Origin of the sequence: Pseudomonas borbori (assembly GCF_900115555.1) — a bacterium.
Lineage (GTDB): Bacteria > Pseudomonadota > Gammaproteobacteria > Pseudomonadales > Pseudomonadaceae > Aquipseudomonas > Aquipseudomonas borbori.
Genome location: NZ_FOWX01000002.1, coordinates 168,279 through 265,677, shown reverse-complemented (window position 1 = coordinate 265,677; position 97,399 = coordinate 168,279). Strand labels below are relative to the sequence as shown.

Sequence of the window (97,399 nt, the reverse complement as noted above, 5' to 3'; positions counted from 1 at the left end):
TCCGACGGCACAACCAGCTCGGCGCCGGCGAGCATCATCATCGAGATCGTCGACGATGTGCCGAACGCGGTCGACGACAGCCACAGCATCGCCGAAGACACACTGGCGCCGATCAGCGGCAACGTGCTCAGCAACGACCTGCACGCCAACGGCCAGCCGGGCGCGGATGCGCCGACCAGCTTCGTGTGCTGGGGCAGCACTGCGGCCGGTTTTGGCAGCTTCAGCGACACCGGCAACGGCACCTACAGCTACCTGCTGGACAACAGCAACCCGGCGGTGCAGGCCCTGGACGAGGGCGAGAGCCTGAGTGAGACCTTCAGCTACACGATGCAGGATGCCGATGGCGACCTGGACACTGCGACCCTGACCATCACCATCACCGGCAGCGATGACGGGCCGCAACTCAATGTCGATCCGGGCAACCAGGGCGGCAACGACCAGGTGTTCGAAGCCGGTCTGGCGAGTGGTTCGGCTGCCGGGGGGAGCGGCGTTTTTGCTACTGGCACTTTCACCCTGAGCGATGCCGACGGTCTGGACGACCTCGTGAGCGTGACCATCGGCACCACCACCGTGGCCATCGCCAATCTGGCCGGCAGCACCTTCGCCGGTACCAACGGTACCCTGACGGTGACCGCCTACAACGCGGCCACCGGCGTGGCCAGCTACAGCTATGAACTGACCAGCCCGACCAGCGATGGTCTGGGGGTCGAGACGGACAGCTTCAGCCTCAGCGTCTCCGACGGCACGACCAGTTCGGCGCCGGCGAGCATCATCATCGAGATCGTCGACGATGTGCCCAGTGCCGTCGATGACAGCAACCTCATGTTTGCCTCGGAAAACCAGCTGACCCTGCTCGGTAATGTGCTGAATAACGACGTGCAGGGTGCCGACCGTTTGCCTGGCGGCCCCATTCAACCCGGGGTGCTGCAAGGTACCTACGGCACCCTGACCTTGAGTGCCGACGGCTCCTATAGCTACCAGTTGAGTCCGAGTGATCCGGATTTTCTCGCGCTGGGCGGCGGCGGGATGGCGACCGAGACCTTCACTTACACCCTAAACGATGCCGATGGCGACAACGACACCGCCAATCTGGTGCTACAGGTCAGGAACCTGGACGACAAGGTACAAATTAAGTATCTGGATGTCCGCGGTGGCGAGCAGAGCGTCGATGAGGACGACCTGTTGGCCGGGTCGGATCCGAGCAAGGAGTTCACCACGGTCAGCGGCACCTTCAAGGTGCAGGCTCCCGATGGGCTGCTTAATCTGACCGTGGGCGGCATTAACGTGGTGGTTAATGGCGTGGTAAATGGTTTTCCGCAGTCGATCACGACTCCGCAGGGCAATATCCTGACCATTACCGACTTTGATGTGGATTCTGACATTCTTGATGAAGGCATCGTCAGCTACAGCTACACCTTGTCAGGTAGCGCAATGCATTCACCTGGGGCGGGTGAGAATCAGTTGACCGAGCACTTCGCCGTGCTGGCCGAGGACGTGGATCATGACACTGACCTCGCTTCCCTCGACATCAACATCGTCGACGATGTGCCGAACGCGGTCGACGACAGCCACAGCATCGCCGAAGACACGGTCATGCCGATCAGCGGCAACGTGCTCAGCAACGACCTGCACGCCAACGGCCAGCCGGGGGCGGATGTACCGACCAGCTTTGTCGGCTGGGCCAGCACTGCCGCCAGCTACGGCACCTTCAGCGACACCGGTAACGGCACCTACAGCTACCTGCTGGACAACAGCAACCCGACGGTGCAGGCCCTGGACAGCGGCCAGAGTCTCACGGAAACCTTCAGCTACACGATGCAGGACGCCGACGGCGACCTGGACACTGCGACCCTGACCATCACCATCCTGGGTGCCGACGACAGCGCCCAGGTAGTGACTGCCGCGTTGCAGGGGCCCGATGAAACCGTCTACGAAAAAGGCCTGACTTCGGCAGCGGACACCAGCGAAACCACCGGCGGCACCTTCACGGTATCGGCCACCGACAGCATTGCCAGCGTTACGGTCGGCGGGGTGAGCCTGAGCTTGGCGCAACTGCAGACCTTGGCAGCAAACAACCAGGTCATCAACACTGGCGAAGGGTTGCTGACCCTGACCAATTACAGCGGCTCGGCCAGTGCAGGTACGCTGAGTTACAGCTACACGCTGTCCGCGGCCATCGACAACGACAGCCACAGCGGTGCGACCGGCACCCATTTCGATGACAGTGTCACGGTCAGCGTGCTGGGCGTTGGCGGCAGTACGGCCAGCGACGAGCTGGTCATCCGCATCGTCGACGACACCCCGACCGCGGTGAGTGACGGTCCGGTGGGCGTGACCGAGGACGGTGCGTCGTTTGTCAGCGGCAACGTGCTGACAAACGACAGTGCCGGGGCGGATGCGCCGAAGGAATTTACCGCCTGGAGTGCGGAGGGCCAGGACAACAGCGCGGCGCTGACAGCGCTGGGTAGCTATGGCGTGCTGACGTTGGGCAGTGACGGTGTTTACAGCTTTACGCTGGATAACAGCCAGGCTGCAGTGCAGGCGCTGACGTCGGGCAGCAACCTGAGCTACGACCTGTATTACACGATGCGGGATGCGGACGGGGACCCGAGTTCGGCCAAGCTGACGATTACCATCACCGGGGCGGACGATAACGCCAGCGTGGTGACGGCGGCGGCCGCGGGGCCGGATGCGACAGTCTATGAGCATGGCCTGACGTCGGTGGGCGATACCAGCGAGACCGTCACCGGGTCGTTCACGGTGACGGCAAGCGATGGCATTGCCAGTGTCAGCGTGGGTGGTTCGACCTTTAGTCTGGCGCAACTGCTGGCCTTGTCGACGGCCAACCAGGTGGTCAATACCGGCGAAGGCAACCTGACGTTGACGGGCTACAACGCGGCCACGGGCGTGGTGAGTTACAGCTACACGCTGTCCGCGACGATCGACAACGACAGTCACACCGATGCGACCGGCAGCCATTTTGATGACAGCGTCACGGTCAGCGTGCTGGGCGTTGGCGGCAGTACGGCCAGCGATGAGCTGGTCATCCGCATCGTCGACGACACCCCGACCGCAGTGAATGACGGTCCGGTGGGCGTGACCGAGGACGGCGCATCGTTTGTCAGCGGCAACGTGCTGACAAACGACAGTGCCGGGGCGGATGCGCCGAAGGAATTTACCGCCTGGAGTGCGGAGGGCCAGGACAACAGCGCGGCGCTGACCGCGCTGGGTAGCTATGGCGTGCTGACGTTGGGCAGTGACGGTGTTTACAGCTTTACGCTGGATAACAGCCAGGCTGCAGTGCAGGCGCTGACGTCGGGCAGCAACCTGAGCTACGACCTGTATTACACGATGCGGGATGCGGACGGGGACCCGAGTTCGGCCAAGCTGACGATTACCATCACCGGGGCGGACGATAACGCCAGCGTGGTGACGGCGGCGGCCGAGGGGCCGGATGCGACAGTCTATGAGCATGGCCTGACGTCGGCGGGCGATACCAGCGAGACCGTCACCGGGTCGTTCACGGTCACGGCAAGCGATGGCATTGCCAGTGTCACCGTGGGTGGTTCGACCTTTAGTCTGGCGCAACTGCAGGCCTTGTCGACGGCCAACCAGGTGGTCAATACCGGTGAAGGCAACCTGACGTTGACGGGTTACAACGCGGCCACGGGCGTGGTGAGTTACAGCTACACGCTGTCCGCGACCATCGACAACGACAGCCACAGCGGTGCGACCGGCACCCATTTCGATGACAGCGTCACGGTCAGCGTGCTGGGCGTTGGCGGCAGTACGGCCAGCGACGAGCTGGTCATCCGCATCGTCGACGACACCCCGACGCTCACCACTGTTTCGCCGGCATCGTTGACCAATGGTCCATCGGGTTACGCGACAGGTAGCTCTGATCCTGTTATCGGCGCAGATGTACCCGGAAGCGCTGATTTGACCGGGAATATTGCAGGCTGGAATGGCACCAGTGTCACTTACGCTGCATCGTCGCTAACTTCAGGCGGTAACACCGTTTATTACTCGGTCAACCCTGACGACATGGGCGTGCTTTATGCCTTTACCAGCGCAACGCCAGCGCCCTATAGCGGGGGTGCGGGACAGTCGCTGATATTTACCCTGACCTATGATGTGGCGGGCAATTATGTAATTGATATGAACGGTAAGTTGGACGGTCCTGCCCAGACATTCGGTGCGATTTTCAACCAGAATATTGGCGGTAATCAGGATTACCTGTTGGTGACGGATACAGGCATGCTCTATAAGCCTAGCGATTCTATTCCAGCGGGGCAGACGGTAATTATGTCGGTCGATTCTTCGGTCGGCACGGTGAACTCAAGTCAGCAGGGGCTTGCTGCAGATAGTCAGTGGATAAGTGGTGGCCTGGTACTTTACTTCTCCTACGCCAGTCCGGTGGTCAGTGCGCAGTTTTCCATTGATATTCAGAGTTCGGATACAACGAATGCGGTCAACTGGACTGTTTACGGTCAGGATGCGCTGGGCAATAGCGTCACGGAGAGCGGCACCACGGTATTTACCGAGGGCGTACTGACCGATATTCCTACGACATTGACGGGGATAACCCGAATCGATCTGTCGGATACCGGGGGTTCCGGGTTCCGGGTGAGCGGTTCCTCGATCGTTGACCGGATCGAAGAAGACCCGATAAGCACATCCTTTGACATCGGTGTTATTGATGCCGATGGCGACCCTGCATCGGCCACTCTGGATGTTGTTTTTCAGCCGCAGTTTGCAGGCCAGTTCGTGGTTGGTTCCAACGCCAACGATGTGGCGGGAAGTGCTGCCCTGTATGTGACCCCAGCGGGAGCGGGGGGCATTACAGGCAAAGGAGGGAACGATATTCTGGTGGGCGATGAGGGGCGCAGTGACCTCGTTGGAAAAAATGTCAACATGATACTGGCGCTCGATTCCTCCGACAGCATGACGACCAATATCAGCTTCAATGGGACGACCATGAGTCGCATGGCCGCTCTCAAGTTAGCCGTTAATGGCCTGCTCTCGGGACTTGCGGTCAGTGCCGCGGACAATGTGCGCATCCAGTTGGTCGACTTCAATAATTCGGCCCAGAGCCTTGGGGTTTTCGATATCAAGGGAGGGGAGCTGATCGCCGCACAAAATGCGGTAAATGGTCTGTCTGCCAACGGCTGGACGAACTACGAAGCGGGCTTGCAAGTGGCCTTGAACTGGGTCGCGAGTGTGGGGGCTGACGCCCCTTATACAGGCGCGAATGTGATCAATCAGGTTGTGTTCGTTTCCGATGGCGCGCCGAACAGTTGGCTGTCCGGAAATTCAACCAACCTCAACAATACCGTGACCAATGGCGCTACCAGTACGGCAGTTGCTCATGTCTTGGGCACACACAATAGCGACGCGATAAGTGAAGTCGCTTTGCTCGAGGCGGCCTTCGGACAGATTCAGGCCGTCGGCATCAATGTGGGCGGTTCGGCGCTGGATATTCTCAACCAGATCGAGGGCGAACTGTCTTCCGTCAACCCCGATGTTGCCAGCAACATCACCACCGGTGAGCAACTGGCGAGTGTGCTGGCCGACTTCAATCCGGAGACTCAGCTTTATGATGCAGGCAATGACAGCATCCTGGGGGGCGCGGGAGACGACCTGATATTTGGTGATGTGCTCTATACCGATGTCCTGGCGGCTGCTGCTGGGCTGTCCACCAACCCAGGTGCGGGTTGGCAGGTGTTTGCTGCATTGGAGTCCGGTGTTGGAACGGGTGCATATGCGACATGGACCCGTGCGGATACGGTGGATTATGTACTGACTCACGCGGATGAGCTCGGGCAGGAGTCTGGCCGTGCACTCGGGCATGACAGCATTGATGCCGGCGCAGGGAACGATCTGGTGTATGGGCAAGAGGGCAATGACATCATCTCCGGCGGCAGCGGCGACGATGTCTTGTTCGGTGGTTCGGGTAACGACACGTTGCTCGGTGGTGATGGTGACGACCTGCTGATCGGCGGTCTGGGCGCCGATGTCATGACCGGTGGTGCGGGGCAAGATAGCTATATTTGGCAGCCGGAAAATCTGGGTGATGGAGTCGATCACATTACCGGCTTTTTCATCGACACCAGCGGGATCGGTTCGGATGTGCTGGATCTGTCGCAATTGCTAACGGGGGTGGATACGAGTGTGGGGAGCTTGCAAAGTTACCTGGACTTCGCATTCGCCGGAACGACCACCACTGTTTCGGTGAATGTCGATGCCAGCGGTCCGGTCGAACAGCAGCTCGTGCTGGATAACATCAATTTGTCGATTTTCTATGGCACGGCAAATGAGGCCAGTATCATCACTAATCTGCTCGATGATAGTGCGCTTAAAGTGGATACCGTCTGAACCGCCACAACACTGCCCGCTGCCTTTCATGGGTAGCGGGTGTGTGGCGCTCGTTCGGGGGCTATTGGCGGAGCCTTATGAAAGGCTATGTCCCAATAGCGTGTTGCGTTCGGCTGCCGTCACTAAGTTTGAGATGGCCTGGGTCCGTAGGGTGCGCCGTGCGCACCAGTGATTGGTCGCCTGCGTTGGTGCGCACGGCGCACCCTACCCATTGTCGTCTCTGCGAGAAGGACCTGCCCCCATGCAATACATCATTGGGACATAGCCTTATGAAAGCCCATTGCAACCAATGGGCAGTGTATTTCCGGTTGGCCACCGGGGGATCGAGCCGCGCGGGCTTATCTGCAAAGCACGAACCAGGCACGCCTGCCTTGGCCCTGCTCTTAGCTACAGGATTGCCTATCCTCGCCACGGTGCCGGCGCACCGATCAGCCGGCCCATGGCGCCGTGGATGCCCAGTTCACACAGCACCCCGAGTTCACCTTCGGTTTCCACCATCTCGGCGATCAGCGGCAGGTCGATGCTGTTGGTGGTGCGGAAGATGGCCTCGATGAACAGGCGTTTGTCGCTCTCCCGGTCGATGCTGCGAATGTAGCTGCCGTCGATTTTCAGGTAGGCCAGGCCCAGGTGGGTGAGGTTGCCGATCAGGCTGAAGCGTCCGCCGAAATGCTGCAGGCCGAGACGGAAACCGGTAGCGCGGATACGCTGGCTCAGGCGTTCGAACTCGGCAGGGCTGGGTAGATGATGCTCGTCCACTTCAAGGGTCAGTAGTTCGGCCAGTTCGGGGTGCTGTTTGAGCATCGCGAGCAGGCGCGCCAGACTTTCCGGCTCGTGCAGGGTCTTGCTGGACAGGCTCAGGGCCAGGGGCTGCGGGTGCTGGGCGAGGTGCGCCAGGCTGTGTTCGAGCATGCTCAGGTCAAAGCGGGCGGACCAGCCCAAGCGCTCGATCCAGGGCAGGAAACGTCCGGCGACTATGGTTTCTCCCCGCGGGTCGAGCAGGCGTGCCAGAACTTTCTGGTGCAGCACCTGGCTGCGCTCGGCGCATTTCACCACCGGCTGGAAATACAGCTGCAATTTGCCCGTGTGCAAGGCGTCATCGATCAACTGGCGCCATTCATGCAGCCCTTGACCGGGCTGGCTGGAGAAGTCGTGCAGGTGCCCCCATGGCAGGCTGGGGTCGCTCTGCGCCTGGGCCAGGGCTTGGTCGGCGCGGGTCAGCACCTGGCCGATGGCTTCGCCCGGCCGGAAGACGGTCATGCCGATGTGCGCCACCGGTGTGCAGTCGCTGGCGTCGGTTTGCCGCAGGCTTTCCAGGTCTTCGTGGAGTTCGCGCGCCAACTGCTCGGCCTCCTCGCGGCCATGGCCGGGTGCGAGCACGGTGAATTCACCGCCGCGGCTGCGCGCGGCCAGCCAATGGCTGCGGTTGGGCTGGTCGAGCAGGCGCTTGAGCAACTCGGCGATGGCCACCAGCAAGGCATCGGTGCGCTGGCCGCCCCAGCGTTGGTTGAGGCCGACGAGGTCATTGACCCGCAGCACGATCAGGTAGCCCTCAGTGCTCTGCTCGGTAACGCTCAGTAGATTGGTCAGGCGGATATCGAACAGACGTCGATTGGCCAGGCCGGTGAGGCTGTCCTGATAGGCTTCTTCGCGCAGTTTTTCGCTGCGCGCGGCTTCTTCGGCGAACAGCGCCTTGAGCTTGTCCACCATCTGATTCATGGCCAGTACCACGCGTTTCAGTTCGGGGGTGCGCGGCACCCTGGGCAGGGTCAGGAATTCGCGGCGGGTGATGGCCTGGGCCTGCTGCACCATGTTGTCCAGCGGGCGCAACTGGCTGCGCAGCAACCAGCCGCCGAGAATCGCGCTGACCAGGCCGCAGAGCAGTAGCCAGAGCAGGCTGCCGATAGCGCTGTCCCACAGCTTGGCGATGGCGAACTGCGGGTGGCTCAGTACTTCGACCCGGGCCGCCTGCTCCCAGCCGCGCATGATCAGGGCCTCGCCGCCCTGGGGCTGCAGGTCGACCAGACGGACGAACCAGCGGGGCACCTGCTCACTTTCGATATCGCTCTGCCGCTCCACCATCACCCGTTCGTCAGGAATGCCGAGCACGCGGATGCTGGTGAAGTAGCCACTGTCGAAGATCGAGCTGACCATCAACTCGATCATCGCCGGATCGTCCACATGGGGCGTCAACGACAGGCCGAGGGCGGTGGCGGCGTCCTGGGCATGAGAGCTCAGTTGGCTGATCAATTGCTCGCGGGAGTTTTCTACGCTCGCGATGAAACTGCCGGTGAAGGCCACCACCAGGAACAGGCAGATGGCGAGAAACAGTTGCTTGAGCAGGGACATGGCGTTCTCCTAACCTTCGCCGATGGCGAAGCCCTCGGTGTGCATTTTTTTCAGCAAATCCTGCCAGCGCGAGAGCTTCTTGCTGTCGCTCTTCTTGCTGCGCGAGCCAGGTAAATACAGGCCCTCGGCATTGAAGGCGTACACCGGTAGCAGGTCCTGGCGCTGTGAGGCGGAGTGGATCTGATTGATCAGGTTGTCCAGCACCAGGGGCTCGGCCGCCGGGCTTGGGTAATAGGTCAGTACCATGTGCGCCTGGTTCAGCCTGAGGGCCTTGACGTAGGTGATACGCAGCTTGTCGCTGGGGATGCCGAGGCGGCGCAGGCTGAAGTACTTGGCAATGGCGTAGTCCTCGCAATCGCCCGCGCCCTTGATCAGGGATTCGATGGGGGTGGCCCAGTAGTCGACCTGCTGCCAGACCCGGCTATCGTCGGCGAAGCGAAGCTGTCGGTTGAAGAAGCGATTGACGCTGTCCAACTGGTCTTGCTCCGTGAGGTGGACGCCGTTGTTGAGCAAGGTGTCCCAGGCCTGGATCCGGCCTCTGGCGGCGCCCAGGTTGCCGTAGCGCTGTTCGGCGGTGTCGATGAGCAGGCTGAAGTTCCAGTCACCCCAGGCGGCCCAGGCCCGGCTTAGCCCGAGCAGGGCGGCAAGCAGCAGAACCAGCGCAAGCGCCGGCCAATGCCGGCGCTGTTGCCATCCTGGAAGGCGCTGCCTTGGCCGCATCTGCCGCTTCTCCGCCAATCATGGCTGGAGTTTAGGCGGCATCTCGCGGCTTTGCCGTGAGTCGGCGGTCAGGTTCGTGCGCGTACGGTCAACGCGGGTTGGGCAGGGTTTTCTGCTTGAGGATGTAGATGCTCACCAACAGCGCGCTGGTCAGCATGAAGGCGCGTGCCCAGAACAGCGGGACCAGGTAGCAGGAGAGGGCGATGCTGAACCACATCAGGGCGATGCTGTAGACCTTGGCCTTGAGCGGGATGCCCTGGCCTTCGAGGTAATCGCGAACCCAGGGGCCGAGCCTGGGGTGCAGCACCAGCCACAGATAGAAGCGCCTGGAACTGCGCACGAAGCAGGCAGCGGCCAGCAACAGGAACGGCGTGGTCGGCAAGACCGGAAGGAAGATCCCGATCACCCCGAGCGCCACGCACAGCCAACCGACGGTCAGCAGTGCGCAGCGAATCAGCAGATTACGGTTTTCTTCTACGTCACGCGCCATGACAGCGGCGCAGACTCAATGGTGGCGGGGTTTGAGCAACGCTGGCTTTTCTTCCGGGGCATGGCACAGCAGGAACAGCGCGGTCAGCAGTTCGGGGATTTGCTCGACCATGCTGTCGACCAGGTCGCGGTCGCTGGCGATTTCGGCGAACTCGGGCTGTTCCTCGAACAAGCCGGAGGCGACCATGATCGGCAGCAGCAGTTCGCTGACCTCGTCTTCGGCATCGTCGAACCAGGCGGCTTCACGCAGGAACACCCCTTCCATGAAACCGATGCACCAGCCACGCAGATCGGAGTCGTCCGGGTCGTCGCCGAGGTCGAGCTCGCAAGGCACTTCCGGATCGTCGTCGCTGGCCAGTTGGCGGGCGATATGGGCCTGCAGTTGCACCAGGGTGGCTTCGATATCGGCGCGTTCCTCGTCGCTGCGGTAATGCGGTGGCTCGGAGAACAGGGCATCGATCCACTCACGCTCCGGTACCGGGTCGGGGCAGATCGACAAGGCGGTCAGGTAGCCGTGAGCGGCCACATAGTCCAGAGCCTCTTCGTGCAGCTCATCGGCGTCGAGGAAGGCTTGCAGGCGGGACAGTTGCTCGGCGAAGGACATCGTGGGGCTACCTTGAAGAAGTAAACGAGGATGGATTCTAGTCCAGACCTGCTACAGCAGCCATAGTTCTAGGCGAATGCGCAGCGAAAAACAGATCAAAACTCAGCCCGGCAAGCAGATGGGTATAATGCGCGGCTCGTTTCGGAGACCTTTCATGCTCGACCAGGCACTGCGCATCCTCAAAGACGTTTTCGGTTATGACAGCTTCCGCGGTCGTCAGGGGGCGATCATCGAACGCGTGGCGGGCGGTGGCGATGCCCTGGTGCTGATGCCGACCGGTGGCGGCAAGTCGCTGTGTTTTCAGGTGCCGGCCTTGCTGCGTGAGGGTTTGGCGGTGGTGGTGTCACCCCTGATCGCCTTGATGGACGATCAGGTCGCCACCCTCGACGAACTGGGGGTGGCGGCGGTGGCGCTGAACTCCACCCTGAGTGCCGAACAGCAGCGCGAGATCGCCGAGCGGATCAACCGTGGCGAAATCAAGATGCTCTACCTGGCCCCGGAACGCCTGGTGCAGCCGCGCATGCTGGCGTTCCTTCAGCGTCTGGATATCGCCCTGTTCGCCATCGACGAGGCGCATTGCGTGTCGCAGTGGGGCCATGACTTCCGCCCGGAGTACCTGCAGTTGGGCCAGTTGGCCGAGCTGTTCCCGAATGTGCCGCGCATCGCCCTGACCGCCACGGCGGATATGCGTACCCGTGAAGAGATCGTCCAGCGCCTGCAGTTGCACGACGCCGAGCGCTTCCTCTCCAGTTTCGACCGGCCGAACATCTTTTACCGCATCGTGCCCAAGGATCAGCCGCGCAAGCAGTTGCTGGCCTTTCTCGCCGAGCGCAAGGGCGATGCCGGCATCGTCTACTGCCTGTCACGCAAGAAGGTCGATGAAGTCGCGGCCTTTCTCTCCGAACAGGGCTTTCCGGCGCTGCCTTATCACGCCGGCCTGCCCAGCGACCTGCGCGCCTACCACCAGAAGCGCTTCCTCAACGAGGAAGGTCTGATCATGGTGGCGACCATCGCCTTCGGCATGGGTATCGACAAGCCGAACGTGCGCTTCGTCGCCCACATGGATCTGCCCAAGTCGCTGGAGGCCTATTACCAGGAAACCGGGCGCGCCGGCCGTGATGGCCTGCCAGCCGACGCCTGGATGGCCTATGGCCTGCAGGATGTATTGCTGCTCAAGCAGATGCTCAACAACTCCGAAGGTGACGAACGGCACAAGCGTCTCGAGCAGCACAAGCTCGATGCCATGCTCGCGCTCTGCGAGGAAACCCGCTGCCGGCGGCAGACGCTGTTGGCCTATTTCGACGAGGAAATGCCCAAGCCCTGTGGCCACTGCGACAACTGCATCGATGGCGTGCAGACCTGGGATGCCACCGAGCCGGCGCGCCAGGCGCTGTCGGCGATCTACCGCAGCGGCCAGCGCTATGGCGTCGGCCATCTGGTCGACCTGCTGCTCGGCCGCGACAACGACAAGGTGCGCGGCCCGGGTCATCAGCACCTGTCGGTATTCGGCGTCGGCAAGGCGCTCAGCGAGGGCGAGTGGCGCTCGTTGTTTCGCCAGCTGGTGGCCCGCGGCCTGGCCGATGTCGACCTCGAAGGCTATGGCGGCCTGCGTCTGTCCGACAGCTGCCGGCCCTTGTTGCGCGGCGAAGTGACCCTGCAATTGCGCCGCGATCTGAAACCCCAGCACACGGCGAAAGCCTCCAGCAGCGCTGCCAGCCAGCTGGTTCGCGGCGACGAGCGCGAGCAATGGGAAGCCCTGCGCGCGCTGCGGCGCAAGTTGGCCGAGGAGCATGCGGTGCCGCCCTATGTGATCTTCCCCGACGCCACCCTGCTGGAAATGCTCCGTAGCAAACCCGGCAGCCTGGCCGAAATGGCCCGGGTCAGCGGGGTCGGTGCGCGCAAGCTGGAACGCTATGGCGAGGCCTTCCTCGAAGTGCTGGGTGGCAATGCCGAAGCGCCACGGGTGGTGCTCGATTTGCGCCACGAACTGGTCAGCCTGGCCCGTGCCGGCATGACCCCGCTGCAGATCGCCAGTCAACTCAAGTGCAGCGAGAAGAACGTTTACAGCCTGCTGGCCGAGGCCATCGGCCGTCAGCAGTTATCCCTGGAGCAAGCGCTGGATCTGCCGGAAGATCTGCTCGGCGAAATCCAGGACGCCTTTCTCGATGGCGAAGGCGAGCTGCCGCCGGTGGCTGAAGTCAGCGGCTTGTTCGTCGGGCGGGCCGAGGACGGCGTGCTGTACTGCGTGCGCGCCGCGTTGCAGGCCGAATTCGGCGCCTGAGCGCGCGACTTGGGCGTTTCTGGCTCGCGCTGCGAGCAGATCTTCGGCGGCCTGGGAGGTTGGCGTGCTTCGGGACGAAGGCCGGTGTCTATCGGTGGTCTGTGGTCCTCGTCGAGAGCCCGCGGGTAAAGAAGTGAAATATCGAGAAATCCGAGGGGGCTTGCTCTCGGGGTTGTGGTTATGGTTAGCTGGCTAATAATTAGATTTTGATATTTGAAGAGCCGTTTAGCCATGTCGCAGTCGCAGTTGGATCCACACCGTTTCGCCATGCAATTAGCCCAGTTGTCCCGTTCCTGGCGCGCCGAACTCGATCGTCGCCTGGTCGGGCTTGGACTGTCACAGGCGCGCTGGCTGGTGCTCTTGCACCTGTCGCGCTTTGCAGAACTGCCAACCCAGCGTGAGTTGGCGCAAAGCGTGGGAGTCGAAGGGCCAACCTTGGCCAGGCTGCTCGACAGTCTCGAGGCCCAGGGCCTGGTCAGTAGACAGGCGGTGCCGGAAGATCGCCGTGCCAAGAAAATCTCCCTGAGTCCGCCAGCGCAACCGTTGATCGAAAAGATCGAGGCGATTTCCACCCAGCTGCGTAAAGAACTCTTCGCCGGTATCGACGATGAAGAGCTGCGCCGTTGCCAGCAGGTGCATGCACGGATACTGAGTAACCTGGAAAAGCGCTGATGGGGCAGGACCTGGCGGACTTGCAGGCGCGTTTCGGCGCGCGCTATCCGCGCTGGTTGTTGGGCATCCTGATGATCGGCAGCATGGCCATGGTGCTGGCCTCGACCAGCATCAATGTGGCCCTGCCGGCGATCATGCTGGATTTTTCGATCGGCCGGCCGCAGGCGCAGTGGCTGTCCACCGGTTTCCTCGCGGCCATGACCGCCGGCCTGTTATTGGCCGCCTGGGCGCATTCGCGTTTTGGCGCCAGGCGCACTGCGCAGTTCGGCCTGCTGCTGTTCGTCCTCAGTTCATTGCTGGCACTGGTCGCCCAACAGGCCTGGCAACTTATTGCCCTGCGCATCGTCCAGGGGCTGTGTGCCGGGATCGTCCAGCCATTGGCCATGGTGCTGATCTTTCGCGTATTCGTTGGTGGCGGCCGGGGCATGGCCCTGGGCGTCTATGGCCTGGGGGTGATGGTTGCGCCAACGTTGGGGCCGACCATCGGCGGCTATCTGGTCGACCACTTTGGTTGGGGCGCCGTATTCTGGTTGCCCTTGCCCATGTGCGGCCTGGCACTGCTGGGCGGGCAGTGGTTGTTGCCCAGTCAACGGGAACGAACCACGCCTTTGCTGGATGTATGGGCGTTGGTTTTATTGGGCGTGGGCTTGTTTGCCTTGCTCGGCGCCCTGGCCGAGGCCCAGCGCTTTGCCTGGCTGACGCCACGGGTATGGTTGCCCGCTCTGCTGGGTACGTTGGCATTTATCGGCTTTTTTACCCGCAGCTGGCGTAGTGCCAAGCCGCTGCTGCCGCTGCATTTGTGGCGGCATGCCGGCTTTCGCAATGCCAGCTGGGTGGCCCTGACCCTGGGTATGGGCCTGTATGGCTCGACCTACCTGATTCCGCTGTACCTGCAAACGGTCGAAGGCTACAGCGCCGGCCGCGCCGGCTTGCTGCTGTTGCCGACCGGGGTGCTGATGGGCGCGGCTTCCTTTGTCGGTGGCTGGCTCAGCGACAGGCAGTCGGCGGCCTTGCTGCTGGTCAGCGGGTTGCTGATCTTCGCCTTGTCTGCCGCAGGTTTCGGCTGGCTCGAGCAGGGCAGCTCGTTCGCCGTGCTGTGCTTCTGGGCCTGTGTCGGGCGGGTCGGGCTCGGGCTGCTGTTGCCGGCGCTGAGCACTGGATCGCTGGACATCCTCAGTGCGCAGGAACTCGCTCTGGGCGCCGGCGCCATTACCTTCGTTCGCCAGTTGGGTGGAGCGTTTGGCGTCAATTTGCTGACCTTTTTTCTCGAGTGGCGCCACGGCCGTGAAGGCGGCGATCTGGCGGCCGAGGCCGTGGCCTTCCAGCAGAGTTTCTGGCTGATGGCGGCAGTCTTTGCCCTGACGGTGCTGGCGGCTTGGCACGTGCGTTCGACAGGGCGCTGACGACCCCTATTCAGCCAGTAGGGGGGAAAGGTCATTTTATTGACTGCTGCCCGTTGCTTTTGAGTATGATGGCCACCTGCCTTATCGCTGCGCCTGCACTAACAGATCGTCTGTTACAGCATGCAGGCTGGTAAATCATGGCCATACTCACTCATTAGCCGGGTTCTACACGGAATGTTTCCCCGACGTAAGAATTTGCTGCACCCACTGTTTTCACCACTGATGGAGACGCACGCCAAGGCGTGGGGTGGTGTGACGACTCGGGAGCGGAGTCAGCGGGAGAGTTCATATGTCTCGGGTCCGGCAATTGTTGTTCGGTCTTGCTTCAAGCTCGGCATTCTATTCTGGCGTAGTACCGGCCCTTGGGTTGGGCGAAATCACTCTGCATTCGGCGCTGAATCAGCCGCTGGAGGCTGAAATCGAATTGTTGCAAGTCGCCGATCTGACCAGCAGTGATCTGTTGGTGCGGCTTGCGTCTGCCGAGGTATTCAGCCGCTCTGGCGTCGACCGCTTGTTCTTTCTCAACGATCTGCGCTTCACCCCTATGTTGCGAGGCGGCAACAGCGTGATCCGTGTGGTGTCGAGCCAGCCGGTGCGTGAGCCCTATTTGAACTTCATCGTCGAAGTGGCGCGGCCCAATGGCCAGCTGCTGCGTGAATACACGCTGCTCCTCGATCCGCCCGGCTCATCGGCCTACCGTAGCGTCGCCGCCGTACCAGAGGTGCGGGCGGCGGCCGAGCGCCCGCCGGCTTCGGCAACGCCCGCCGCGCCGCGCGTCATGCCGGTAGCCGAAGCGGGGGCGCGTTACCGGGTCGTCAGTGGCGACAGCCTGTGGAAGATCGCCGCAGGCTTGCGCACTGCCGGTAGCCAGGCATCGCAGCAGGCGCTGATGGGCGATATCCATGCGCTCAATCCGCAGGCATTCAGCGGTGGCGATATCGACAGCCTGCGGGCCGGGGTCGACCTGCTGCTACCGGATTCGGCCAGGGCGGAGGGCGTACCGATCGCCCTCGCCGATACTGCTGCGGCCGCCAGTGTGCAGCCTCTGGCGCCCGGTGAGCCGCCAGTCGATTCGCAGGCCGAACAAATGGCGCAAATGCAGCGGCGCCTGGATCAGGAGTTGCTCAGCCAGGCCGAGGAAAATCTCAAGCTGCAACAGAGCATCACCGATCTGCAGGTGCAATTGCAGCAACTGCAGGCGCAGGTGGGCGACAAGGATCGGCAGTTGGTTGAATTACAGGCCCGGTTGGTGGAACGTCCTGCACTCGCGCAATCGTCTCCGACGCCTGCCGTGGCAGAACCGCCGATGGTTGAGCCGAGCGAGTCGAACGAGTCGAACGAGGCGTCGAGCCGCAACTGGTTGAGCGCCGGCGTGGCCGCGCTGGTCTTGCTGCTGGTCGGCCTGCTCGGACTGTTCTGGCGCAACCGCCGCCCGCTTGCACCGGAGAATCAACAGGCTCAGCCGGTAGCCGAACCTGTAGCTGCGGTGCCTGTGCCCGAGCCCGAGCCCGAGCCCGTTGCGCTGCCGCTGCGCAGCGCTCCCGTGGTGGCTCAAGCACCGCTAGCTGTAACCAGCCCAGCCGACGCCTTGGAGGGCGCGAATATCTACATCGCCTATGGCCGCTTCGGCGAGGCCGCGGTCATCCTGCGCAAGGCGCTGGAAGCTCAGCCGGAGCGCAGCGATATTCGCTTTCGCCTGCTGGAAGTGTTGGCCCAGCAGGGCAATGCTCGGGCCTTTGCCGAGGAGGAAGCAAGGTTGCGCAGTTCCGGTTTCACTGCGGCACGTATCGATCAGCTCAAGGCGCGCCATCCCGGTTTGCTCGATGCGCCCATGGCCGCCGACACCCTGGACGATACCGCGCTGGTGCTGGATGAAGCGCAGTTGCAAGCGCCCGTGGCAGCAGATGAGGCGCAGGGCGATGATTTCCAGCTCAATCTGGATGACTTGCCACTGGATGCGGACTGGGATCTGGTCAGCCCGTTTCCAACCAGCATGCGTAAGAAGAATGCGGTCTCGGCGCCGGAGTATTCTGCGCGTGACGACGTGCCGCAGGCATTTGAGGCGGCGGGCCATCGCGATGCGCGCAGTCCCTTCGCCCAGTCGATGCTGGTCGAAGAGGCATCGGCAGACGACTGGTTGCAGGACGATCTGGCCGAGGGCTTCCTCGATCAACCCCTTGCCGATGACGGCGAGCTGATGGAGAACCTCGATCAGTTGGCCGGGAGCCGCGATAACCTGGCCAAACTCAACCTGGCGCTGGCCTACATCGACCAGGGTAGCCTGGAAAGTGCGTGCGATATTCTCAATGAAGTCATCAACGATGGTGATGACGAGCAGAAACAGGAAGCTCGCGAGCTGTTGGCGAAAATTGCCTGAAGACCCGGTTCAGGCCCGTTACTAGCCAGTCGGTTTTTCATCTGAAAGACCCGCTGAGCCGTACAAGGCAAGCGAATATTCTTACCTCGCAGCCCGGATTGTCGGGTGGGGCTATCATGGTTTTTTCGTGAAGGCAGAGTTGTGTATGTCCAGCGGCAAAGTTGAAGTGGTCATCACCTATTGCACTCAGTGCCAGTGGTTGTTGCGTGCTGCCTGGCTGGCTCAGGAGCTGTTGTCGACCTTCGCCGATGATCTCGGCAAGGTCAGTCTGGAGCCTGGCAGCGGCGGGGTGTTTCGCGTGACCTGTGACGGCGTGCAGATATGGGAACGCAAGGCCGACGGTGGTTTTCCCGAAGCCAAGGTGCTCAAGCAGCGCTTGCGCGACTTGATCGATCCGGCGCGTGATCTTGGCCACAACGATCGTTGAGCGTGTGCGCGGCAGCGCTTGGTGCGGGGTTGATCGGCATGCCGGTTGTGCCCTGGCCGATTGATCGTTCGGTCAACTTTGCTGTTGTCGCGCTTGCTCTTGGGGCGCCCCGGCGCTAGGGTTGCCAGCCCTGTAGAGCAGTTGTCAGGATGTTGGATTTTTTAGTGGAAACCTCGAATTGAACGCGCCGTCCAGAGCCCTGCTATTGCTGGCGCTGGTGGTGGCGGCGATCAATCTGCGCCCCGGCATTACTTCTCTGGCGCCGCTGATCGAGCGGATTGCCGATGAGCTGGCATTGAGCCGGAGCCTGATCAGCCTGACCACGGCCTTGCCGGTGCTGTGCATGGGGTTGCTGGCGCCTTTCGCGCCGCGTTTGGCGTTGCGGGTGGGGTTGGAGCGTACCGTTGCCTTGTGCATGGGGGTGATATCCGCCGCCTTGCTGATGCGCCTGGCCGCTCAGTCCAGTGTGGTGCTGATTGCCAGTGCGGTGCTGCTCGGTGCCGCCATTGCTATTGCCGGGCCCTTGCTGTCTGGCTTTATCAAGCGCCACTTCGCTGGGCAGATGGGCACAGTGGTCGGCTGGTATTCCCTGAGCATGGCTATTGGCGGCGCCGCTGGTGCTGTGCTGACGGCGCCCGCCGCGCAACTGTTCGGCGACAGTTGGCCGCAGGGGCTGGCGGTTTGGGCCTTGCCCGCGGTGTTGGGGTTGCTGTTGTGGTTGTGTCTGCCCAGTCGGGCCGAGTCTGCGGGTGCCGCCGAAGCCGGCAGCGGTTTGCCATGGAAGCAGCCGCGGGCCTGGATGATCAGCTGCTTTTTCGCGATTCAGGCCGGGCTGTTCTATGCCCTGGCAACCTGGGCGGTGGCGCGTTACCACGAGGCAGGCTTGACCCTGCTGCACAGTAATGCGCTGTTCAGTATCTCGATGCTGATGGGCATGCCCAGTGCGTTCCTGCTGCCCTGGTTGGCCCAGCGTTTCAATCGCTATGCCTTGTTGGTCGCCTGCGGCCTGGTGGCGTCCGTCAGCCTGGCGATGATCACCTTGGTGCCGACCTTCGCGCCGGAATTCTGGGCGGTCACCATCGGCTTCGGTCTCGGCGGCTCATTCGCCTTGTCCCTGGTGCTGCCGTTGTACGAGGCGGGCTCGCCGCTGGCGGTCAGTCGCTGGACCGCGATGATGCTCTGCATGGGCTACTGCATGGCGTGCCTGACGCCGGTGCTGACCGGGCTGGCGCGCGATCTTGCCGGCCACTATCAGTTGCCGTTCATGGTGCTGACCAGCCTGGCGCTGCTGATGACGGCGCTGGCCTGGGTCATGCGCAACGGCCCGCGGCATTCCTCTTGATGGGGGGCTGATGATTGGCAAAATGACCAAGTTCCCCAGCAGTTCCTTTCTTGCCGCGCGGCGCTGTGATAGAAGGCAGCCTTGATTTGCTGGAGTGCCCGCGTGGAGCCCGAATCCATCGTTTATGGCTGCATTCGCGACTGGCCATCCGACAGCCCGGCGCAGAGTCGTCTGCGCCGTCAGGTCAACCACCAGGTGCTGGGCGAGTTGCCGGCTGGCGAAGCCTGGCCATTTCTCGGGCGCGAGATGTTCGCCTTTTGCCGACAGCCCGGAGAAGGCCTGTACCAGACCCAGGTGATTCACTTCGGCGCCAGTTACCGCGCAGTGGAGTATGAGTGGAGCCTGTGGCTCGAGCAGTTCGAGACGCTGCTCAAGCGCCTGTATTGGAGCAGTGCCGTGGTCCATCTGGAAACCGAGCTGAGCGGCACCCACACCTTTCGCTGGGAGTCGGACAACGGTTGTCACAGCCCCCAGGACGGCGATTTGCGGGTGCGCTGCGCCTGGGAGCGCGAAGGCGGCGTGCGCGGCTGAATGCTGGACAGGCGTTCAGGGTTTGGGTTGGCGATACAGATCGATCAGGATCTGGTCGAGAATCGATGATGCGCCCCAAGGCCGCGGGTCATTGAGAATCGCCACCACCGCCCAGCTGTTGCCATTGCTGTCGCGACTGTAACCGGCGATGGCGCGGACATTGTTCAGGGTGCCGGTCTTGATATGCGCCTCGCCGACAAGCGCTGTGCGCTGCAGGCGCTTGCGCATGGTGCCGTCCATGGCCACCAGCGGCATGGAACTGATGAATTCGGCGGCATAGGGGCTTTTCCAGGCGGCCTGCAGCAGTTGCGCCAATTCACGCGCGCTGACCCGTTCGTCACGCGACAGGCCGGAACCATTCTCGATCACCAGGTGCGGTGCGGTGATACCCTTGCGCGCCAGCCAACCACGGATCACCCGCTGCGCGGCCTTGGCATCGTCGCCGTCGCTCTCGTTGCGAAATTGCGCGCCGAGGCTCAGAAACAGCTGACGGGCCATGGTGTTGTTACTGTATTTGTTGATGTCGCGGATGATCTCCACCAGGTCGGGGGAGAAGGCACGAGCGAGCAGGCGGGCATTTTTCGGCACGTCGGCGAGGCGATCCTGGCCGAGGATCTTGCCGCCCAGTTCCTGCCAGATGGCCCGCACGGTGCCGGCCGCATAGCCGGGATGGTCGAGCAGGGACAGGTAGGTCTGGGCGCTGCAACCCTCTGCCAGCTTGCCGCTGACGATCACGGTGGTGCCATCGAACTGTTTCACCGGGTTGTAGCGCACATCCGGCCAGCCTGGGCATTTGCCGGCAGGCAAGGCCTTGACCCGATTGTCGATGCGAATCTCGGCAATCGGCGGTTCGGCCGCGATGTGCACCTTGCCGTCGTCGTTGCGCGCGACGAAACGCAGCGCCTTGAGGTTGACCAGCAAGGCGTCGGGGCTGACCAGATAAGGCTTGTTGGTGTCGCCGCCGTCATCGTTGAAGGTCGGTAGCGTGGGCTGGTTGAAGTGGCTGCGGTCGAGTACCAGGTCGCCGCTTATCTGCTGCACGCCGTTGGTGCGCAGGTCGCGCAGTAGCAGCCAGAGCCGCTCCATGTTCAGCTTGGGGTCGCCGCCGCCTTTGAGAAACAGATTGCCGTGCAGCACGCCGTCTTGCAGCTGGCCGTCGGTGTAGAACTCGGTTTTCCACTGGTGCGTCGGGCCGAGCAGCTCCAGGGCGGCAAAGGTGGTCACCAGCTTCATGGTCGAGGCCGGATTGACCGACACGTCGGCATTGAAGAAGGTGCTGGTGCCCGGGCCGGTAAGCGGCAGGGTGACCACCGACAAGGATTGGCTGCTGATCTTGCTGGCTTTCAGCGATTGCTGGACCTTGACCGGCAGGCTGCTGTTGACGGCGGCATGCAAGGGCAGGGCGAGCGGCAGGAGCAAACCGGCAATGGCCAGATTGCGCAAGGTCTTGATCATGGGCGGATACCCTTCAGGCGAGAGGTGGAGCTGGCGCGAGGCATGTACGGCTGATCCCGTCGAGGTTTTGTGAATTGCCGCACATTATGCATCAGGGACGTCATGCCTGCGTCGCCCGGCGACCGGTGTAGGGATGCAATCAGCGACTTTATTTGCGCGGCGTCTGTCGCCTGGCTGGCAGAGAGGCGGGCAATTCGTACGGCAAGCTGCTAAAGTGCCGCGCGTTATCACTTTTGAGGATTGTTCCATGGCTACTAACCGTTCCCGCCGTCTGCGCAAAAAACTCTGCGTGGATGAATTCCAGGAGCTGGGTTTTGAGCTGAACCTGAACTTCAAAGACGATCTGGCCGAAGAGGCCATTGACGCCTTCCTCGAGCAGTTCCTGCGTGACGCCATGACCGCCAACGGTCTTGGTTATGTCGGTGGCGATGACTATGGTCTGGTATGTCTGGCCAAGCGTGGCTCGGTCAGCGAAGAGCAGCGTGCCCAGGTCGAAGCCTGGTTGAAAGGTCGTGATGAGCTGGTCGACATTACCGTCAGCCCGCTGATGGACGTCTGGTATCCGGACAGCGCTATCAATACGCCTGCCTGATGTCTGCCGGCCGGGCATGTTGCATGCCCGGCCGTTGCTTTGCGCTTGTACCCCCCCCCCCCGCGGTTTCGCTGCAACCTCCCTTCGTAATCTCCACAGCCCTGCCTGCTAGCCAGCCAGCCCGGCTCTCGTCAGCACGGCGTGCTCGTCTACCTCATCGATCTGCTGCGCTTGCATGAAGCGTTCGGCGTAGTGCCGATAGATTTTTGTACGCACGAACAAGCCAAACAGTTGCGGGTCGATGTGCGCGTTTTTGCACATGTCGGCCATGATGTGTAGCGACTCCGAGAGCAGCTTGCCCTTCTTGTAGGGCCGATCCACCGCGGTCAATGCCTCGAAAATATCGGCGATTGCCATCATGCGTGCCGGCAGGCTCATTTGCTCGCGGCGCAGGCGTTTCGGGTAGCCGCTGCCATCCATTTTTTCGTGATGACCGCCGGCGATCTCCGCGACGTTGCGCAAGTGGGGCGGGAAGGGCAGGTGCTCGAGCATGCGGATGGTCTGCACGATGTGGTGGTTGATGATGTAGCGTTCCTCGCCCGTCAGGGTGCCGCGGCCGATGCTCAGGTTGTACAACTCGCCACGGTTGAATTTGTGTTCGGGAACCTCGAGCTTGAAGCCCCAGGGGTTGTCGGGCGGGATGATTTCCGCGGCAGGGCGCTCGATCAGATGCTCGGGCTTGTCGGCCAGCAACGGCTCCTCGACTGGCAGGCTCGGTGCTGGCCGCCGTTCATGGCGTTTGGCTTCTTCCCAGGACAGGCCGAGGCGATCGTCGAGGGTACGGGTCCAGGTGCGCTTGGCGATCTGTTGCAGGCGCGCCAGATCCGTGTCAGCCATGGTTTCGCCGCCCAGGTTGCTGCGCGCGACGAAGGCGAACTCCTCGTCCAGGGTGGCTAGCATTTCATCGCGCAGGGCGGCCAACTGCGCCAGATCGCCAGCCTGCGCACAGCCTTGCCAGTAGGCGATCCAGGCGTCGCGCTTGAGTACTTCGAAACGCATGCGCACCTCATGGATGCGGTCGTAGAGCGTCTCCAGCTTGGTCGCCTTGTCCACCACGTATTCGGGGGTGGTGACCTTGCCACAATCGTGCAGCCAGGCAGCGATATGCAACGCCTCCCATTCCTCGGCGCTGGGTCGATAGTCGCGAAAGGCCGCTTCGTCGCTGTCCGCCGCTGCGCGGGCAAGCATCAGGGTGATCTCCGGCACGCGCTGGCAGTGGCCGCCGGTATAGGGGCTCTTGGCGTCGATGGCGCCGGCAATAAGTTGGATAAAGGCATTGAGCAGCTGTTTCTGTCGTTCCAGCAGGCGCTGGCTTTCGATGCACAGCGCAGCGACGCCGGAAACCGCCTCGACGAATGCCACGCGCTCTGGGCTCTGCATGGCCAGATCGGATGGCTCGCCTCGGTCGCAGTGCAACAGCACCAGCACCCCGAGGGTATCGCCCTGGCGGTTGTGCAGGCCGGTGGAAACCAGGTGTGCGCGCGGACTGTCGAGGGTTTGCAGCAGACTCCGGTAGTCGCCGGCCTGGTCGAAGCCGATCGAGCTGACCGTGCTGGCGCCGCCGCTGGCCGGTTGTTGCAGCCACGCGGGCAGTTCGCCGGTGACCTTGTCGTAGCCGGGTATGGCGTGCTTGCCGAGGCTGTGCTGGGTGCCGCCGAGAAACAGGCCATGAGGCTCCAGGCGTCCGTTGTCGGCGTCGATCAGGTAGATCAGGCCGCCATGGGCCGCACTGATGGCCACGGTTTCTTCCAGCACGCGCTTGAGCAGGGTATCGAAACGGGTTTCGGCGGAGAGGCTGGCGGCGATGTCGAGGAAACTGGAAATGGTCTCCTTCATTCGCGCCATGGACTCGGCCAGTTGATCCACTTCCAGTACCGGCGAGCGCCCGCTGGCGGGGTAGTCGAAGTCGAAGCGACGGATCGCCTCGGCCTCCAGCACCAGCGCCTTGAGCGGCCTGGCCACGAGGCGCGAGGTCAGCCAGCCCAGTGGCAGACACAGCAGCAGGGTGGTCAGGGTGACCAGCGCGCCTTGCCAGCGGATGCGGTAGGCGTCGGCCAGCAGTTCGTCTTCCGGCACCAGGAGCGCCAGGTGCAGGCCTTGCGGTCCACCTTCCTGCAGCTGGCTGCGCGATATTACCCAGCGCTGCTTGCCCAGCTCCATCACGTCCTGTCGCTGGTCATCCAGGCCATCGGCGAGCAGGGCCGCGAGTGCGGGGCTGAGGTCGCGTGCCGGAGTCAGATGTGGTGCGCCGTTATGCATCATCACCAGGCGCGTGCTGTCGGGGTAGGCCACGGCGTTGCCACTGGCGTCAAACAGGATGACTTCGCTGTTGGCTGTGACCTGGTGCTGGGCCAGGGTTGCGGAGAGGTCGGCCAGGGTCAGGTCGGCGGCCAGCACCGTGGTCTGCCCTGCGCGCCTGGCCAGAGTGGTGCCGACTTCCTGGGTGGAGAAGAACACATAAGGTGCGGTGGTGATCTGGCCGCTGTCGGCGCGGGCGCTCTGGTACCAGCTGCGGCTGCGCGGATCGAAGTCCTCCCGCGGGCGCCGACGTTGCTCGATCAGGTTCAGCGAATCGTCGAAGAACAGGTAATTGGCTTCGACAGCGGTTGCGCTGCGCTCGATCGACCAGACCTGATAGGCCGCCTCGTCGGGGGCGTCGAGCAGCTGCTTGACGGCATCGCTGCGCAGCGGCCGCACCATGAAGAAATCGCCGTCGGCATAACCGAGGTACAGCGAGGCCAGTTTGGGATTGTCGCGCAGAGCCTGAGCCAAGGGTTCGAGCAGCGCCAGGCGTCCCTGCAGATCGTTCGCCTGGGTGGTGCTGTCCAACACCAGCAGGCTGAGCAAGTGGCGGATCGGTTGGTAGGTGTGGAGGAGGTCCTTCTGCACATCCTGCTGGATGCGCTCGAACAGCTTGGCGCTGCTGGAAACTATGATCTGGGAGTTCTGTCGGTAGTTGAACAGCCCCAGCACCACGCCGGTCAGCAACAACAGCAAGGTGAATAGAACGCTGATATGGACGTGCAGGGGAAAGCGACGGTCGCGGGGCCTACTGGGCATAGCGCGTCTCTCCGTGAAGTGCGCTGCGGACCCAGCAAGCATAGTGAAGGGGCTGCAGGCTTGCCGACTAAAAGCGATTATTCATAAGAATATTTCTACTTAGAGCGACTGTGCGTATATGCGTCGGCTCGATTCAAGGGGTCTGGTGAGGCGTGGCAATGCGTTTTGCTCGTTTTCCCAGCAACTGGCGCAGGCCATGCACCAGTAGGGCGACGGCCAGTGCCAGCACCACGCCGAACAGGGCGTTGAGCAAGCGCACCTGGGCAAGGTGCCAGTCCTGTGCGAGGCTCTCGGCGAGCAGCACGAAGCAGACGCTGGTTTGCAGCACGAACAAACCGTAGTGGTTGGCTTGCAGCGCGCGGCTAAGGGCGATCAGGGGCAGCAAGGTGGCGACCATCAGCGGCGGATCCTGCAGGCTGTGCCCGAGCAAAATCAATAACCCGGCAGCAGCCAGGCTGGCCAGGCTCGACTGCAGGGCGCGCACCAGGCTGCCCTGGAATTCCAACTGCAGGGTGGTCGCCACGGTCAGGGTCAACCAGTAGCCGCGCTCCAGGCCGGCCAGGTTGACGACCATGCCGGCAAGCGAGAAGGCCAGGGTGCAAGTCAGTGCATGCAGGCGCCACTGCTGCCGCGGCAGGCGCTTGGCGTGGCGTTTGAGCACTTTGAGCAGGCTGACGAAGCGTGGCATGTACGGCCACATGCGCAGGCCATGCATGCCGCGCAGGCCGAACGCCAGGAGCATCACCCAGAGACCGCCGAGGATGAACAGCATGGCGATGGCGAAGGGGTTATTCAGATTGCCGAGACCTTGCTGGCCTTGACCCAGGCACAGACAGACGGCCAAACCGATGCCCAGTTTGCCCGCCTCGCTACCGAAGCGTTGCAGCCAGGCGAGCAGGAAGCCGAAGGTGCCGAACAGGCCCAAGCTGATCAGCGGATCGTTGGCCGCCCAGAACCCCAGGCCGGCGCTGCAGGCGCCGAGGCCGATGAGCATCAACATGCGCAGCATGCCCAGGCGGTGCAGGGGGTTGGCCTGGGCGGCCTGAAAGGCGCCGACCGAGGCCCAGAGAAACCCCGGGTGGGCACTGAACAGGCCCAGCAGCAAGGGCAGGGCGCAGCCGAAGCCGGCGACCATGGCTGGCCCCCAGGCCGGCGGTCCGGCATGCCAGCTGAAGGTTTTCTGCACAACGCTTTTCATGGATTACACCGGGCTTGAACGTCCCGTCATTTCTCGGGCCATTTCAGTAGCGTAGCTGTCGGTCATGCCGGCGATAAAGTCGATCATGCGCAGAAAGGATCTGTACAGCGGCCAGTTCGGATCGGGCGCGTTATTGCCGAGCAGGTCGAGAATGCGCCGGTTCTTGAATGATGGCGTGCGCCCACCATGCTGCTCCAGCGCGGCGCCACAGAAGGCGTTGAGGAGTATTTCCAGGGTGGTGTAGGCGCCGATCTCGTGCAGGGTCTTGCGCTTGTCCTGGAAGATCTTCTCCCGCGCCATGGCCTTGGCGCTTTGCACGCAGTGCTTGGCTGGACCGTGCATGTGCTCGACCAGGTCGCCCGGCAAGGTACCGGCCAGCAGTGCGCCCTGTTGCTCGACGAAGGCGTGGGCGGCGGCGTTGGTCAGGTGTTCGATGGCCTTGCCGCGCAGGATCGCCAGCTTGCGCCGCTTGGAGTCCAGCGGGCCGAGCTGGCGGTAGGTTTCCGGCAGGTCGTCGCCGACCAGGTCGAGCAGCAGCGCCTCGACTTCGCTGTAATCGAGCAGCTCCATTTCCAGACCGTCTTCCAGGTCGATCAGGCCGTAGCAGATGTCGTCTGCCGCCTCCATCAGATAGACCAGCGGGTGGCGCGCCCAGCGCTGTTCCTCCAGTTGCGGCAGGCCGAGCTTGTGGGCGATCTGCTCGAGCAGCGGCAGTTCGCTCTGGTAGCAGCCGAACTTGTGTTTCTTGTAGCCGAGCGCCTCGGCGTGACGCGCGGTCCAGGGGTATTTCAGGTAGGTGCCGAGGGTCGCGTAGGTCAGCCGTGTGCCGCCGTCGAACTGGTGGTATTCCAGTTGGGTGAGCACGCGAAAGCCCTGGGCGTTGCCTTCGAAACTGAGAAAGTCGCTGCGCTCGGCCTCGCTCATGGCATCCAGCCAGCCACGCCCGGCGGCCTGCTGGAACCAGTGACGAATCGCATCCTCGCCGGAATGGCCGAACGGCGGGTTGCCGATGTCATGGGCCAGGCACGCCGACTGCACGACCATGCCCAGGTCGCTCGGCCCGCACCAGTCGGGCAGCTCCGTGCGAATCATCTCGCCCACGCGCATGCCCAGCGAGCGGCCGACGCAGCTGACTTCCAGCGAATGGGTCAGGCGTGTGTGGATATGGTCGTTGCTCGACACCGGGTGCACCTGGGTCTTGCGCCCCAGGCGGCGAAAGGCGCCGGAGAAGATGATCCGGTCATGGTCTTTGTGAAACGGGCTGCGGCCCAGTTCGTCGGCGCTGTGCGTTGGCTTGCCGAGGCGTTCGCGGTTGAGCAGTGCTTGCCAGTCCAAGGCCGGTCCTCGCCATTCAGTGGCAGATGGCCCCTAGCTTCGGGGTTCGTGCGGTTGTCTGCAAGTCCAAACTCGGCGGCAGGTGGGCAACGCCTGGGGCATTGGCACGATTCATGTGCGGCTGGCGGGCCGGGTATAGCGTTGCTAAGGTCAAACCAGGGTGCGCAGGGAATCTTGGAGTCGGTTGCACCCCTACTCTATGAATGGAACCACCAACGCAGTTCGGTGGCCTCGATGTCAGATGCTGGATGAAGCGGTTTCCGCTTCACTGAATGAAGCGGTTTCCGCTTTAGAGGTGGGTGTATGAACAATGCAATCGTCTTGCTCGCCCGGTTGTTTCTCGCGCATATTTTCCTGCTCGCCGGCTTCGGCAAGATCACCGGCTACGCCGGCACGCAGGGTTATATGGAAAGCATGGGCGTACCCGGTGCGCTGCTGCCGTTGGTGATCGTCCTGGAGGTCGGCGGCGGCCTGGCGCTGATCTTCGGTTTTCTCACCCGTTGGGCGGCGCTGGCGCTAGCCGTGTTCTGCGTGGCGGCGGCGGTGATCTTTCATCGCAACTTCGACGAACAGATGCAGATGATCCTGTTCATGAAGAACTTCGCCATGGCCGGCGGTTTTCTGCTGCTCTACGTGCAGGGCCCAGGCGCCTTCAGTATCGACGCCTGGCGCGGCAAATAAGGCGCCTGGGCCACCCTGACGTGGGCCGTCAGCGTGGCCTGATCCGCTCGGCGAGTACGCTGCCGTCATGCAGCAGGCGGCCGCGTACCTGCACATAGTCGCCGGCCTGGGGCGAATGCTCGAGGCGGGTCGCGGCGTTGACCTTGAGTGCCAGCCCGTCCAGCCGCCAGTTGCCGTCTAGCGTGCCGTGCAGGCGCAGCTTCGCCCCGCTGGGCATGGGCGCCAGCTTGTCCTGCGCATCGCGGGCGCCTTGCTCGACCCAGGCGACGATCAAGGCGATCTCCTTCTCATCGAGAAAGGGCGGGCCGTCATAAGGCATGCGCGGCCGTGCCTGTCCACGGATGCGCCGCACCAGCTCGCTGGCCCCGGGCGAACCTGGCACCACGCGTGCGCGCTCGCCGTAGGCCAGGGTCGCGGCATAGGACGACAGCAGATAGCCCTCGGGCGCGGCTCCCATGATCCCGGATGCCGAATGACACTTGACGCAGCGCTGGTTGAGAATCCTCTCGACATGGCTGTAGTTCACCGTTTCGCCGGGTTGCGGCGAGGGTGTGGCCGGGCGCTTGGCCCCGGTATTCTGCGCAGGAGAGTCTGCCCCGGGCGGCAGGCCAACGGCGATCCAGCGCTCGAACAGGGCGATCTCCGCCGCACTGAGAAAGGGTGGGCCGTTCAGCGGCATGCGCGGCAGGCTGAGACCCTTGAGGCGCTTGAGCAGTTCACTGCCGGCGGGATCGCCCGGCCGCACCACGGGGCCGCGCTGACTGCCCGCGAGCAGCTGCTCCAGGCTGTCGAACGACAGGCCCAGCGGTGCCTGCGGGCCGCTGTGGCAGAGTACGCAACGGTTCTGCAGGATCGCTGCGATAGCGCTATAGGTCGGTTCCGCCGCGTTGCTCGGCAGACCTGCGAGCAGGGCCGGCAGCAGGGCAATCGCCAGCGTGCGGGAGACATGAACAGGCATGGAGAACCGCCCCAGGGTTGCAGCTCGGTCTCCCAAGACTAGCTGGTGCCCCGTTACCGGGCGAAAAGTTTCAGCGGGCAAAGCCGCCGTAACCCGTGAGTGGGTTATGGCTCAACCAGGCCCTAGCGTGCCGGTCACTCGCTTATGGGGCTTTGGTCTCACGCGGCGGGTTGCGCCTGAGCAGCGGGAAGGCGATCAGGGCAATCCGCAGCCAGCGTCGCCAGTTGCCGCGGCGTACGCCCAGGGTCGCCAGCAGCAGGGCGCCACCGGCGACCCAGAGTGGTGCGTTACTTTTGCTCAACTCTTCACGCCAATGGCTGCCAAGATACTGCGCCTGCCGCAGCGGTTGCAGCATCACCAGGGTTTCGTGGCGCAGTTCCTGGCGATGCATTTCCAGGCGCAGGCGCAGCATGGCTTTGCGCAACTCGCTGCGCGAGGCCTTGGCGGGTAGTTCAGGCAGGCTCATGGCAGCAGTTGCTCGCGGTCGCGGGCCAGTTCTTCGAGGCTGGCACTGAATGGTGGAGGGGCGTTGCGCAGCAGTGTCAGCAAGCGCAGCAGGCAGATCAGCAGGCCCAGGCCATAAGCGGCGCACAGGAGAACGATCACCGTCAGTCGATGGCTGTCCCAGAAGTTGATCAGCAGCGCGGCGGACAGACCAATCACCAGGAGCAAGCCAAACACCAGGCTCAGGCTGGCCAGCACCAGCAAGCGAAGCGTGTGGCCCTGCTGTTCTTTGAGCTCTTCGCCAAACAGCGCGACATGGCCATGTAATAAACCCAGCAGGGCAGCGGCAAAGCGCCGTGGCGCGCCGCCGCGGCTGGGTGTGGCGGAGGCTGTGGCGTCCATGTCTTCTCTCATCAGCGCCGCGTGATCAGCATGCCCAGCAGCAAGCCGATGGCGGCGGCCACCCCCAGGGTTTGCCACGGATGGGTCTGTACATAACCCTCGGTAGCCTGAACTGCAGCCCTACCGCGATCACGCAGCGAGTCTTCGGCGTTGTGCAAGGTGGAACGGGCGCGACCGAGGCTGGCGCGGATCTGTTCGCGTAGTTCTTCGGCTTGCTCGCCAACCAGGCTGGCGGAATGCTGCAGCAGCTTTTCAGTGTCGGTAACCAGTGCCTGAAATTCGTTGAGCAGTTCGTCTTGGCTTGTCGAGTTTGCATTATTACGGGGCATCGGCTTTCTCCTTGAGCGATTCTGTTCAGTGTAGAAGGTTCGAGTGTGGTGCCGGAGTTGGGTTCCTTCTTTTATAGGGCCGGGCGGGTTCGCCTGCTGATCGATCGAGTGCTGGTACAACGCTTGCATTGTGCTGGTGCGCGCCTTTGCCGGAGTGCTCTTTTATGGGGCTTGGAAAGGGTTGGCCTGGACGCCCTGGTGCATTGATAAGCCACTAATAAATAAAGATTAAGTACCTTGTGTGCAGTTTCAAGTAGGGCCATTTCGGTGCCCGGCATGGCTGTATTACATGAAGCAGGTCGGTCGATGTGCTGCCAGATGGTGCGTCTGTAGTCATTAGCGACCTTCTTTGGTGCAAATTCTCTAACCATGGAGTTTTCTTCGCTGATGGAAGATATCAATAGTGCTGTGGAAACCCTGATTCACGGCTCCAATACCCTGTTTATCCTGCTTGGTGCGGTCATGGTGCTGGCCATGCACGCCGGCTTCGCCTTTCTCGAGGTGGGTACGGTGCGGCAGAAGAATCAGGTCAACGCCTTGTCGAAGATCATCTCCGACTTCGCCGTGTCGGCCCTGGCCTATTTCTTTATAGGCTATTGGATCGCCTATGGCGTGACTTTCCTCGAACCGGCGAGCGTGCTGACCGAAGGCAACGGCTATGCCCTGGTCAAGTTCTTCTTCCTGATGACCTTCGCCGCAGCGATCCCGGCGATCATCTCCGGCGGCATCGCCGAGCGCGCCAGGTTCGGTCCGCAACTGTGCGCCACCATCCTGATCGTGGCCTTCGTCTACCCGTTCTTCGAGGGTGTGATCTGGAACGGCAACTACGGCGTTCAGGCTTGGCTCGAGGCGCAGTTCGGCGCGCCGTTCCATGACTTCGCCGGCTCGGTGGTGGTGCATGCGATGGGCGGCTGGCTGGCCCTGGGCGCGGTGTTGTTGCTGGGGCGGCGTAACGGGCGCTATCGCGACGGCAAGCTGGTGGCCTTCGCGCCGTCGAATATTCCGTTTCTCGCCCTGGGCTCGTGGATCCTGATCATCGGTTGGTTCGGCTTCAACGTGATGAGTGCGCAGACCCTGGGCAGCGTCAGCGGCCTGGTGGCGGTCAATACCCTGATGGCGATGGTCGGCGGTACCGTGGCGGCCTTGCTGGTCGGGCGCAATGACCCGGGCTTTCTGCACAACGGCCCGTTGGCCGGGCTGGTGGCGGTATGCGCCGGCTCCGACCTGATGCACCCGGTAGGCGCCCTGGTCACCGGCGCCATCGCCGGAGCGCTGTTCGTCTGGGCGTTCACCGCGACCCAGGTCAAATGGAAGATCGACGACGTGCTCGGCGTCTGGCCGCTGCATGGCCTGTGCGGCGTGTGGGGCGGCATCGCCTGCGGGATCTTCGGTCAGCAGGCGTTCGGCGGCCTGGGCGGCGTCAGCCTGAGCAGCCAACTGGCCGGCACGCTGCTCGGCGTGCTGGTGGCGTTGCTCGGTGGCCTGCTGGTGTATGGCGTGCTCAAGGCGCTGGTCGGCATCCGCCTGAGTCAGGAAGACGAGTTCAACGGCGCCGACTTGTCGATCCACAAGATCGGCTCGGTCAGCGAAGACTGAGCAAGGCGACCCAGAACGCAAAAAGCCCGCTCGAATGAGCGGGCTTCTTGTTTGGTGCGCCCAGCATGGGCGCAATCTTGTGGGTGAGAGTCCCACCGCGAGTTGACCACAGCGAACGAAGTGAAGCGCAACTGCATGAGGGTGACCGAGTGTGGGGAGGAAGCGTGGAGCGAAGCCGCGAGCCGATGAACAAGAACCGGATACAAGGCGAAGCCGACCAGGGCGAGCGGGCCAATGGCCGCAAGTTCCTGGGTTATGCCTTCTGGTCTTCCCGTGGCGAAGTCAAGCGCGCCGTGGCGGTCAAGGCGCGTAAGCAGTTCAAGCAGCGCATCCGCTGGCTCACTCGCCGCTCGGGAGGTCGTAGCCTGCAGCAGACCGTCGCTGGCCTGCGGCCTTACGTCTTGGGTTGGAAAGCCTACTTTGGCCTGTCGCAAACCCCGAAAGTCTGGCGCGAGTTGGATGAATGGATGCGTCATCGCCTGCGAGCGATCCAGCTCAAACACTGGAAGCGCGGCACGACGACCTACAGGGAACTGCGAGCACTGGGTGCCAGTGAAGGAACGGCACAGGCAGTGGCGAGAAACGCCCGTCGCTGGTGGCGTAACAGCTATCTGGAACTGAATCGGGTGCTGAACATAGCTTGGTTCGACCGCCTGGGATTACCCCGCCTGACCTAACCTCAATCTCTCGAACCGCCCGGTGCGGACCCGCATGCCGGGTGGTGTGGCAGGGGAACGGCCTGCGAAGGCCGTCCCCTATGCCGATCGTCTGGCTTTACAGCAGCGGGATGCTGTAGCTGACGATTAGGCGGTTCTCGTCGAGGTCGCCGCCGGTGGCCGCGGCATTGCTGCGGACCATTGCATTGCGCCAGCGCACGCCGAGGTTTTTCAGGGGACCTTCCTGCACGGTGTAGCTGATATCCAGGTCGCGCTCCCATTCCTTGCCATCGCGCCCGCCGGCACCGGCGAAGTCTTCACCGGTTACATAACGGACGAAGGCGACCAGGCCGGGTACGCCATAGGAGGCGAAGTTGATGTCGTAGCGCGCCTGCCAGGACTGCTCGTCCTTGCGGGTGAAGTCGAGGATCTGCAGGTAGTTGACGATGTAAGGGTCGGTTTCGTTGAGGAAGGGGAAGGCGTTTTCGCCGCTGACGTCCTGATAACCCAGGCGGAAGGTGTGCGCACCCAGGCCGGCCCAGAGGTTGACCGAGGTCAGGTCGTTATCGAGCGTGCCGCCGAGTTTCTTGCCATTGTCCTGGGAGTCGAAGTACGCCAGGTTGGCGCCGAGCTTCCAGTCGCCAATTGGCTGGATGTGAACCAGGTTGTAGAGTTTCTGATCGTAGATGTCTTCAAGTTCGCCGTACCACAGGCCGACCGTGGTATTGCCGCCGTTGAACTTGTAGTCGCCGCCAGCGAAGTTGTAGCGGTCGCTCTGACCGCCGACGTTGGTGGCAATGATGTCCTGGCTGTCGGTGGAGTTGCGGAAGTTCACCTCGCGCAGTTGGCCACCGTTGAGGCTCAGGCCATCTATTTCCTGGGAATTGATCATGCCGCCGTTGAAGACCTGGGGCAGCAAGCGCGAGTCGCCGGAAGAAACGATCGGCAATTTCGGCATCAGGCCACCGACCTTGGCCACGGTCTTCGACATTTTCACTTTGAGCGCCGCGGTGGCCTCGGAATATTCGTCCGGGCCTTCGTTGCCAAAGCTATTGGGCAACAGGTTGGTGCCAGCGCGCTCATCCGACGAATCGAGTTTCAGGCCCAGGCCGGCATAGGCGTCCAGGCCGAAGCCGACGGTGCCTTCGGTAAAGCCGGACTCGGCTTTGAAGATAAAGCCCTGTGCCCACTCCTCACGTTTGGATTGCTGCGCCGCTGTGCTATTGCGCAGATCGCGGTTCAGGTAGAAGTTGCGCAGTTCGAGGCCGGCTTTGCTGTCTTTGATGAACTCGGCGTGAGCCAGGGACGGTAGGGTGAGGCTGGCGCCCAGGGTGGCGAAGGCCACTGCTTGGGCGAGGCGCGTCTTACTCATTATTATTGTCTCCATGATGGTGTGCGGACCGGCTCGTGACCGACCTGTTACGGCATTGCGGAATAAACCACGCGCGCGCTTGACCGGCCTTTAGACTTTAGTCGGCACGCTTTATTTATCAGTGGTTTGGGTGTGACCAGCGGGTCTGCATCGGCTGCTGGTTCAGGTGTTCGAGGACGCTGACATGCTGGGGTTGCCCCAGGGGCAGCGCTCTACATGGGCTGGGTATTGGCTGAACGCTTGGGTTTTGCGGCCTGCGCGCCGCTGGTCGGCCGGTACCCGCCGCCCGCTCAAGTTTGCCGGCGAGCGGCCGTCAACCGAGTGGATATCCCGCCCTGGTACTTCGTCATGAATTCGCTGGCCTCGCTCGCATCGCCTGCCTCACGTTCGTCTCTGCCGCATAATCCGCCAGGCATGCGCATTGCCGCCGATGCGCAGCAGACCCTGGCCAATCGTCTGGCTGGGCGCCTCGGCCTGGAGCCGGGTGGGTTGAGTGGCAAGCATGATTCTTTCAGTCCGGAAAAGGTTGCCTCGGTGGTGCTCGGCTTTATCGAGCAGCGTCTGCACAGCGAAGCGGCTGGTGGCGCCGATCCGGCCAAGCTGCAAGGGTTAATGAGCCAGGCGCGCGATGGGGTGGAGAAAGGCTTTGCCGAGGCGCGCAAGATTCTCGATGGCATGGGCGTCTTGCAAGGCAAGGTGGCGGCGGACATCGACGATACCTACCAGCGCATCCAGGATGGTCTGGGCGAGCTCGATCAACGCTTCGCACCGTCCGTATTGGAAGCCGCCGGCACTACCCGGATCGCGGCCTCCAGTGAGCGCTTCGCCGCAGTCGCGCAGACCTTCGAAATGGCGGTGACCACCCGCGCCGGCGATCGCCTGCGCATCTCCATCGCCCAGGCTTCGGCCAGCTGGTCGCAAACCGGGGTTACCGCCACCGGCAGCGGCAGTGCTGCGACGCTGGTCGCCAGCAGTCAGTCCGGCAGCGTGCGCATAGGCGCTTGGCAGGTCGACGTCGAAGGCGAGTTGGACGAACAGGAGCGTGCGGCCCTGGACAAGCTTTTTGCTCAGGTGCAGGACCTTTCCGACAAGTTCTATGCCGGGGACCTGACGGGCGCTTTCGATCGTGCCATGGCGCTGGAGATGGATGGCGAGCAGCTGGCCTCCATGTCCCTGCGCCTGACCCAGAGCAGCGTGCGCCAGGCCAGCGACGCCTACAGCGCCGTGGCCGAGCAGGGCGGTCAGGCGGCCAGTGTGGTTAATGCGTCGCTGATTGATTATGCCAAGGGGCTGTTCGAGGCGTTGCGCAACGTCAATGAGCTGCTCGAGGATGGTCGCGGTAGTCTGCAGGATCTGCTCAAGGGTGGATTTGCTTTGGATCCACGTCTCGACAGGGCACGCCTGGAAAAGGCCGAGCTGCTTAACAGTCGCTTGCTCGAGGGTCTGCAAGGTCTGCCGGGGCTCTGATGCTGGCGCAACCTGATGCCAGCAGGGCGCGGTGCCAGACTGCAAGTCCCGGTGCTAGCCTGCAAGTCCCGGTGCTAGACTGCAAGTCCCTGTATGGAGGCCTGTGGATGCTCCCTGAATGCCAACTGTTCGGCACCCTTGGCTGTCATTTATGTGATGTGGCCGAGGCGATGCTGATGCCTTTCGTCGAACATGGCTTGCTGGTCGAACTGATCGATATCGTCGAACGCGATGACTGGGTCGAACGCTATGCCTTGCGCATCCCCGTATTGCGTCGCTGCGATACCGGCGCCGAACTCAACTGGCCGTTCGAGTCCGAGCAGGTTGTAGCGTTCTTGCGCTGAGAGGGGGTGATTGTCTGCTGCGGCGCACGCCCGACTTATGACAAGCGCCGGCGCCTTGCCGCGAGCATCCGGTGTGCAGCTGCGCTACGGCGCTCGATTTCACCGCATCTGAGGGTTCAGTTCCTGTGCGGCCGGTCGATAATGGTTCAACTCGTATTGGTTACGCCTGTTTTTCCGTGCGTGGTCCGCAGGTAAGCCGGGGCAATTGGCCGGTGCTCGAATTTCCCCGGATTGCATCCGGGCTGCACATAATCGATTCGTTTGGCTTGAGTGAAGGCGATTGCGCCACTGTTCGGCTTGCCACGGCTCGCTGAACGGGTAATTTTTGTCGGCCGGGTCAGCCTCAACTGTTAGGCTCTAAGCATGTTGGGGGCTGAATTCGACGCGGAGGGTGATTGATGAGTGCGGTGTTGGGGGATGCGTTGTCGCTGCTGTTGTTCCGTTTGCACAGTGGCCGGTTGTTAGGCATTAACCTGTTGAAGGTTCAGGAAATCATTCCTTGTCCGGCATTGACCAAGCTGCCCAATCGCCATCCTCATGTGCGCGGGGTGGCGACCCTGCGCGGCGCGTCCCTGATCGTGGTCGACCTGGCGCGGGCAATTGGCGAGCGTGGCGAAACCGACAGCCGGGACGGTTGCCTGATCGTCACCGAGCTGAGTCGTTCGCGCCAGGGGTTGCAGGTGCAAAGTGTCGAGCGCATCGTCCAGTGCTCCACCCGCGATGTGCGTCCGCCACCGGCCGGCAGCGGGGCGCGGGCCTTCATCACGGGTGTGACCCAGATCGATGGCGCCATCGTGCAGATTCTCGACATCGAGAAAGTCCTCCACGAAATCACTCCCGAGCAGCCTGAGGAGCTCGATGAGCAGTTGCTCACGGACGCCGAGCGCAAACTGCTGCGCGGTCGTCGTGTCCTGGTGGTGGACGACTCCCACGTGGCCCTGCGGCAGACGCTGGCCACGTTGCGCAAGCTCGAGCTGGATTGCCAGGCGGTGAGAAGCGCCGCCAGTGCGCTGGACGTGCTGCTCACCCAGCATCAGGCCGGGCTGCCGATCGAAGTCCTGGTCTCGGATATCGAAATGCCGGAGATGGATGGCTACAGCCTGGTCCGTGAAATTCGTCAGCGCAGTGATATCGGCCAGACCTATGTGCTGCTGCACACCTCGCTGGATAGCACCATGAACACCGAAAAGGCCCGCTCGGTAGGCGCCAACGATGTGCTCACCAAGTTTTCCACCGTGGACCTGAGCAAGGCGCTACTGCACGCCTTTCAAAGCCTTGCCTGATAATGCGTAGGTTGGGTTGGTGGCGCTGAGAGGTTGTGGCGTTGGCGCGTCGATCGCTCGGGTGCCAGCCGGGTGGGCTGTGCTGGCCACGGTCGGTGCGGTGACTGACTCTCTGGGCGCGCGCCTGACTAAGCCTGCGAATCCGCCAGCGTTTCCCGGGTGCAATCGGGGCAGACCCATGCTTTGCGTCGTCCCGGATGGCATCTCGGCCACCGGATTTGCGCTTGCCGGGTTCGGCGCGGTGTCTTGAACAAATCGCAGGCAATAAAAAACCCGCCGAATAGGCGGGTTTTTAAGGGAATTGGTCGGAGAGACAGGATTCGAACCTGCGACCTTCTCGTCCCGAACGAGACGCGCTACCAAGCTGCGCTACACTCCGAATAATCCGCATTTTACTGAAAAAGTTTTGTTGCACAAGGGGTTAGGCTGATATTTTTTTGCCGGCGACAGGGCGCACTATGAGTACTTTCGGTTCTTAGCCTGCAGCCAGGGGACACTCAACGGTTGAAGTGTCCACCTGCGCGCAGGCTGTGCTTACAGCTCCTGGATGGTCCGTACCTGGTCCTTGTTGACCTTGGCGCGGTTGCCGTCGAGCTGCTGGAATTCGTAGAAGCCCGAGTCGTTATCGAACGCCGGTGTGTCGATGGTCTGGATTTCACGGCCATCGTTGAGGGTGATGACCGATGGCGATGCGCAGCCTGCCAGTGCGGCCAGGCCCAGGGCGAGCAGGAATGCGGGAAGGATCCGCTGAGTCATGACGTGTTTCCTAGTTGTTGGTAAGGGCTATGTACTCAGCCTATGACGGATAATGGGCGGCCAAGTTCAGTGGCGGGCGAATCATTCGCTGTTCTGCGCGAGCAGTTCAGGGGTATTGAGGTTGGCCAGGCGCGGATCGTTGGGCGGGCAAACGACTGCAACGGGATCGTGCCGGCATAGCCAGCGTTGCGGGCTGCGTTCCCCGGCCTGCCACGCCTCTTCGAGTGTACTGGCCAGAGCTTTGGGGATCAGGCTGAACAGGGGTTCCCAGAAGTCGCCCTGACGCACCATGACCGGTCGGCTGCCGGCCTCGCCCAGTAGCGCCTCGAGCAAGGCGCGGTCGAGCAGGGGCGTATCGCACGGCAGCACCAGCAAATAGTCGTGACGGGCCGCCTGCAGACCGGCGCGGATGCCGGCCAGCGGGCCGCGGAAGTGCTCGTCCCCATCGCTGATCAGGCGGTCGGCAAAGGCCTCGTAGCGTTCGCTGTTGCGGTTGCAGGAGATGATCAGATCATCGCTGAGCGGTCGTACCAGGTCATGCAACCAGGCGATCAGCGGGCGGCCTTGCCACTCGATCAGGCCCTTGTCACGGCCACCCATGCGTTGTCCGCGCCCACCGCACAACAACAGGATGGAACAGCTAGGCAGTGCAGGGGGGGCGAGCATGGTAGAGCCTCCAAAGGTGGGCCTGTGATATAACATTGCGCTTCCCCACAGACAACTGGAAGCCTGCCATGAACCACAAGGCCGAGGCGCAATTCGTGCCCTTGAATATCGCCGTGCTGACCGTCAGCGATACCCGTACCCAGGAAACCGACACCTCCGGCCAGCTGTTCGTCGACCGTCTGCAGGCGGCCGGGCATGGCCTGGCGGCGCGGGTGTTGCTCAAGGACGACCTGTACAAGATCCGCGCCCAGGTCGCGAGCTGGATCGCCGACGACAGCGTGCAAGTGGTGCTGATCACCGGCGGTACCGGCTTCACCGGCCGCGACAGTACCCCGGAAGCCGTAACCTGCCTGCTGGACAAGCAGGTGGACGGTTTCGGCGAGCTGTTCCGGCAGATTTCCGCAGTCGATATCGGCACCTCGACCATTCAGTCCCGTGCCCTGGCCGGCATGGCCAACGGCACCCTGGTGTGCTGTCTGCCGGGTTCGACCAACGCCTGTCGCACCGCCTGGGACGGTATTCTCGCCGAGCAACTGGATGCCCGTCATGGCCCCTGCAACTTCGTTGCTCACTTGAAACAGATGGCTGCCTGCGAGAGCCGCGGATGAACGGCGGCGAACAATCCGGCCTGCTGCCGGTCGAGGCGGCGCTGCAGCGCTTGCTGACGCTGGCCGAGGCGGCGCCGATCGGCGACAACCAGCGGGTCGGCCTGGCCGACGCCGACGGCCGGGTGCTGGCCGAGCCGCTGATTGCCGGGCTGGACTTGCCGCCCTGGGCCAATAGCGCGATGGACGGTTACGCCCTGTGCCTGGCCGACTGGGCCGGTGAGCCGCTGACGGTCAGTCAGCGCATTCAGGCCGGCAGTGCGCCGCCGCCGCTGCAACCTGGCAGCTGCGCGCGGATCTTTACCGGTGCGCCGCTGCCGGCGGGTGCCGATACGGTGGAAATGCAGGAAAACGTCGTGGTCGAGGCCGATGGCCGGGTGCGTTTCAGCGAGCCGCTGCGACTCGGCCAGAACGTCCGCCAGCAGGGCCAGGAAACCCGGGTCGGCGACCACCTGTTGCCGGCGGGAACGCGCCTGGGCCCGATCGAACTGGGCCTGGCGGCCTCGTTGGGGATCGCCGAGCTGAGCGTACGCCGGCGTCTGCGGGTGGCGGTGCTGTCCACCGGCGACGAACTGGTCGAGCCGGGCCTGCCGCTGGGGCCGGGGCAGATCTACAACAGCAATCGCCGCCTGCTGATCGCCTGGCTGCGGCGCCTCGGCTGCGCGGTGGTGGATGGCGGCATCCTCGCCGACGATCTGCAGCTGACCCGCGCGGCCTTGGCGGCCCTGAGCGATGTCGACCTGATCCTGTCCACCGGCGGGGTATCGGTGGGCGAGGCGGATTTTCTCGGTGTGGCGCTACGCGAAGAGGGCGAGCTGGCCCTCTGGAAGCTGGCGATCAAGCCGGGCAAGCCGCTGACCTGCGGGCAGTTCCGTGGCGTGCCGGTGATCGGCCTGCCGGGCAATCCGGCCTCGACCCTGGTGACCTTCGGTCTGTTGGCGCGGCCCTATCTGCTGCGCCGCATGGGAGTACAGCGGGTCGAGCCGCTGGGGTTTGCGCTGCCGGCCGGTTTCACCTGGAACAAGCCGGGCAAGCGCCGCGAGTACCTGCGCGCGCGTCTGCAGAATGGGCGGGTGGTGCTCCACCCCAACCAGAGTTCCGGCGTATTGCGCAGCGCCGCCTGGGCCGAGGGGCTGGCCGAGGTACTGGAAGGCACGACCCTGGCCGAGGGCGACAGCCTGCGCTTTATCCCGCTGAGCGAGATCCTCGGGTAGGTGGCTATGTAGGATGGGGCGGGCCGCGTAGGTCGGGCCGCGTGGGTTGAGCGCAGCGATACCCATCATTGCCTGGCGTCGTTAAATCAACAGCATGGTTATCGCAAGCTCAACCTACGCGGCCCGACCCATCCTACGGGTTCTGCACTTGGCGCTGGTTCTCGCGAAACTGCCCCGGGGTCTGCCCGGTCCAGCTCTTGAAACTGCGGTGGAAGGAGCGCGCCTCGGTGAAGCCCAGGTAGCTGGCGATGTCCTGGATCGCCAGGTCGCTGCGCAGCAGGTAGTGCTTGGCCAGTTCCTGGCGCAGCTGATCGAGAATTTGCTGGTAGCTGGTGTCGGCCTGCTGCAGGTGACGCTGCAGGGTGCGCAGCGTCATGTTGAATTTCTCCGCCACGCGTTCCTTGCGCGGCAGGCCGTCCTTGAGCAGCAGGCGCAAGGCGTTCTTGACCCGCTGCGGCAACGCTTGGTCGTCATCCAGGCCGGCCATCAGGGCCAGGGCATGTTCTTCCAGGGTGCGCAGCAGGTTGGCGTCGGCCTGGCGTAGCGGCATGCCGAGGTATGCCTGCGGCACGATCAGGGCGTTGCAGGCTTGCTCGAAGCGCACCGGGCAACCGAACACCGTGCCGTACTCGGCGCTGTCCACGCCCACAGGCAGGGCATGCTCGAACCAGACTTCCTGCGGCGAGCGCTGCATGTCGGCGATCCAGCGCGCATAGAGCAGCCAGGACGCCAGCACGTCCTCGACCATGTGCCGGCGGACCAGCGCGGTCTCATGACGGCAGCTCCAGATCAGCTTGACCGGATCGGCGCTCGCCTCGATCCGGCTGACGCCCATGTCGCCCACCAGTTTTTCATAGGGCACGATCCGGCTCATGGCCTCGCCCAGGGTGGCGCAATTCATGGCGATATAACCGAGCACGCTCCAGGAGCCGGGCTGCACGAAGCGCGCGCAATGCAGGCCGAACAGCGGATCGCCGGAGGCCTCGATCAGGTGCTGGAGCAGGCGTTGGTGGGTCGCGCCGGGAAGGCGCTTGCCGTTGTCCGCAAGCTCGTCGGCCGCCACGCCCGCCGCCGCCAGCGCCTGATCGATATCCAGACCCAGCTGTTCGGCGTGGCGCAGGTACTTGAGCAGGGCAGGAACCGAGGTATAGCCGAGATTGTGCATAGACTCCTTATTCGCAATGGCTCGATTGGCGACAGTGCCTGTCCCGATCCGACAGTGACGCCGGGCGGCGGCTGGCTAGTATAGGCAGTCAATGATGGCGACCGAAATATCCAGGGGAGAGGCTGATGCGACGTTGGAACGGCTGGGGCGATGAGACAACAGTGGTGGAATTGCCGAGCCATGGCGAGGCCTTTCTTGCCGAGCTGATCGGCCCCGGTCAGGCGCTGGCCGATGCCAGTCTGGAGCAGGTGCTGGCCAAGGTGCCGGCTTCGCGTCTATCGGCCCACCCGCTGGTCAGCCTGGACGCCGAGGCGCGGCTGCGGCATGCCCGCGGCCAGAGCCTGGCGGACTGGTTGGCGATGCGCTCCGGCGAGTTCGGCGTGTTTCCCGACGGGGTCGCCTTCCCGGAAAGTGCCGCGCAGATTCGCCAGTTGCTGGCCTGGGCCAGCCAGCAGGATCTGATCGTGATTGCCTATGGCGGCGGCACCTCGGTGGCCGGGCATATCAATCCGCAAGCCAGTGACAAGCCGGTGCTGACCTTGTCGCTGGAGCGCATGGGCAAGCTGATCGAGATCGACGACGACAGCCTGATCGCCACCTTCGGTCCCGGCGCCAATGGCCCGCAGGTGGAAAGCCAGTTGCGCGCCCGTGGTTACACCCTCGGCCATTACCCGCAGTCCTGGGAGCTGTCGACCCTTGGCGGCTGGGTCGCCAGTCGTTCCAGTGGTCAGCAGTCGCTGCGTTACGGGCGCATCGAGCAGTTGTTTGCCGGCGGCAAGGTCGAGACCTTCGCCGGCACCCTGGAGATTCCGAGCTTTCCAGCTTCCGCTGCCGGTCCCGACCTGCGTGAGCTGCTGCTGGGCTCGGAAGGGCGCTTCGGCATCATCTCCGAGGTCAAGGTACGCATCAGCCGCCTGGCCGAACAGGAAAATTTCTACGCGGTATTCATGCCCGATTGGCAGCAGGCATTGGCGGGCATTCGCCGCCTGGCCCAGGCGCGCGTGCCGCTGTCGATGCTGCGCCTGTCCAATGCTGGCGAAACCCGTACCCAGCTGGCTCTGGCTGGTCATCCGCAACAGATCGCCTGGCTGGAGAAATACCTGGCCCTGCGTGGCGCCCGCGAGGGCAAGTGCATGCTGACCTTCGGCGTCACCGGCAGCCGCACGCAGAATGGCGCTTCGCTGAAGCAGGCCAAGGCTTTGTTGAAAGGCTTTGGCGGCGTGTTCAGCGGCACCCTGCTGGGCAAGAAGTGGGTGGAGAACCGCTTTCGCTTCCCCTACCTGCGCCATGGCCTGTGGAGTGCCGGCTACGCGGTGGACACCCTGGAAACCGCCACCGACTGGAGCAATGTCGACAGCCTGCTGAACAAGGTCGAGGTCAGCCTGCGCGACGGCCTGGGTGAGGAGGGCGAGCGGGTGCATGTGTTCACCCACCTGTCCCATGTCTACGGTGAGGGATCGAGCATCTACACCACCTATGTGTTCCGCCCCGGCAACAGCTACGAGCAGGCCCTGGCGCGCTGGCAAAGGCTCAAGCACGCCGCCAGCCAGACCATCGTCGCCAACGGCGGCACCATCAGTCATCAGCATGGCGTCGGCCGCGACCACGCGCCTTATCTGGCCGTGGAAAAGGGCGAGCTGGGCATGGCGGCGCTCAAGGCCTTGTCCGCCCACTTCGACCCGGAGCAGCGCCTGGCTCCAGGCGTGTTGCTCGAGCAATGAGCATGCCCGCCTGGAACGCCGCCTGGCGCGAGGGTGCGCTGGCCGAGCTGGCCGCGCGCGACTGGGACTTGATCGTCATCGGTGGCGGCATCAGCGGCGCCGGTATTCTGCGCGAGGCGGCGCGGCGCGGCTGGACCTGCCTGCTGCTGGAACAGCGCGATTTCGCCTGGGGCACCTCCAGTCGCTCGTCGAAGATGGTCCACGGCGGCCTGCGCTATATCGCCAAGGGCCAGCTCAAGCTGACCCGTGACTCGGTGCGCGAGCGTCAGCGCCTGCTGCAGGAGGCTCCCGGCCTGGTCGATCCGCTGAGCTTCATGATGGCGCATTACCGGGGGCAGTTTCCCGGGCCGAAAGTGTTCGGCGGGCTGTTGGCGCTGTACGACGCCCTGGCCGGCAAGCGCAACCATCTGTACTACCCGCTGCAGCAGTTGTGTTATCTCGCCCCCGGCCTCAAACAAGACGGCCTGTTCGGCGGCACGCGCTTCTTCGATGCGCTGACCGATGACGCCCGCCTGGTCATGCGCGTGCTGGGCGAGGCCCGTGGCGACGGTGGCGAGGCGCTCAACGGGGTCAAGGTGCTCGAGTTGCTGCGCGACAACGGCCGGGTGGTCGGCCTGCTCGGCGAGGATCGCGAAAGCGGCCGGCGCTTCAATTTTCGCAGCCGGGTCGTGGCCCAGGCCACCGGCGCCTGGACGGACCGGTTGCGGGCGACATCCAGCGAGCATATCCGTCCGCTGCGCGGCAGTCATCTGCTGCTGCCGGCCTGGCGCCTGCCGGTGGCCCATGCCTTCAGCTTCATGCACGAGCAGGATGGAAGGCCGGTGTTCGTCTTCCCCTGGGAAGGCGCGACCGTGGTCGGTACCACCGATCTCGATCATTCAGAGCCGCTGGATCGGGAGGCACGAATTAGCGTAGAGGAAGTGGATTACCTGCTGGCGGCCTGCGCCCAGCAATTTCCCGCTGCGGCGATCACGGCCCGCGACCTGTTGTCGACCTGGGCCGGGGTACGGCCGGTGGTCAGAGATGGCGCAGCCGGGCGCAAACCCTCGGACGAGACGCGTGAGCATGCGCTGTGGAGCGAGCCCGGTTGCGTGACCCTGGCCGGTGGCAAGCTGACCACCTTCCGTCTGCTGGCCCTGGAGGTGCTGCGGGCCTGCGCCGAGATGCTCGGACAGACGCTGGACGACCAGGGCGGTGAGATTTTTCGCCCCGGCGTGCTCCCGCCGATGCCCACCCTCAGCCCCGCCCAGCAGCGGCGTCTGGCCGGCCGGCATGGCCGCGAGCTGCCTGGCTTGCTGGCGTTGCTCGATGAGGTGGGCAGCGAGCGGGTGGCCGGCAGCGATACGCTGTGGGTGGAGCTGGCCTGGGCGGCTCAGAACGAGCTGGTGCTGCACCTGGACGATCTGCTGCTGCGCCGCACCCGCCTCGGTTTGCTCCTGGCTGAAGGCGCAAAGGCCGAGTTGCCGCAGATTCGTGCGCTGTGCCAGGCTCGCCTGGGCTGGGACGACGGGCGCTGGGACAGCGAAGAGCGGGATTACCTTGAACTCTGGCGATGCTGTTACAGCCCGCCAGCCAAGTAGGGTGCGCCGCGCACACCATCTGACTGTCGGTGCGCACGGCCTCGGCGGCCCCGCGCACCCGACGCGAGTTCGACTAACGGTAAGGACTGTGCCTTGAGCGAAAAAAGCTACCTGCTGGCCATCGATAACGGCACCCAGAGCGTACGCGCGCTGTTGTTCGACCTGCAGGGCAACCTGCTTGGCAAGGGCAAGGTGGAGCTCGAGGCCTATTACTCCACCCAGCCCGGCTGGGCCGAGCAGGACCCGGAGTATTACTGGGCCAGCCTCGGCGAGGCCTGCCAGCGGTTGTGGGCGGCGGTGGATATCGACCGCCGCCTGATCAAGGGCGTGGCGCTGACCACCCAGCGCGGCACCCTGATCCATGTCGATGCGCTGGGCCAGCCGCTGCGCCCGGCGATCCTCTGGCTCGATCAGCGCCGTGCCGAGGTCCGCGGCAGGATCAAGGGACCCTGGGGCTGGTTGTTCAAGCTGCTCGGCGCGCAAGCGGCGGTCGATCATTTTCGCGCCCAGGCCGAGGTCAACTGGGTCGCGCAGAACCAGCCGGAGATCTGCGCGCAAACCGATAAAGTCCTGCTGCTCTCCGGGTTTCTCAGCCATCGCCTGTGCGGGCGCTTCGTCGATTCGTTGGCCTGCTGCGTCGGCTACCTGCCGTTCGACTACAAGCGCCTGCAATGGGCCGCGCCGCGTGACTGGAAGTGGCAGGCCATAGCGCTGCGCCGCGAGCAGTTGCCGGAACTGCGCAAGCCGGGCGAGCGGCTCGGCAACATCAGCGCCGCGGCCAGCCGCCATACCGGTATTCCCGAGGGCTTGCCGTTGATCGCCGCCGGTGCCGACAAGGCCTGCGAAGTGCTCGGCGCGGGTGCGCTGGAGCCGCATATCGCCTGCCTGTCCTACGGCACCACCGCGACCATCAACACCACGCGGCGCAGCTACCTGGAAACCATCCGCTTGATCCCGCCCTACCCGGCGGCGCTGCCCGCGCACTTCAACACCGAGGTGATGATCTATCGTGGCTTCTGGATGGTCAGCTGGTTCAAGCAGCAGTTCGGTCAGCGCGAAATGCAACGGGCCAGGGAGCTTGGCGTCGAGCCCGAGGCGCTGTTCGACGAACTGGTCAACGCCGTGCCGGCCGGCTCCATGGGCCTGATGCTGCAACCCTACTGGTCGCCGGGCGTACGCGAGCCTGGGCTGGAGGCCAAGGGCTCGATCATCGGCTTCGGCGATGTGCATACCCGCGCGCATATCTACCGCGCCATTCTCGAAGGCCTGGCCTATGCCCTGCGCCAGGGCAAGGAGCGGATCGAGAAGCGCTCGGGGACGAAAATCACCCGCCTGCGCGTCTCCGGTGGTGGCTCGCAGAGCGATGCGGCCATGCAGCTGACCGCCGATATCTTCGGCCTGCCGGCCGAGCGCCCGCATGTCTACGAAACCTCCGGCCTGGGAGCGGCCATCGATTGTGCGGTGGGCCTCGGCCTGCACCCGGATTTTCCCAGTGCCGTCGCGGCCATGACCCGGGTCGGCCGGGTATTCCAGCCCGATCCGGCGGCGCAGCGCATCTACCAGCAGCTGTATCGCGAGGTCTACCTGGGCATGTACCGGCGGCTCAAGCCGCTGTATCTGCGCATCCGGGCCATCACCGGATATCCGGCGTAGACCCGCTGTGCGCATGATGCTCCTGCATGGCAAAAGACAGAGGCTCGGCTAAGGTTGAACTGGCAACCGTGATAGGGTATCCAGGCCGCTTCGGTTGCATGCAACTGGCTGTCATGCGTACAAGAATTACAGGAAGCAGAGGACCGTTCGTTTGAAAATACTGATAGTCGATGATTCGGCCATGTCGCGAAAACTGGTGCTCAAAGCCCTGCCGGCGGAGTTGCAGGCGGTCGTGACCCAGGCCACTAACGGTGAGGAAGCTTTGGCGGCTTACCATGCCGGCCATGCCGAGGTGATCTTTCTCGATCTGACCATGCCGGTGATGGACGGCTTCCGTACCCTGGAGCAACTCAAACGCGAAGATGCCAATGCCGTGGTCATCGTCATCAGTGCCGATATCCAGCCGCAAGCCCAGCAGCGCGTGCGCGATCTGGGGGCGGCGGCCTTCGTCAAGAAACCCATTACCCCCGAGGCCATGCAGGCGGCGCTGTATGAAGTAGGGCTGATCTAGATGAGCAGCCAACTGGCGAACCTGAGTGAAGAACAGCGCGATGCCCTGCAGGAACTGATGAACGTGGCCATGGGCCAGGGCGCTGACCGCCTGGCCCGCTTGACCGAAACCTTCGTCACTCTGTCAGTGCCGCGCATCCATGCCGTCGACGTGACCAATACCAGTCTGTTGAGCCAACTGATGATCGCCAGCCAACCGGCCATCATCACCCGCCAGTCCTTTCTCGGCCGCCTGCGCGGCGAGGTGATGGTCTGCTTTGGTGACAATGGCGCCGATCAGTTGGCCGACCTGATGGGCTATGAAGGCGTGGAAAAACACAGCATTCAGGATGAGCTGATGCTGGACGTCACCAATATCCTCACCGGGGCCTGTATCAATAGTCTGGCGCAGCAGGTCGATATCAAGGTGAGTTACGGTTCGCCCTCGCTGCTGTCGCGCGGGCGTTCGCTGCAGGAGGTACTCGGTGCCGAGGAGTTGCGTGGCCACCAGGCGCTGGTGCTGGAGATCCACTTCGAAGTCGCGACCCACAGTTTCTATTGCGACCTGCTGGTATGCATCACCGAAGACACGGTGGCCACCGTTATCGAGGTGATCGATCAGTTGCTGAACGATATCTAGCTCAGATCATCGGAATAAGGATACGAGATGACGTTTGCACCAGGAGAGGTATTGCCTGCGGAGTTGGTGGCGGTGCTGCAGAGCATCAATCTCGGCGTCTTGTTGCTCGATAGCCAGTACCGGGTAGCGTTCTGGAACGATTTCATGGCGATCCACAGCGGCAAGGATTGCGACGAGGTCAGGGGGCGGTCGCTGTTCGAGCTGTTTCCGGAATTGCCGCGGCTGTGGGTGCAGAAGAAAGTCGACGGGGTGTTCGCCTTGCACAATCTGGCGTTCACTTCCTGGCAGCAACGCCCGCACCTGTTCAGTTTCTCCGGCAGCCGGCCGATCACCGGCTCGACCGACATGATGTACCAGAATTGCACCTTCTCGCCGATGATGGAGGCCGCAGGCACCGTCAAATATGTTTGCCTGACCATCTCCGATGCCACCGAAACCGCGGCCCAGCACCTGCAACTGGAGCAGCTCAATCAACTGCTGCGTGCCGAACAGAGCGAGCAGGCACGTCTGATTCGCAAGCTCGAAGACACCCAGGCGCAACTGCTGCAGTCGGAGAAAATGGCGGCGATCGGCCAGCTGGCCGCAGGCGTTGCCCACGAGATCAATAACCCGGTGGGTTACGTCTATTCCAACTTCAGCAGTCTGGAGCGTTATGTCGGTGACCTGTTCCGCCTGATCGAGAGCTACCAGGCGCTGGCCGCCGAACATCAGGATGCGGCCTTGCGCGCACAACTGGAGCAGGCCAATCAGGCGCTGGACTACGATTTCCTGCGCAGCGACATGGCCGACCTGGTGCGTGAGTCACGCCAGGGCCTGGAGCGAGTCAAGCAGATCGTCCAGGATCTGCGCGACTTCTCCCATATCGACTCGGGCGACTGGCAGGAGGCCGATTTGCACAAGGGCCTCGACAGCACGCTCAACGTGATCTGGAACGAGATCAAGTTCAAGGCCGAGGTGGTCAAGAGCTATGGTGAGTTGCCGCCGGTGCAGTGTCTCGGCTCGCAGCTCAACCAGGTGTTCATGAACCTGATCATCAATGCCGCCCATGCCATCGAGGGGCAAGGCACTATCTGGCTGGAAACCGGCGCCGAGGATGACTGGGTGTTCGTGCGGGTGCGCGACAGTGGCAGCGGCATTGCCCCGGAGAATCTGACCCGCTTGTTCGACCCCTTCTTCACCACCAAGCCGGTCGGGCAGGGCACCGGCCTCGGCCTGTCGGTGTCTTACAGTATCGTGACCAAGCACCATGGCCGCCTGGAAGTCGAGAGCGAACTGGGCCAAGGCGCTGCTTTCACCGTCTGGCTGCCCCGCAGGCAGCCGCCGCAAGGCGAGGACGCGGTCGATCTGCCTGCCGGCGAGTGATGCGTGCTGCGCCAGGCGGGCGCTATTTTGCGTTTGAGCGCTGGCGCACCTTTGCGGACGTTTCGTTGTCCATACCGTTTCGACCCGATTGGCTTCCAAGGCGCTGGCTATGAGCGAACGCAAGGCATTATTGATCCTGCACGGCAAGCAAGCCGGCAACCAGGAGGTGCGCTCCGCGGTGCAGACGCGCCGTGAGGATGGCTGGCAGCTCGATGTGCGGGTCACCTGGGAGGCGGGTGACGCCCGTCGGCTGGTCGGCGAGGCCCTGCAGGCCGGCTATCCGATCCTGATCGCCGGGGGTGGCGACGGCCTGTTGCGTGAGGTGGCCGAAGCGATGGCGCTGGCGCAAACCGGAGCCAGCCTGGTGCTGCTGCCGCTCGGTACCGCCAACGACTTCGCCAATGCCGCAGGGCTGCCACTGACTCCGCTCGAGGCTCTGGCGTTGCTCGATGCGCCGGCGCAGCCGATCGATCTGGGTGAGGTCGATGGTCAGCTTTTCCTCAATATGGCCACGGGCGGCTTCGGTTCCAATGTCACCGCCAACACCTCCGAAGACCTCAAGCGCCTGCTTGGCGGCGCGGCCTATTTTCTCACCGGCCTGACCCGCTTTGCCGAGGTACGCTCGGCCTTTGGCCGCTTCAGCGGGCCGGATTTCCTCTGGGAGGGCGAGTTCATTGCCATGGGCATCGGTAATGGGCGCCAGGCTGGCGGCGGACATCTGCTGTGTCCGCAGGCACGGGTGAATGACGGCTTGCTGGATGTCTGCATCGTCCCTGCCGCGGAGGATGTGGTCGGCACCCTGGGTACCTTGTTGTCCGGCGGGATCAATGGCTTGCAAAGCGTTGCACTCAGCGCGCGCTTGCCCTGGGTGGAGATCGAGGCGCCGGAAGGTCTGGATGTGAATCTGGATGGCGAACCGCTGGAAAGTCGGCAACTGCGGTTTTCCGCGCGGCGCAATGCGTTGCGGGTGCATTTGCCGACGGATTCGCCGCTACTGCGCGAGTGACGGCGATGGCACTTGGCTGGCACCGGTGCGCCGGCTCGTGCAAGATGGCGCCTGGTCGGCTTCAGCGCTGTCGCTCCTGGCCGATACCCTTGCTGTAACTGGATTCGATAAACAATTTGGAGCGCGCAATGGCTGGCATTCTCGACTCGGTGGATCAACGCACCCAACTGGTGGGCGAGAATCGCCTGGAAATCCTGATGTTTCGCCTGGCTGGGCGGCAGTTGTTCGCGATCAACGTGTTCAAGGTGCAGGAAGTCCTGCAGATGCCCAAGCTGACGCTGATGCCGCACCGCCATCGCTTCGTCTGCGGGGTGGTCAGTCTGCGCGGCCAGACCCTGCCGGTCATCGATCTGTCGCAAGCCATCGGCATGCGCCCGATAGTGCCGGATGAGCGCAGCACCATCATCGTCACCGAGTACAACCGCTCGGTGCAGGCTTTCCTGGTGGGCGGCGTCGATCGCATTCTCAACCTCAACTGGGAATCCATCCTGCCACCACCGGGTGGCGCCGGGCGTCAGCATTACCTGACGGCGATCACCAAGGTCGAAGAGCAGTTGGTGGAGATCATCGACGTGGAAAAGGTGTTGGCCGAGATCGTGCCCTACAACGCCAAAATTTCCGGTGACCGCCTGGCCGATCCCGTGCTGGAGCGGGCGCGCGGGCGTGAGGTGCTGCTGGTGGACGACTCCAGTGTGGCCCTGGCGCAGCTGCGCGATACCCTGTCGCAGCTGGGCCTGAAGATGCATGTGGCCACCGATGGCCTGAAAGGCCTGCAGATGCTGAAGAAATGGGCCGATGCCGGCGCGGTGCTGACCGACAAGTTGTTGATGGTGTTCACCGATGCGGAAATGCCGGAGATGGACGGCTACCGCCTGACCACCGAGATCCGTCAGGATCCGCGCCTGAAGGATCTCTACGTGGTGCTGCATACCTCGCTGTCCGGCAGCTTCAACGAAGCCATGGTGAAAAAGGTCGGTTGCGACAACTTCCTCTCCAAGTTCCAGCCGGACAAGCTGGTCGACGTGATCCGCGAGCGCCTGATGCGGGATGAGCCGAGCGAGTAAGGGCGAGCGGTGATCCGTTCGGAGCGCCGCGACAGCCCGCCATTTTTTGCGTTGCGCCGATTGCGGCCAGGCAGCCGCTACTGCTACTCGCCGAGGCGTTGGCGCAGGTGCTCGATGCGCTTGCGGTTGACCCCCAGATCCGAGTAGCCCAGGCGTGAGGCCGAGCGCACATCGACGGCCTGTTCGCCGATCAGGAACTCCACATCATCGACGAAGCGCAGCACCCGGCTGCTGAATTCGGCGCGCAGGTAATTCGCGTCCTGCTCGATCAGGCGTGCCCGCGGTTCGTCGGCCAATAGTCTGGCCAACAGTGCCTGGGTCTGGCTCGGACTGCCCTTGAGCGGCAGCGGCTCGATCCGCTGCGCCTCATCACTGGCCTGGCTGCTGACGCAGTTGGGCGACTGCGGGCAGGGTGCCAGACGCCCGTCGATCACCCCCAGATTTCCAGGTGGGTTGCCGCTGCAGGCACTCAGCAGGATCGCCAGGGCGAAAACCAGCGCGGGCTTGTGAGTACGCCGGGTTACTCGTATAAGGGCTTTTTGCCAAACGGGAAGCTGGCTCATGTTACGTCTCTCCGGGTTGTACCGTTATCCACTGAAGTCCGCCATCGCCGAACCGCTGACTGACATTCAGCTGGATGCCCTGGGTGTGGTCGGTGACCGTCGCTGGATGGTAGTCGATGCACAGAACGGGCGCTTTCTTACCCAGCGGGCCTTGCCGCATATGAGCCAATTGCTGGCGCGGCACACTGCCACGGGTGGCCTGACCCTGAGTGCGCCCGGTTTTCCAGCGCTCGACGTCCCCTTGCCGGACCCCGATGCCATGTTGCGCGGGGTGTTTATCTGGAGCGACAGCCTCTATGTCCCGGACGCCGGCGATGAAGCGGCCGAGTGGTTGAGCCGCTTTATCGGCAAGCCCTGCCGCCTGGTGCATGTGCCCGCCGAGCGGGCGCGTTATATCGCAGGCAATCTCAGCGCGGAACAGAAAGTCGGCTTCGCCGACGGTTTTCCCCTGCTGTTGATCGGTCAGGCTTCGCTGGATGATTTGTCGGCGCGGGTCGGTCGGCCACTGGAAATGCTGCGTTTCCGGCCGAATCTGGTGGTCGAGGGCGGGGCCGCCTATGCCGAAGATAGCTGGCGGCGGATTCGCATCGGCGACGTCGAATTTCGCGTGGCCAAGGGCTGCACCCGTTGCATCCTCACAACCATTGACCCGCTGACCGGCGAGCGCAGCGCCGACCGTGAACCGCTGGCTACGCTGAAGACCTACCGCGCCCGTGATGGCGAACTGTACTTCGGTCAGAACCTGATCAATCAGGGCGGCGGCGAGCTGAAGCTCGGCATGGCGGTCGAGGTGTTGGAGTAATCCGCACGCTTTAGGTCATAAGCTGCAATCGCGATGGGTTGCCTGCGCACCCCATCCTGATTGGCTTGCAGCTAACATCTACTGATCGTCGAAATAACGCTCGTGCCAGGCAATTAGCGGTTGCGGGGCGTTGAGCTTCTGTCCGTAGATCACCGAATAAGACAGCACGTTCTGTACGTACTGGCGGGTTTCGTCGAACGGAATGTTCTCGATCCAGACGTCGTAGGCCAGGTGGTCGGCGCCACGCAACCACTGCCGTACCCGGCCAGGGCCGGCGTTGTAGGCGGCGGAGGCGAGCACTCGGTTGCCGTTGAATTGCCCGTAGACCTGGCTCAGGTAGGCGGCGCCGAGCTGGATGTTCACATTCGGCAGCAGGGCATTGTTCGGGTTGCTCAAGGGAATGCCGAACTTGCGTGCGGTCTCCCTGGCGGTCGCCGGCATTAACTGCATCAGGCCCATGGCGCCGACCGGGGACTTGGCGTCGGCCATGAAGGCGCTTTCCTGGCGGGTGATGGCAAATACCCAGCTGGAGTGCAGGCCGCGTTTCTTCGACTCGATGGTCAGCGGTTCGCGGTGGGCCATGGGGAAGCGCACATCCAGATCGTCCCAGTACTGTGCCTGGCTGATGGTGCGAATCGCCGGGAAGTACCAGCCCATGTCGTATGCCAGGCGGGCCTGGGCAACCAGTTCGTCGCGACTGAACAGGCGGCTGACGTGGTACCACTCGCGGCGGCCATCGACGATCTGGCCGCGCGCGTGGAATTCCATGGCGCGGCGAATGCCGGCGGCGTTGCGCACCTTCTGCAGGGTCTTGGCCGAAAGTTGCAACGGCTTGTTGTTCAGTTGGTAAGACGCCTTGACCTGATCGGCGGCCATGAAGCCGTAGAAATCACGCTCCTTGGCCAGGCCCTGGTAGAGCGCTTGCGCTTCCTGGCTGTTGGGTTGGGCCAATTGCAGGCTGCGTGCCTGCCAGTAACGCCAGCGGTTGGTCTGGCCCAGTTCTGCAGGCATCTGGCGAGTCAGCTGGTGTGCGTCGTCCCAGCGGCCGAGGCGTAGCAGCAGGCGTGCACGCCATTCGCTGACGGTGTTGTCGCGCAGTTGCGGGTCGTACTGGGCCATTACCTTGAGGGCGCGGGCGTCGAAGCGTTTCGCCAGGGTCAGGCCGATTTCACGGGCGATGGCGACTTTTTCCTCGCTGGAAAACTTCATGCGCTGGGCGTAGCCATCCAGCAGCGCCAGTGCTTTTTCCGGGTCTTGCCGGGCCAGGCGGCGCAGGCCGAGACCCACGACATCGGCCATGGCCTGATCGTTGCGGCTGAAGCGCGCGGTTTGGCTGAGGATCTGTGGTTTCTGCGCCACTTCGAGCAACAGTTTGCCGTGGTTGCCCAGGGTCGGCAGCCCCTTGATCAGGTAGTTGGCCAGGCCATAGTTGCGGGTTTCGGCTGCGAGTTTGGCGCGTTTCCAGCGCATTTCTTCGCTGAGTTTGCCCTTGGCTGCCCACTGCTCGAACAGGCGATCGCAAGCATTGGGTTGCGACTTGCCGACCAGCCAGAGCTTCTCGGCGCTGGCAAAACCCTCGGCCAGCATGCCGTGGCTCAGTTGGTATTGGCCGTAGAGGCAATCCAGTTCGGTGAAGTTCAGCGCCGGGTCGTAATGGTTGATGAAGGTTTGCCACTCGCCGCGTTCGGCCAGCCAGCGCAGCCAGCGCAGTTTCATCCAGCCGGCTTGCGGCAGGTCGCCATGTTCGGCGAGGAATTTCTCGATCTCGTCATTGCTGGCCCATTTGAGTCGGGCGGTCAGCTCTTCATAGGCCAGGTAAGGCTCCAGCGGGTAATCGCGCAGGGCACTGGCATAGCGCTGATAAGGGCCTTTGTCGCCCTTGGCCAGGGCGGCCTTGGCCTCGTCATAGTACTGGCGCTGTTGGGTCAGGCTGACAGCCTGAGCGGCTGTGGCCGTCGCGGCAGAGAGGATCAAGCAGGAGAACAGGCGAAACAGGTGGCCGCGCATGACACTTCCGGATAGGCAAATAAGTAAGCGCCGGCGGAACCGACGCTTGATACATCTAGCTTAGCCTTTTGCCGGGGGCAGGTGAAAGCCGGCTGCCGACTGGCGCCTCAATGAAAATAGCCCGCAAATTCGCGGTTCATCTCGGTTAGAATGCGCGCCCAGTTTTTGTCGGAGCCCGCGGGCGTCGGCAAACAAGTTTTTTGCGGTGATAATCTCCGCAGGGTAGGGCTGGGGCGCGCAGATCGCCGTTCATTGCTTGCGCTTTCGCAGCCGTTACCTGCCTGTTTATCAGTCGCTGTATTATCGAGGCGTGCCATGACCCTGCTTAAGTTCACCGATGTTTCCCTGGCCTACGGCGCCATGCCGCTGCTGGACAAGGTGTCTTGGCAGATTGCGCGTGGCGAGCGGGCGTGCATCATTGGCCGCAATGGCACCGGCAAGTCGAGCATGTTGAAGCTGGTCAAGGGCGAGCAGAAGCCCGACGACGGCGCGGTCTGGCGTGCGCCGGGGTTGAAGATCGGCGAGTTGCCGCAGGAGCTGCCGGTCGCCGACGGACGGACGGTCTTCGATGTGGTTGCCCAGGGCCTGGACGGGGTCGGCGAGCTGCTGGCGCAGTATCACCACCTGAGCCAGAACATCGTCACCGAGGCCGATCTGGACAAGCTCATGCATGTCCAGCATGACCTCGAGGCCCGTGACGGCTGGCGCCTGCAGCAACTGGTCGATAGCACCCTGAGTCGCTTGCAGTTGCCGGCCGACAAGACCCTGGCCGAATTGTCCGGCGGCTGGCGGCGGCGGGTGCTGTTGGCCCAGGCGCTGGTCTCCGAGCCGGATCTGCTGTTGCTCGACGAGCCGACCAACCACCTCGATATCGGCGCCATCGCCTGGCTGGAAGAGGCGCTGCTGGGCTTCAACGGTGCCGTGCTGTTCATTACCCACGACCGCGCCTTCCTGCAAAACCTGGCGACGCGCATCCTCGAGCTGGATCGCGGCGGCCTGATCGACTGGAATGGCGACTACGCCAGCTTCCTGGTGCACAAGGAAGCCACCCTGGCTGCCGAAGAGGTGGCCAATGCCCTGTTCGACAAACGCCTGGCCCAGGAAGAGGTGTGGATTCGCCAGGGCATCAAGGCCCGGCGCACCCGTAATGAAGGGCGCGTGCGGGCGTTGAAGGCCTTGCGGGTCGAGCGCAGCGAGCGCCGTGAACGTACCGGCAAGGCCAATATCCAGCTGGATACCGCCGATAAGTCCGGCAAGCAGGTAATGGTGCTGGAGAACGTCAGTTTCGCTCATCCGGGCGGACCGTTGCTGATCAAGGACTTCTCCATGGTCCTGCAGCGCGAGGACCGTATCGGCCTGCTCGGCGCCAACGGCACCGGCAAGACCACCTTGCTCAAGCTGATGCTCGGTGGCCTGCAGGCGAGCAGCGGCAGCGTCAAGGAAGGCACGCGCATCGACGTGGCTTACTTCGATCAGCTGCGCCATCAGCTCGACCTGGAAAAAACCGTGATCGACAACGTCGCCGAAGGCCGCGACTTTATCGAGATCGATGGGCAAAGCCGGCATGTGCTGAGCTACCTGGGCGACTTCCTGTTCAGCCCGCAACGCGCCCGCACGCCGGTCAAGGCGCTGTCGGGCGGCGAGCGTGCGCGCCTGTTGCTGGCCAAGCTGTTCAGCAAGCCGGCCAACCTGCTGGTGCTGGACGAGCCGACCAACGACCTCGACGTGGAAACCCTCGAGCTGCTCGAAGAGGTTTTGCTGACGTTCAAGGGTACCGTGCTGATGGTCAGCCACGACCGGGCCTTCCTCGACAACGTGGTGACCAGCACCCTGGTCTTCGAAGGCGAGGGCAAGGTGCGTGAATATGTCGGCGGTTATCAGGACTGGCTGCGCCAGGGCGGTTCGCCGCGCTTGCTCGGGGTTGGCGAAACCAAGGCCGGCAAGGCCGAACTGACGTCCGCGGTAGTCGAGGCCGCGCCTGCACCTGAGGCGGCGCCGGTTGCCAATGCGCCTGCTGCCAAGAAGAAGCTCAGTTACAAGGTGCAGCGCGAGCTGGAGGCGCTTCCCGCGCAGATCGACGCGCTGGAGGTGCAGATAGCCGCACTGGAGGCGCAGATCGGCGCACCGGCGTTTTACCAGCAAAGCGCGGAGAAAAGTGCCGAGGTGTTGGCCCGTTTGCAACATCAGCAGCATGAACTGGATAAGCTGCTGGAGCGTTGGGCCGAACTGGAAGGCTGAGCCCGTCGCCGCAATAGCCGATTATTCCCACACAGAACCTCAAACGTCTGGCGGAGACACGCATGGCCATCGAGTACCGGATTAGTCTCGACGATGATCACGAGTTCAGTTACAGGATCGAACTGGACCGTGTGTACGACCCCGCCCAGGCTCAGGCCGCGCCCAACTGGACGCGCCTGGACTACCAGCGGTGCAGCAATTGTCCGCTGAGCAGGAGCGACTTCAGTCACTGCCCGGCAGCAGTTGACCTGCACCGGGTTGTTGAGGATTTTCAAGGCCTGCCGGCCTTCAAGAAGGCCGTGGTCTGGGTGCGCACGCCAGAACGTGAGTACAGCAAGCAGGTCGGGCTGGAAGAGGGCCTGCGTGCCCTGCTCGGGGTGATCATGGCGACCAGTGCCTGTCCGGTGTTGGGCAAGCTCAAGCCGATGGCGCAGAATCATCTGCCGTTCGCCAACAATCAGGAATTCATCCTGCGCGCGGTGTCGCTGTACCTGGCGCGCCAGTATTTCAATTTCCGCGAAGGGCGTCTGGCGGATTGGGAGTTGAAAGGCTTGGTGCGCATGTTCCAGCAATTGCAGTTGGTCAATCAGGCGTTCTGGCAGCGGATTCACGACACCTGCGAGGGCGACTCGAACCTCAAAGCCTTTCTGACCTTCTTTTCCATGTCGTCGAGCATGACCTACTCACTGGAAACCCAGTTGCAGAAGATCCGTCCGTTGGTGATGAGCGCGGGCGACAATTTCGAGTGATTCCGAGGGGAATGAGGCATGCCGCCTCATTCGCCGGGTGCGCGCTACTCGGGTTTCTTCAGGCGGACGGCCAGTACGTCGCAGGGGGCGCCATGCAATACGTCATTGGCGGTGGAACCGAGCAGCAAGGCCAGGCCGTGGCGGCCATGGCTGCCGACGATGATCAGGTCGCAGCCTTGCTCCTCGGCCAGGCGGTGGATTTCCTGGCGTGGTTGGCCGTAGGCCAGGTGGCGTCGATCCGCACCCAGGTCGGGATATTTTCCGGCAAAGCTGTCCAGGCGTTCGCGGGCTTGTTCGAATTGCTGCTGTTGCAGCATCGACAAGTCCATGGGCACGTCGCCGCCAAACGCCATGGCCATGGGTTCGACTATATGCACCACGGATAATTTGGCGTTGCTGCTCGAAGCCAGCTTCTGTGCGCGCTGCATGACTGGATCGCACTCTTCGGTTAGGTCGACAGCGACCAGAATATGCTGGTAGGGCATGGGTGGCTCCTTCTAAGGGTTACCGATGGTGGCTCTAAGGTTTGCTTATGGTGATAAGTATGGCCGTATTGAACGCTTGTGACAGGCTTTTGCCTGCGAGATGAATTTATGTCGGTATGGATCATATTGCTGCTTCTGGCGTTTGTGCTCAGCCCGCTGGCCATGCTGATGCCATCGCGGCGACAGCGTGGGCGGATGGATGTGCGTTTGCAAGCCCGGCGCATGGGGTTGGCGATGCAATTGTCGCGCGAGCAGTGGCCGCACTGGCTGGCTATTGAGCCGCCAGGCCAGTGTCCGCAATATCACCGGGCACGGCGCCGTGGGCATGAGGATTGCTGGTGTTACTGGCAGGCCGCGCCGGGCCAGTGGCTGAATCAATGGCGTGAGCCGTGCGGCGATGCGCCATTGGCCGAGCAATTGGCCAGCCTGCCGGTCGATGTGTACAAGGTCGAGGCGACGGCGCAGATGATTGCGCTGTACTGGGGGGAACGGGATGAGCCCGACTCGCTGCAGAAGATCGCCAGTTTCTTGCTGGCGCGTGCGTGAGTGGTCGTCAGGTCATCGAGAAACAAAGCCCGATGCAGGCGCCGGGCTATAAATGTGGCCAGGCAGGCCGGAGCGGTCGAATGAGCCATGCGCGAGTGCGGCCTGACCCTGTGCTGCATGTCCGCGATTATGCATCAAGCCCCACTTGCTGCTGCAATGCTGTTCACTTAAGCCAACTGAGCAGCGTTTTTTGTAGCCCGGATGAAATCCGGGGAAGTCTGGTACCTGAAAAATCGCTCCCGGATTGCATCCGGGCTACGGGGGGGGGCATGGCGTACGATGCGCGCCCAGTGATATCGCTTAAGTGAACAGCATTGCGCTTACTGCTGACCCTGTTCAGCGTTTGCTCGATTTGCCGACAGTTCGCTGACCACCTGTTCCAGTGGTCAGGTTTTCCCGCCACCACTGAAAGTCGCGTCTAGCGCAGCTTAGTCGAGCGCAATTGCTTGCGTCAGCAGGCTTTGCTCGCGGCTTTACTGGGTCGGCGCGGCATCTATCTGCCTATTCTTAGTGGATTCCTGGTTTCAGTGCGCTGATGCCCTTCCGTGCGGCTGTAGCTAAAAGTCGCTGAGGCTTTTTTGTGCGCCTGGGCGCAGCTGAAGCGGTCCCATCGGGCTGCTGGAGGGCTCGCTGGCAGGAGTTGCGGTTGTCGGCTAGATGTTGAGTTTTTCGTTTATCGGTGCTGATGGTCACCTGATCGCCTCAACATAAGGTTGTTCGTTAGCAGAATTCTTGGCTCGGGCAATCGCAGGCGGATCAAGCGGCAAGCGACCAATTGACAATCGGCCGCTTTTCCTTGAAGGTGGGCACACCCAAATCAAACGGGCGTATGAATTGAGCGTTTGCTTAAAATAGCAGCGTCAATCCGGTCCGATTATCGCGTCGGCGGGTGTGCCAGGCTCATAGGGGCTACTCTGAAACGGCTGTGCCGTGGGGTAGCTAGCTGGTTGGCTCCGATGTGTACTGTTCAGCTTCCATACCGTGGAGATCAGTTGATGATTTACGAAGGTAAAGCCATCACGGTTAAGGCTCTTGAGAGCGGCATCGTCGAATTGAAATTCGACCTCAAGGGTGAGTCCGTCAACAAATTCAACCGTCATACCCTCAACGAACTGCGTCAGTCGGTTGATGCGATCAAGGCCGATGGTTCGATCAAGGGCGTGATTGTCACCAGTGGCAAAGACGTATTTATCGTCGGAGCCGACATCACCGAGTTCGTCGACAGCTTCAAGCTGCCGGATGCGGAGTTGGTGGCTGGCAACCTCGAAGCCAACAAGATCTTCAGTGATTTTGAAGACCTCAATGTTCCGACCGTGGCCGCGATCAATGGCATCGCCCTGGGCGGTGGTTTTGAAATGTGCCTGGCTGCGGATTACCGCGTCATGGCCGACGGCGCCAAGGTCGGCCTGCCGGAAGTCAAACTGGGCATCTACCCGGGCTTCGGCGGCACCGTGCGCCTGCCGCGGGTTATCGGTACCGATAATGCGGTCGAGTGGATTGCCTCGGGCAAGGAAAATCGTGCAGACGACGCCCTGAAAGTGGGTGCCGTCGATGCGGTAGTGGCTGCCGACAAGTTGCAGGCCGCAGCGCTGGATCTGGTCAAACGCGCCATCTCCGGCGAGCTGGACTACAAGGCCAAGCGTCAGCCCAAGCTGGAAAAGCTCAAGCTTAACGCCATCGAACAGATGATGTGCTTCGAAACTGCCAAGGGCTTCGTTGCCGGCCAGGCCGGCCCGAATTATCCGGCCCCGGTCGAAGCCATCAAGACCATCCAGAAAGCTGCCAACTTCGGACGTGACAAGGCGCTGGAAGTGGAGGCCGCCGGCTTCGTCAAACTGGCCAAGACCCCGGTTGCCGCCAGCCTGATCGGCCTGTTCCTCAACGATCAGGAGCTGAAGAAGAAGGCCAAGCACCACGACGAGATCGCCAAAGACGTGAAACTGGCCGCCGTTCTCGGCGCCGGCATCATGGGCGGCGGTATCGCCTACCAGTCGGCGGTCAAGGGCACGCCTATCCTGATGAAGGATATCCGCGAAGAAGGTATCCAGATGGGCCTGGCCGAGGCTTCCAAGCTGCTCGGCAACCGCGTCGCCAAGGGCCGTCTGACTGCCGCGAAGATGGCCGAGGCGCTCAACGCCATTCGTCCGACCATGTCCTATGGCGATTTCGGCAACGTCGACATCGTCGTCGAGGCCGTGGTCGAGAACCCCAAGGTCAAGCAAGCGGTACTGGCCGAAGTGGAAGGCATGGTCAAGGAAGATGCGATTCTCGCCTCCAATACCTCGACCATCTCCATCAGCCTGCTGGCCAAGGCCCTCAAGCGTCCGGAAAACTTCGTCGGCATGCACTTCTTCAATCCGGTGCACATGATGCCGCTGGTCGAAGTCATCCGTGGCGAGAAATCCAGCGAAGTGGCGGTTGCCACCACCGTGGCCTACGCCAAGAAGATGGGCAAGACCCCGGTCGTGGTCAACGACTGCCCGGGCTTCCTGGTCAACCGCGTGCTGTTCCCGTACTTCGGCGGCTTCTCCAAGTTGCTGGGGTTCGGCGTGGACTTCGTGCGCATCGACAAGGTGATGGAGAAGTTCGGCTGGCCCATGGGCCCGGCGTACCTGTCCGACGTGGTTGGTATCGATACCGGTCACCATGGCCGTGACGTGATGGCCGAAGGTTTCCCTGATCGCATGGCGGTCGAAGGCCGTACCGCGGTCGACGTCATGTATGAAGCGGGTCGCCTGGGCCAGAAGAATGGCAAGGGTTTCTACTCGTATGAAACGGACAAACGCGGCAAGCCGAAGAAGGTCACCGATCCTGTGGCTTACGAGCTGCTCCAGTCGATCGTGACCGAGCAGCGTGAAGTGAGCGATGAAGACATCATCAATTTCATGATGATCCCGCTGTGCCTGGAAACCGTGCGTTGCCTGGAAGACGGCATCGTCGCTACCGCCGCCGAGGCCGATATGGGCCTGGTCTACGGTATTGGCTTCCCGCCGTTCCGCGGTGGTGCGCTGCGATACATCGATACCCTCGGTGTGGCCGAATTCGTTGCCCAGGCCGACAAGTACGCCGACCTGGGTGCGCTGTACCAGCCGACCGCAAAACTTCGCGAAATGGCCGCCAGCGACCAGAAGTTCTTCGGTTAATGCGCACAGATTAGAGCGAGAGTGAATTTATGAGCCTGAATCCTAGAGATGCAGTGGTCGTTGACTTCGGTCGCACCCCGATGGGGCGTTCCAAGGGCGGCATGCATCGCAACACCCGTGCCGAGACCCTGTCGGCCAACCTGATCAGCGGCCTGCTGACGCGCAACACCAAGGTCGATCCGGCCGAGGTGGAAGACGTGATCTGGGGCTGCGTCAACCAGACCCTGGAGCAGGGCTGGAACATCGCGCGCATGGCATCGCTGATGACCCAGATCCCGCACACCAGTGCTGCGCAAACGGTCAGCCGCCTGTGTGGTTCGTCCATGAGTGCCCTGCATACCGCCGTGCAGGCGATCCAGACCGGTAACGGCGACGTGTTCGTCGTTGGCGGCGTCGAGCACATGGGCCACGTCGGCATGATGCATGGCGTCGATCCGAACCCGCACCTGTCGCTGTATGCCGCCAAGGCCTCGGGCATGATGGGGCTGACTGCGGAAATGCTCGGCAAGATGCACGGCATCGGCCGCGAACAGCAGGACGCCTTCGGTGAGCGTTCGCACCGTCTGGCGCACAAGGCCACCGTCGAAGGCAAGTTCAAGGATGAAATCATCCCGATGCAAGGCTACGACGAAAACGGTTTCCTGAAGATGTTTGACTTCGACGAAACCATTCGTCCGGAGACCACCCTGGAAAGCTTGGCGGCGCTCAAGCCGGCGTTCAACCCGAAAGGCGGTACCGTGACCGCGGGTACGTCCTCGCAGATCACCGATGGCGCTTCCTGCATGATCGTCATGTCCGCCCAGCGCGCCAACGACCTGGGCATTCAGCCGATGGCCGTGATACGCGCCATGGCGGTCGCTGGTGTCGATCCGGCGATCATGGGTTACGGCCCGGTGCCGGCCACCCAGAAGGCCCTCAAGCGTGCTGGTCTGACCATCAATGACATCGACTTCTTCGAGCTCAACGAAGCCTTCGCCGCTCAGGCTCTGCCGGTGCTGAAGGATCTGAAGGTGCTCGACAAGATGGACGAGAAGGTCAACTTGCACGGCGGTGCCATTGCCCTGGGTCACCCATTCGGTTGTTCCGGTGCGCGTATCTCCGGTACCCTGCTGAACGTGATGAAGCAGAATGCTGGCACTTTTGGTGTGTCGACCATGTGCATCGGCCTGGGTCAGGGCATCAGCACTGTCTTCGAACGCCTTTAAGCGCTCCAAGACTTAAAAACCGGGGCCTAGTGCCCCGGTTTTTTTTTTTTGGCCATGTTATCCATGGCGGCCACACTTTGGGCCGTCGCTACGCGACGTGAAAAATTTCTCCCGGAATTTTTTGTCGATGGGAAAAATTCAAGGAATTCAGCGATGCAATTACAGCCTGGTCTTTATCGCCACTACAAGGGGCCCGAGTACCGCGTACTCGGCATGGCCAAACATTCCGAGACAGAGCAGCAGGTCGTGGTCTATCAGGCGCTATACGGCGATTACGGCTTGTGGGTGCGCCCGTTGGAAATGTTTTGCGAAAACGTCGAAGTGGACGGCGAGATGGTTCCACGTTTTGCTTTGATCCAGGCCGAAACCAGCGTTTTCAACCGGCCCTGAACTCAGGTCGCGCTATTGCTGCGCTTGACCTCAGCTTAACCGCCACTATATATAGCGGTGCCGCGTCAGGCGCCTCAGCCTTTCATTTATCGAATTTCAGGAATTTTCCAATCCATGGGCAAATCGCTGGTCATCGTGGAATCCCCGGCCAAGGCCAAGACCATCAACAAGTACTTGGGCAACGAGTACGTGGTGAAGTCGAGCATCGGCCACATCCGTGACCTGCCTACCAGCGGCTCGGCAAGTGCTGCCAAGGAACCCGTAAAACGGGGCAAGGCCGCTGGTGAAGTGCCGGCGCTGTCGCCCAAGGAAAAGGCCAAGCGCCAACTGGTGGCGCGCATGGGGGTCGATCCCGAACATGGCTGGAAGGCCAAGTACGAAATCCTCCCGGGCAAGGAAAAGGTAGTCGAAGAGCTGCGGCGGTTGGCCAAGGATGCCGACACCATCTATCTCGCAACCGACTTGGATCGCGAGGGGGAAGCCATTGCCTGGCACCTGCGCGAATCCATTGGTGGCGACGACAGCCGCTACAAGCGCGTGGTGTTCAACGAGATCACCAAGAAGGCCATTCAGGAGGCGTTCTCCAAGCCGGGCGAGCTGGACATCAACCGGGTCAACGCCCAGCAGGCGCGGCGCTTTCTCGACCGTGTAGTGGGCTACATGGTCTCGCCATTGCTATGGGCCAAGATCGCCCGTGGTCTGTCGGCTGGCCGGGTGCAGTCGGTGGCGGTGAAATTGGTGGTCGAGCGCGAGAAAGAGATCCGCGCCTTCGTGCCTGAAGAGTATTGGCAAGTGCATGCCGATCTCGGCACGGCCAAGGGCGCCAATGTGCGCTTCGAGGTGGCGCGCGAGAATGGCGCCGCGTTCAAGCCGCTGAACGAAGCCCAGGCCATGGCCGCCCTGGACGTACTCAAAGCCTCCGCCTACAGCATCACCAAGCGCGAAGACAAGCCGACCAGCAGCAAGCCGTCGGCACCGTTCATTACCTCCACCCTGCAGCAGGCGGCGAGCAACCGCCTCGGCTTCGGGGTGAAGAAGACCATGATGATGGCCCAGCGTCTGTATGAAGCCGGTTACATCACCTACATGCGTACCGATTCGACCAACCTGTCGGCCGATGCGGTGAGCATGGTGCGCGATTTCATCGAAGGCGAGTTCGGCAAGAAATACCTGCCGGCCAGCCCGATAGCCTACAGCAGCAAGGAAGGGGCCCAGGAGGCGCACGAGGCGATTCGTCCGTCCGATGTCAACCTCAAACCGACCCAGCTTACCGGCATGGAACGCGACGCCGAACGCCTGTATGAGCTGATCTGGCGCCAGTTCGTGGCGTGCCAGATGCCGCCTGCCGAATACCTGTCGACCACTGTGACCGTCACCGCCGCGCAGTTCGAGTTGCGCGCCAAGGGCCGGATTCTCAAGTTCGATGGTTACACCCGGGTATTGCCGCAAATGAGCAAGCCGGGTGATGACGATGTGTTGCCGGACATGGCCCAGGGCGATGTGCTCAAGCTGATCAAGCTCGATCCGAGCCAGCACTTCACCAAACCGCCGGCGCGCTATTCGGAAGCCAGCCTGGTCAAGGAGATGGAGAAGCGCGGTATCGGTCGTCCGTCGACCTATGCGGCGATCATCTCGACCATCCAGGATCGCGGCTACGTGGCGCTGCATAACCGTCGGTTCTATTCCGAGAAGATGGGCGACATCGTTACCGGGCGTCTCGCTGAAAGCTTCTCCAATCTGATGGACTACGGCTTTACCGCCGGCATGGAAGAGCACCTGGACGATGTGGCCCAGGGCGAGCGCGAGTGGAAGCATGTGCTCGACGAGTTCTACGGCGACTTCAAGAACAAGCTCGAGGTGGCCGAGGCCAGCGACAACGGCATGCGCGCCAACCTGCCGACGCCGACCGACATTCCCTGTCGCGAATGCGGTCGGCCGATGATGATTCGTACCGCCTCCACCGGGGTGTTCCTCGGTTGTTCCGGCTATGCGCTACCGCCGAAAGAGCGCTGCAAATCGACCATCAACCTGGTGCCGGGCGATGAAATCGCCGCGGACGATGAAGGCGAATCGGAATCGCTGGTGCTGCTGGGCAAGCATCGCTGCCAGAAGTGCGGCACCGCCATGGATGCCTACCTGCTCGACGAGACGCGCAAGCTGCATATCTGCGGCAACAACCCGGATTGCACGGGCTACGAGATCGAACAGGGTCAATACCGGATCAAGGGTTATGAAGGCCCGAGCCTGGAGTGCGACAAGTGCGGCAGCCAGATGCAGCTGAAGACCGGGCGTTTCGGCAAGTTTTTCGGTTGTACCAACACTGAGTGCAAGAACACCCGCAAGCTGCTGAAAAGCGGTGAGGCCGCTCCGCCGAAGATGGACCCGGTGAAGATGCCGGAGCTCAAGTGCGAGAAGGTCAACGACACCTATATCCTGCGCGACGGTGCATCAGGTTTGTTCCTGGCAGCCAGTCAGTTCCCGAAAAACCGTGAAACCCGTGCGCCGCTGGTGCTGGAGCTGATTCCGCACAAAGACGAGATCGATCCCAAGTATCACTTCCTCTGCGATGCGCCGAAGAAAGACCCTGAAGGCCGCGCGGCGGTTATCCGTTTCAGCCGCAAGACCAAAGAGCAGTATGTGCAGACCGAAGTCGATGGCAAGCCCACCGGTTGGCGCGCGTTCTACGACGGCGGCAAGTGGAAGGTCGAAGACAAGCGCTGATCGGACCAGGTGCGCGCCCGTAGGCAGCGGGCGCGCGTATAGTGGCCTGTGAGGCTGAGAAGCTGAGAAGCAATCGCTTGCCCGTCGCTGGGCGGCTGCAACGGTGTTGCGCCCGCCCGATTGCCTTCGATATTTTCCCAGCCCCTGATCGGTCTGTAATGGAGGGCGCCTCGATGGCCCATGAGTTGTACACCCGTACCAACCAGAAGCTCTTCTATGCCGGTCTGTCGCTGGAGTCCTGGCGCGCCGCGCAGGAGGGGCGAGCAGTCAACTCTTTGGCTCTGATACAGGCCGAGCGTGAGGCTGCGCTATTCCACCTCTATGGGGCGCTGCTGGGGCTGTGTCACGAGATTGCCGGTTACTACCGCCTGCCTGAAAGCAACGCAGCGCGCGCCGAGCAGTTGTTGGATAAGGCATTGCTGGATGCTGCACCCAGTCCGGAGTTGGCCGAGCTTATCGAGCTGGTGCAACAGCCGGAAACCTGGCTGGCTCAATTGCTGAAGGCCTATGACGAGCTGTTTCAACCACCGCAGGCGGCGAAAAAGGTCAAGGTCGACCCGCGTACTCCCTTGATCGAGGCGATCAGTCTGGATCAGGAGGAGCCGCCACTGGCGCGTGAAACCCTGGAGGTTTGGCGGCAGGAGTTGAAGGGATTGGCCAAGCGCTTTCGCGAGTCCTTGAGTGAGTGGTGAGCTAGGAGGCTGAGAACAGTCGCTTGCCTGCTGCGACCGTCGCCGGGCGGCTGCAACTGCATTGCGCTACGCCGCGGAGTAACTGAGGCCGGGCGAGCGACGCGAGTCAAAACTTCGGTCATTTGGCTCGTCGATTGTTTGCCTCGCCAACTCCCGCGTTTTCACGTAGCGCGCCTTGCTTCGCTCGCCCGCCAGCGCTCTCGCGACGGCCTTCGATATTTTTCCCGCCTCTGAGTTTGGATAAGCGGGCTAGGGTGAGCCTTGCTCGGCTGCTACAATGCCGGCCTTTCGTGGAGAATCAGCCTTATGCCTACATCCTACCTAGAGATCGTCGAGCTGCCTGATGGGCGCATTGCACTGCGTCGCGCAGAAGACGAAGAAAGCCTGGTGGTGTTGGACTTTTCCGCTGATGCCAAGGCTTTTTTGCAGGGCCAACACATCGAGGTAGCCAAGGCTATGCTCAATGTCGGCGTGCAAATGGCCGGGAAGTTGGCTGAAGGTGACTTTGATCACGCACAAGGCCCGCGCGTGCTGCATTGATTGCCGATTGCCCGTAGCGGCGCCAATATCGGCAGCAGCTGGACTTGGTTGTGGTGGCTGGCCCGCATGCCGGATTGTCGGTGTCGTCTCACGCACAGTCCCTGTGCCATTGCTTGTGCATGCTATCCCAGGCTTATGTTGAGGCTCTGTGCCTTACCTTGTCGTGCGGCCTGTTCCAGTTGCTCTCGGGCGTGCTGCGGCAGAGGGTGCAGCCAGCTGACGACGGTATGGCTACGACCCAGCTTCAATGCTTCCTGAGCCAGTTGCAATGCGCTTTGTTTGCCTCGTGGATGGAGTAGCAGAATACGCTCGCGGTTGAGGCCGGCCTCGCGTAGCCAGGTTTGCGTCAGGCTGCCGGGCGGGGCGATCAGGCTCAGCCAGCGTGCGTCGTTGTGCTCACTCAGTTCGCGGAGCATCGGTGCAAGCAGGTTCAGGCAGTGACCGGCAGCGCCACGTAGCGAAATTTCACTGAAGGCTTCGGGGCCTTCCTGCCAGGGCGGTTCCGCGGCCTGGTTTAGGAGCGGCGTTACTGCAGAGGCCATTAGCCCTTCGAACAGCGACAGCTGTGTGCGGTTTAGTGACTGCGGGAACTGCATACAACCTCCTCTGGCAGGCTGTTGAAGGCTGCCTGCACTTGTCCACTTGGACGGCTCGCCGCCTTGGCATGGCACGCTTGAGTGCAAGCCTGACGGGCAGGGAAAGTGCTTGTTTACCGTGGTAAATGTCACTTGCATCGGCTACGCGCGCCCTGCGGACTTGCCTGCCACTATTGTTTTATGGCCATGTTGGCCGGTCTGGCGCTGTGGTCGCCCGCGTCTTGCCCGGCTTAGCCATGGTTTCAGCAAGCGAGTCGCTAGCGGCGGATAACGCCGACACTCAGGCCTTCAATAATCAGTTCTTGCTCTTCCAGATTCACTTCGATGGGGGCGAATTCGGGATTTTCCGCGATAAGCCAGACTTTGTTGCCTTCGCGCTTGAAGCGCTTGACCGTTACTTCGTCATCGATGCGGGCTACCACTATCTGGCCATTGCGTGCCTCACGGGTGGTGTGGACTGCAAGCAGGTCGCCGTCGACGATGCCGATGTCCTTCATGCTCATGCCGCGTACGCGCAGCAGATAGTCGGCTTTGGGGTGGAAGAATTCGGGGTTGATCCGGCATGAGTCTTCAACGTTCTGTTGCGCTAAAATGGGCGCGCCGGCGGCGACGCGGCCGATCACGGGTAAGCCCTCTTCTGTGTTGTTCGGTTCATAGCCTGGAATGCGAATGCCCCGTGAAGCGCCGGGAGTCATTTCGATGGCCCCTTTGCGAGCCAGGGCTTTGAGATGTTCTTCTGCGGCGTTGGGTGACTTGAAGCCAAGTGCCTGGGCGATTTCAGCACGGGTTGGCGGGTAGCCGTTATCGTCAAGACAGTGCTTGATGAAGGTAAGGATTTCAGCTTGGCGTGACGTCAGTTTCAGCATGTCTGGCTCTGTCTTTTTATACAGTGACTGTGATTATATACAGTGATTCTGAGTTGGCAATCTTCCTTTTTTCTTCCTGGTTAAATTCGCTGCTTGCGGTTTGATCCCTACTGCGTGTTACTTGACCAATGACAAGTGTGTCTAACCGACAGGCTCCGGCTTTTTGGGTGTGAATGCGTGACTGTTCAGCCAGAAAGTGGCCGGTGCGACTTGACAAGAAGGTGGGGCGAAACGTATGTTTCAAACAAGTGTTTGTCAGGTGAGTTGTCATGGCCCAGTCGGAAACCGTTGAGCGCATTCTCGATGCGGCGGAGCAGTTGTTCGCAGAGAAAGGTTTTGCGGAAACTTCATTGCGCTTGATTACCAGTAAGGCTGGGGTCAATCTGGCAGCGGTGAATTATCATTTTGGTTCTAAAAAAGCACTGATTCAGGCGGTTTTTTCTCGTTTTCTCGGTCCTTTTTGCAGCAGCCTCGATCGCGAGCTGGATCGCCGTCAGGCCAAGCAGGAGGCAAAAGCCAGCCTTGAGGAATTGCTCGAGTTGCTGGTCGACCAGGCGTTGGCCGTGAAGCCGCGTAGTGGCAACGATTTGTCGATATTCATGCGTCTGCTGGGTTTGGCTTTCAGCCAGAGTCAGGGGCACCTGCGCAAGTACCTTGAAGAGGTGTACGGCAAGGTCTTTCGTCGTTACATGCTTCTAGTGCATGAGGCGGCACCGCGTATCCCGCCGCTTGAGCTGTTCTGGCGTGTGCATTTCATGCTTGGCGCCGCGGCATTCAGCATGTCCGGAATCAAAGCGCTGCGCGCCATGGCCGAGACCGATTTCGGGGTGAGTACTTCGATCGAGCAGGTCATGCGCATGATGGTGCCATTTCTGGCCGCTGGCATGCGTTCGGACAGCGGTGTGACCGATGAGGTTCTGGCCAGCGCTCAGCTCAAGCTGCGCGCCAAACCCACGGGCGTCGCCGCCAAGGTTTGATGCCATGCCAGTGGGCTTGGCGAGCCCGATCCGCTAAGCTACTCGCCCATGCGTACACTCGACTTTCTGCATATTTCTCTCGCCGATCAGCGCCTGTACGGCTTCGCCGACGGGCAGTTGTTGTTGCGCCTGCCGGTCTCCACCGCCCGCAATGGTCCGGGCGAGCTGAATGGCTCCGGCTGCACCCCGCGTGGTTTGCATCGAGTGCGAGCGAAAATCGGCGAAGGTTTGCCCACGGGGGCGGTATTGCGCGGCCGGCGCTGGACCGGTGAGGTCTGGTCGCCGGTCCTGGCCGAGCAGTTCCCCGATCGTGACTGGATCCTCACGCGGATCATCTGGCTCAGCGGCTGTGAGCCGGGGCGCAATCTGCTGGGCGAGGTCGATACCTTCCGCCGTTACATCTATCTGCATGGCACGCCGGACACCGAACCCATGGGCGTGCCGCGTTCGCATGGTTGTGTGCGTCTGCGCAATGCCGATCTGCTGGCGCTGTTCCCCTGCGTCCCTGTTCACTGTGCCGTGCAGATCGACGAGGCGGCGTGTCCGCTCTGGGCGGCGGCGTCACTTTAGTTGAGGATTATTTGTGAGTTCACCCATGCACGGCTCGTTGATGCTGGATATCGCCGGCACCTGGCTGACCGCCGAGGACCGGCAGCTTCTGCGTCAGCCCGAAGTGGCTGGCCTGATCCTGTTCGGGCGCAATATCGAGCACCCGCGGCAAGTCCGTGAGCTGTCGGCCGCCATTCGTGCGCTACGCCCGGATCTGCTCCTCGCGGTCGATCAGGAGGGTGGTCGTGTGCAGCGTCTGCGTCAGGGTTTTGTGCGTCTGCCGGCGATGCGTGCGATTGCCGACAACGCCAATGCGGAGGTGCTGGCCGAGCATTGTGGCTGGTTGATGGCCATCGAGGTGTTGGCGGTCGGCCTGGATCTGAGCTTTGCGCCGGTGCTGGATCTGGATCATCAACGCAGTGCCGTGGTCGGCAGTCGGGCTTTCGAGGGGGATGCGCAGCGCGCTACCCTGCTGGCGGGGGCGTTTATTCGCGGCATGAGCGCGGCGGGTATGGCTGCGACCGGCAAACATTTTCCCGGGCATGGCTGGGCCGAGGCCGACTCCCATGTGGCGATTCCCGTGGATGAACGCAGTCTCGAGCAGATCCGCGCCACTGACTTGCAGCCGTTCGCTCGGTTGAGTCGGCGGTTGGCGGCGGTGATGCCGGCGCATGTTATCTACCCGCAGGTCGATGACCAGCCTGCCGGCTTTTCGCGGCGCTGGCTGCAGGGCATTCTGCGAGGCGAGTTGCAGTTCGCCGGGGTGATTTTCAGCGATGATTTGTCGATGGCTGGCGCCCATGTGGTGGGCGATGCGGCTTGTCGCATCGAGGCGGCGCTGACGGCAGGTTGTGACATGGGGCTGGTATGCAATGATCGCGCAGCCGCCGAGTCGGCGCTTGTGGCATTGCAGCGTTTGCAGGTTGTTACGCCGCCAGGTTTGGCAGCTATGCGTCGCCAGGCTTTTCCGGGTACGGAGTACCGGCAGAGTCCGCGATGGCTGGAAGCGGTCGGTGCATTACGTGCCGCGCAATTAATCGATTGAGGAGCTATTGATGACTGTCTACGCCATTATCGGCGGTACCGGCTTGACCCAGTTGGATGGTTTGACCATTACTGCGGCGTTGCACCTGGATACTCCCTATGGGGCGCCTTCGGCGCCGGTGCTGCGTGGTGAGTACGCGGGGCGCGAAGTGCTGTTCCTGGCTCGCCACGGCCATCCGCATCGAATTCCGCCGCACCAGGTGAACTACCGTGCCAATCTCTGGGCGCTGAGGGAGTCGGGTGCCAAAGCGATTATCGCGGTGAATGCGGTCGGCGGTATCCAGGCTGCCATGGGCACCGGGCATTTCTGTCTGCCGCACCAGATCATCGACTATACCTCGGGACGTGCGCACACCTTCTATGAGGGCGAGTTGGAGCATGTCACTCACGTGGATTTCAGCCACCCCTACGATGCCGAACTGCGGGAAAAGCTGGCCGGTGCGCTGGTTGCCGAAGGCTGCGCATTTAGCGCACAGGGCGTCTATGGCTGCACCCAGGGGCCGCGTCTGGAGACGGTTGCCGAGATCGCCAGGATGGAGCGTGACGGCTGCGATATCGTCGGCATGACCGGCATGCCTGAGGCGGTACTGGCGCGTGAGTTGGCGTTGCCCTATGCCTGTCTGGCCTTGGTGGTGAATCCGGCGGCGGGTAAGTCCAATGTACTGATCACCATGGCCGCCATCGAGCGTGCCCTGGATGAGGGTATGGGCCGGGTCAAGGCCGTACTGGCCCGTGTGCTGGCGGGCTGATGGAAAATATGCGGCAAGCTTTAAGCTGCAAGTAACAGCGAAAAGCCTTGATGAGCATTGGGCGGCGGCTAGCAAACTTCCGCTTCCCGCTTCCCGGCTCCTTACAACGGGCTGATGCGCACCAGCAGGCCGAGGCTGCCGTGGTCGAGGTAGGTCAGTTCGCCGCTTTGCAGGTGCGTGCTGTGCTTGATCAGTTCGCTGCTGCTGAGCCAGCCGTTGTCATCGAACCTATTGATCCACAGGTTAACGTCCAGGTCGATGAGGCGGTTCTGTTGCAGCTCAAGGGTACCTTCGACCGGGAAATGACCGGACTGTTCGCTGCCGCTGCTCAGTGCCACGCTGCTGGGGCTGGCGCCGATGCTCTGCGCCCAGGCTTTGTGCAGCAGCACGCTGTAGCCGTTGGCCGGGGTGAGTTTGCTCGCCTCAATGTTCAGCGTGGTGACGCGTTCCTGGCTGGGGTCGATCGGCCATGCGCCTTGTGCCCAGTCGTCGGGGGCGGGGCGGGCGGCGGGTAATTGCTCGGTTGTTTGGCGGAAGACGATCACTTCTACCTGGAACATGGTCTCGGCCAAGGCGGCGCTGCTGCTCAGTAGCGACAGCAGGATTAGTGAGAGCAGGGCCAGGGGCTGGCGTGCGCGCATGGGTCAGTCCTTTAAACAGAGGGAGTCAGGCGCTCGAACAGCGCATGCAGGGTGTCGAATCGATGCTCCGGGCGCTCCATGGGCGCCTGGAATTTGAACACTGTGGCGCCTTCGAACCTATAACGATTCGGTTGGCCCTGGATCAGTTTGATCAGGGTCAGTGGATCGACACAGGTATCGGCGGCGAATTCGATGCGGCCGCCTTGTGGGCCGGCGTCGACCTTCTTGATGCCGAGCTTTTCCGCCTGCAATTTCAGCAGGGTCAGGCGAACCAGGTTCTTGCTCGGTTCCGGTAGCAGGCCGAAGCGGTCGATCATCTCTACCTGCAGTTCTTTCAGGCCGTCTTCGTCGGCGGCCGAAGTGATGCGCTTGTACAGGATCAGTCGGGCATGCACGTCCGGCAGGTAGTCCTCCGGGATCAGCGCCGGCACCCGCAGGTTGATTTCCGGACCGCCGCCCAGGGGTTGCTCGAGGTTGGGTTGCTCGCCCTTGCGGATGGCTTTCACCGCGCGCTCGAGCATTTCCATGTAGAGGGTGAAACCGACCGCCTGGATCTGCCCGCTCTGGCCGTCGCCGAGCAGTTCGCCGGCGCCGCGGATTTCCAGGTCGTGGGTGGCCAGGAGGAAGCCGGCGCCGAGATCCTGAGCGCCGGAGATCGCCTCGAGACGCTTCTGTGCATCGTCGGTCATCTGCTTGCGCGGCGGCGTCAGCAGGTAGGCGTAGGCCTGGTGGTGGCTGCGGCCGACCCGGCCGCGCAGCTGGTGCAGCTGGGCCAGGCCGAACTTGTCGGCGCGCTCGATGATGATGGTGTTGGCGCTGGGCACGTCGATGCCGGTCTCGATGATGGTCGAGGCGATCAGCACGTTGAAGCGCTTGTGGTAGAAGTCGCCCATCACCTGTTCCAGTTCGCGCTCGTGCATCTGCCCGTGGCCGATGCCGATGCGCGCTTCCGGCACCAGTTCGGCCAGGTCGGCGGCGCATTTCTCGATGCTCTTCACGTCGTTGTGCAGGTAATACACCTGGCCGCCGCGCAGCAGCTCGCGCAGCAGCGCTTCCTTGATGGTCGGGTTGTTCTGCTCCATGACGAAGGTGCGCACCGACAGCCGGCGCGCCGGTGGGGTGGCAATGATCGACAGGTCGCGCATGCCCGCCACGGCCATGTTCAGGGTGCGAGGGATCGGTGTGGCGGTGAGGGTGAGGATGTCGACTTCGCTGCGCAAGGCCTTGAGCTGTTCCTTCTGGCGCACGCCGAAACGGTGTTCCTCGTCGATGATCACCAGGCCCAGGTTGTTGAACTGGATGTCGCCCTGCAGCAGCTTGTGGGTGCCGATGACGATGTCGACCTTGCCCTCGCTCAATTGCTGCATGGCACTGGCGACTTCCTTGGCGCTCTTGAAGCGGCTCATTACCTCGACATTCACCGGCCAGTCGGCGAAGCGGTCGCGAAAGCTGTTGTAGTGCTGTTGGGCGAGCAGGGTGGTCGGCACCAGCACGGCCACCTGGCGACCGCTGTGCACGGCGATGAAGGCGGCGCGCATGGCCACTTCGGTCTTGCCGAAGCCGACGTCGCCGCAGATCAGGCGATCCATCGGCTTGGCCGAGAGCATGTCGTCGCGCACCGCGTCGATGGCGGTCTGCTGGTCCGGGGTTTCCTCGAAGGGGAAGCCGGCGCTGAAGGTCGCGTAGTCGAGCTGCGGGTCGGCGAAGGCATAGCCTTCGCGGGCGGCGCGGCGGGCATAGATGTCGAGCAGCTCGGCCGCCACGTCACGCACCTGTTCGGCGGCCTTGCGCTTGGCTTTCTGCCAGGCTTCCGAGCCGAGGCGGTGCAGTGGGGCCAGTGCGTCGTCGCTGCCGGTGTAGCGGGCGATCAGGTGCAGGCTGGCAACCGGCACATACAGCTTGGCGTCCTCGGCGTACATCAGAGCGAGGAACTCGGCGGCTTGACCGTCGATTTCCAGGGTGACCAGGCCCAGGTAGCGACCGACGCCGTGATCGATATGCACCACGGGTGCACCTTCGCGTAGCTCGGCGAGGTTCTTGATCATGTTGTCGCCGGCGTCGCGCGCTTTCTCGCGGCGTCGACGTTGCATCACCCGTTGGCCGAACAGCGGGCTCTCGGCGATCAGGGCTAGGTCGTCGAGCAGCAGGCCGTCATCGAGCGGGGCGATACAGATGCCCAGGCGCTCCTCGCTGGCGGTGAATTCCGGCCAACTGGTCACTTCCCTGGGCTTGAGCTTGAGGCGGGCGAGCAGCTCCAGCAGCACTTCGCGGCGCCCGGCGGACTCGGCGCAGAACAGCACGCGGCCCGGATACTCTTCGATGAAGCGGCGCAAAGAAGCCAGGGGCTCGCTGGCCTTGGCCTGGATCGCCAGGTCGGGCAGGGGCTGGGCGTTGAAGCGCTGGCGGCCGACGCCTGGTTCGATATCTTCCTGGCTGATGACGACTCGTGGCCAGTTCTTCAGACGGGCGAAGCAGTCTTCCACCGGCAGGAAGATATCGGCCGGCGGCAGCAGTGGGCGCTCGGGGTCGACCCGGCGTTCTTCATAGCGATTGCGCGCGTCGTTCCAGAAGTGCTCGGCGGCCTTCTCCACGCCCGGCAGGGAAAATACCTGGGTGTCCTGCGGCAGGTAGTCGAACAGGGTCGCGGTTTCTTCGAAGAACAGCGGCAGGTAGTACTCGATGCCGGCCGGGGTGATGCCGGTGGACAGATCCTGGTAGATCGGGCAGCGGCGGAAGTCGACGTCGAAACGCTCGCGAAAGCGTCCGCGAAAATCGCTGACGGCCTTTTTCTCCAGCGGAAACTCGCGGGCCGGCAGCAGCTTGATCGAGTCGACCTTGTCGATCGAGCGTTGGGTTTCCGGGTCGAAGGTGCGCAGGGTTTCGATCTCGTCGTCGAACAGGTCGATGCGAAACGGCTGCTCGCTGCCCATCGGGAACAGGTCGATCAGGGCGCCGCGCACGGCGAACTCGCCGTGTTCGTAGACCGTGTCGACGCAGCGATAGCCCGTCGCTTCCAGGCGCGTGCGCATGTCGTTGACGTCGAGCTTCTGGCCGGCATCCAGCACCAGGCTGCTGCCGAGCAGGAAGCGCCTGGGGGGCAGGCGATGCAGGGCGGTGGTGATCGGTACGACCAGGACGCCATGTTTCAGCTCCGGCAGGCGATAGAGCGCGGCAATGCGTTGCGAGATGATGTCCTGGTGCGGTGAAAACAGGTCGTAGGGCAGGGTTTCCCAGTCGGGAAAATGCAGCACCGGCAGCTCCGGTGCGAAGAAGCTCAGCTCCTGCTCCAGGCGCTCGGCGTTCTCGCTGCCTTCCGTCAGCAGCAGGGTAAAGCGCTTGGCCGCGCTGGCAGCTTCGGCAATCGCCAGGCTCAGTGCGGCACCGGGCAGGTTGCCCCAGTGCTGTTTCCCGGCGCTGGCGGGCAGGGGCGGTAGGCGCAGTACGGATACGGGCGGTACAGGCACGGGCGGCTCACGGGCATGACGACATGGCCCGCGATTGTAACTATCCGCGCTGGTTGTTGTCAGTGTTTCGTCCGTTGCAGATTGCCGGCGATTGCCTACGCCGTCATAATGTAGCCCCTTTTTTCAGCCCCTACATATGGAAGGTACTGCCCGTGAATCAGAAGCCCGACCAGTGTCTCGGTGAGTGGATCGATCGAGAAGCCCTCGCAGAAGCGATGATTCCCTTGATTGGCCAGCTCTACCGCAACAACAACGTAGTCACCTCGATCTACGGTCGTAGCCTGATCAACCGTTCGGTCATTCAGATTCTCAAGGCCCATCGTTATGCGCGTCACCGTCTGGATGGCGATGCCGAACTGTCGGTGCATGATACTTTCCCGATGCTCAAGACCATGAGCGAGCTCAAACTGGGTGCCGCTTCCGTGGATTTGGGGCGGATGATGGCCAAGTACCTGGCAGAGGCCAATGGCCGCAGCATCGAGCAGTTCGTGCGCGACGAGCTGGAGCCGGTAGCCGGCCAGCAGAATGTCGTGGCACGCAAGGGCACCGATGTGGTGCTCTATGGTTTCGGCCGTATCGGTCGTCTGCTGGCGCGTATCCTGATCGAGAAGACCGGTGGTGGTGATGGCCTGCGCCTGCGCGCGATCGTCGTGCGCAAGGGTGCAGAGAACGATCTGGACAAGCGTGCCAGTCTGTTGCGCCGCGACTCGGTGCACGGTCCGTTCGACGGCACCATCGTCGTCGACGAGGAAAACAACACCATCACCGCCAATGGCAACCTGATCCAGGTGATTTATGCCAAGTCGCCCAGCGAAGTCGATTACACCCAGTACGGTATCGATAACGCGCTGCTGGTGGACAACACCGGTGTGTGGCGTGACGCCGAGGGCTTGAGCCAGCACCTGGCCTGCCCGGGCATCGCTCGCGTGGTGCTGACGGCTCCCGGCAAGGGCGCGCTGAAGAACATCGTGCATGGCATCAACCATGGCGACATCAGCGCCGACGACAAGATCGTTTCCGCGGCCTCCTGCACCACCAACGCCATCGTGCCGGTGCTCAAGGCGGTGAATGACAAGTACGGCATCATCAATGGCCACGTCGAAACCGTGCACTCGTACACCAACGACCAGAACCTGATCGACAACTTCCACAAGGGCAGTCGTCGTGGTCGTAGTGCCGCGCTGAACATGGTGATCACCGAGACGGGGGCCGCCACTGCCGCCGCCAAGGCGCTGCCGGTGCTCAAGGGTAAGTTGACCGGCAACGCCATTCGCGTGCCGACGCCGAACGTGTCCATGGCCATCCTCAACCTGAACCTGGAGCAGGCCACGACCCGCGAAGAGATCAACGAGTACCTGCGCTACATGGCGCTGCACTCGGATTTGCACAAGCAGATCGATTTCGTCAACTCCCAGGAAGTGGTCTCCACCGACTTCGTCGGTTCGCGTCATGCCGGTGTGGTGGATGCCGAAGCGACCATCGCCAATGACAATCGTGTCGTACTCTATGTGTGGTACGACAACGAGTTCGGCTACAGCTGTCAGGTGGTGCGCGTGATGGAGGACATGGTCGGGGTCAATCCGCCGGCTTTTCCGCGCTAAGCGCTAGCAGAAATTGAAAAACGGGAGCCTTGGCTCCCGTTTTTTTATCCAGGCTTGTTGGTCAATCGTTGAGCAGACTGCTGCGCAGGCTGTCCGACAGCCCGTTGGGTGCCAGCCAGATGCCCAGGTAGGCGCTGGCCAGTTCCGGGTTGTTGCTGGCGAAGGCGGTTTTGCCGTTACGCTCCAGGCTCAGGCCGCTATTCGCGTTGTAGTTGAGGGCGTAACGGTCGCCTGGATTGATGTCCAGGAAGCTCGCGTGCAAGGCATCCAGGTCGCTGCGCAGGCGCGCGAGCGTGGCGGTGTCGTGTTGCCTACTCAGTGTGGTCCAGGCGGCCTCGATCACGTCGTCGCGCTGGATTTTTCGGAAGTAATAGAGTTCCAGGCGCTTGCTGCGTTGGGGGTCAAGGGCCTGGACGGCGCTGACGTTGGGTTCCGCATAGAGGGCGGCGGCATAGACGTCGACCCACAGGTAGCGCAGCACGCTTTGGTTCTTGCGCTCCAGGCTGGCTCGCTCCAGGGTCGTCTGCGCGGCGAAATTTGCCTCGCGCAAGCGCTCGTCAGGGTTGGCGAACAGTGCGGGGCTGAGCAGAAGCAGGCTGGTAAGCGCCAGTAGTTTGCGCATGCTGTGACTCCGGGCGGCGGGGGTGACTGTCATTTCACCCGCGCAATGATTCCAGTCAAGTTTGGTCTGTTGTGCGTCGTGCGCAATGCCTAAAAAAAGCAAGCGCTCGGGTGGTTAGTTGGGGAGTACATCTTTATAATCAAGCGGATTTTTTACCCGCGCTCGGCATCATTACCCATGTCAATAACATTATTGATGTGGATATGGCTATTAAACATCCAGATGCCGCCCGTATTCTAAAAAAAGCTTATAAATCAGTGGTTAGGCAAACCTATGATCAAATTGAAACATGGGCTTGATTTGCCCATAACAGGCGCGCCGGCGCAGCGTATAGAGGCCGCGAGGCCGGTACGCAGTGTCGCCATCGTTGGCTTCGATTATCACGGCATGAAGCCCACGATGCAGGTGCAGGTCGGCGATCGAGTCAAGCTCGGTCAGGTGCTGTTCACCGATAAGAGGTCGCCAGGGGTTGATTACACTGCGCCTGGCGCCGGGGTGGTCAGTGCGATACATCGCGGCGAGAAGCGCGTGTTGCAGTCGCTGGTGATCGACCTGGACGGCGATGAGCAGGTGACCTTCGCCAGCTATCCGCTAACGCAGTTGGGCGGTTTGAGTGGCGCGCAGGTTCGCGAAAACCTGCAGCGCTCCGGTCTCTGGACCGCACTGCGTACTCGTCCGTTCAGCAAGGTGCCTGCGGTTGATGCAGTGCCCAGCTCTATTTTCGTCGCAGCCATGGACACCCAGCCGTTGGCGGCTGATCCGGCTGTGGTCATCGGCGCATATGCCGCTGATTTCGAAAACGGTCTCAAGGTGCTGAGCAATCTGGCCAAGGTCTTCCTGTGCAAGGCCGATGGCAGCAGCCTGCCGGGTGAGCAACTGAACAAAGTACAGACAGAGACCTTTGCCGGTCCGCATCCGGCTGGTCTGGCGGGCACCCACATCCACTTCCTCGATCCGGTCAGTGCCAGCAAGAGTGTCTGGTCGATCAATTATCAGGACGTCATCGCCATCGGCAAGTTGTTCACTACCGGGCAGCTGTGGGTCGAGCGCGTGGTCGCTCTGGGCGGCCCCGTGGTGGAGCAGCCGCGCTTGCTGCGTACCCGCCTGGGGGCCAACCTGAACGAGTTGACGGTCGGTCAATTGCAGTCCGGCTATAACCGCGTGGTTTCCGGTTCGGTGCTGGGTGGGCGTACTGCCCACGGTGCCTTCGCCTACCTGGGTCGTTATCACCTGCAGGTGTCTTGCCTGGCAGAAGGTAATGACCGTGAGATGCTGCATTACCTGCGCGCCGGGGTGAACAAGCATTCGGTGCTGAACATTTTCGTCTCCAAGCTGGCGGCGGCAAAGAAATTCGCATTTTCCACCACCACCAATGGCAGCCCGCGCGCCATGGTGCCGGTGGGCAACTACGAAGAAGTGATGCCGCTGGACATGCTGCCGACGCAACTGCTGCGCTACTTGATCGTCGGCGATACCGAGATGGCGCAGAAGCTTGGCTGTCTCGAGCTCGACGAAGAAGACCTGGCGCTGTGCAGTTATGTCTGTGCCGGCAAATACGAATATGGCCCGATCTTGCGCGATAACCTCGCCCGCATCGAGAAGGAGGGTTGATCATGGGTATGCGCGCATTCCTCGATAAAATCGAGCACAACTTCGAGAAAGGCGGCAGGTACGAGAAGTGGTATGCCTTGTACGAGGCTTTCGACACTTTCTTCTATCGCCCCTCCAGCGTGACCAAAACCACCGCCCATGTGCGTGACGGCATCGACCTCAAGCGCATGATGATCACCGTCTGGGTTTGCACTTTTCCGGCGATGTTCTTCGGCATGTGGAACACCGGTTACCAGGCCAACCTGATTTTCGCCCAGAACCCCGAGTTGCTGGCGACTCAAGAAGGCTTGCACTTCACGTTGATCAGCGCCCTTGCCGGGTTCGATCCGAACAGCCTCTGGGACAACTTCGTCCAGGGCGCTGCCTGGTTCCTGCCGGTCTATGGGGTGATCTTTATCGTCGGCGGCTTCTGGGAGGTATTGTTCGCCTCGATCCGCAAGCATGAAGTCAACGAAGGTTTCTTCGTCACCTCGGTGCTGTTCGCCCTGATTCTGCCTCCGAGCATTCCGCTGTGGCAGGTCGCGCTGGGCATCAGCTTCGGTGTGGTAATCGGCAAGGAAGTGTTTGGTGGTACCGGCAAGAACTTCCTCAACCCGGCCCTGACCGGCCGTGCCTTCCTGTTCTTCGCTTATCCGGCACAAATGTCCGGCGACGCGGTATGGACCACGGTCGACGGTTTCGCTGGCGCCACTGCATTGAGCCTGGCCGCTTCCGGCGGTATCGAGAACGTGATCGGTCAGGGCATCACCTGGATGGACGCCTTCGTCGGCACCATTCACGGTTCCCTGGGCGAAACCAGCACCCTGGCGATCGCGGTTGGTGGCCTGGCGCTGCTGATCACCAAGATCGCCTCCTGGCGCATCGTCGCCGGGGTGATGCTGGGCATGATCGGCCTCAGCATGCTGTTCAATCTGCTCGGCTCGACCACCAACCCGATGTTCGCCATGCCCTGGTACTGGCATCTGGTGGTCGGCGGTTTCGCCTTCGGTATGTTCTTTATGGCCACCGATCCGGTATCGGCGTCCATGACCAATACCGGCAAGTGGGTTTTCGGTGCCTTGATCGGGGTCATGGTGGTGTTGATCCGTGTGGTCAACCCTGCGTTCCCGGAAGGCATGATGCTGGCGATCCTGTTCGCCAACCTGTTCGCACCGCTGATCGACCACTTCGTCGTTCAAGCCAATATCAAGCGGAGGCTGGCACGCAATGTCTAGTCAAAAAGAATCCACCGCTCGCACCCTGACGGTGGCCCTGTTGGTCTGCCTGGTGTGCTCGGTGTTCGTCGCTGGTGCCGCTGTGGCACTCAAACCGACCCAGGTCGACAACCGTCTGCTGGATAAACAGCGCAGCATCCTGGCGATTGCCGGGCTGGGCGATCCGAGCATGTCGAGTGCGCAAGTCAAAGACATGTTCAAAGGCACCATCAGCGCCAAGCTGGTGGATCTGCAAAGCGGCAAATTCTCCGATGCCAAGGATCCGGTCACCTTCGATCCGTTGAAGGCCTCCAAGGATCCTAAACTGTCTTCCGTGCTCAAGGGCAGTGACGACATCGCGGGGATCAAGCGCCAGGAACGTTTCAGCACTGTTTATGTGGTGGAAAAAGAGGGTCAGGTCGACACTCTGATCCTGCCGGTGCGTGGCTACGGCCTGTGGTCGACCCTGTATGGTTTCATCGCGGTCAAAGGCGATCTGAATACCGTGGTCGGCATGGGCTTCTATCAGCATGGCGAGACCCCGGGGCTGGGTGGTGAAGTCGACAATCCGAAGTGGAAAGGCCAATGGCCAGGCAAGACCCTGTTCGACGAGGACGGCAAGCTGGCCGTGGAAATCGTCAAGGGCGGCATCGATGCACAGAGCCCCAAGGCCGTGCATCAGGTTGATGGCCTGGCAGGCGCCACCCTTACCAGCAAGGGCGTGGACAACCTGCTGAAGTTCTGGCTCGGCCAGAATGGCTTCGGTCCGTTTATCGCTAACCTGCGTGCAGGGGAGGCTTGATCATGTCGCAACCGACTATTAAAGAAGTCCTGCTCAATCCGATCTTCAACAACAACCCCATTGGCCTGCAGATTCTCGGTATCTGTTCCGCATTGGCGGTGACCTCGAACCTGAAAACCGCCTTGGTGATGTCGGTCGCGCTGACCCTGGTGACCGGGTTTTCCAACCTGTTCATCTCGATGGTTCGCAGTCAGATCCCCAGTTCGATCCGCATGATCGTGCAGATGGTGATCATCGCATCCTTGGTTATCGTGGTCGATCAGGTGCTCAAGGCCTATGCCTTCAGCCTGTCCAAGCAGTTGTCGGTGTTCGTCGGTCTGATCATCACCAACTGCATCGTGATGGGCCGTGCCGAAGCCTTTGCCATGCAGAATCCGCCGGTGTTGTCGTTCTTCGACGGTATCGGTAACGGCTTGGGCTACAGCGCCATGCTGATCGTTCTGGGTATAGTTCGCGAGCTGTTCGGTGCGGGCAAGCTGATGGGTTACGAGATCATTCCGGTGATCAACGACGGCGGCTGGTATCAGCCTAACGGCTTGTTGTTGCTGCCACCTTCGGCGTTCTTCCTGATCGGCCTGTTCATCTGGGCCCTGCGTAGCTGGAAAAGAGAGCAGGTCGAGAAACCGAGCTTCAAGATGGCGCCGCAAGTCTCGAACAAGGAGGCCTACTAATGGAGCACTACATCAGTTTGCTGGCCAAGGCGGTGTTCGTTGAGAACATGGCGCTGGCCTTCTTCCTCGGCATGTGCACCTTCATCGCCATCTCGAAGAAAGTCGAGACCGCGATTGGTCTGGGTATCGCGGTGGTCGTGGTGCAGGTGATTACCGTACCGGCGAACAACCTGATCTACACCTATTTGTTGAAAGACGGTGCGCTGGCCTGGGCCGGTATGCCGGAAGTCGACCTGAGCTTCCTCGGTCTGCTCAGCTACATTGGTGTGATCGCAGCGATCGTGCAGATTCTCGAGATGCTTCTGGATAAGTACGTGCCCTCGCTGTACAACGCCCTCGGCGTATTCCTGCCGTTGATCACGGTGAACTGCGCGATCATGGGCGGCACCCTGTTCATGGTCGAGCGTGACTACAACCTGGCGGAAAGTACCGTGTACGGCTTCGGCTCGGGGCTGTCCTGGGCGCTGGCGATTGCCGCTTTGGCGGGGATTCGCGAGAAGCTCAAGTACAGTGACGTGCCGGCAGGTTTGCAGGGGCTGGGCATCACCTTTATCACCATCGGTCTGATGTCTCTGGGCTTTATGTCCTTTTCCGGCGTGCAGTTGTAAGGAAGGGATGAATAGATGATCAATTTCGAAATCTTTCTCGCAATCGGCATGTTCACCGGCATTGTGCTGGCGCTGGTGCTGATCATTCTCGCTGCGCGCGCCAAACTGGTTTCCAGTGGTGACGTGAGCATCGAGATCAATGGCGAAAAAACCATTGTGGTGCCGGCCGGCGGCAAGTTGCTGCAGACCCTGGCGTCCAACAATATCTTCCTCTCGTCGGCCTGCGGTGGCGGCGGTACCTGCGCCCAGTGCAAGTGCGTGGTCGAGCATGGCGGCGGCGAAATGCTGCCGACCGAAGAGGCTGCCTTCACCCGTCGCGAAGCCAAGGCTGGCTGGCGTCTGTCCTGCCAGACCCCGGTCAAGCAGGACATGAAGATCGAGGTGCCGGAAGAAGTCTTCGGCGTGAAGAAGTGGGAATGTACGGTGGTGTCCAATCCGAACGTGGCCACTTTCATCAAGGAGCTGACGCTGAAACTGCCGGAAGGCGAGAACGTCGACTTCCGCGCCGGTGGCTATGTACAGCTCGAATGCCCGCCGCACGAAGTGCGTTACAAGGACTTCGATATCCAGGAGGAATATCGCGGCGACTGGGACAAGTTCAACCAGTGGAAGTACGTGTCCAAGGTCGAAGAAACCACCATTCGCGCCTACTCCATGGCCAACTACCCGGAAGAGCGTGGCCTGGTGAAGTTCAATATCCGTATCGCCTCGCCGCCACCGGGCAAGGACGATCTGCCGCCGGGCAAGATGAGCTCCTATGTGTTCAGCCTCAAGCCGGGCGACAAGATCGCCGTGTACGGTCCCTTCGGCGAGTTCTTCGCCAAGGACACCGATGCCGAGATGGTCTTCATCGGTGGCGGTGCCGGTATGGCGCCGATGCGTTCGCACATCTTCGACCAGCTCAAGCGCCTCAAGTCGACGCGCAAGATCAGCTTCTGGTACGGCGCACGCTCCATGCGTGAAGCCTTCTACGTCGAAGAGTACGACCAGTTGCAGGCGGAAAACCCCAACTTCAAGTGGCACCTGGCGTTGTCCGATCCGTTGCCGGAAGACAACTGGACCGGCATGAAGGGCTTCATCCACAACGTGCTGTACGAGAACTACCTGAAGGACCATCCGGCTCCGGAAGATTGCGAGTTCTACATGTGCGGCCCGCCGATGATGAACGCCGCCGTGATCAAGATGCTGGTCGACCTGGGTGTGGAGGAGGAGAATATCCTGCTCGACGACTTCGGCGGCTAAGCATGAAATTAGCGGTATTCCAGCCCGTTATCGCTGTCGCCTTTGCGACAGCCCTAACGGGCTGTTTGCATTCCGGGAAGGTCGAAGAGTTCGGCGGCCCGACCATGGGCAGCACCTACTCGGTCAAATATGTCACCGCTGAGGGTGTCGCCGATGCGCTGACCCTCAAGGCCGAGACCGAGGCAATTCTGGGCGAAATCGATCGGCAGATGTCCACCTACCGCGAGGACTCGGTGATCTCGGCGTTCAACCGGGCGCCGGCAGGCAGCTGCATGGCGGTTCCCGCCGGGATGCTTGAAGTAGTGCGCATGGGTCTGCAACTGGCTCAGGAAAGCGGCGGTGCTTTCGATCCGACCCTCGAACCCTTGCTCAATCTGTGGGGCTTCGGTCCGCAGGCGCGGGTCGAGCGTGTGCCGAGCGCCGAGCAACTGGCCGAGGCGCGGCTGCGCAGCGGTTATCGGCACCTGCGTATAGACGGGCGGCAGTTGTGCAAGGACGTCGATCTGCAGCTGGATCTCAACAGTATTGCCGCCGGTTATACGGTCGAAAGAATCGTCAGCCGCCTGACCGAGTTGGGTGTCGGCAGCTATCTGGTGGATGTCACCGGGGAGCTCAAGGGTGCGGGCAAGAAGCCGGATGGGCAATCCTGGCGCATCGCCATCGAGGCGCCACGCGACGATCAGCGGGTGGCCCAGAGGATTCTGCAACTGGATGGTTACGGTATTTCCACCTCAGGGGATTACCGTAATTATTTCGAGGAAAACGGCGTGCGCTACTCGCATACGCTCGATCCGCAAACCGGCGCGCCCATCACTCACACGCTGGCGGCGGTGACGGTCGCCGATCCATCGACCTTGCGCGCCGATGGCTTGTCTACAGTGTTGATGGTGCTGGGGCCGGAGCGAGGTTTGGCCTACGCCGAGCAAGCCGGCATCGCAGCGTTTTTCGTGACCCGCGAAGGCGAAGGCTTCGTCACACGGGGTACCACGGCTTTCGAGCAGCTATTCGCTGCAGGAGAAGAGCAATGACTTGGTTGATCGTATTTTTCACCATGCTGTTAGTGGTGGCATTGATGGCCGTTGGCGTGATCATGGGGCGTAAACCGATTGCCGGTTCCTGTGGCGGTATTGCCAATCTGGGCATCGAGAAAGAGTGCTCGATTTGCGGCGGTAGCCGCGAGAAGTGCGAAGAGGTCAACAGCGCGCCGCAGGCCGGCACCAGCGCACTGGCCTACGACGCGACCAAGCGCTAATCGCCATTCGCCGGCCTGCATGTCAGGCTGGCGAATCACGTATCGATTGCCAGGCTGCCCTGATGCAGTGCTGGCCCTGCCGAGTGCGCGGCATAAGCGCTCCGGTGTGATCTGAAGGAGTAAACATGGCGGTCTACAACTACGACGTAGTGGTGTTGGGCTCGGGCCCGGCGGGTGAGGGTGCGGCAATGAACGCCGCCAAGGCGGGGCGCAAGGTGGCGGTGGTCGATAGCCGTCGCGAGGTCGGTGGCAACTGCACCCACCTGGGCACCATCCCGTCCAAGGCGTTGCGCCATTCGGTGCGCCAGATCATGCAGTTCAACACCAACCCGATGTTTCGTCAGATCGGCGAGCCGCGCTGGTTTTCCTTCCCCGATGTGCTGAAAAGCGCCGAGCGGGTGATCGCCAAGCAGGTGACCTCACGCACGGGTTACTACGCGCGCAATCGCATCGACCTGTTCTTCGGCACGGGCAGCTTCGCCGATGAGCAGACCATCGAGGTGGTCTGCGCCAATGGCGTGGTGGAAAAACTGGTGGCCAAGCAGATCGTCATCGCCACCGGCTCGCGTCCTTATCGTCCGGCGGACGTCGACTTCCATCATCCGCGGGTGTATGACAGTGACACTATCCTCACCCTCAGCCATACGCCGCGCCGGCTGATCATCTATGGGGCCGGGGTCATCGGTTGCGAATATGCGTCGATCTTCAGCGGTCTCGGTGTGCTGGTCGACCTGATCGACAACCGTGATCAATTGCTCAGCTTCCTGGATTCGGAAATTTCCGATGCGCTCAGCTATCACCTGCGCAACAGCAACGTACTGATCCGCCACAACGAAGAGTACGAGAGCATCGAAGGTGTGGATAACGGGGTGGTGCTGCATCTCAAGTCGGGCAAGAAGATCAAGGCCGATGCCTTGCTCTGGTGCAACGGTCGTACCGGCAACACCGACCAGTTGGGCCTGGAAAACATCGGCATCAAGGTCAACAGCCGCGGGCAGATCGAGGTCGACCAGCATTACCGCACCGAAGTGTCGAATATCTTCGCCGCCGGCGACGTGATCGGTTGGCCGAGCCTGGCCAGCGCTGCCTACGACCAGGGTCGCTCGGCCGCGGGCAATATCGTCGAGAATGACAGCTGGCGTTTCGTCGACGATGTGCCGACCGGTATCTACACCATCCCGGAGATCAGCTCGATCGGCAAGAACGAGCGTGAGCTGACCCAGGCCAAGATTCCCTACGAGGTGGGCAAGGCATTCTTCAAGAGCATGGCGCGAGCGCAGATCGCCGCCGAGCCGGTGGGCATGCTGAAGATCCTGTTTCACCGCGAAACGCTCGAAGTGCTCGGCGTGCACTGCTTTGGCTACCAGGCCTCGGAGATCGTGCACATCGGCCAGGCGATCATGAACCAGAAGGGTGCAGCCAACAGCATCAAGTACTTCGTCAACACCACCTTCAACTACCCGACCATGGCCGAAGCCTATCGGGTGGCGGCGTTCGACGGTCTCAACCGGCTTTTTTGAACGGCTCCGACCGGTGGCCTGAGCCGGTCGGGGAAGATCCGTTCAGTGACTCCCCGGCGTGGCGCTGGCCGAACCGGGAGAGTTTCTGACCAGGCAGCAATAAAAAACCGGCCTTGTGTGGCCGGTTTTTTATTGCCTGCTTGGTAGGCGGAGGTAGCCGAGTACAAGGGTGGGCTTCATCGCTGCGCGTCCCGACCCAAGCTATGCGTCACCCAGGGTCTGCACCGCCAGGCCGGGAAAGTCGGTAATCAGGCTGTCCACGCCGAAATCGGCGAGGCGGCGCATCAGTGCCGGCTCGTTGACCGTCCAGACCGAGACATGCAAGCCGGCTTTCTGCGCTTTCAGCAGGCGTTCCGGGGTGCACAGGGTCCAGTTCAGGGCCAGCAGGCTGCAGCCATAGTGCTGGGCCACTTTCAGCGGGTCGAGCCAGGCGTATTCGGCCACCAGGCCGCGGGCCAGTTGCGGCGTCAGGCGCTTGAGGGCACTGAGTACTTCCCGTGAGCTCGAGGTGACCGTGACTTTATCGGTCAGGCCATGGCGCGCGGTCAGCTCGGCAATCGCCTCGGCCATCTGCGCGGCGCGGGCCTTGGAGGCGCTTTTGACCTCCAGTTGCCAGTGCTCGAAGGGACATTGCTCGAACAGCTCGGCCAGGCGGGGAATCGGGCAGGGGGTTTTCCAGCCGGGTCCTCCTTTGCGCGCGTCATAGCGCACCAGTTCAGCGGCGTCGTGTTCGACCACCTTGCCGCGATGGCCGGTGGTGCGTTTCAGGGTCGGGTCATGGATCACCATCAGCTCGCCGTCGCGTGACTGGTGCAGGTCCAGTTCGCAACGGCGCACGCCATGTTCCAGGCACTGCTGGAAGCTGGCCAGGGTGTTTTCCGGTGCTTCGCCTTTGGCGCCGCGGTGGCCATAGATCAGGGTCACGGTTGCTCCTTCGCAGGGTCGCTGGTGCGCGGCCGATGGTGGCGCACGCTGTTGATCACATGATCGTATTCGAAGTACACGCTGAACTCGCGGTAGTCCCAGCGGCTAATCGGCGGGCTGCCGACCGCAGGGTGTTCTTCATCGGCCAGGCCGAAGCGCTCCAGCACCGCGCGCTGCGATTCGCCGCGCTGGGGCAGTTGGGCGGCGGCGGCGCCTTGCTGGCCGAGGGGAATCCGCAGGGTTTCGGCGTTGGCGCAAAATGGCAGGCACAGGATCAGTGCCAGCAACAGACGTGGCATGCTCTTCTCGTCACTTGGGTTGTTCACGGGCCTGGCGGCGCTCCAGGGCTTGGCGCTGGAGGATATGCCGGGCCAGCAACTGGCGCTGTGCATCGGTCAAGGCTTCGAACTCGGTGCCGATCTCGAACTGCTGCTCGGCGAGTGCCTGGCAGTGAATCACCTTGGCCCGCAACAGCAGGCCCAGAGCCTGCGGCATCAGCACTATCTTGATCGCCAGATGGCTGTCGATGGCGAGGTTTTGGCTGCTGGTGAAACTCACGCCACCCTCGGACAGGCACACCCGCCGCGGTGTGCCGATGTCGCGCAAAAGACTCTGGGCGACGGCCTGGCCGAGCAGGTCGATGCGCTTGTTGATTACCTTGAGGTAGTTGGCCAGGGTGCGGTCGCGCTCGCTGATATGGCGCAACAGGTGCTGTGACTCGAAGTCCAGCAGGTGCAATTCACTGAGCAGGTTGAACAGCGGCGAGCTGTCGTGAAGTTCGTCGCTGGCCAGCGCCTCGGCGCCCGACAGCGGGGTGAATTCCAGTGCGATCGTATCGTCGATACGATAGTATTCGCGGCGGTCATCTTCATCTTGAATCGACATGGCGAACCCATGGCAGCAGTAGTGGTCTGAGTGTAAGGCCGCTTGCCAGGCCCCGCCACAAGGACGTTCCTCTTTCCCGCGAATCAGCCCCCGACATGTTCAGACCCCTGTTCGTCTATATAGGTACGCGTTACACCCGTGCCAAACGCCGCAACCACTTCGTCTCCTTTATTTCCCTGACTTCGATGATCGGGCTGGCACTCGGTGTGCTCGTGATGATCGTGGTGCTGTCGGTGATGAACGGCTTCGACCATGAGATGCGCACCCGCGTGCTCGGTATGGTGCCGCATGCCACCGTCGAGTCGGCGACGGCCATCGATGATTGGCGCAGCCTCGCCGACACCGCGCTGGAGAACCCGCAGGTGCTGGCCGTTGCGCCATTCAGCCAGATGCAGGGCTTGCTCACGAATGAGGGCAAGGTGCAGAAGGTATTGATCAATGCCGTCGATCCGCTCGAGGAGGCGAAGGTTTCGATCATCGGCGATTTCTTTCGGCAGGGCCGCTTGCAAGACCTCGAAGCCGGTGCCTTCGGCATCGTCATCGGCGACAAGGCCGCCGCCAAGCTGGGCGTGGGCCTGGGCGACAAGATCACCTTCGTCGCACCCGAAGTCACGGTAACGCCGGCGGGCATGTTTCCGCGGCTCAAGCGTTTCACCGTGGTCGGCATCTTTCATGTCGGCGCCGGAGAGATCGATGGCCACGTGGCGATGACCCATGTGCAGGATCTGGCGCGCTTGCAGCGCCGCCGGGCGGATCAGGTGCAGGGCATCCGCCTGAAGGTCGCCGATCTGTTCCAGGCGCCGCGTACGGCCTGGACGTTGGCGCAAACCCTGGGCGAGCGTGACTATTACGCCCGCGACTGGACCCGCACCCACGGCAACCTGTATCAGGCGATCCGCATGGAGAAGGCCATGATCGGCCTGCTGCTGCTGCTGATAGTCGCGGTCGCCGCGTTCAACATCATCTCCACCCTGGTCATGGTGGTGACGGACAAGAAGGGCGACATCGCCATTCTGCGCACCCTCGGCGCCACGCCCGGGCAAATCATGGCGATCTTCATGGTCCAGGGCACGGTGATCGGCGTGGTTGGCACCCTTATCGGCGCGTTGCTGGGGATCTTCGCGGCACTCAATGTCAGTGCCGGTATCGCTGCGCTGGAGCGTGCACTGGGCATGCGCTTTCTCGATGCCGACGTCTATTTCATCGACTACCTGCCATCGCAACTGATGCTCGCGGATGTACTGCTGGTCTGCGCCGCTGCGCTGGTTCTGAGTTTTCTCGCCACCCTTTATCCGGCCTGGCGCGCGGCGCGTACCCAGCCCGCGGAGGCACTGCGTTATGAGTGATCAGGTTATGCAAGAGCGTGCTGTGTTGAGTTGCCGCAACCTCGGCAAAAGCTACGAGGAAGGCCCGCAGTCGGTGGTGGTGCTGGACGGCTTGCAGCTGGAGCTACATCCCGGCGAGCGGGTGGCGATCGTCGGCAGTTCAGGCTCGGGCAAGAGCACCTTGCTGAACATGCTCGGCGGCCTGGATACGCCCAGCAGCGGTAGCGTCTGGCTGGCGGGCGAGGAGCTGTCGGCGCTGAGCGAGAAGGCGCGTGGTCTGCTGCGCAACCGCTCGCTGGGTTTCGTCTATCAGTTCCATCACCTGCTGCCGGAGTTCACGGCCCTGGAAAACGTCTGCATGCCACTGCTGATCGGGCGCACGCCGATTGCCGAGGCGCGTCAGCGGGCGACCGCGTTGCTCGAACGGGTCGGGCTCGGCCATCGCTTGACGCACAAGCCGGCGGAGCTGTCCGGTGGCGAGCGCCAGCGCGTGGCTATTGCCCGGGCCCTGGTCAACCGGCCGGGGCTGGTGCTGCTCGACGAGCCCACCGGCAACCTCGACCATCACACCGCCCAGGGCATTCAGGAGCTGATGCGGGAGTTGAGTAGCGCATCGCGCACCGCTTTCCTGGTGGTGACCCACGACATGGAGCTGGCGCGGCAGATGGATCGCATCCTGCGCCTGGAAGACGGCAAGTTGGTGGCCGCCTGATGTTCCGCCCTCTGAGCCTGTACATAGGTACCCGCTACACCCGGGCCAAGCGGCGCAACCATTTCATTTCCTTTATTTCCCTGACCTCGATGATCGGTCTCGCCCTGGGTGTGTTGGCGATGATCGTGGTGCTGTCGGTGATGAATGGGTTTCAGAAGGAAATGAGCTCGCGGATCCTCGGCATGGTGCCGCATGCGGCGATCGCCGGGGTCCAGCCGATGGATGATTGGCAGGCGGTGGCCGCGGCCGCCAAGCGCAATCCGCAGGTGTTGGCCGCCGTGCCCTTTGCCGAGCTGGAAGGCATGCTGTCCTACCGCGGCGCGATGCAGCCGATTCAGTTGCAGGGCATCGATCCCGAGCTGGAGCCGCAGGTGTCGATCATTGCCGAGCACATGATCCAGGGGCGTCTGAGCGATCTGCAGGCCGGCGAGTTCGGCGTGGTGATCGGCGAAATCACCGCCCGGCGCTTTCAGTTGAAGGTCGGCGATCGCCTGGCGCTGATCGTGCCCGAGGCCAGTTCGGTACCCGGTGGCATCACGCCGCGGATGCAGGCGGTCAATGTGGTCGGGGTGTTCAAGGTCGGTGCCGAGCTGGACAGCTCGCTGGCCTTGCTGCATGTCGCCGATGCCGCGCAGATCCAGCGCTTGCAGCCGGGCCAGGTGCCTGGTGTGCGTTTGAAGCTGCAAGATCTGTATCAGGCGCCGCAGGTGTCGGCCGCCATCGTCAGCGAGTTGGGCGAGGGCTATCGAGCCAGCGACTGGACGCAGACCCAGGGCAGCCTGTTCAGCGCCATGAAGATGGAAAAGACCATGATCGGCTTGCTGTTGCTGCTGATCGTGGCGGTGGCTGCGTTCAATATCATTGCCACCCTGATCATGGTGGTGGCCGACAAGGGGGGGGATATCGCCATCCTGCGTACCCTGGGCGCGACCCCGGGCCAGATCATGGGCATCTTCATGGTCCAGGGCACGGTGATCGGGGTGGTCGGCACGCTGATCGGCGCCGCGCTGGGCATAGTCGCGGCGCTGAATGTCAGCCAGTTGGTCGGCTGGATCGAACGTCTCAGCGGTCAGCAGGTACTCAGCTCGGATGTCTACTTCATCAGCAATCTGCCGTCCGAATTGCTGCTCGCCGATGTGCTGCTGATCTGCGGTGCGGCCTTCGCCCTGAGTTTTCTCGCGACCCTCTATCCATCCTGGCGGGCCGCCGGGATCCAGCCGGCGGAAGCCTTGCGCTACGAATGAGCTAGTCTCTGCAAGCAAAAAGTCGTTATTCGAGTAACGGCTTTTTTGTTTCAGTTATCCGGCTTGTTGTTGCGGCGTTGTTCTTGGCGTTTGCGCCAGCTGCGCCGTACCCACCAGTGCCAGTAGCTGTTGGTGGCCAGGTAGCCCAGTACAGCAAAGAGCAAACCGAGCACGAAGGAGCCGAGGAGTAGAGGCTGCCAGTGGGTCTGCAGCATATGGCCGACCCAGCTCAGGGTGATCTCGTCGGGCATGCGCAGGGTGGGGGTGTTGGTCATCCAAGCGCCGAATTTATAGCTGCAATAGAACACCGGCGGCATGGTGATCGGGTTGGTCAGCCAGACCAGTCCAACGGAAATGGGCAGGTTGGCGCGTGCGGGAATGGCGACCAGTGCGGCGGCGACCATTTGCATGGGCATGGGGATCATCGCCCAGAACAGGCCGATGGCCACGGCGCGCGCCACCGAGTGGCGGTTGAGGTGCCAGAGATTGGGGTCGTGAATCAGAGCGCCGAGAAAGCGCAGGGACTTGTTGGCCTTGATGCGGTCCGGGTGAGGCATGTAGCGCTTGAAAAAACGACGCGGCATCGGGGCTCTCTGGCAGGCTAAAAGCGCCGATATTATGCACCGATTCAAGACGAGCCGCTTTCTCACTTTGTCACAGCAAATAAGTGAAGGTCGGCAGTTGGGTTGGATCCACGGAAGCGGATCTCAAGGAGTGAGAGATTATGCGCACAGGGATGTCAGCGTTGGTGGCGGGTTTGCTTCTGCTGCGATTCTTGCCGGCTCTACCGCCGGTCTGGCTATTATGGCTGCTGCCGATACTGGGGCTGATGTTGCTGCCATTTCGCAGTTATCCGTTGGCATTTTTCCTGTTTGGCCTCAGCTGGGCCGGCATCTCGGCGCAGTCGGCGCTGGACGACAGGCTGGCGCCGCAGCTCGATGGCCGTACTCTGTGGCTGCAGGGGAGGGTGGTCGGCCTGCCCGATAGGCGCGATGGTGTGGTCAGGTTTCAGCTGCAGCAGGCCGAGTCGCGGCGCGCCGAGTTGCCAGCGCGGCTGCGTCTGGCCTGGCATGGTGGCCCCGCGCTACGGGCCGGCGAGGTCTGGCGCCTGGCGGTGCGTCTCAAACGGCCACATGGCCTGGTCAATCCTCAGTCTTTCGATTACGAGTCCTGGCTGCTGGCGCAACGCATTGGCGCCACCGGCACGGTCAAGAGCGGCCAGTTGCTGAGCGCCGCCAGCGGGCCGGGCAGTTGGCGCGATGGTTTGCGCGAGCGCCTGCTCGCAGTCGATGCCAATGGTCGCGAGGGAGCCTTGGCGGCGCTGGTGCTGGGTGATGGCTCAGGTCTGTCGGTGGCTGATTGGCGCGTGCTGCAAGACACCGGCACGGTGCACTTGCTGGTGATTTCCGGTCAGCATATCGGCCTGCTGGCCGGGCTGTTGTATGGCTTGATTGCCGGCTTGGCCCGGCTGGGCTGGTGGCCGCGGCAATGGCCGTGGCTGCCCTGGGCCTGCGGTCTGGCCTTCGCCGGTGCGCTCGGCTACGGCCTGCTGGCAGGTTTCGAGGTGCCGGTGCGGCGCGCCTGCGTGATGGTCGGTCTGGTGCTGTTGTGGCGTTGGCGCTTTCGCCATCTCGGGGTATTCCTGCCGCTGCTGATGGCGCTGGTCGTGGTCTTGTTGCTGGAACCCCTGGCCAGCCTGCAGCCGGGCTTCTGGCTGTCCTTCGGCGCGGTGCTGTTGCTGATTTTTATTTTCGGTGGCCGGCTGGGCGCCTGGTCGTGGTGGCAGACGCTGGGGCGAGCGCAGTGGGCGATGGCCATAGGTCTGCTGCCGCTGTTGCTGGCGCTGGGTTTGCCGGTCAGTGCCAGCGGCCCGCTGGCCAATCTGCTGGCCGTGCCCTGGGTCGGTCTGGCGGTGGTGCCGTTGGCATTGTTGGGCACCTTGCTTTTGCCACTGCCCTGGCTGGGGGAGGCGCTGCTATGGCTGGCCGGTGGCTTGCTCAAGCTGTTGTTCATGCTGCTGACGCAGATGGCTGCCTGGCTACCGGCCTGGTTGCCCGAGACATTAGCGCTTTGGGCCTGGTTGCTGGTGGCACTCGGTACCCTGCTGTTGCTCCTGCCGGCGAGTGTGCCATTGCGCAGCCTGGGCTGGATTCTGCTGCTGCCACTGTTCTTTACCGAGGCGCAGCGGCCGGCCCATGGCCAGGCCGAGGTGTGGATGCTGGACGTTGGCCAGGGCCTGGCGGTCTTGCTGCGCACCCGCGAGCACGCGCTGCTGTATGACGCCGGGCCGCGCTTCGGTGACTTCGACATGGGTGAGCGCGTGGTGCTGCCGTCGTTGCGCGGATTGGGGGTGGCGCAGCTGGATATGCTGCTGATCAGCCATGCCGACAACGATCACGCCGGTGGTGCGCTGGCGATTCGGCGGGACATGGCAGTCGGGCAGGTGGTCAGCGGCGAGGCCGCGGCACTGCCCGGGCTGCTCGGGGCCGAGAGCTGCGAGTCGGGGCGCAGCTGGCAGTGGGATGGCGTGCATTTCACGACCTGGCACTGGGCGGCGGCGACGGATGGCAATCAGGCCTCCTGCGTGTTGCTGATCGAGGCGGCTGGCGAGCGCCTGCTGCTGACCGGCGATATCGACAGCGCGGCCGAGCGCGCGCTGCTCGGCAGTGGTCTGGACGTTCGCGCGCACTGGCTGTTGGCGCCGCACCATGGCAGCCGCAGCTCGTCCTCGCAGGCCTTGCTGGATGCCGTGGCGCCGCGCGCTGCGCTGATTTCCCGTGGCCGCCACAACGCCTTCGGTCACCCGCATGCCGCTGTGGTCGCACGCTATGAAGCGCTGTCCGCGCAGCTCTATGACACGGTCGAGCACGGCGCCGTGCGCATTCGCCTGGGCGCCTTTGCCCGGGGGCAAGGCTGGCGCGAGCACGCACGGTTTTGGCGAGAAAAATGAGAACCGCGGCGGTCGGCGCCATGCCGCCCCTATGCTAGAGTGGCGCCACTTTTCCAAAGGGGATGTGCCACCGTGTGGGAACTGGTTAAAGCTGGCGGCTGGATCATGCTGCCGATCATGCTCTGCTCTGTCGTTGCGCTCGGCATCATTGCCGAGCGTCTGTGGACGCTGCGACCCAGCCGCATCACGCCGCCGCATCTGCTCGGTCAGGTGTGGCGCTGGATCAAGGATAAGAAGCTGAACAACCAGAAGCTCAAGGAGCTGCGTGCCAACTCGCCCCTGGGGCAGATTCTGGCAGCCGGCCTGGCCAACTCCAAGCATGGTCGCGAGATCATGAAAGAGTGCATCGAAGAGGCGGCCGCGCGGGTTATCCACGATCTGGAGCGCTACCTCAATGCCCTGGGCACCATCGCCGGTATCGCCCCGTTGCTCGGTCTGCTCGGTACCGTGCTGGGCATGATCGAGATATTCAGCTCCTTCATGGGCTCGGGCATGACCAATGCGGCGCTGCTCGCCGCGGGTATCTCCAAGGCCCTGATCACCACCGCAGCCGGTTTGATGGTGGCCATTCCAGCATTGTTCTTTCACCGCTATCTGCAGCGCCGGGTCGATGAACTGGTGGTCGGCATGGAGCAGGAAGCGATCAAGCTGGTGGAAGTGGTGCAGGGTGATCGTGACGTCGATCTGGCCGAGGGCAAGGCGTGAAATTCCGGCGCAAACCGCGGGAGAATGTCGAGATCAACCTGGCTTCGCTGATCGACGTGGTGTTCATCCTGCTCTTGTTCTTTGTGGTCACCACCACCTTCACCCGTGAGACCCAGCTCAAGGTCGATCTGCCCGAAGCCGCCAGTGGCACGCCGCCGGAGCAGACCGAGCTGAAGCAGCTGGAGGTGCTGATCGCGGTCGACGGCAGTTATTCGCTGAATGGCAAGCAACTGCTGAAAAGTGACCTGGATGGCCTGATGGCGGCGCTGCAAAAGGAATCGGCGGGTGACAACAGCCTGCCGCTGACCATCAGTGCCGATGGCAAGACCCCTCATCAGGCGGTGATCACGGCCATGGACGCCGCCGGCAAGCTGGGCTTTGCCCACCTGCGCATCACCACGGTCGAGGCGCAGGCCGCGCCTTGAGGGTCGTTTGCCCATGAGCCTGTCCGACCGCCTGCTTGCGGCCTGGTATGCCGGACATCCGGCGTTGGCCCTGCTGCGACCACTCGAAAGCCTCTATCGTGCGCTGGTCAAACGTAAGCGTGACCGCTTCCTCGCGGGCGGGGGCGAGATTTACCGCGCTGCGGTGCCGGTCGTGGTGGTGGGTAATATCACCGTCGGCGGCACCGGCAAGACCCCGCTGATTCTCTGGCTGATCGAACATTGCCGTCGGCGTGGTCTCAGGGTCGGCGTGGTCAGCCGTGGCTATGGCGCCAAGCCGCCGCAATTGCCCTGGCGTGTGCAGCCCGAGCAAAGCCCCGGCGTTGCCGGCGACGAGCCGCTGCTGATCGTCCAGCGCAGTGGCGTGCCCTTGATGATCGACCCCGATCGCGGGCGTGCGGTGGCGGCCCTGCTGGCAGCGCAGCCGCTGGATCTGATTCTCAGTGACGATGGTTTGCAGCATTATCGTCTGGCCCGTGATCTGGAGCTGGTGTTGATCGATGCGGCGCGTGGCCTGGGCAATGGCCGTTGCCTGCCTGCCGGGCCGTTGCGCGAACCGGTCGAGCGCCTGTCGAGTGTCGATGCACTGCTTTACAACGGCGCCAGCAGCGATCCGCAGGGTGGTTACGCCTTCGGCTTGCGCCCGCGCGTGCTGGTCAACCTGCGCAGCGGCGAGCAGCGCCCGCTGACACATTTTCCGCCGCAGCAGCGCCTGCATGCAGTCGCCGGCATCGGCAACCCCCAGCGTTTCTTCAATACGCTCGAAACGCTACACTGGCGGCCTATTCCGCATGCTTTTGCCGACCATGCGCAGTACGGCGCCGAGCTGCTGAAGTTCAGCCCGGCGTTGCCTGTGGTCATGACGGAAAAGGATGCGGTCAAATGCCGGGCTTTTGCCGCCGACGACTGGTGGTACCTGGTGGTGGATGCCGAGCCCTCAGCGGCCTTCATCGCCTGGTTCGATGCGCAGTTGACCGCGTTGCTGCCTCTCGCTCGCTAAGTCAGCGGCTATGGCGAGCGCCGTTCCATTCATTGCAGCCGCTCTACAGCAAGGATCTCCCATGGACCCGAAACTACTCGATATCTTGGCCTGCCCACTGTGCAAGGGCCCGCTCAAGCTCGCCGCCGACAAGTCCGAGCTGATCTGCAAGACCGATGGTCTGGCTTTCCCGGTGCGTGACGGGATCCCGGTGATGCTGGAAAGCGAAGCCCGTACCCTCAACGTCGACGAGCGTCTGGACAAGTAGATGAACGACGCATTTACCGTTGTGATCCCGGCGCGTTACGCCTCCAGCCGTCTGCCCGGCAAGCCGCTGCAGGACATTGCCGGCAAACCGATGATCCAGCATGTCTGGGAGCAGGCGGGTAAAAGCAGCGCCCGCCAGGTGCTGGTGGCGACCGACGATGCGCGTATCGTCGAGGCCTGCAACGGTTTCGGCGCCGAAGTGCTGTTGACCCGCAG

86 protein-coding genes, 1 tRNA gene and 1 pseudogene (1 of these 88 running past the window's edge) are annotated in these 97,399 nt (G+C 62.4%); 59 read left to right on the top strand and 29 right to left on the bottom strand.

The window, feature by feature from the left end:
* Window positions 1–33 precede the first annotated feature (33 nt).
* Window positions 34–6,375: a VCBS domain-containing protein gene (locus BM315_RS02555; protein ID WP_280140411.1), complete on the top strand. Its 6,342-nt coding sequence runs from the start codon at window positions 34–36 to the stop codon at window positions 6,373–6,375.
* A 399-nt stretch (window positions 6,376–6,774) separates the two neighbouring features.
* On the opposite strand, the gene lapD is transcribed toward BM315_RS02555, so the two are convergent.
* The 4 genes from lapD to BM315_RS02535 all read right to left on the bottom strand — a co-directional run bounded on the left by lapD (window position 6,775) and on the right by BM315_RS02535 (window position 10,534).
* Complete coding sequence (gene lapD / locus BM315_RS02550) at window positions 6,775–8,721, bottom strand: cyclic di-GMP receptor LapD (RefSeq protein ID WP_090497474.1); 1,947 nt, start codon at window positions 8,719–8,721, stop codon at window positions 6,775–6,777.
* Window positions 8,722–8,730: 9 nt separating this feature from the next.
* On the bottom strand, window positions 8,731–9,441 hold the full coding sequence (lapG, locus tag BM315_RS02545) for a cysteine protease LapG (protein WP_090497472.1): 711 nt from the start codon (window positions 9,439–9,441) through the stop codon (window positions 8,731–8,733).
* 88 nt (window positions 9,442–9,529) lie between these two features.
* Window positions 9,530–9,931: a YbaN family protein gene (locus BM315_RS02540; RefSeq protein ID WP_090497471.1), complete on the bottom strand. Its 402-nt coding sequence runs from the start codon at window positions 9,929–9,931 to the stop codon at window positions 9,530–9,532.
* Between the two features lie 15 nt (window positions 9,932–9,946).
* Entirely contained in the window at window positions 9,947–10,534 is a 588-nt protein-coding gene (locus BM315_RS02535; protein WP_090497470.1) for a UPF0149 family protein, read from the bottom strand.
* A 154-nt stretch (window positions 10,535–10,688) separates the two neighbouring features.
* Between BM315_RS02535 and recQ the strand changes: the two genes are divergently transcribed.
* From recQ to BM315_RS02500, 7 genes are all read left to right on the top strand, one after another.
* The gene (gene recQ / locus BM315_RS02530) at window positions 10,689–12,815 is read left to right on the top strand and encodes a DNA helicase RecQ (RefSeq protein ID WP_090497468.1); all 2,127 of its coding nucleotides are present in this window, start codon (window positions 10,689–10,691) and stop codon (window positions 12,813–12,815) included.
* Window positions 12,816–13,046: 231 nt separating this feature from the next.
* Window positions 13,047–13,487: a MarR family transcriptional regulator gene (locus BM315_RS02525; RefSeq protein ID WP_090497466.1), complete on the top strand. Its 441-nt coding sequence runs from the start codon at window positions 13,047–13,049 to the stop codon at window positions 13,485–13,487.
* The gene (locus BM315_RS02520) at window positions 13,487–14,890 is read left to right on the top strand and encodes a DHA2 family efflux MFS transporter permease subunit (protein ID WP_090497464.1); all 1,404 of its coding nucleotides are present in this window, start codon (window positions 13,487–13,489) and stop codon (window positions 14,888–14,890) included. Before BM315_RS02525 ends, BM315_RS02520 begins: the two co-directional genes overlap by 1 nt.
* 367 nt (window positions 14,891–15,257) lie before the next feature.
* Window positions 15,258–17,267 carry a motility hub landmark protein FimV gene (locus BM315_RS02515; protein WP_342029868.1) on the top strand — a complete coding sequence of 670 codons (2,010 nt, stop codon included), beginning with the start codon at window positions 15,258–15,260 and terminating at the stop codon, window positions 17,265–17,267.
* 145 nt (window positions 17,268–17,412) lie between these two features.
* The gene (locus BM315_RS02510) at window positions 17,413–17,694 is read left to right on the top strand and encodes an Rdx family protein (RefSeq protein ID WP_090497461.1); all 282 of its coding nucleotides are present in this window, start codon (window positions 17,413–17,415) and stop codon (window positions 17,692–17,694) included.
* 178 nt (window positions 17,695–17,872) lie between these two features.
* Entirely contained in the window at window positions 17,873–19,036 is a 1,164-nt protein-coding gene (locus BM315_RS02505) for an MFS transporter (protein WP_170862143.1), read from the top strand.
* Between the two features lie 102 nt (window positions 19,037–19,138).
* Window positions 19,139–19,567, top strand: coding sequence for a hypothetical protein (locus tag BM315_RS02500; RefSeq protein WP_090497459.1), 429 nt, complete (start codon window positions 19,139–19,141; stop codon window positions 19,565–19,567).
* 15 nt (window positions 19,568–19,582) lie between these two features.
* Here BM315_RS02500 and dacB read toward each other — a convergent pair whose 3' ends face one another.
* Window positions 19,583–21,022, bottom strand: coding sequence for a D-alanyl-D-alanine carboxypeptidase/D-alanyl-D-alanine endopeptidase (dacB, locus tag BM315_RS02495; RefSeq protein WP_090497457.1), 1,440 nt, complete (start codon window positions 21,020–21,022; stop codon window positions 19,583–19,585).
* A gap of 247 nt (window positions 21,023–21,269) precedes the next feature.
* Here dacB and BM315_RS02490 point away from each other — a divergent pair, with 247 nt between their 5' ends.
* Window positions 21,270–21,614 (top strand): YggL family protein, encoded by a 345-nt coding sequence (locus BM315_RS02490; RefSeq protein WP_090497455.1) that lies wholly within the window; start codon window positions 21,270–21,272, stop codon window positions 21,612–21,614.
* 108 nt (window positions 21,615–21,722) lie between these two features.
* On the opposite strand, the gene BM315_RS02485 is transcribed toward BM315_RS02490, so the two are convergent.
* From BM315_RS02485 to BM315_RS02475, 3 genes are all read right to left on the bottom strand, one after another.
* On the bottom strand, window positions 21,723–24,674 hold the full coding sequence (locus tag BM315_RS02485; protein WP_090497453.1) for an HD domain-containing phosphohydrolase: 2,952 nt from the start codon (window positions 24,672–24,674) through the stop codon (window positions 21,723–21,725).
* Window positions 24,675–24,807: 133 nt separating this feature from the next.
* Entirely contained in the window at window positions 24,808–25,872 is a 1,065-nt protein-coding gene (locus BM315_RS02480) for an FUSC family protein (RefSeq protein WP_090497451.1), read from the bottom strand.
* A 3-nt stretch (window positions 25,873–25,875) separates the two neighbouring features.
* Window positions 25,876–27,207 (bottom strand): deoxyguanosinetriphosphate triphosphohydrolase, encoded by a 1,332-nt coding sequence (locus tag BM315_RS02475; RefSeq protein ID WP_090497449.1) that lies wholly within the window; start codon window positions 27,205–27,207, stop codon window positions 25,876–25,878.
* 303 nt (window positions 27,208–27,510) lie between these two features.
* On the opposite strand from BM315_RS02475, the gene BM315_RS02470 reads away from it, so the two are divergent.
* Window positions 27,511–27,888 carry a DoxX family protein gene (locus tag BM315_RS02470; RefSeq protein WP_090497447.1) on the top strand — a complete coding sequence of 126 codons (378 nt, stop codon included), beginning with the start codon at window positions 27,511–27,513 and terminating at the stop codon, window positions 27,886–27,888.
* Between the two features lie 28 nt (window positions 27,889–27,916).
* On the opposite strand, the gene BM315_RS02465 is transcribed toward BM315_RS02470, so the two are convergent.
* The 4 genes from BM315_RS02465 to BM315_RS02450 all read right to left on the bottom strand — a co-directional run bounded on the left by BM315_RS02465 (window position 27,917) and on the right by BM315_RS02450 (window position 30,021).
* Window positions 27,917–28,846: a c-type cytochrome domain-containing protein gene (locus BM315_RS02465; protein WP_090497445.1), complete on the bottom strand. Its 930-nt coding sequence runs from the start codon at window positions 28,844–28,846 to the stop codon at window positions 27,917–27,919.
* Between the two features lie 142 nt (window positions 28,847–28,988).
* Window positions 28,989–29,312 carry a hypothetical protein gene (locus BM315_RS02460; protein WP_090497443.1) on the bottom strand — a complete coding sequence of 108 codons (324 nt, stop codon included), beginning with the start codon at window positions 29,310–29,312 and terminating at the stop codon, window positions 28,989–28,991.
* Window positions 29,309–29,692 (bottom strand): phage holin family protein, encoded by a 384-nt coding sequence (locus BM315_RS02455; RefSeq protein ID WP_090497441.1) that lies wholly within the window; start codon window positions 29,690–29,692, stop codon window positions 29,309–29,311. Before BM315_RS02455 ends, BM315_RS02460 begins: the two co-directional genes overlap by 4 nt.
* A gap of 11 nt (window positions 29,693–29,703) precedes the next feature.
* Complete coding sequence (locus BM315_RS02450; RefSeq protein WP_090497440.1) at window positions 29,704–30,021, bottom strand: ElaB/YgaM/YqjD family protein; 318 nt, start codon at window positions 30,019–30,021, stop codon at window positions 29,704–29,706.
* Window positions 30,022–30,408: 387 nt separating this feature from the next.
* Between BM315_RS02450 and BM315_RS02445 the strand changes: the two genes are divergently transcribed.
* Both BM315_RS02445 and BM315_RS02435 read left to right on the top strand, forming a co-directional pair.
* Window positions 30,409–31,617: an ammonium transporter gene (locus tag BM315_RS02445; RefSeq protein WP_090497438.1), complete on the top strand. Its 1,209-nt coding sequence runs from the start codon at window positions 30,409–30,411 to the stop codon at window positions 31,615–31,617.
* A 230-nt stretch (window positions 31,618–31,847) separates the two neighbouring features.
* A pseudogene (locus tag BM315_RS02435) lies at window positions 31,848–32,294 on the top strand (group II intron maturase-specific domain-containing protein); the annotation flags it as partial.
* Window positions 32,295–32,391: 97 nt separating this feature from the next.
* Here BM315_RS02435 and BM315_RS02430 read toward each other — a convergent pair.
* The gene (locus BM315_RS02430) at window positions 32,392–33,645 is read right to left on the bottom strand and encodes an OprD family porin (protein WP_090497435.1); all 1,254 of its coding nucleotides are present in this window, start codon (window positions 33,643–33,645) and stop codon (window positions 32,392–32,394) included.
* A 414-nt stretch (window positions 33,646–34,059) separates the two neighbouring features.
* Between BM315_RS02430 and BM315_RS02425 the strand changes: the two genes are divergently transcribed.
* The 3 genes from BM315_RS02425 to BM315_RS02415 all read left to right on the top strand — a co-directional run bounded on the left by BM315_RS02425 (window position 34,060) and on the right by BM315_RS02415 (window position 36,739).
* The gene (locus tag BM315_RS02425) at window positions 34,060–35,112 is read left to right on the top strand and encodes a DUF5610 domain-containing protein (RefSeq protein WP_342029867.1); all 1,053 of its coding nucleotides are present in this window, start codon (window positions 34,060–34,062) and stop codon (window positions 35,110–35,112) included.
* A 107-nt stretch (window positions 35,113–35,219) separates the two neighbouring features.
* The gene (locus tag BM315_RS02420) at window positions 35,220–35,456 is read left to right on the top strand and encodes a glutaredoxin family protein (RefSeq protein ID WP_090497430.1); all 237 of its coding nucleotides are present in this window, start codon (window positions 35,220–35,222) and stop codon (window positions 35,454–35,456) included.
* A gap of 398 nt (window positions 35,457–35,854) precedes the next feature.
* Window positions 35,855–36,739: a chemotaxis protein CheV gene (locus BM315_RS02415; RefSeq protein ID WP_090497428.1), complete on the top strand. Its 885-nt coding sequence runs from the start codon at window positions 35,855–35,857 to the stop codon at window positions 36,737–36,739.
* Window positions 36,740–37,041: 302 nt separating this feature from the next.
* Here the strand turns inward: BM315_RS02415 and BM315_RS02410 are convergent.
* The 3 genes from BM315_RS02410 to mobA all read right to left on the bottom strand — a co-directional run bounded on the left by BM315_RS02410 (window position 37,042) and on the right by mobA (window position 38,161).
* Window positions 37,042–37,118, bottom strand: a tRNA-Pro gene (locus BM315_RS02410).
* Window positions 37,119–37,273: 155 nt separating this feature from the next.
* Entirely contained in the window at window positions 37,274–37,495 is a 222-nt protein-coding gene (locus BM315_RS02405; RefSeq protein WP_090497426.1) for a YgdI/YgdR family lipoprotein, read from the bottom strand.
* Between the two features lie 81 nt (window positions 37,496–37,576).
* Entirely contained in the window at window positions 37,577–38,161 is a 585-nt protein-coding gene (mobA, locus tag BM315_RS02400; RefSeq protein ID WP_090497424.1) for a molybdenum cofactor guanylyltransferase MobA, read from the bottom strand.
* A 68-nt stretch (window positions 38,162–38,229) separates the two neighbouring features.
* On the opposite strand from mobA, the gene moaB reads away from it, so the two are divergent.
* Complete coding sequence (gene moaB / locus BM315_RS02395) at window positions 38,230–38,769, top strand: molybdenum cofactor biosynthesis protein B (protein ID WP_090497422.1); 540 nt, start codon at window positions 38,230–38,232, stop codon at window positions 38,767–38,769.
* Window positions 38,766–39,980 (top strand): molybdopterin molybdotransferase MoeA, encoded by a 1,215-nt coding sequence (locus tag BM315_RS02390; protein WP_090497420.1) that lies wholly within the window; start codon window positions 38,766–38,768, stop codon window positions 39,978–39,980. The genes moaB and BM315_RS02390 overlap by 4 nt, the downstream gene beginning before the upstream one ends.
* Window positions 39,981–40,113: 133 nt before the next feature.
* Here BM315_RS02390 and gliR read toward each other — a convergent pair whose 3' ends face one another.
* Complete coding sequence (gene gliR, locus BM315_RS02385) at window positions 40,114–41,145, bottom strand: AraC family transcriptional regulator GliR (RefSeq protein WP_090497418.1); 1,032 nt, start codon at window positions 41,143–41,145, stop codon at window positions 40,114–40,116.
* A 125-nt stretch (window positions 41,146–41,270) separates the two neighbouring features.
* On the opposite strand from gliR, the gene BM315_RS02380 reads away from it, so the two are divergent.
* From BM315_RS02380 to BM315_RS02345, 8 genes are all read left to right on the top strand, one after another.
* A complete protein-coding gene (locus BM315_RS02380; protein ID WP_090497416.1) occupies window positions 41,271–42,866 on the top strand; it encodes an FAD-binding oxidoreductase in 1,596 nt (531 codons plus the stop codon).
* Between the two features lie 2 nt (window positions 42,867–42,868).
* Window positions 42,869–44,446, top strand: a complete 1,578-nt coding sequence (locus BM315_RS02375; RefSeq protein WP_170862142.1) for a glycerol-3-phosphate dehydrogenase/oxidase — start codon at window positions 42,869–42,871, stop codon at window positions 44,444–44,446.
* Between the two features lie 93 nt (window positions 44,447–44,539).
* Window positions 44,540–46,099, top strand: coding sequence for an FGGY-family carbohydrate kinase (locus BM315_RS02370; protein WP_090497413.1), 1,560 nt, complete (start codon window positions 44,540–44,542; stop codon window positions 46,097–46,099).
* A gap of 94 nt (window positions 46,100–46,193) precedes the next feature.
* Entirely contained in the window at window positions 46,194–46,610 is a 417-nt protein-coding gene (locus BM315_RS02365) for a response regulator (RefSeq protein WP_280140409.1), read from the top strand.
* Complete coding sequence (locus BM315_RS02360) at window positions 46,611–47,228, top strand: chemotaxis protein CheC (RefSeq protein ID WP_090497409.1); 618 nt, start codon at window positions 46,611–46,613, stop codon at window positions 47,226–47,228. It abuts the gene before it with no gap.
* Window positions 47,229–47,255: 27 nt separating this feature from the next.
* Window positions 47,256–48,590: an ATP-binding protein gene (locus tag BM315_RS02355; protein ID WP_090497407.1), complete on the top strand. Its 1,335-nt coding sequence runs from the start codon at window positions 47,256–47,258 to the stop codon at window positions 48,588–48,590.
* A 109-nt stretch (window positions 48,591–48,699) separates the two neighbouring features.
* Window positions 48,700–49,596 carry a lipid kinase YegS gene (gene yegS / locus BM315_RS02350; RefSeq protein WP_090497405.1) on the top strand — a complete coding sequence of 299 codons (897 nt, stop codon included), beginning with the start codon at window positions 48,700–48,702 and terminating at the stop codon, window positions 49,594–49,596.
* A gap of 128 nt (window positions 49,597–49,724) precedes the next feature.
* Window positions 49,725–50,660: a chemotaxis protein CheV gene (locus BM315_RS02345; protein WP_090497404.1), complete on the top strand. Its 936-nt coding sequence runs from the start codon at window positions 49,725–49,727 to the stop codon at window positions 50,658–50,660.
* Window positions 50,661–50,743: 83 nt separating this feature from the next.
* Here the strand turns inward: BM315_RS02345 and BM315_RS02340 are convergent, their stop codons facing one another.
* The gene (locus tag BM315_RS02340; protein WP_090497402.1) at window positions 50,744–51,223 is read right to left on the bottom strand and encodes a DUF1499 domain-containing protein; all 480 of its coding nucleotides are present in this window, start codon (window positions 51,221–51,223) and stop codon (window positions 50,744–50,746) included.
* On the opposite strand from BM315_RS02340, the gene BM315_RS02335 reads away from it, so the two are divergent.
* On the top strand, window positions 51,222–52,025 hold the full coding sequence (locus BM315_RS02335) for an MOSC domain-containing protein (protein WP_090497400.1): 804 nt from the start codon (window positions 51,222–51,224) through the stop codon (window positions 52,023–52,025). The genes BM315_RS02340 and BM315_RS02335 overlap by 2 nt on opposite strands.
* 78 nt (window positions 52,026–52,103) lie before the next feature.
* On the opposite strand, the gene BM315_RS02330 is transcribed toward BM315_RS02335, so the two are convergent.
* Window positions 52,104–54,032 carry a transglycosylase SLT domain-containing protein gene (locus BM315_RS02330; protein ID WP_090497398.1) on the bottom strand — a complete coding sequence of 643 codons (1,929 nt, stop codon included), beginning with the start codon at window positions 54,030–54,032 and terminating at the stop codon, window positions 52,104–52,106.
* 315 nt (window positions 54,033–54,347) lie between these two features.
* Here BM315_RS02330 and BM315_RS02325 point away from each other — a divergent pair, with 315 nt between their 5' ends.
* Together BM315_RS02325 and BM315_RS02320 are read left to right on the top strand one after the other, a co-directional pair.
* Window positions 54,348–56,270 (top strand): ATP-binding cassette domain-containing protein, encoded by a 1,923-nt coding sequence (locus BM315_RS02325; protein ID WP_090497396.1) that lies wholly within the window; start codon window positions 54,348–54,350, stop codon window positions 56,268–56,270.
* 62 nt (window positions 56,271–56,332) lie between these two features.
* Window positions 56,333–57,019 (top strand): DUF6901 family protein, encoded by a 687-nt coding sequence (locus BM315_RS02320; RefSeq protein ID WP_090497394.1) that lies wholly within the window; start codon window positions 56,333–56,335, stop codon window positions 57,017–57,019.
* Between the two features lie 44 nt (window positions 57,020–57,063).
* On the opposite strand, the gene BM315_RS02315 is transcribed toward BM315_RS02320, so the two are convergent.
* Entirely contained in the window at window positions 57,064–57,504 is a 441-nt protein-coding gene (locus BM315_RS02315; RefSeq protein ID WP_090497393.1) for a universal stress protein, read from the bottom strand.
* A gap of 108 nt (window positions 57,505–57,612) precedes the next feature.
* On the opposite strand from BM315_RS02315, the gene BM315_RS02310 reads away from it, so the two are divergent.
* The 7 genes from BM315_RS02310 (at window position 57,613) to BM315_RS02280 (ending at window position 66,741) form a co-directional block, all read left to right on the top strand.
* Window positions 57,613–58,050: a hypothetical protein gene (locus BM315_RS02310; protein WP_090497391.1), complete on the top strand. Its 438-nt coding sequence runs from the start codon at window positions 57,613–57,615 to the stop codon at window positions 58,048–58,050.
* Between the two features lie 995 nt (window positions 58,051–59,045).
* Complete coding sequence (gene fadB, locus BM315_RS02305; protein WP_090497389.1) at window positions 59,046–61,193, top strand: fatty acid oxidation complex subunit alpha FadB; 2,148 nt, start codon at window positions 59,046–59,048, stop codon at window positions 61,191–61,193.
* 29 nt (window positions 61,194–61,222) lie between these two features.
* Entirely contained in the window at window positions 61,223–62,398 is a 1,176-nt protein-coding gene (fadA, locus tag BM315_RS02300) for an acetyl-CoA C-acyltransferase FadA (protein WP_090497387.1), read from the top strand.
* Between the two features lie 153 nt (window positions 62,399–62,551).
* Entirely contained in the window at window positions 62,552–62,788 is a 237-nt protein-coding gene (locus tag BM315_RS02295; protein ID WP_090497385.1) for a DUF1653 domain-containing protein, read from the top strand.
* 114 nt (window positions 62,789–62,902) lie between these two features.
* Complete coding sequence (gene topA / locus BM315_RS02290) at window positions 62,903–65,509, top strand: type I DNA topoisomerase (RefSeq protein ID WP_090497382.1); 2,607 nt, start codon at window positions 62,903–62,905, stop codon at window positions 65,507–65,509.
* Between the two features lie 173 nt (window positions 65,510–65,682).
* Entirely contained in the window at window positions 65,683–66,201 is a 519-nt protein-coding gene (locus BM315_RS02285) for a DUF6586 family protein (protein ID WP_090497380.1), read from the top strand.
* A gap of 306 nt (window positions 66,202–66,507) precedes the next feature.
* Entirely contained in the window at window positions 66,508–66,741 is a 234-nt protein-coding gene (locus BM315_RS02280; RefSeq protein WP_090497378.1) for a hypothetical protein, read from the top strand.
* A 122-nt stretch (window positions 66,742–66,863) separates the two neighbouring features.
* Here BM315_RS02280 and sulA read toward each other — a convergent pair whose 3' ends face one another.
* A complete protein-coding gene (gene sulA / locus BM315_RS02275) occupies window positions 66,864–67,337 on the bottom strand; it encodes an SOS-induced cell division inhibitor SulA (RefSeq protein ID WP_090497377.1) in 474 nt (157 codons plus the stop codon).
* A gap of 257 nt (window positions 67,338–67,594) precedes the next feature.
* Window positions 67,595–68,203: a transcriptional repressor LexA gene (gene lexA, locus BM315_RS02270; RefSeq protein WP_090497376.1), complete on the bottom strand. Its 609-nt coding sequence runs from the start codon at window positions 68,201–68,203 to the stop codon at window positions 67,595–67,597.
* A 269-nt stretch (window positions 68,204–68,472) separates the two neighbouring features.
* Here lexA and BM315_RS02265 point away from each other — a divergent pair, with 269 nt between their 5' ends.
* The 4 genes from BM315_RS02265 to BM315_RS02250 are packed head-to-tail and all read left to right on the top strand — an operon-like array spanning window position 68,473 to window position 71,522.
* Entirely contained in the window at window positions 68,473–69,180 is a 708-nt protein-coding gene (locus BM315_RS02265) for a TetR/AcrR family transcriptional regulator (protein ID WP_090497374.1), read from the top strand.
* A gap of 48 nt (window positions 69,181–69,228) precedes the next feature.
* Complete coding sequence (locus BM315_RS02260) at window positions 69,229–69,750, top strand: L,D-transpeptidase (RefSeq protein ID WP_090497372.1); 522 nt, start codon at window positions 69,229–69,231, stop codon at window positions 69,748–69,750.
* A 25-nt stretch (window positions 69,751–69,775) separates the two neighbouring features.
* The gene (gene nagZ, locus BM315_RS02255) at window positions 69,776–70,774 is read left to right on the top strand and encodes a beta-N-acetylhexosaminidase (RefSeq protein WP_170862147.1); all 999 of its coding nucleotides are present in this window, start codon (window positions 69,776–69,778) and stop codon (window positions 70,772–70,774) included.
* 10 nt (window positions 70,775–70,784) lie between these two features.
* Window positions 70,785–71,522: an S-methyl-5'-thioinosine phosphorylase gene (locus tag BM315_RS02250; protein ID WP_090497369.1), complete on the top strand. Its 738-nt coding sequence runs from the start codon at window positions 70,785–70,787 to the stop codon at window positions 71,520–71,522.
* A 101-nt stretch (window positions 71,523–71,623) separates the two neighbouring features.
* On the opposite strand, the gene BM315_RS02245 is transcribed toward BM315_RS02250, so the two are convergent.
* Together BM315_RS02245 and mfd are read right to left on the bottom strand one after the other, a co-directional pair.
* Window positions 71,624–72,163 (bottom strand): CsiV family protein, encoded by a 540-nt coding sequence (locus tag BM315_RS02245; protein WP_090497367.1) that lies wholly within the window; start codon window positions 72,161–72,163, stop codon window positions 71,624–71,626.
* Between the two features lie 11 nt (window positions 72,164–72,174).
* Complete coding sequence (gene mfd / locus BM315_RS02240; protein ID WP_090497365.1) at window positions 72,175–75,627, bottom strand: transcription-repair coupling factor; 3,453 nt, start codon at window positions 75,625–75,627, stop codon at window positions 72,175–72,177.
* 134 nt (window positions 75,628–75,761) lie between these two features.
* Between mfd and BM315_RS02235 the strand changes: the two genes are divergently transcribed.
* Window positions 75,762–77,228 carry a glyceraldehyde-3-phosphate dehydrogenase gene (locus tag BM315_RS02235; RefSeq protein WP_090497515.1) on the top strand — a complete coding sequence of 489 codons (1,467 nt, stop codon included), beginning with the start codon at window positions 75,762–75,764 and terminating at the stop codon, window positions 77,226–77,228.
* A gap of 61 nt (window positions 77,229–77,289) precedes the next feature.
* On the opposite strand, the gene BM315_RS02230 is transcribed toward BM315_RS02235, so the two are convergent.
* Complete coding sequence (locus BM315_RS02230) at window positions 77,290–77,850, bottom strand: chalcone isomerase family protein (protein WP_090497363.1); 561 nt, start codon at window positions 77,848–77,850, stop codon at window positions 77,290–77,292.
* 71 nt (window positions 77,851–77,921) lie between these two features.
* Here BM315_RS02230 and BM315_RS24190 point away from each other — a divergent pair, with 71 nt between their 5' ends.
* From BM315_RS24190 to sthA, 10 genes are all read left to right on the top strand, one after another.
* Window positions 77,922–78,149 carry a hypothetical protein gene (locus tag BM315_RS24190; protein ID WP_141123913.1) on the top strand — a complete coding sequence of 76 codons (228 nt, stop codon included), beginning with the start codon at window positions 77,922–77,924 and terminating at the stop codon, window positions 78,147–78,149.
* Complete coding sequence (locus tag BM315_RS02225) at window positions 78,124–79,461, top strand: Na(+)-translocating NADH-quinone reductase subunit A (RefSeq protein ID WP_090497361.1); 1,338 nt, start codon at window positions 78,124–78,126, stop codon at window positions 79,459–79,461. Before BM315_RS24190 ends, BM315_RS02225 begins: the two co-directional genes overlap by 26 nt.
* A gap of 2 nt (window positions 79,462–79,463) precedes the next feature.
* The gene (locus BM315_RS02220) at window positions 79,464–80,675 is read left to right on the top strand and encodes an NADH:ubiquinone reductase (Na(+)-transporting) subunit B (RefSeq protein ID WP_090497359.1); all 1,212 of its coding nucleotides are present in this window, start codon (window positions 79,464–79,466) and stop codon (window positions 80,673–80,675) included.
* Window positions 80,668–81,456, top strand: a complete 789-nt coding sequence (locus tag BM315_RS02215; protein ID WP_090497357.1) for a Na(+)-translocating NADH-quinone reductase subunit C — start codon at window positions 80,668–80,670, stop codon at window positions 81,454–81,456. Before BM315_RS02220 ends, BM315_RS02215 begins: the two co-directional genes overlap by 8 nt.
* Window positions 81,453–82,127 carry an NADH:ubiquinone reductase (Na(+)-transporting) subunit D gene (locus BM315_RS02210; RefSeq protein ID WP_170862140.1) on the top strand — a complete coding sequence of 225 codons (675 nt, stop codon included), beginning with the start codon at window positions 81,453–81,455 and terminating at the stop codon, window positions 82,125–82,127. The genes BM315_RS02215 and BM315_RS02210 overlap by 4 nt, the downstream gene beginning before the upstream one ends.
* Complete coding sequence (gene nqrE, locus BM315_RS02205) at window positions 82,127–82,735, top strand: NADH:ubiquinone reductase (Na(+)-transporting) subunit E (RefSeq protein ID WP_090497354.1); 609 nt, start codon at window positions 82,127–82,129, stop codon at window positions 82,733–82,735. Before BM315_RS02210 ends, nqrE begins: the two co-directional genes overlap by 1 nt.
* A gap of 15 nt (window positions 82,736–82,750) precedes the next feature.
* Window positions 82,751–83,977, top strand: coding sequence for an NADH:ubiquinone reductase (Na(+)-transporting) subunit F (gene nqrF, locus BM315_RS02200; RefSeq protein WP_090497352.1), 1,227 nt, complete (start codon window positions 82,751–82,753; stop codon window positions 83,975–83,977).
* 2 nt (window positions 83,978–83,979) lie between these two features.
* On the top strand, window positions 83,980–85,005 hold the full coding sequence (locus BM315_RS02195; RefSeq protein WP_090497350.1) for an FAD:protein FMN transferase: 1,026 nt from the start codon (window positions 83,980–83,982) through the stop codon (window positions 85,003–85,005).
* The gene (nqrM, locus tag BM315_RS02190) at window positions 85,002–85,229 is read left to right on the top strand and encodes a (Na+)-NQR maturation NqrM (protein WP_090497349.1); all 228 of its coding nucleotides are present in this window, start codon (window positions 85,002–85,004) and stop codon (window positions 85,227–85,229) included. The genes BM315_RS02195 and nqrM overlap by 4 nt, the downstream gene beginning before the upstream one ends.
* A gap of 125 nt (window positions 85,230–85,354) precedes the next feature.
* Window positions 85,355–86,749 (top strand): Si-specific NAD(P)(+) transhydrogenase, encoded by a 1,395-nt coding sequence (gene sthA, locus BM315_RS02185; protein WP_090497347.1) that lies wholly within the window; start codon window positions 85,355–85,357, stop codon window positions 86,747–86,749.
* A 201-nt stretch (window positions 86,750–86,950) separates the two neighbouring features.
* Here sthA and BM315_RS02180 read toward each other — a convergent pair whose 3' ends face one another.
* From BM315_RS02180 to BM315_RS02170, 3 genes are read right to left on the bottom strand one after another with little or no spacing between them, the layout of a single operon-like run.
* Window positions 86,951–87,673 carry a glycerophosphodiester phosphodiesterase gene (locus BM315_RS02180; RefSeq protein ID WP_090497345.1) on the bottom strand — a complete coding sequence of 241 codons (723 nt, stop codon included), beginning with the start codon at window positions 87,671–87,673 and terminating at the stop codon, window positions 86,951–86,953.
* Window positions 87,670–87,972 (bottom strand): phosphodiesterase, encoded by a 303-nt coding sequence (locus BM315_RS02175; RefSeq protein ID WP_090497343.1) that lies wholly within the window; start codon window positions 87,970–87,972, stop codon window positions 87,670–87,672. The genes BM315_RS02180 and BM315_RS02175 overlap by 4 nt, the downstream gene beginning before the upstream one ends.
* A gap of 10 nt (window positions 87,973–87,982) precedes the next feature.
* The gene (locus tag BM315_RS02170) at window positions 87,983–88,558 is read right to left on the bottom strand and encodes a PilZ domain-containing protein (RefSeq protein ID WP_090497341.1); all 576 of its coding nucleotides are present in this window, start codon (window positions 88,556–88,558) and stop codon (window positions 87,983–87,985) included.
* Between the two features lie 95 nt (window positions 88,559–88,653).
* Between BM315_RS02170 and BM315_RS02165 the strand changes: the two genes are divergently transcribed.
* From BM315_RS02165 to BM315_RS02155, 3 genes are read left to right on the top strand one after another with little or no spacing between them, the layout of a single operon-like run.
* On the top strand, window positions 88,654–89,904 hold the full coding sequence (locus tag BM315_RS02165; RefSeq protein ID WP_090497339.1) for a lipoprotein-releasing ABC transporter permease subunit: 1,251 nt from the start codon (window positions 88,654–88,656) through the stop codon (window positions 89,902–89,904).
* A 7-nt stretch (window positions 89,905–89,911) separates the two neighbouring features.
* Window positions 89,912–90,595: a lipoprotein-releasing ABC transporter ATP-binding protein LolD gene (gene lolD, locus BM315_RS02160; RefSeq protein WP_170862146.1), complete on the top strand. Its 684-nt coding sequence runs from the start codon at window positions 89,912–89,914 to the stop codon at window positions 90,593–90,595.
* Entirely contained in the window at window positions 90,595–91,839 is a 1,245-nt protein-coding gene (locus BM315_RS02155; RefSeq protein ID WP_090497335.1) for a lipoprotein-releasing ABC transporter permease subunit, read from the top strand. The genes lolD and BM315_RS02155 overlap by 1 nt, the downstream gene beginning before the upstream one ends.
* 50 nt (window positions 91,840–91,889) lie before the next feature.
* On the opposite strand, the gene BM315_RS02150 is transcribed toward BM315_RS02155, so the two are convergent.
* Window positions 91,890–92,423 carry a DUF2062 domain-containing protein gene (locus BM315_RS02150; RefSeq protein WP_090497333.1) on the bottom strand — a complete coding sequence of 178 codons (534 nt, stop codon included), beginning with the start codon at window positions 92,421–92,423 and terminating at the stop codon, window positions 91,890–91,892.
* A 140-nt stretch (window positions 92,424–92,563) separates the two neighbouring features.
* Here BM315_RS02150 and BM315_RS02145 point away from each other — a divergent pair, with 140 nt between their 5' ends.
* The 6 genes from BM315_RS02145 to kdsB form a co-directional block, all read left to right on the top strand.
* Window positions 92,564–94,789 (top strand): DNA internalization-related competence protein ComEC/Rec2, encoded by a 2,226-nt coding sequence (locus tag BM315_RS02145; protein WP_244527237.1) that lies wholly within the window; start codon window positions 92,564–92,566, stop codon window positions 94,787–94,789.
* A 72-nt stretch (window positions 94,790–94,861) separates the two neighbouring features.
* Window positions 94,862–95,494, top strand: coding sequence for a MotA/TolQ/ExbB proton channel family protein (locus BM315_RS02140; RefSeq protein WP_090497329.1), 633 nt, complete (start codon window positions 94,862–94,864; stop codon window positions 95,492–95,494).
* On the top strand, window positions 95,491–95,919 hold the full coding sequence (locus BM315_RS02135; RefSeq protein WP_090497327.1) for an ExbD/TolR family protein: 429 nt from the start codon (window positions 95,491–95,493) through the stop codon (window positions 95,917–95,919). Before BM315_RS02140 ends, BM315_RS02135 begins: the two co-directional genes overlap by 4 nt.
* Before the next feature lie 13 nt (window positions 95,920–95,932).
* On the top strand, window positions 95,933–96,937 hold the full coding sequence (gene lpxK, locus BM315_RS02130) for a tetraacyldisaccharide 4'-kinase (protein ID WP_090497325.1): 1,005 nt from the start codon (window positions 95,933–95,935) through the stop codon (window positions 96,935–96,937).
* Window positions 96,938–96,998: 61 nt separating this feature from the next.
* The gene (locus BM315_RS02125) at window positions 96,999–97,184 is read left to right on the top strand and encodes a Trm112 family protein (RefSeq protein WP_090497323.1); all 186 of its coding nucleotides are present in this window, start codon (window positions 96,999–97,001) and stop codon (window positions 97,182–97,184) included.
* Window positions 97,185–97,399: the 5' portion of a 3-deoxy-manno-octulosonate cytidylyltransferase gene (gene kdsB / locus BM315_RS02120; protein ID WP_090497321.1), read on the top strand. 550 nt of this gene lie beyond the right edge of the window; 215 of the gene's 765 nt are visible here — the first part of the coding sequence; the start codon lies at window positions 97,185–97,187; its stop codon lies beyond the right edge, outside the window.

What these genes read in the sequence shown, in the direction of transcription:
- lapD (WP_090497474.1), bottom strand. Translation starts at nt 8,721, where the DNA reads ATGTCCCTGCTCAAGCAACTGTTTCTCGCCATCTGCCTGTTCCTGGTG.
- lapG (WP_090497472.1), bottom strand. Translation starts at nt 9,441, where the DNA reads ATGCGGCCAAGGCAGCGCCTTCCAGGATGGCAACAGCGCCGGCATTGG.
- BM315_RS02540 (WP_090497471.1), bottom strand. Translation starts at nt 9,931, where the DNA reads ATGGCGCGTGACGTAGAAGAAAACCGTAATCTGCTGATTCGCTGCGCA.
- BM315_RS02535 (WP_090497470.1), bottom strand. Translation starts at nt 10,534, where the DNA reads ATGTCCTTCGCCGAGCAACTGTCCCGCCTGCAAGCCTTCCTCGACGCC.
- recQ (WP_090497468.1), top strand. Translation starts at nt 10,689, where the DNA reads ATGCTCGACCAGGCACTGCGCATCCTCAAAGACGTTTTCGGTTATGAC.
- BM315_RS02525 (WP_090497466.1), top strand. Translation starts at nt 13,047, where the DNA reads ATGTCGCAGTCGCAGTTGGATCCACACCGTTTCGCCATGCAATTAGCC.
- BM315_RS02520 (WP_090497464.1), top strand. Translation starts at nt 13,487, where the DNA reads ATGGGGCAGGACCTGGCGGACTTGCAGGCGCGTTTCGGCGCGCGCTAT.
- BM315_RS02510 (WP_090497461.1), top strand. Translation starts at nt 17,413, where the DNA reads ATGTCCAGCGGCAAAGTTGAAGTGGTCATCACCTATTGCACTCAGTGC.
- dacB (WP_090497457.1), bottom strand. Translation starts at nt 21,022, where the DNA reads ATGATCAAGACCTTGCGCAATCTGGCCATTGCCGGTTTGCTCCTGCCG.
- BM315_RS02490 (WP_090497455.1), top strand. Translation starts at nt 21,270, where the DNA reads ATGGCTACTAACCGTTCCCGCCGTCTGCGCAAAAAACTCTGCGTGGAT.
- BM315_RS02485 (WP_090497453.1), bottom strand. Translation starts at nt 24,674, where the DNA reads ATGCCCAGTAGGCCCCGCGACCGTCGCTTTCCCCTGCACGTCCATATC.
- BM315_RS02480 (WP_090497451.1), bottom strand. Translation starts at nt 25,872, where the DNA reads ATGAAAAGCGTTGTGCAGAAAACCTTCAGCTGGCATGCCGGACCGCCG.
- BM315_RS02470 (WP_090497447.1), top strand. Translation starts at nt 27,511, where the DNA reads ATGAACAATGCAATCGTCTTGCTCGCCCGGTTGTTTCTCGCGCATATT.
- BM315_RS02465 (WP_090497445.1), bottom strand. Translation starts at nt 28,846, where the DNA reads ATGCCTGTTCATGTCTCCCGCACGCTGGCGATTGCCCTGCTGCCGGCC.
- BM315_RS02460 (WP_090497443.1), bottom strand. Translation starts at nt 29,312, where the DNA reads ATGAGCCTGCCTGAACTACCCGCCAAGGCCTCGCGCAGCGAGTTGCGC.
- BM315_RS02455 (WP_090497441.1), bottom strand. Translation starts at nt 29,692, where the DNA reads ATGGACGCCACAGCCTCCGCCACACCCAGCCGCGGCGGCGCGCCACGG.
- BM315_RS02450 (WP_090497440.1), bottom strand. Translation starts at nt 30,021, where the DNA reads ATGCCCCGTAATAATGCAAACTCGACAAGCCAAGACGAACTGCTCAAC.
- BM315_RS02445 (WP_090497438.1), top strand. Translation starts at nt 30,409, where the DNA reads ATGGAAGATATCAATAGTGCTGTGGAAACCCTGATTCACGGCTCCAAT.
- BM315_RS02430 (WP_090497435.1), bottom strand. Translation starts at nt 33,645, where the DNA reads ATGAGTAAGACGCGCCTCGCCCAAGCAGTGGCCTTCGCCACCCTGGGC.
- BM315_RS02425 (WP_342029867.1), top strand. Translation starts at nt 34,060, where the DNA reads ATGCGCATTGCCGCCGATGCGCAGCAGACCCTGGCCAATCGTCTGGCT.
- BM315_RS02420 (WP_090497430.1), top strand. Translation starts at nt 35,220, where the DNA reads ATGCTCCCTGAATGCCAACTGTTCGGCACCCTTGGCTGTCATTTATGT.
- BM315_RS02415 (WP_090497428.1), top strand. Translation starts at nt 35,855, where the DNA reads ATGAGTGCGGTGTTGGGGGATGCGTTGTCGCTGCTGTTGTTCCGTTTG.
- BM315_RS02405 (WP_090497426.1), bottom strand. Translation starts at nt 37,495, where the DNA reads ATGACTCAGCGGATCCTTCCCGCATTCCTGCTCGCCCTGGGCCTGGCC.
- mobA (WP_090497424.1), bottom strand. Translation starts at nt 38,161, where the DNA reads ATGCTCGCCCCCCCTGCACTGCCTAGCTGTTCCATCCTGTTGTTGTGC.
- moaB (WP_090497422.1), top strand. Translation starts at nt 38,230, where the DNA reads ATGAACCACAAGGCCGAGGCGCAATTCGTGCCCTTGAATATCGCCGTG.
- BM315_RS02390 (WP_090497420.1), top strand. Translation starts at nt 38,766, where the DNA reads ATGAACGGCGGCGAACAATCCGGCCTGCTGCCGGTCGAGGCGGCGCTG.
- gliR (WP_090497418.1), bottom strand. Translation starts at nt 41,145, where the DNA reads ATGCACAATCTCGGCTATACCTCGGTTCCTGCCCTGCTCAAGTACCTG.
- BM315_RS02380 (WP_090497416.1), top strand. Translation starts at nt 41,271, where the DNA reads ATGCGACGTTGGAACGGCTGGGGCGATGAGACAACAGTGGTGGAATTG.
- BM315_RS02375 (WP_170862142.1), top strand. Translation starts at nt 42,869, where the DNA reads ATGCCCGCCTGGAACGCCGCCTGGCGCGAGGGTGCGCTGGCCGAGCTG.
- BM315_RS02360 (WP_090497409.1), top strand. Translation starts at nt 46,611, where the DNA reads ATGAGCAGCCAACTGGCGAACCTGAGTGAAGAACAGCGCGATGCCCTG.
- BM315_RS02355 (WP_090497407.1), top strand. Translation starts at nt 47,256, where the DNA reads ATGACGTTTGCACCAGGAGAGGTATTGCCTGCGGAGTTGGTGGCGGTG.
- yegS (WP_090497405.1), top strand. Translation starts at nt 48,700, where the DNA reads ATGAGCGAACGCAAGGCATTATTGATCCTGCACGGCAAGCAAGCCGGC.
- BM315_RS02345 (WP_090497404.1), top strand. Translation starts at nt 49,725, where the DNA reads ATGGCTGGCATTCTCGACTCGGTGGATCAACGCACCCAACTGGTGGGC.
- BM315_RS02335 (WP_090497400.1), top strand. Translation starts at nt 51,222, where the DNA reads ATGTTACGTCTCTCCGGGTTGTACCGTTATCCACTGAAGTCCGCCATC.
- BM315_RS02340 (WP_090497402.1), bottom strand. Translation starts at nt 51,223, where the DNA reads ATGAGCCAGCTTCCCGTTTGGCAAAAAGCCCTTATACGAGTAACCCGG.
- BM315_RS02330 (WP_090497398.1), bottom strand. Translation starts at nt 54,032, where the DNA reads ATGCGCGGCCACCTGTTTCGCCTGTTCTCCTGCTTGATCCTCTCTGCC.
- BM315_RS02325 (WP_090497396.1), top strand. Translation starts at nt 54,348, where the DNA reads ATGACCCTGCTTAAGTTCACCGATGTTTCCCTGGCCTACGGCGCCATG.
- BM315_RS02320 (WP_090497394.1), top strand. Translation starts at nt 56,333, where the DNA reads ATGGCCATCGAGTACCGGATTAGTCTCGACGATGATCACGAGTTCAGT.
- BM315_RS02315 (WP_090497393.1), bottom strand. Translation starts at nt 57,504, where the DNA reads ATGCCCTACCAGCATATTCTGGTCGCTGTCGACCTAACCGAAGAGTGC.
- BM315_RS02310 (WP_090497391.1), top strand. Translation starts at nt 57,613, where the DNA reads ATGTCGGTATGGATCATATTGCTGCTTCTGGCGTTTGTGCTCAGCCCG.
- fadB (WP_090497389.1), top strand. Translation starts at nt 59,046, where the DNA reads ATGATTTACGAAGGTAAAGCCATCACGGTTAAGGCTCTTGAGAGCGGC.
- fadA (WP_090497387.1), top strand. Translation starts at nt 61,223, where the DNA reads ATGAGCCTGAATCCTAGAGATGCAGTGGTCGTTGACTTCGGTCGCACC.
- BM315_RS02295 (WP_090497385.1), top strand. Translation starts at nt 62,552, where the DNA reads ATGCAATTACAGCCTGGTCTTTATCGCCACTACAAGGGGCCCGAGTAC.
- topA (WP_090497382.1), top strand. Translation starts at nt 62,903, where the DNA reads ATGGGCAAATCGCTGGTCATCGTGGAATCCCCGGCCAAGGCCAAGACC.
- BM315_RS02285 (WP_090497380.1), top strand. Translation starts at nt 65,683, where the DNA reads ATGGCCCATGAGTTGTACACCCGTACCAACCAGAAGCTCTTCTATGCC.
- BM315_RS02280 (WP_090497378.1), top strand. Translation starts at nt 66,508, where the DNA reads ATGCCTACATCCTACCTAGAGATCGTCGAGCTGCCTGATGGGCGCATT.
- sulA (WP_090497377.1), bottom strand. Translation starts at nt 67,337, where the DNA reads ATGCAGTTCCCGCAGTCACTAAACCGCACACAGCTGTCGCTGTTCGAA.
- lexA (WP_090497376.1), bottom strand. Translation starts at nt 68,203, where the DNA reads ATGCTGAAACTGACGTCACGCCAAGCTGAAATCCTTACCTTCATCAAG.
- BM315_RS02265 (WP_090497374.1), top strand. Translation starts at nt 68,473, where the DNA reads ATGGCCCAGTCGGAAACCGTTGAGCGCATTCTCGATGCGGCGGAGCAG.
- BM315_RS02260 (WP_090497372.1), top strand. Translation starts at nt 69,229, where the DNA reads ATGCGTACACTCGACTTTCTGCATATTTCTCTCGCCGATCAGCGCCTG.
- nagZ (WP_170862147.1), top strand. Translation starts at nt 69,776, where the DNA reads ATGCACGGCTCGTTGATGCTGGATATCGCCGGCACCTGGCTGACCGCC.
- BM315_RS02250 (WP_090497369.1), top strand. Translation starts at nt 70,785, where the DNA reads ATGACTGTCTACGCCATTATCGGCGGTACCGGCTTGACCCAGTTGGAT.
- BM315_RS02245 (WP_090497367.1), bottom strand. Translation starts at nt 72,163, where the DNA reads ATGCGCGCACGCCAGCCCCTGGCCCTGCTCTCACTAATCCTGCTGTCG.
- BM315_RS02230 (WP_090497363.1), bottom strand. Translation starts at nt 77,850, where the DNA reads ATGCGCAAACTACTGGCGCTTACCAGCCTGCTTCTGCTCAGCCCCGCA.
- BM315_RS02225 (WP_090497361.1), top strand. Translation starts at nt 78,124, where the DNA reads ATGATCAAATTGAAACATGGGCTTGATTTGCCCATAACAGGCGCGCCG.
- BM315_RS02220 (WP_090497359.1), top strand. Translation starts at nt 79,464, where the DNA reads ATGGGTATGCGCGCATTCCTCGATAAAATCGAGCACAACTTCGAGAAA.
- BM315_RS02215 (WP_090497357.1), top strand. Translation starts at nt 80,668, where the DNA reads ATGTCTAGTCAAAAAGAATCCACCGCTCGCACCCTGACGGTGGCCCTG.
- nqrE (WP_090497354.1), top strand. Translation starts at nt 82,127, where the DNA reads ATGGAGCACTACATCAGTTTGCTGGCCAAGGCGGTGTTCGTTGAGAAC.
- nqrF (WP_090497352.1), top strand. Translation starts at nt 82,751, where the DNA reads ATGATCAATTTCGAAATCTTTCTCGCAATCGGCATGTTCACCGGCATT.
- BM315_RS02195 (WP_090497350.1), top strand. Translation starts at nt 83,980, where the DNA reads ATGAAATTAGCGGTATTCCAGCCCGTTATCGCTGTCGCCTTTGCGACA.
- nqrM (WP_090497349.1), top strand. Translation starts at nt 85,002, where the DNA reads ATGACTTGGTTGATCGTATTTTTCACCATGCTGTTAGTGGTGGCATTG.
- sthA (WP_090497347.1), top strand. Translation starts at nt 85,355, where the DNA reads ATGGCGGTCTACAACTACGACGTAGTGGTGTTGGGCTCGGGCCCGGCG.
- BM315_RS02175 (WP_090497343.1), bottom strand. Translation starts at nt 87,972, where the DNA reads ATGCCACGTCTGTTGCTGGCACTGATCCTGTGCCTGCCATTTTGCGCC.
- BM315_RS02170 (WP_090497341.1), bottom strand. Translation starts at nt 88,558, where the DNA reads ATGTCGATTCAAGATGAAGATGACCGCCGCGAATACTATCGTATCGAC.
- BM315_RS02165 (WP_090497339.1), top strand. Translation starts at nt 88,654, where the DNA reads ATGTTCAGACCCCTGTTCGTCTATATAGGTACGCGTTACACCCGTGCC.
- lolD (WP_170862146.1), top strand. Translation starts at nt 89,912, where the DNA reads ATGCAAGAGCGTGCTGTGTTGAGTTGCCGCAACCTCGGCAAAAGCTAC.
- BM315_RS02155 (WP_090497335.1), top strand. Translation starts at nt 90,595, where the DNA reads ATGTTCCGCCCTCTGAGCCTGTACATAGGTACCCGCTACACCCGGGCC.
- BM315_RS02150 (WP_090497333.1), bottom strand. Translation starts at nt 92,423, where the DNA reads ATGCCGCGTCGTTTTTTCAAGCGCTACATGCCTCACCCGGACCGCATC.
- BM315_RS02145 (WP_244527237.1), top strand. Translation starts at nt 92,564, where the DNA reads ATGCGCACAGGGATGTCAGCGTTGGTGGCGGGTTTGCTTCTGCTGCGA.
- lpxK (WP_090497325.1), top strand. Translation starts at nt 95,933, where the DNA reads ATGAGCCTGTCCGACCGCCTGCTTGCGGCCTGGTATGCCGGACATCCG.
- BM315_RS02125 (WP_090497323.1), top strand. Translation starts at nt 96,999, where the DNA reads ATGGACCCGAAACTACTCGATATCTTGGCCTGCCCACTGTGCAAGGGC.